Raw genomic sequence first — 81,066 nt, 5'->3', positions numbered from 1 at the left:
GGCGATGCTTTAGGTGCTTTCCCCTGACGTTCCTCTTTTAGTTGGCGAACCCACTTATCCATCGTGGACTTCCCAACATTCATAGCTTGAGCAGCCTCTGTCACAGAGTGGTTCTGATCTAGAACCAGTTGTGCCGCTTCTAATTTGAATTCAGCGCTAAATAGTCTTCTTGTACGTTTTGTCATAGTGTCACCTGTTAACTTATGAGGTGATGATATCACCTCTAACTAAGTGACCAAATTCAGCGTACCACTACATAGGAAGCACCATTAATCTTACGAACAGGAATACGCGAGATAACTTCATTTTCAGCCATTTTCATATTTACTGCCAAAATATCTGCGGAGCATTTCTCTGTCGTTACATAGTGCGTCAAACATCCACATTAGTTACAACGGTGAAACTCTACTTCTTTGTCTCCCCAACAGTAAAAATCAGCAAGTTCAATCATATTGATTTGAACTTGCTCGGGAGAAAAGTACGCCCAAGCTGCAGCATAACGACGATAAATAGAACAGTCGCACTACCAACCTCCTGCACAACTAAAATGTGTTACGGGAATTAAACGAAATGCGGCATTAAGTGGAGAGCACAGCCCTCACAGATAGGCTTTAGACACTAAAACGAACGCACAGTGTAGATGACACGCGTTAAGAATCAGCCTCAAGTTTTTTGTTGTGCTTTTTTTCATATCTATCGATAGCAAATACAAACTGTGCAATACAAATACACAGATAAACCAAAGTTATTCCACCAAACGCTCTACCACTAAGCCACTTCGTAGAACCATAAATAGAATAGCCATTTTTTATGATATTACTTACCTCTATAGGCTCTCTCTCGCTTGAGACGTGTTTTGGATTAAATAGAACTCCGACTTTTCGATTATAATATATTTCTCCCTCTTTAAATGTTGATGAAAGGTTTTTATCAACTCTGAACCTGGTCGGCATATCATCTAAAGTAAAAATAGATTCGCATATACGGCGCCGAGATCTATTCTCGCAATAGGCTGACTCAATATTGATAACACCGACATGATGTGTGAATGAGGACAAATCACTATCCAATAAAGACATCCCATAAAAACACAAATAGAGTAATGCAAATAGTACGACTTCCTTCATAAAACACCTAACCAAGTAAGCTAAAACTGACTCAACACCACACTCTACTGCAGCTAAAAAACGACGCGTTAGTGGTCATTCTGAGCCCATGCCATGTTCAGGTACTCAATGATTGCCATCGATTCAGAATAAATCAGACCATCAACAGAAAGTGCCGGGACATAACCAAACGGGTTAATATCGAGGTATGTTGTCGTTAGTTCATTAGAGCTAACTTCAATTCTATCGTAAGCTATTTGCTTGAAATTAAGCACCCACTCTACCCGTTCAGAGCTATTCGAGCCCTTTGCGCTATATAACAAAATTGCCATACCCCCTCCTTCAAAATGACATTTGATTGGAACCAGCTTGAGAGTGACTACACACTTATACAGCTACCTGTTGGAATCGCCTCCAGGCGTTCTCCCAATACTTCTTTTAACAACTTATACGCTTTTTTTCCGGTGCAATGCCCCGTGTAGAGCTTACCAATTGGATACTCTGATAACGCAAGTCCAAGGTCTTTAATGTTTTGCTTAGTCCCACCAATGCTATCAAATAAGGGTAACCCCACTAAATGAAAGCCCCCGACAACGGCTTTAATTCGTTCTTCTGGAAAATGAGTAAACGCGGTATCGACCATATTTAGGACACCACTATGCGCACAGCCAGTAAAAATAACGATGCCGTCATCCTCTTTGATTACTAACAAAAGCTCATGATCGAATGAGTCCTGCTTCCATTTGTCCTGGGATTTTGTATAAAGGTACTGATTCCCGTTTGGCTTTTCGTATTTATCGCTGATATCAGTAATGATAAATACATTACGCGTAATCTCTGTCGTCTTATTCACGAATTTCAAGCGACCATTACTATTTTTCAGTAAATCCGGATTAATACCGACATTATTTTTAAAACCATAAGCGCGGAAGTAGTAGCTACGCTCATCACTGCGTTTCAAAAACACTTTGGCTTTAGAGTTATGAGCAACAAAATCGGCAGCACCATTACAATGGTCATGGTGCCTGTGTGATATGACGGCGAGGTCTACATCTTTGATATCAATCCCCAGTAACGGGGCGTTTTGACAAAACGTATCGCCACTTCCCATATCGAACAAGATCTTTAGCGATTCAGTTTCAATATGCAGTGATAGTCCGCGCTCAACGGCTAAATCTTTCCTATTATCCAGTCGAGAGTTATCAACCAGCGTCGTTATTTTCATACTTCTCTTTTTATGTGATCACGAATCGTACATTGCCCAACGGAAATAAGGTCTTTGACCATCCATTCGCTCAACCTCTGCACCCAACCTTTTGTAGAAATCATGCGCTTTCTTATTGTGCGGACTTGCCGTCCATGAGATGTGAGAGGCGGACGATGACTTCGCTTGTGACTTTAAAGCCAACATAAGTTCACGGCCATACCCTTTTGATCTTTGATTTCCTGTAACCAATAGGTCGTCAAGCCAGATTGATGGCTCTCCACTGAAGGATGAATATCGATAGTGATACAGTGCGAAGCCAAAAGGCTCACTATTCCGTTCCAATATTAAAGCATGGGCAAATGCGTAATCACCGAATAGTGTGCGTTCGATTTTCTCTATAGTTGTCGAGATCTCACCGCTAAACACTTTCATACTTCGGTCAAAGTCAGCTTTTTGTTCAATAAACTCTAACAAGATACTTGAATCTTCTTTCGTCGCAATCCGTACGATCACTCTCTTCTCCATGGGTTAATTTATTCGTTATTGTCTAACGCTTATTAATAGGTAAATATGCCGCGCATTACGAATCAGCTTACAGTGCTCTCAGTTTTTTGTTTCGCAGACGTTATTGCTTGGGCTATTTTGGCCCTATGGTTTATTTCCCACTCAGCGAGTGTTAATGACGCCTCTTTACTTGCTTTCTGTGAAGCCATTAAAAACACTTCGTCTTTCCTTGATTTAGGAATAACCGCAATCCCCTCTACATCAGCAACAATGATATCTCCCGTAGAGACCTTTGCTCCCCCGCAAGAGATTGGAGCACCCAATTCAGAATAGACATCTTTCTTTCCCGGTACTGGATGAACACCTTTCGCAAAAACTGGAAACTTCATATCTGAAATTTCACTCAAATCTCGAATGACACCATCAATAATAAGGCCTTTGATACCTCGACTCTTAGCGACTGCACATACATTACCGCCAGCTACTGCATATTCGCTATCAACTCCATCCACTACAATGATGGAACCTTCTGGTGCTTCATATATGGCTGAATGAAGCATTAAATTATCACCAGACGTTAACTGGACAGTAAACGCTTCTCCACAAATTCGCGGCATTCCCTGCCAAAGAGGACCAATACTAAAATTAATAAAGTGGTCGTTACTTAGTATGTTTCCATACTCGGTTGTCGCTAATTTAGAAAAATCTGGCTTCATATTTACTCTCCACTTTCAAAGTGGGCAAATACCTCTGCACCAGTCATATTATGTGTTTCATTTTTAAATTCGTAGTATTCGGGCTTTTCATCGATGAATATCTGATGAGTTAACTTGTAGTCATCCCCAGACATCAATAAACCGACAGGAAGGTGATACTGATTATTTGGCACTAAAAAGTAAAACAAGTGAGTACCACATCTACCGCAGAACCCTCTCTCAGCCCAATCGGATGACTTATATCTCACTACATTTGATTCACCTGATATTTTTACGGAATCAGAGCAATCAATGACTAACATCGGGCCGCCAGACCAATTTCTACACATACTACAATGGCAAGCCCCCAATTCATTACTGGCGTACTCTACTTCCAACTCAACCGAGCCACATAGGCACTTTCCTTTACCTTTCATGAATCCTCCAATCTTTGCAATGTGTGTAAAATGAATAACCGATAACGCTTTTTATACCGATGACTTAATAAGAAAGGCTATTTTTTGTTTCCCTTCTCCGACAGATACGCGGCATACTTTTTAGAAATCCACTTATGGATATGAAGCCCTGTTTTACGAACAAGATACCAATCTATCGCAACTAGAATCACCAAACCGATTACAGTTCCCATTATAAAACCTCCATAAACATCGATGTGTAAATCTATCAAATTGTTAAGAAAACCTGCGAACTTACACAGGCTATAAATCCGAGTTCTCGTTCTTTACCTAACCCTGTATAAACACTGAGACATTACAGCTATTAAACCCAAAAATTCCGCATTTAAACCAGAATAATTCTGTCTAGTTTCTAAGATAGGCAAGTAATATACAACTAAGCCATTGCATAACAATGGCTTATGTCACAGCTAATTTCAGGCGTGTGAAAAATCGCTTACTTTAGCTCATCAGGAATGCGGCGATCTTTGTGGTAATACTCTCGGTCGCGTTCGTTGATTTCGCGTATCACACGGCATGGGTTGCCGACTGCAACTACATTGGCTGGTATGTCTTTGGTGACGATGCTCCCTGCACCTATTACAGAGTTTTCACCAATGGTGACACCGGGAAGTACGACGGTGTGCGCGCCAAGCCATACGTTGTTGCCAATACGAACGGGAACATTGAACTGCGCTGCTTTTAGCCTGAGTTCTGGGCTGATGGGATGTGTGCCAGTGGCAATGGTCACGTTCGGCGCAATCATCACGTTGTCGCCGATGAATACGTCTGTGTCGTCAACCAGAGTTAGATTGAAGTTCACGTATACGTTGTTGCCTAGGTGCGTGTGACGCCCCCAGTTCGCATGTAATGGTGGTTCAATGTAGCAGCCCTCACCGACTTCGGCGAACAACTGCTTCATGATCTGCTGTCGTTTATCACCTTCGCTCGGGCGAGTGTGGTTGAAATCGTATAGCACTTCTAAGCATTGAGTTTGCTCAGCAACCAAATCAACGTCGTCACAGTAGTAAACGTCTTGGCTGTGCATTTTAGCCTTTATATCCATGTTTGAACCTATTTGATCATTGCCTCATGTCGGCATAAATAAAGAAACAGATGGATAATTTGAAGTTTTCACTGGCCTTAATGCAAGTTGGATGAATTAACTCGGCCTAATGTTTTCAGCCACACGCCACAGCACACCACTTGGGTCAGTGATACAAAACTCAAGCATTCCCCAAGGCTGTTCAACAACCTCGGAAATGGTAACTTCAAATTCCGACACTACATTAGAGTTTTGGATGTGTTGATACCAACTTTTTACGTCTTCAACCAGCAAGTGCATCATGTAATTGTGACAGTGCGCAGGTTCATAAAAGTTTTGCAGAAGAAACGCACAACCGCCGTGACGCAGATAGGCGATATCGTGAAATTCAGACATCAGCTCGAAGCCGATTGACTGGTAAAAACGCTTGGATAAATCGAAGTCTTTCGCGGGTACGAAAGACTTAATTTCTGAGACTTTTAGGTTTTCCATCCTACATCCTTATAGTACTGATATTCCGGTGCTGACACCCATAACGCTTTAAGTGGTCACGGCGTTTATTCAGAGCTCTTATTCAGAGCCTTGTTGAAATGAGTCGACTTCGGCTTTAGTTAGATAACGCCACTGGCCTGCTTCAACATCTAAACGAACATCACCAATCTGTTCACGGTGTAGGTCAACAACTCGATTCCCTACCGCAGCAAACATTCGTTTTACTTGATGAAACTTACCTTCTGTAATGGTCAACAGCACTTCTTTACTGTTAATCACTTCAAGCTCTGCCGGACGCGTCAGTTTTTGCTCGCCCTGCAATTGAATGCCCGCTTTGAACTTGTCAGCGACATCGTCTCTGATATCTCGTGACAATGTCACGCGATACGCCTTCTTACACGACTTGGTTGGCAGCGTAATGTTGAATGACCAGCGCCCATCATCGGTAATCAAAACTAAGCCTGTGGTGTCGGCATCTAAGCGGCCTGCGATGTGCAGTTCTGATGCTTTGTCTATCTCGATGTAGTTGAACAATGAAGGATAAACTTCATCGATATTGGAGCAAATAGTACCCGCTGGCTTGTGCATCAAAAGGTATCGAAATTCACGCAACTTAAGCGGTGTGCCATTCAACAAGATGGCGTTGCTTTCATGAACCTGAGTCGATTCATCGGTGACTGTTTCACTGTTTACGTTCACTTCGCCATTATGGATGCGTTCAATCGCTTCAGGCTTGGTTAGGTCAGTGCTTTTACATAGGTATTTATCAAGGCGCATTAATCGTCGGCACCACATTTAGCACAAGGCTTGTAAGTTCGTTCACCTTGCTCGATAACCACATAGCCACCAACACACTTGTCACATAGCGCCAACTTTGGATAAGCATCTTTCTGTTTCTTTGCGTTGATGTTGCCTTCGGTGGTGTATACGGTTCTCATTTTGATGCCTTTGCTTGAATTACGTGAGAGACGCAAATTGTATCACTTTTTACAGCTTTTATTGGAGTGGTGGTACATAGATAAATTGACTTTAAGCGCCGTAATTCCAAGCTCCCGCCCCGTAACGGCTTAACCATGAACAACAAAGTCAACGTGCCACGCCTATCAGTGGTAAAATGATAAAAGCTCACCAACTTATGAAGTCGATAATGAAAGATTGTAATCAATGCGGAAAATGCTGTATCAAATACGGAGATGGCGACCTTGCCGCGACTCAAGAAGAGATCGATTTGTGGGAGCTGTTCAACCCAGACATCTTTGAATATGTTCGAGGAAGCGAGATATGGTTCGACCCTGAATCTGGCGAACGTTTATCTCGCTGCCCTTTTCTGGAACTGGTTCCGACGAAAGACACCAAGGCTCAGGCCAAGTACACATGTAGTATTTACTTAGACCGTCCGGAAGATTGCCGACACTACCCAAGCCTGATTAATGAGATGGTACGAGATGAGTGTGAAATGATTGAGGTGGTGGATTTACAAGACACGAAGAAAGCTCAAAGGAAACTCGACCTGTTGATGAAAGACAGCCGCCCTTCAAGCTATTCGTAAGCGATGATCTTTTGAAGATCAATCTTCAGCATTAGCTAATATGTAATAATACAGCTAATATCAGCCAAAACCTTAAGCCAAATACTGGTTCGCTTCTAACCAATCAAGCGCAACCAGTGCTGCCAGTGAACATACCGCTCTGTCGTTGCCATCAACAAACTTAAGTTCTTCGATTTCAGCATCTGGAGACAGTTCGCCAGTATAATCAGCAAGGTAACAAGTCAATTGCACCGATACACCTTCCGCTTTACCATCAGCTTGACCTGTAAACGTCTCGACGTATTTGATGGAATCAGGCACTAAATCGACTGAGATCTCTTCTTTGATTTCGCGAAGCAATGCTTGCTCATCACTTTCGCCAGCTTCACGCTTACCACCCGGCAGGTAGAACAGTTCTTTGCCTTTGGATCTCACCATCAACAGCTTGCCGTCTTTGATGAATATCCAAGCCAGCTTATCAATTACCTTATGCATGTCGTTAGACCTTATTTCTGTTTTAGTTCTCGTTATTACTGAATCTAGCCACACCATTAGTCGCGACCAAACAAAGCCTGGGTATGTTACACGCTGCAATGAATATACTCTATTGAATCGAAGAGGAAATATCATTGCCAAACCGAAAAATGACAGCGTTCGAGACAATGCTCGTCAACTGTCATTGGCGTTGTTTACGGATTGCTTTCTAGTTGTTCGTAGATAGAATCAATCAACCAACCACTTAAGCGCAGAGTCATGGTCTTCGAATGACTTAATCTCACCAGACACAAACCAGCTCCCTACTTTTGAAGCGAATTCTTGCCAGCTTTTATCACCATAAATCGCGATTTTGTCTATCTTCGAATTGAGCTCTAATCCCAGTTTGAAATCATCCCAAGCAGCACGTAACTCCCAACCCGTTAAGGTGGAGATATCGACCAGCATCTTGAGTTTAGATGAATCGAGTTCTTCTAGCGTGGTTTTTAGAATTGGCATCATTGCTTGATAGTCATCGTGTGTGAGTTTGCCTTTCGCTTTGAACACAACAATGGTTTCACCGCTAACACGTTCAATTCCAACCGATATTCCGTGACGTTCGATACTCATAACCTAGCCCTCATAGTGGAAACTAGACTTAGCTTAGAGGATTAGACAGCAAAGAGATGAGAGATTGGCGTCAAAACAGACAAGCGCTTTATCTGAACTTAATATCAGAGAATTAATCGCGCTTCTCCAACAGTTCGCTTAGGCTTTTAACTTGCACGATACGTGGATGCTGTGACTTAACCTCAACTCCTTCCGTGTTCAACCACACCGCTTGCAAACCCGCTTCAAGTGCTGGGTAAATGTCTTTCTCTAGAGTGTCGCCTACCATGGTGATGTCTTGTGGTGCAACACCGAGCTTAGAAATGATGGCAGGATAGAACCCCGACTCGAACTTAGAAAAGCCAATGCTCGCCTTACAAAAGTAACCCAATATATATTGAGACAGGCCAACACGCTCAAAGGCACGAATTATGTCATCTTTACTGGAATCACCAGCATTGGTGGCAACGTAGACTTGATGATTTTTGGAGAGTTCAGCCAGTAATGCACGAGCACCACTCACTTCTTGTACGGTTTCCCAGTCGCACATCTTCCCTTGTGCGTCTGGGAAATCGACCATCAGCGTATTGCCCCAGTCGAATAAGACTATTTCTGTTAATTCGATTAGCTTTGTCATCTTGCCTCCTGCATACGATGAATTCTCTAGTGTTTAAGCGAGCCTATAAAAACTTCTCGATAAGGATCTCGTCAAAGTACTGGTCCCCAATCTTACCGTGTTTCTTAGCCATTCCGACGATTTCAAAACCTTGCTTAAGGTATACCGCTAACGCGCGCTCGTTGTCTGCTCTTACATAGGCGAACAGCTTTTCGTAACCTTTCGCTTTGGCTGCTTTAAATGTGTAATCAAACAACTGTTTTGCAACGCCTTGCCCACGGCTATTTGCATCAACATAAGTGCCAATAATACCAACGTGGTCAAAGGCCTTAGTGTAAGTAGCAAATGGTTCGACATTCTGAAAACCAAGTAACTGGTTGGTCGTTTCGTTGACTGCAACGCTAAACACACCACGTTTTGGGAACGACTCAATGAATCCCTTTTCTTCATCAACAGTAAAAGTCTGATCCAAGATCGTATAACGCGCTTCGATAATGATTGGATTCAATACATCAATAATGCCTTGTGCATCTTCTACCGCGACTTCTCTGATTGTTAAGCTCATACTTCTCTACCTTTTTATTGCTTTGGGCGGATTCTATCGCTATATGCCACCCTTTTGATAGGACAGAATGTTGTCGAAGGCGATATCGAAGTAGAGTTGGTAGCTATTTTGTTCAACATAGCCCAAATGTGGAGTCGCTGTGACGTTTGGTAGGGACAGTAGCGGTTCGGAGTCTGTTGTTACTGGCTCACAATCGAACACATCAATAGCCGCTGTTTTGGTCGGTACCTCGCGTAGTTCATGATACAGAGCCATCGGTTCGACTAACTCCGCGCGGCTGATGTTCACAAGCAGTGAGTCAGGCTTCATCAAGCTAAGGTCGTGTGCTGTAACACATCCTCTGGTGACACCATTCAAACGCAAATGCAAAGAAAGCACATCAACTTCACGGAAGAAGTCTTGTTTGGTTGTTGCTGCTTCAAAACCATCTGCTTGCGCTTGATCACGTGAAGCTTGGCTACCCCACACTACGACAGACATCCCAAATGCTTGGGCATATAGTGCAATGCATTTGCCGATTTTTCCGTAGCCCCAAATACCTAGCTTTAAGCCCTTCAAAGTTCGACCTAACCCTAGCGAGCCAGAATCTTGCCACTGGTTTTGCTTAAGGTTTGAAGCGTAAGTGGGAATGTGGCGCGATGCAGCCATAATCAACGCCCAGCATAATTCAGAGGGTGCGACTGGCGAGCCTCGGCCTTCTAACACGGTAACACCAAATCGTTCGCACATTTGCGGGTCGATATGGTTACTCACTTTGCCCGTCTGGCTAATCAGCTTGAGGTTTGGGAGCTGCGATAACAAAGATTCGGTGATCTCAGTTCTTTCACGAATGAGCACAATGGCTTCAAACGAGACCAACTTAGCGACGAGATCTTGCTCTGAGTATGTCTCGGTAAATACCGTGACATCGTGTTGTTCGAGTTTTTTGAAGCAATCGAGGTCTTTAACGACGTTCTGGTAGTCATCCAATACCGCTATTTTCACATCACTCTCCTTGTGATTGTTAGTTATCTTGTATTGGTCAAATGAAGGCTAAAGTGCCATGCCTTCCGATTCAACACATCACGAACGGGGACTTCACTATTGATAAACCACTTTGAAACGCTCCAACATAAGTAACATGTCTTCACTTGGTGAGATCTTGAGCTCTTCACATTCACGAGAGAAGAAGTTCCAGTGCGCTTCTCGCCACCATTCAAGTGTTTTATCACCCTCGCCTTCAGCGGCAGCAAACTCAGCAGTAACTTCGTTGTATTTGCACTGTGAGACTGAAGTGATCTCTACAATGCAAACCGGTTTGCCATCCCAATCGGTGACGACTTGTAAATGCCCTACGACAGGCATCACTTCTCCTTCATGGCTGTACCAATATTCAAGGCTGCAAGACGCCTGTTTTTCACCCTTGAGGATTAACTGTGCGCAGAGATTGGCGTTGTATTCATCAGCACAGTAATAATCGGCACTAAAAGAGGTGTATTGCGAAGCAACGTCTGCTGGCAATGTGTTGAGGTAGCTATCAAGATAAGCTTTGCTTCTTTCTTCCATGATCTTTCCAAATTCAATATTAGGTTGAGCTGATAAACACTTATAGATTAAGCATCTGGCTGCATTGGGAGTAACCTATCAAGTCAGGTTATCGCTGTAAACCGAGTGAATATCAAAATGTGGGCTGAGAAAGAAGAATATGGATTGGATTTTAAGGCTGATACAGAAAGAGCTAAAAGCGTCTTTAGGCTGTGCTTTTAGCTCTGAATATCTCGTTACTAGTCGCTCGTAATTGGCAGGATACTAACGGTTCAAGAAGTCGACCGCTTTGTCTGGGAAGTCGGTAAACACACCATCGACTTTGACTTGGTTGTAGAAGACCTCCAACATGCCATCAAAGTTATCAGCATAAGCTGGGATTCTTCCCGGGTCGGCACGGAACGTGTACGGGTGAACATCTAAGCCCGCGTCTTTTGCTGACTTCATTAACGGTTTAATAATGATGTTATCTTTGGTCGATGCATCGTCTACCAACATTGGCTTCCAAGGACCTATTCCTTCCGCGTAAGTCGCCACTTTTTCCATGCCATCAGCTTCAAACATCCAGTCGTAACTGTACGGCGTTGCTTTGTCACCTTGGTACGTCATGGTTTCATTCCAATCTGTATAGGCTATCAACTGAACGAGCTTAAGATCCATTTCCATCGCAGGCATGAACTCATCGTTAATGCGTTGAAGTTCATTGGCGTCGAAACACTGCAAATACACTTTGTCGTCTTTCGATAGGTAACCATATTGATGCAAGGTCGCAAGCACAGCTTTAGAGATGTCTTTGCCTTCGTGGCGATGGAACCAAGGTGCTTTGATTTCTGGGTAGATACCCACGTTATAACCAAGGGTCTTATTCAAGCCTTGGATCAGCTCGATTTCTTCAGCAAAGGTAGCGACACGGAAATCAGACTGCCACATTGGGAAGCGCGTTGGGTACCCTGCTACTCTTTTACCTTGTTCATCTAGGTTAAAGCCTTCGGTCACTTTCAGGGATTTGATCTCAGCAAGCGTAAAATCAATTGCGTAGTAACGGCCATCTGCACGAGCGCGTGTTGGAAAGCGATCCGCGACATCGGTGACTCGGTCTAGATAGTGATCATGCAAAACCACCAATTGGTCGTCTTTGGTCATCACGACATCTTGTTCGATGTAGTCAGGTTTCATCGCATAAGCGAGCGCTTTAGCGGGCAATGTGTGTTCAGGCAAATAACCAGAAGCACCGCGATGCGCAATCACTAAAGGATCGGCGAATACATTTGCAGATAAGCTTAGTGCTAATAAGGTCAGAGACAGTGACGTTGTTTTCATTATTGTTTTCCTTGATAAAACAGAAGCAGGATATACCTGCCTCTGTTGTTATTTATAGATGTGATTCAGTAAATACACTACTGAGCTAGCGCTTCTTTCTCTCGTTCGAGATCTTTTTGTTTATGGTGCGCACGCTCACCTAAGAAGGCGTAAAGCAGACAGATGATTGAAGCCACACAAGCGCCGACCAAAATAATGAAGCCGCCATCCCAACCGTAATGGTCAACCATAAAGCCGAGTATTGCGTTCGCAGCAACCGCGCCACCTAAGTAACCAAACAAACCAGTTAAACCAGCAGCTGTACCTGCTGCTTTCTTAGGTGCAAGTTCCAGTGCATACAAGCCGATCAGCATTACAGGGCCATAGATAAGGAAACCAATCGCAACCAATGCCAACATATCAATCGTTGGGTTACCCGCTGGATTTAACCAATATACCAACACAGCGAGTGTCACTAGAACCATGAACAAGATTCCTGCAGGTGCGCGTCGGCCTTTGAATAACTTATCTGAAATCCAACCACATAATAACGTGCCAGGAATACCAGCCCACTCATACAGGAAGTAAGCCCATGATGATTTATCTACTGAGAAGTCTTTTGCTTCTTTTAAATAAACCGGAGCCCAATCGAGTACGCCATAACGGATAAGGTAAACAAACGCGTTAGCAATCGCGATTGACCACAACAGCTTGTTAGAGAAAACGTACTTAAAGAAGATCTCTTTCGCCGTCATTTCTTTCTCATGAGACGTATCGTAGTCGTCTGGGTAATCGTCTTTGTGTTCTTCAATCGGTGGTAACCCACAAGATTGAGGCGTATCTCTTACGGTAAACCAAACAAAGATAGCAACGAGAGTGGCAAAAAATGCAGGAACATAAAAAGCGGTTCGCCAATCGTCGTTAAAAGCCCACAGCCCCAACAAGAACATTGGACCAATCAAACCGCCACCCACGTTGTGAGCAACGTTCCATACCGACACGATCTCACCACGTTCTTTACGTGACCACCAGTGAACCATGGTTCGCCCACAAGCTGGCCAACCCATACCTTGGAACCAACCATTTAAGAATAGCAGGATAAACATCGCAGTAATGCTGCCTGTAGCCCATGGCATAAAGCCGAAGCAGAACATCACCAGTGCCGACATTAACAAGCCGCCGCTGAGGAAATAACGAGGGTTTGAACGGTCAGAAACGCTACCCATTAAGAATTTAGATAAACCGTAAGCAATAGATACGGCTGCTAATGCCACCCCTAGCTCACCACGGCTGAAACCCTGTTCAATCAAGTAAGGCATTGCCAAACTGAAGTTTTTACGGACTAAGTAGTACCCCGCATAGCCAACGAAGATGCCGAGAAACAGCTGCCATCGTAGTCGTGTGTAGGTGCTATCGATCTTATCTGATGACAAGCGATCGATATGCGCCATAGGTTTGAATATTCCAAACATAGGAACCTCATAATTATTGGGCGAAGGAAGAATTAAAAATGCTCGAACGAAAAAAATTTACACTCATTCGAAAACAGGAGGGATTGTATGTGCTTCAGGATTAATTTCTGTGATAGAGGTAGTTATTAACAAAAAATAACTTTAAATACAGCATATTAGTTTCATTTAATTAGACTGCGCTTCATATTTTTGTTGGTATCTGTTCAATTAAACATCAGAACTTTCGAGGGTAAATAAATCCAAAAAGAGCGAGCGAACATAAATCAACCAACAACAACTTTGTTATTACTGCAAATGCATAGTGAATAACAACAATTTTGGTTGAATCTGTGGAGTTATGAAGGTGGTTTGGGCTATCGATTAAAGAAGTTCGTCAAAATCAATGCAAACAAAAAGGGTCTAGATTTCTCTAGACCCTTTTAGGTAATAACGCTTGGTGGTTTTGTATTGGCTAATGAGACACACGTTAGCTAATTACACGAAGTATTAGCTCACCACACGAAATGATTATGCGTCGATGTAAAAAGCTTCTACAGTGCCTTTTAGAGTAATAAGCATTGGCTGACCAAAACGATCTAGCGCTTTTGGAGAAGGGATCTTAACCCAACCTTCGCTGATGCAGTATTCTTCAACATCAGTACGCTCTTTACCATTTAGACGAATGCCGATTGGGTATTCGAAACACTCAGCAACGTGGTGTGGGCTGCGTGGGTTACCTGCAAGATGATCTGGTAAAGCTGGTCTTGAATTAGTATCGCTCATGTTCATTACCTGTATGTACGTAAATAAAAAAAGTGCGTCATTCTAGTCAATATAGGCTTTGTGCTCAACAACTGCTGCAATAAATCGTCGTGATCGTTTTAATCGACAGCGAGTTGTTTGATTTAAAGGCGATATATGCATAATTTCAAACGAAAATTTAACAGAGTTATGAGGTGTGGATACAGCGAGCACTTCATTACTTGAAAAGCAGATACCACACAATAGGTTTTTATTGTGAGCCTATCGATTAAGCTCAATACTCATCACTTTATGGTTTGGCTCTGATTCGATGTCAACAACTGACCAACCTAGCCCTTGATAAAGTCCCATGACATTGGTGTAAGCGTAGAGTTGAGTTTGCACTGTAGAAGATACTTGTCTGACACCACGTTTAATCAATTCACTTGCAATACCTTGGCCACGCCATTGAGCATCAACATAAACAGCATTAATCCAAACCACATCCCGAACTTGATGAGGTTTATGAAAATAGGAATACGCCAAACCACCAATGACCACATTATCGCGAAGTACTGTGATTACCGGAGGGAGATTTACGTTTTCTTCATAGGTGTCTTTAAACTTGAAACCCGACCATTCGCTTTGAAAAAAGCCTTCTAATTCACTCCAATAAGGAGAGCTTTCATCGCAATTTCTAAAGATCACTTTCTGCATTTTTTCCGTCCTTTGAAAAGGGTGATTTGGCCATCCTAGCCTTGGTTTATATCAGAGTCGATAAAGCTACTCTTCTTCGTCATAGTCGTCTGCAGGGTCTTGATTAATCTCTTCGCCGCATCCTAAGCACCACCTTGTAGATCCGTAGGCATCACAATAATCAAACCACAATTCGGGCAAAGATCGTCTTGTTGAAACATCCTGTATTCCTTCTACTTCATGGCTATTGCTTAGGATACTGTTGCTTACTCGCTTCTAACCAGTCGTGAATAACTTGGCGAGCGGATTCCGACGGCGGTGCATTTCGTTTTCCGCAGATTTGGTCGATTTCAAACGGAAATGCTTTGCTCGGAACGCGGCGTAAACCTATGGTTAAACGTTGAGGTTTGAGCATGCGGAACACCACATAACGATCGCTCATGATTCGATTGTGATACACACCAATACAGTGCTTCTGCTCTATACCTTCATGTTCAAGGTCGTAATAATCCGTGAGAGGATGAATATTGTCATTACCTAACAAAGGAACGGGATAAGGGATGTCTTTATCCATTAAGCGATTACCCTCCAAACGACGCAATTGACGTTGCTCCGTCCAGCGGTCATGAAGCTGTTCAAACATCGCAAAAGAGTTCTGACTAGTAATAGCGCGCAGAGGATCATCCATCTCTAAGTCTTGCCCTAGCAATATCGCATCTTGGAACATTGCCATCTTAGACGGTGCATTAAGTCTGCCCTCTTCCACCATTGCAATCCCTAGTCGACTGCCGGTTAGAAATGGATGAACTTGGTCCAAACGTAGGGCTGTGTATCCAACTTTTGAGTAATGCTTAAACTTAAGAACTCGTCTTTGCAGCGGTTCGAGAATACGAACAATGTGGTCAAGCTCATCACCAACATTGTAATGCAATTCTAGCTTGTCGATGAATTTGAGTGTCGCTTTACTGCTGTCTAAGCCCAACTTAGCAAGGATCTTCTTTTGCCCTAAGCGACTTAGTGCCAATGCTTTCTGATTATCGACGCTGTATTTCATGCAGATCAACGCCAGAATAACAGGCCTTAGTTCAAGTAGCTGTGCAGCTTCGTATGTGTTCGCAGCTAACCACAACATTTGGTATTGATACTCTGGAAAGTCGTCGGTGATTTCACGATAACGAGCAGGCAAGGATTCTAACCAGCGACCATTCACATCAAACTGCTCAACGAGGTTTAGGCTAAGCCCAATGCCCCCATCAAGTGGTCGTCTACCATCTTCGAACACATGAAAGCCGACGAGTTTTTGAGACCAATCTCGGATCTCAATATCGTAGTCGAAACCTAATGTTCGAGTGGGAATGGTTAGTAGTGCTGTCATTGATGCCTCTTCGTTATTGGCGCATTGAACTATCAAGCCTATCTAAGAGCATAAGCTAACGCTTCAACCACTATATCAACCTTTTGTAAATTTCTTATCAATCAAAGCGATATAAATACGATAGTGCTTAGAAGAACATTGAATGATAATTTTACGCAATATGAGATCTCTTCGATATCATTTGCTCTAACAAAAACTATGCTTGTTACATAACTCACAACAAGAGGCTTTAATTATGGATTACCGACATATTCTGGTCGCACTTGAACTGTCTGACGACACCAAGATTCTCATTGATAGAGCGACCTTCTTCGCTGATAAACTGGAGGCTGGCATTTCATTTGTTTATATCGATGGTACGCATGGAGAAATTTACCCAGAGCTCGTTGATATACAAGGAAATGATGGTGATTTACCGATCAATGAAGATGCCGTAAAGCATTTGAAAGAGTTTGAGGCGTACGCCAAGCACCCAATCAAGCACATTTTCGTGGGAACGGGTGATTTGAACGATAAGCTCAAAAATGCCATCGAAGCAAATGGCGTTGACCTATTGCTGTGTGGCCATCACCATGATTTTTGGCATAAGCTCATCTCCCATTCTAAACAGATCATCGATACTTCCCCTATCGATATTCTCGTTGTTCCTATGGAATAGAAGCTGCAGTTCGACACTTAAAAATAACCTGCATTGCCAACCTCTATCGGTATTATTGGTTGGCTTGATATCCTCTTCAACGCACTCATCCTGACCGAAATCTGCTATTTCCAACTTAGAGTAGTCATTTGTGATCTTGTCAGCCTATCAACTCGTAAGCGTCTAATAATTAACAAATCGCGAGTGGAAGTAATGAAAAAGATTGGTCTCTATCTTTTTACCAACGACTTAAGAATCAACGACAATGCGCTACTTTACCAAGCAAGCCAAATCGTCGATGAGCTTGTTTGTGTCGCTGTCGAACCAGTTCTGTCTCACTATTCTTCACAATTCGCTCAAGAAGAACAATATGGCGCTCCCCGCGCGGCTTTCATTTCACAGTCGATAAGCGACCTTGCAATTAACCTCAGCACGTTAGAACAAACACTTATCGTCCTAACACAAGGCCGAGACCACAGCGATAACGTAAAAGACTCGCTAATCGAAATGATCTCTGAACTAAACGTGACTCACTTATTTGCGAATGCTCACTGTGGCTATGACGAGCAAAAGCTAATGCAGTCAACGCTGACTGACTGCCCCAACTTAACTGCGATTCAATCTCATAACTCGCCTCTGTTTGAACTCGATGACTTCCCTTTCACGTTAGAAAAATTCCCCCGTTCGTTTACCAAATTCAGAAAACTCATTGAGCCTCTGGCTATAGATACACAAAGTTTGACCATAACCGATTTACCACCGGCACCAGACCTAACAAAAATGTCACACTGTAACTCCAAAGAAACCCTTTTCAAGATTGGCAACGTGGCACGAAACCACAGCCTCAAAGGCGGTGAAACATCGGGATTACTGCATCTCGAACACTACTTCTCACAGGATTACGCGAGCTGCTATAAACAGACAAGAAATGCACTGGACGGTATCGAAAACTCGACCAAGTTTTCACCGTGGCTCGCATTAGGTTGTGTCTCACCTAAAACAATATGCAGACACCTCACGCGATTTGAGTCGCATCATGGGCCCAACGATTCAACCTATTGGATCTATTTCGAGCTGTTGTGGCGTGAGTATTTTTATTGGAAGAGCATGTCGTTGAAGGCATCTCTATTTACGGGCTCATACACAAAACCCGTTACAGCAGAAAATATCACTCAATCGGCAAGCCTTAATTTTGCCAAATGGAAGAGCGGTAACACCAACTATCCGATTGTCGATGCATGTATGCGCCAACTTAATGCTACGGGCTACATGTCGAATCGCGGAAGGCAGTTAGCCGCAAGCTGTTTGATTTACGAGTTGGGCGTCGACTGGCAACATGGCGCAGCCTATTTCGAAAGCCAACTTGTCGACTATGACGTGGCGTCAAACTGGGGAAATTGGGCGTATATCGCAGGGGCTCTCAATAAACCAGCCCACAACAATCAAAATAACAACCATACACAGCCTAAATCCCGCCATTTTGATTTAGCCAAGCAAACTGAAATGTACGACCCAGACCATGCCTTCATTAATCAATGGACAGGCAGTAACGCAGTCTCAACAAGCCTCACAAACCAGGACGCATTATGAAATTTAAAACGGTAAGACTTGTATTAGGAGACCAACTAAACATAGAGCATTCATGGTTTCGACAGGTTGATGATGGCGTTGTTTACATGATTGCTGAGCTAAAACAAGAAACGGATTACGTCGCATCTCATATTCAAAAAGTGGCCGCATTTTTCTGTGCGATGGGTTACTTCGCTGACGAGCTGAGACAACAAGGCCATCAAGTACTTCACTTGACCTTAGATGACACAGCCCAATTTGAAAACCTAGATACACTTCTTAAGCACTATGTACACGAATTCGGCGCAGAGAAGTTTGAATATCAAAGGCCAGATGAATATCGCCTCTTAGAGCAGATGAACAAGCTCAAACTCACCAATGCAGCCAAAGGCTGTTGTGATACTGAACACTTCCTCTTTCCATTCGAAGAGATCGAACAACAGTTTCCGAAAGATAAGCGCATCATGATGGAACACTTCTATCGCCGAATGAGAAAGCGTTTCGACATTTTGCTAGAAGACGGAAAGCCCGTTGGTGGCAAATGGAATTACGACGCGAGCAATCGAAAGAAGCTCAGGAAGCAAGACATTGAAAAACTGCCTCAACCTCTGATGTTTACCAATGACATAACCGACATTTTGCAGCGAATAGAACGCCACCACGTACAAACCATTGGTCAAGTCGGCAACCAATTATTATGGCCAGTTAACCGCGCACAAAGTTTATCTCTGCTCGCTCATTTCTGCCAAGTCTGCTTACCGTTATTTGGGCACTTTCAAGATGCGATGACTACAGAACACGACTCTAGGTGGAGCTTGTATCACAGTCGTATTTCGTTCTCATTGAATAGCAAGATGCTCAACCCTAGAGAAGTCATTGATGCGGCACTCTCAGCTTATCACGCCTCTTCAAAGCAAGGCGCTACCACTATCGATATCGCACAGGTCGAAGGATTCATCCGTCAAATATTGGGGTGGCGAGAGTACATACGCGCCGTCTATTGGGCGAATATGCCTGCTTACGCCAACAAAAACCATTACTCAGCAAACAACAACCTGCCTCACTACTTTTGGGACGGACAGACCAAGATGAACTGCATGAAGCATGCGATTGATCAATCCCTTGAATTTGCTTACGCGCACCACATCCAAAGGTTAATGATCACTGGCAACTTCTGCTTAATCACAGGCATAGATCCTGACCAAGTCGACAGTTGGTACCTCGGCATATACGTCGATGCGATCGAATGGGTTGAAATGCCAAATACGCGAGGTATGGCACTGTTTGCGGATGGCGGGATCGTCGGAACCAAACCATACTCTGCCAGCGGTTCCTATATCAATCGCATGAGTGACTACTGCAAAGGCTGTCATTACCAAATAAAAGAGCGCAGTGGAGAGCAATCCTGCCCTTTCAATAGTTTGTATTGGCGCTTTATGAACCAACATCGCGATGAGTTAAACCGAAACCCACGCATGGGCATGCTATATCGCTCTTGGGACAATATGGACGAGCAAGAGCAACAAGCAATACTCGATACTGCAGAACAACGAATAACAAACTTGGAGAATTTATAATGGTTGAGCAACTCAGACTACACATATTGGTGGTTGGCGGAAGCGGCGGTATCGGCTTTGCTGTGGTTAAACACCTATTATCTGAGCTGTCTCGGTTTGATTTTCTTGATGTGCATGTAGACGCGACTTTCCACTCTCAACAGCCGGAACTTGAAAACAGTCGCTTGAACTGGCACAAAGTTGACGCCACCAAAGAAGCTGATATCAAACGTTTGAGTTCTGAGTTTGAACAACTTGATTGGTTGATAAACTGCGTGGGTATGCTTCACACTCCAGACCTTGGTCCGGAAAAGAACCTGGCGTCCATTGACCCTGAGTTTTTCCTGAAAAACATCTCAGTGAATACTCTGCCCAGCTTATTATTGGCAAAGTACTTCACACCTGTTCTTAAAACGAGCGACAATCCAAAGTTTGCCGTGGTTTCCGCAAAGGTCGGGAGCATTTCAGATAACCGATTAGGCGGCTGGTATAGCTATCGTTCGTCGAAAGCGGCGCTCAATATGTTTATCAAAACCATGTCGATTGAATGGCAACGGACCATTAAGAAAGGCACGGTGTTGGCGCTACACCCAGGCACAACAGATACAGCTCTGTCGAAGCCTTTCCAGACTAATGTCCCTGAAGGTAAGCTGTTTGAGTCGAGCTATGTCGCCCATCAATTGGTCGATATCATTCGCACTGCCACACCAGACAAAAGCGGGCACTTCTACGCTTACGATGGTGAACAGTTAAGTTGGTAGAAACCAATACCACTCGTCGTCTTTGATAAGTGCTAAAAAAGAAAACCCAACAGAGTGTTGCTCTATTGGGTTATTTTTTAGAAAGAACGCATAAATTTTTTCAGGCGTTATGACTGCTATTTAACTAAAGCTCTAAGCCGATCATCACGATTACTCAGCCCAATTGAACTTGCTGTCGTCGACGCCTTCTTTCTCTTCTTTAGCTCGCTCGCGTCGGTGTTGTTCTTCAACTCGCGCAGCGTCTATCTCTTGCATAATGGCTTCAATATCGGCCAAATCGTCCGTTTCCGTAAACTCGCCTGTTAGCTTGCTGTCTGGCTTTAGGTCGCCTTTCTCGTAAAGCGCCCACATTTCCTTAGCATACTCGGTTTTCGCCAATTCAGGAGCAAACTGAGCGTAATAATCACGGATATTATTGATGTCACGAGCCAACATCCACTCGGCATTATTGTTAGCCGAAGCATCAACCGCTTGCGGTAAATCGATAATTACCGGGCCGTATTCATCCACCAATACGTTGAACTCAGACAAGTCACCATGGATCAAACCAACACACAGCATTTTAACCACATAAGTCATCATCACGGCATGGTCTTCGATCGCTTGCTTTGCTGACATAACGACATCGTTCAAACGTGGGGCAACATAGCCTTCGTCATCAGTGACCAACTCCATAAGCAGCACGCCATCAAAGCAACCATAAGGCACAGGTACACGAACGCCCGCTTCTGCCAGTTTATACAAGGCATCCACTTCAGCGCTTTGCCAAACCTTTTCTTGTTGCTCACGGCCAAAACCAGAACCTTTTTCCATCGCTCTAGCACGGCGGCTGTTTCGTACTTTTCGGCCTTCACGATACGCAGTCGCTTTTTTGAAACTACGTTGGCTAATTTCCTTATATACCTTGGCACAACGGATCGTATCGCCGCAGCGCACAATGTACACCGATGCTTCTTTGCCACTCATGAGTTGGCTTGTCACCTCGTCGACCAAACCATCGTCAACTAAAGGCTGTATTCTTTTAGGTATCTTCATGCCGCCTTTATACATCACTTATCTTACAGATAGAAATATTAACTTAAGAAATGAATGACCAAACGATTAAAGGAACATCAAAATGATAACAAAGGAAGGAAATATCGGTTTACCGGACTTGGCTGATAGAGAATAGTTTGATGTATTCGAGTGTATGAAGACTAAGACTTGTTGCGACGACAACGTTCTGAACAGTAAATAACACCGTCCCAACAACGCTGCCACTTTTTACGCCATGCAAAAGGCTTTTGGCAAACGGGACATGTCTTGGTCGGTAAATGAGGCTTCTTATGCATGGTCGTTTCCTTTTGGATGAGTCCACTTCCTGCGTTTACTGGGGATTCCCTATTACGCTCGTTTCTCACTTTAGGGAGTGACGGCTACTTTTTGAACGCTCCTGACTTTAAGGAGTGGCGGCGGAGTGATTGATAACAGCCCGACTCCGTCATCCTCGAGAAGGAGGAACGACTGAGTCGGGGATCTGCTTTATCTAAACGGATTCGGCTTTATCTGAACCGACTCTGCTCAAATTCAACTAAACCCGCTTAATCCAATCAAGCGACAACCTTGTACTGCTTCTCCATCTCACTCACACCTAAGCCAGAGTGTTTTGTCACTTTAAGCTGAACGGGCACTCGCTCCTTCAGTGCTTCAACGTGGCTAATAACACCAATCATCTTTCCAGACGCATTCAGGTTATCGAGAGCGTTTAGGGCAATGTCCAATGTGTCACTATCAAGGGTGCCGAAACCTTCATCCAAGAACAATGAATCAATACTGGTTTTGTAGCTGACAAGATCAGAAAGCGCTAATGCCAACGCTAAACTCACCAAGAAGCTTTCGCCACCTGATAACGTCTTAGTGTCACGCATCACATCGCCCTGCCATGTGTCCAGCACTTGCAGTTCTAACCCATCGTCGGCTTTACGTTTAAGTTCGTAACGACCATGCAAACGCTGCAACTGCTTATTCGCAAGGTACACCAAATTTTCCAGCGTTAGACCTTGGGCAAACTTACGGAATTTGTCGCCGTTCTTAGAACCAATAAGCGAGTTAAGACGTGAGATATCATCAAACTCGACTTGTTGCTCATCGATTTGCTTGAACAGATCTTGCTGATTGCTGCGGTTCTGGCTATCAGTTTCAAGATTGGCAGAAATCGCGCCGATCTTTGTTGCATGACTTTGTTGTGCGTTTTGGCATTCAGTCGTCGCAAGTTCAACTTGTTGTTGGTCTTGCTCTTGCCATGTTTTAGCATTTTCGTGGTTTTGTAGCTCCACCTCCGTCGCCTTGACAGTGTTCAACCTAGCTTGTGCACTGACAATCGCTTCATCTATAGACTTCTGCAGGCTTTGAAGTTGAGTTCTAACCTCTTCGTCTAATAATGCTGCTTCAAAATCAGCCTCTCCTTCAAATGGGCTAGTTTTCAGCGCTTCTAACCAAGCATTCGACACTTGTGTGTAATTTGACTGCTTGCTGGTCAGCTCTTCAGAGAAGCTGGTGTGTTTAGTTTGCTCGGTTCGATGTTCAAGTTCGCAACGGTTAAGCACCAACTGAGCGGCATCAAATACACTAACCGCTTCAGTGACTTTTTGCTTCATCGCATTACTGGTGGTTTGAATGTCTTTGTCACCAAATAACTTTGTTCTTTCAGCCGTTACACGAGTGAGCTCTGACATTAAAGACTCACTCTCTTGCGTCAGTGTCGCGAGCTCTTTCTCTGCGCTACTTAGCTTGTCATCTAAGGTTTTCAATTCGGCATTTTGAGTAATCAGTTGCTTCTCAATATCGGCCTGTTGCTGTTTGGTTTGCTGCCATGTGCTTGATGCTTGTGATTTCGCAGTAAACCAATCATCAATATGTTCAAGTTCAGGTGCTTCGATAGCGGTTTGAACAATGCTCTCTTTCAACGAATGCCATTGCTGATCTTTCGCTTGAGCTGTCTTAGCTACTTGTTCGTTTGTAATGTGGTTTTGCTTATTCAGATCAGCTAAGCGTTGCTCGGCCAACTCAAGGTTAGATTGCGCCTTGTCAACCATAACACTTACAGACAAGCGTTGTTTCTCAGCTTCCGCATAGTGCGCTTTGGCATCACCCAATGCTTTCAATTGCTGCGAGATCTGACTTAGTTGAAGTTCACACTGCTGAGCAAAGGTCGCGACCGTAGCTTCATTGCCTAAATCGTTAATCGTTAGCAGAGCTAGCTCTGGAGCCGTGCCAGAGAAATCTGATAAGCCCTGTTGAAGCTTACCAACAATGCCTTGCCAATTCAGTTGGGCTTGTTGAATATCCGCTTGTGCACGCAGGATGTCATCGTTAAGCGCTGCAATCATAGGGGCAAGAGAATCTAATTGCTGACGATGCTCTTGGCCTTCTTTCTTAATGGCTGCCAACTCTAGGTTTTCCCGATCTTTTTGCGAGACCAGATTTGCAATATCTTGCGACTGCTCGATCGAATGGTCTGTTGAACCACACAGTGGGCACTCAGATCCAGATTCTAAAGCTGCACGGTATTTCGCTAATTCGCCTTCTTGATCAATCAAACGCGTTAATCGCTCAAGAGACGTCTCTTTCTCTTTATATCGATCCACCAGCACTTCACGTTCTTTCGAAAGTTTGTCGACCAACTGATTGTTAGTTTGATGTGCCTGTGTTTTCGCGTGCAACTGTTGTTGAGCATTTAGGAAGCCACGATTAATTTCCAATAACGAGTGCGTATTGCGATTCCAGAACTCCAGCAGGTCTTTTTGCGCATTCAACACTTGTTCGCTAGTGTTGCCTTGTAAGGCTTCCCATTGCTGCTTGGTATTATTTTCTGTCACAACCGATTCTGCTAATGCTTTGTCTTGCGTTACTTTTACTTCTTGAGCAGTTTTGATAGTCGCTTGCTGAGCATCCACTGCGGACAAAGCTTGCTTCGCTGAGTTTAGTAGTTCTGAATGCTGACGCTCTAGGATACGAACTTGTTCAACTTTGGCTTGCCACTGACCTAAGTATTTTTCTAAATATTGGTCAGCTTGATGTGTATTTAGGTACTCAGTGCTGAGTTGGTCCTGTTGCTTCAGTACCTCTGTTTTTTGGACTATAACAGCCTGTTGATTGCGCTGCTGAGTATGTTGCTCGTTCAGCGTATTCGCTGCATTAACGGCCACAGTTTGTTTATCTTTAAGCACGGCAATTTGGTTATCTAGCGGACGCACTAGATCAATGATCTTCTCTTGATCTTGTTGCTCGCTTTTAACCTGTTCGACAGTCACACCGCTTTGAGTCAGTTTCGCTTGCGCATCTTGCTTTTCTTCATCACGAACAATAAGTAACTTGGTGCTGTTATCTAAGTGAGCTTGAGTAGTGCTCACCTCTTGTTCGCAACGCTTTAAATCTTTGTGCATTGGGCGCAGCTTTTCAGCCGGTTCACTGTTTGCTAAACGCTCGAGTGAAGGTTGATTACGGTCTAGTTCATCTTGAGCTGTTTTAAGATCGTGCTCACTGGTCGCAATAGTTTGCTCAGCTTTGGTCATATCTTTCCACCAGCTTAGATGCGCTTGCCACTCTTTTAACTGCTCAGACAAACGCTTCTGCTCGGCTTCTAACGTTTCTCGATCTGCGGTTAGCTCTTGGATTTGCTCTTCAGACAGCAAACTCACACCCTCAGCTTTTGCTTTGAGGTGATTAAGCGATTCCTCGCTAGACTTGAAATGATCGTAGATACGCTCGGAAATCAGGCTATAGACTTCTGTTCCCGTCAGCTCTTCAAGTAGCTCTGCACGGTCGTTAGCATTGGCATTAAGAAATGCCGCAAATTCACCCTGTGACAGCATGATGGATTTGGTGAAGCGAGAAAAATCGAGACCGGTTACCTGCTCCACCAACTTGGTCTTCTTGGTCAGCATGGTTTCTAATACTTTGTCGGTGTCAGCATCCGAAAATTCACACGTTGGCGTTTGTAATGCGCCATCGTGTTTTCCGCGCGCTCGCTTTTGATGGAAGTTAGAGCGGTATGTTTTGCCCTGCACTTCAAATTCAAGCTCGGCGAAACACTCGCCTGTACCACGCGTCATTAATTCATTATTGCCTTTAGCAATGCTTTTCAAACGTGGAGTGCGGTGGAACAGTGCCAAACAAATAGCATCAAGAATGGTGGTTTTGCCCGCCCCTGTTGGGCCAGTAATCGCGAACAAACCGTTTTCGGCAAACGGTGATTGAGTAAAATCGAGTTTCCAACGCCCTTTCAAAGAGTTCAGGTTTTCAAATTCTAGACTTAAAATCTTCATACTGGTTACTCTTCTACTTTATTTGGCGCTTGAGCGCTCTCAGACACTTCAACCATCACTTGTTTAAACTTCATCGTCATTCGCTCTAAGCGCGCTTTTTCAGAATCGGTTTCAAACTCTTCTAAGGCAATACGCTTGCTAAACACGTCCATCGGGCTCAGTTCAGATAAGGTTTCTGCCGACTCTTGCTCTAATGCTTGATTACGACGCTCTCTTGCTCGGCGTAATTGAAGTACTTCCACATTCAAACCTTCGGTTAGTGTTCGCATACGTTCTTGGAGATCTGAAAGGTAATCTTGCGCTTGCACTTCAATCGACAACCAAACGCTCAGTTCCCCATCTAAGCCAATGTATTGGTTCAGTTGTGATTCAATTTCGCTCAAGTCGCCTTTGATTTCAGCAAGCGGTTGGAATGTTGGAACAGCTAGTTGAGAAATGGTGCGCACGCCTTCTACAAACTCAACCACACATACTTGCTTCTGAGATTTAAGCTCATCGAAACTTAGTGGGATTGGAGAGCCGCAGTAACGAATGTATTCGCGCTTTGCTACCACTTGTGGGCGGTGGATATGACCAAGTGCAATATAGTCTGCGTCTGGGAAGCCATCAGCGGCAAAACCATCAAGGTTGCCGACATAGATGTCGCGTACCGAATCCGATTGTTGAACCCCCATCGCCGTTAAGTGACCGGTGGCGATAATCGGCATGTGTTCGCTATTTTTAAACGTTGCGCGTTTTTCTACAGCGGCATCATAAACACTTTGGTAGTGCTGTTTGATTGCATCGCCAAGTTGCTTCTGACGCGCAACACCAGTGACACCCGCCTGGCTGGTCAACACATCGCGAGGGCGAATAAAAGGAATAGCACAAACCAGCGCTTCTACATCGCCATTCTTGCCTTTGAGTTCAACAACCTGAGTCGCATGATCTTCATTGGTATTAGGAATCACGTCTGCACCCATGTACTTCAATAATTGCTGTGTCTCTTTCAGCACAGAGACTGAGTCATGATTTCCACCCAATAACACCAACTGGCAGCCGATCTTGTTCGAATCGACCACAAACTTGTTATACATCTCACGAGCGTAACTCGGCGGTGTACTGGTATCGAAAATATCGCCAGCAACAATGATCGCGTCGATGTCGTGCTCTGTAACTTGCTCAAGTAACCATTGTAAAAACCGTTCATGTTCATTCTTACGGCTTTTATTGTAGAAGTTTTGGCCAAGGTGCCAATCGGACGTGTGAAGAATCTTCATTGCTGCTCACTAGAAGTATGTAATGCCTTTAATCTACCAAAATAGTCGACATAATTCCCTTTTATAAGCTTGTGAAAACCAACTAATTTTACGCTTGAACGTCTCATAAGTTATAGCTACAAAAAAGCCGCTCATAATCAGAGCGGCTTTCGTATCAACGATACGCAGTTTCGGGGCTCAACACGCCTTAGAAATTGTAAGAAGCACCCAGTGTTACTGTGCTAAATGCCACGTCTCGACTGCTTAGACGTATTTTGTTCCCATTGATGTATGCGTAGTTTTCAATGTTTACTGCATCCGCTTGAGAAATCAGGCGAAGTGTTAAGTTTTCTACTGGGGTGTATTCCACACCAACGCCGAAGCGGAAACCTGCACCTGAATCGTCGCCATAGAAAGCACCGTTGCTTGAATTTAGATCAACGTAGCTTAAGCCTGCCAATACAAATGGACGGATTGAGTTGTCAAACGTGTAGCCCACATTTGCTGCAACAGACAAAGACGTTGGTGAAAGGAGTTTAGTACCAAATTTTTCGTAATCGGCGTAATCCGTGTAACCAAGTTCGATACCAACGATGCGGTTAAATTGGTAACCACCATAAAGGCTGTACCCCATGCTTTCAGCATCTAAATTGCCTCCGCCATCAGTATCTAAGTCTTGATACACACCAAGGCCTGCGCCAATGTATGGACCACCCTCAACACCAGCAGCAAATGTAGGAAGTGAAACCAAGCCAACTAGACTCAATAGAAATGTTGATTTAAGCATGAAAATACCCTTTTTAGTTTGTCCCACAGCACCGTTCATCAACTATTAATAGGTTTCCGACACTATTCCAACGGTTGCGATACTGTTTAAATAAATTATTCAAGCGACTCCTAACAAACAATAAAACACTGTTCATTTACGAAGTGATTGGGAAATTATCACGACAACTTTCATTCACCAAGCGAATAATTAGCGAATCTTATACAGTCTTATTTATGAGACAAAATAGAGCAAAAGCAAAAAAACAACTAAGAGTTACAATATCCACATTGCACCTATCATTAAAAAGGTCTTTTAAATCAGTAATTTAATCACATATTCAGTCATATAGAGTGGCTTATATATTCTAGCTATTACTTAACTCTCCCCTTCCTAGAAAACAAAAAGCTCACACTATTGATTAATAGAGTGAGCTTTATTTTATCCTTTCTAACCATTCAGAATGAGATCCTGTTAAATTATATTTAAAATAATGAATATAATATTAATGAGCTTCAGTAAGGCTTGCCAAATAAGTATTCGTTAAATAGAAACCACTAAACTTCTCCACAAAGTCTTGAGGTACCGTTTTCTCCGTTAAGCCCGACTTAATCAAAGCGGCCTGCCACGCTTGCACTTTAGGGAATCCTTCGAGCATATCAAAGCCTGACCCCTCATTAATTACTGACGCGCGGTGCAACAGTGGTAGCCAAGCAATGTCGACATTAGATATATAATCCCCTTTAAATAATTCTGTATTGCCTAACTTGTTTTCGGCTTTTAGGAAGGCTTTTTGAAGGTTCGCTAAACGTGTTTCAAAAGTCTCTTTGTCTTTACTTCCCATTGTGCCGCATTGTGGCATGTAATGTTTACTCGCCTGATAAGACCAAGCACGATCTAATGCTTTTTGCTCGGCAGACACCTCTTCTATCGGCGCGTATTTATCGTCCAGGTATTCGACAATTGCATCTGACTCAAAAAGAACCGTGTCATTTTCTGTAATCAATACTGGCACTTGTCCGTTTGGCGAAATATCTAGGAACCATTGAGGTTTATTGTTTAGCTCAATGTATTCAATTTCAAATGGGACATTTTTCATTACCAAAGCACCCATTACACGTTGAACGAATGGGCAGTTTTTAAAGCTAACAAGTTTAATCATGGTTTACTCGAATTAGGTCATTAATTTGTATTTGTACCCCTAAGACGAACGCCAAAACCGAAAGACGAAAAATAATTCTATTTTTTTGGAAATAATTAAATGCGGAGATAACTAAAGACAGTCACTTTAGATAGGAACTTTAATTAGTAACTCTAGGTAGGAGCTTTAGACCATATGTTTGAATGCCTAATTACGCGCAGCTAGACGATCAAAGATAATGCAATAGACGCCATGATCACGCCAACGACAAATTCCAACACCTTCCACGCTCTCGGGTTCTTAAACATTGGAGCCAAGAAGCGTGCGCCATATCCAAGTGAAAAGAAGAACACAAACGACGCCGATACGGCACCAGCACCAAACAACATTTGATTAGGTTGATATTGAGTTGAGATAGAACCCAGCAATACCACAGTATCCAAATACACATGCGGATTAAGCCAAGTGAACGCCAAACACATCGCCATCGCTTTAGTTAATGAGTCTTTGGTTTCAGCAGTGGCTTCTAAGGCGTGATTTTCAGTGAATGCTGAACGGAAGCTTAAGAATGAATAGACACCCAAAAAGATAGCCCCACCATAACGGGCGAACTGCTCAATTTGTGGGAATTGCTTAACGATTGCGCCGAAGCCTGTTACACCAAAACTAATGAGTAAGACATCAGAAATTGCACATACAGCGCAAACTGCCAATACGTGTTGATTCTTTAGACCTTGCTTTAAAACAAACGCATTTTGAGAACCAATCGCAAGGATTAGCGAAAGCCCAAGGGAGAAACCAGCAAAATAAGTCGTCATAGAATGTACTTCGAATCGGTTAGAATAATCATAAGTTACTATAAAACAGAGTAATTTTTCATAAAATTTACAATATGATCACATTAGCGTTACACAGCACAAAACCAAAATCTTTAATTTGCAACTGAATGCATACCAGGGCTACTTTCTGTTTTCGATTTTAGGAATGTAATCAAAGGAAGAAACATGATTAAAAAGCTGTGTTCAACACTGATAATTTGGGCAATAGCCAGCCAAGCACTCGCAACATCACTTTACTATATAAACCGCACTGACAAACCCATATTGATAAACTTTTCAGTAGACTCCAGTGCGCCTGTCAGTAATGGTTACCAATACAGGTTAACAGGAAATGACTTAGTAATTTGGCCCTATCAAAAAGCTAAAGTGGCTGATTTTAATCGATATTATGGGATTGTGAATGGCGCTACATATGATTACTTTCTGACAATATCACGATTGACTGATGAGGGAACATGGGAAGCCAAACCGCAAGAACCCGTTGCTCAACTTAAGTTGGTTGGTCATAGTTCAGGTACAACGCTGTCTTATGGGTATAAAGATCAAGGGATGATGACCGACTACAACCCATATATTCTTCATCGTTATAACCAAGATGGATATCACTCTGAGTTCGGTGTTAAGGCTATATACACGTCAGGTTTCGACGACGTTGAATTTGTAGTCTCAGAACATACGATCAATGATTTTGATCAAGACCCAAATACCTTGAACGTTGGGTCATATAACCTATGGATGCTCCCCGGCGTATCATCAAACATTACAAGTCGTGCAAGTGTCTTGGACCAAACTCTCTCCGGATATGACGTACTCACACTTCAAGAAGCTTTTTCTTCAGACCGAGAGATCCTATTCAACGCTCTAGCAGAGGAATATGCATTTAGAACAGAGGTAGTAGGAGGTGGCACTAGTGCGATGTACGACGGAGGCGTGGTCACTTTTAGTCGCTATCCAATTATTGAAACCGACAGTATAGTTTTTGAACACTGCTCCGGGACTGATTGTTACGCAGATAAAGGCGTCGTCTACACAAAAATCGACAAAGATGGTCAGATATACCATATATTCAACACGCACCTAGCATCATTCAATACGCCTGCGGCCAAAAGACTAAGACGCTTACAGCTAGGGCTGATGCGAACCTTTATGCTGACTAAAGGCATACCTTCCAACGAAGCGGTTATCTATGCTGGAGACTTCAATATCGATAAAAATAGCGACTTCGTGGAATACCTTCTAATGCTAGCTACGTTGGATGTTGATCCTCCAGAATTCAGAGGCTACACCAATGCAACCTTTGACCCGACGATTAACCCGTATGCCGCTTATAAGTATTCAGGTGGCGCTGATGTAGAGTATCTGGATTACGTTTTTGTTAGCAGAGTGCATAGACGAGCAACAAGTAATACTAATACGGTCAAGCTTCATCAAAGGTTGAGCTCTGACACTTGGGGAAGTTGGCACCTTTCAGACCATTTTGCCGTCAACGGAAACTTTGAATTTAGCTCTCACGACGACTAAGCTCCTTGATCTTGGCTCTTTCAAAAGCACTTCAATAGCTGAGTGAGAGCCAAAACCACCCCCTGCAATTAACATACTAATCAATTGATTCTAAACACCTTTAATCCCAATTCTTAATTTTATAAATATTGGTTTTATTAATAGAATTTAGCTCAAACTTTGAGACTTTAAAATCGATCACAGTGAGACCTTCCTACCATTTCATTGATCAAATGAATGATACAAGTCTGATTGCATATTATCTTTTGATTGCTTTTGAGCGGGCATTTCCCTCTCACGAACTGACTGCGTGCTTTCATAAAGCTTCGCTAAGGAGTCAGTTCTAGTCGCACAACTATTCAGTCTCACAATGATAAGGATGCAACACAGATGAATCACGGACACAGACTTACCACGCTTTCTTTAGCTATTATGGCTTCGGCTCAAGTATCTGCCTCGGCTCTTAATGAGAGTAGCCCAGAGCCACAACCTGCCAACTCACCTTTCATCCAAGATGTAAAAGGGACAATTGTTGAGGATTACTCGCGAGAAACTATTCTACCTTCATTTTTCTCAATGAGAATGATGAGCAACGCTGATGAACAGCGCGGTGATTGGTTTAACTTAACGGCAAGCTACACAAGAATTCAGGGTGTGGGTTCTGATGTGGTATATGACTACTTGATGCCCCCTCTTCAACCACAACCAGTCATCGTTGCCGTTCTTGATTCAGGTGTCGACGTTGAACACGAAGATCTCAAAAACAAACTTTGGACCAATGAAGACGAGATCCCAGACAACGGGATTGACGATGATGGCAATGGTTACATTGACGATGTCCACGGCTGGAACTTTTTGGGTAACTCGTTAGGCATTAACGTTGACCAAGACACACTAGAAGTCACTAGAGAATACAAAAAGTACCTTGAGTTAAAAGAGAACGGACATTGGATTCCGCGTAAGAAGCGTGAGTATTATCAAGATGTTGAATCCGATTACTTGTCGTCTCTAAAAGATGACCAAGATGCGTTGAATCGTGTAACGACAGCAACTGACCAAGCCAATGAGTTCAAAGAACAGATTCTTCAGTTCGTCGATCAAAAAGACTTTTCTACTAACGGTCTGAAAACACTGTTAGATAGTGAGAATGCTAGCGTCGTTACTGCAGCTGAAGGGCTTTTGAGTGTGTTTGATTCATGGTATTCATTTGAATATCTGGAATCACGTCGTAGCCGTTACCAAGACTCTCTGGATTTCCATCTTAACTTAGAGCTCGACACGCGTGGCGATATTGTTTGGGATGACATCTCGAACCCTTGGGAAAAAGGCTACGGCAACAACGATGTGAAAGGCCCTGTTGGTTCGCACGGTACACACGTTGCTGGAATCATCGCTGCAGAGCGTAACAACTCAGTGGGTATTGATGGTGTGGCAGATCATGCTCAAATCATGGCGGTACGTATGGTGCCAAATGGCGATGAGCGGGACAAGGACATTGCCAATGCAGTGCGTTACGCCGTCGATAATGGCGCGAAGATCATTAACATGAGCTTTGGTAAAAGCTACTCGCCACGTAAATACATCGTCGACCACGCATTCCGTTACGCGGCTCGTAAAGGCGTTTTGATCGTTCACTCTGCGGGGAACAGCCGTAACGATAACGACATCAAACCAAGCTTTCCAAACCGCTACGCGAAGCACTACCGTTCAAAGCCTATTTCAACATGGTTAGATGTGGGTGCATCAGCAAAATATGCCGACGAAACGTTAGTGGCGAGCTTTAGTAACTTCGGCCAGAAATCAGTTGATGTGTTTGCACCTGGGTACCGCATTTTATCAACCACTCCGGGAAACACCTACGGTTCGAAAAGTGGCACAAGTATGGCTGCACCTGTCGTGTCCGGCGTCGCGGCATTAGTTTGGTCTCGCTACCCTGACCTATCCGTCAAAGAGCTTAAGGCAATGTTGATGGGCGAATCGAAAGTCTACCCAGAGCTGTTAGTTAAAAAGCCTTCTAGCCCTGAAGATTTGGTTCCGTTCAACACACTTTCTATCTCAGGAAGTATTGTGGATGCTGAAGCTATTTTCGCAGAGCTAGAAAATCGCTAACGTTTTAGCCATTGGTCATTGACCAGATAATCGTCATTCCCTAAAGCGAGGTACGAGCGTGATAGGGAATGTCTCTTTGCGGTTAGAGATTCCACATACCTCGTCCCTCGGTTCTGGAATGACGCTGGGGAATCAAGTCACCCCAGTTCTGGAATGACGAGAGGAAATAGCGTAAATATTGTATTCGTCATTTCTGACTACAGAAGCTACAACCCCGTCACTCTCTAAAGCGAGGTACACCCCCTCCGTCATTCCCTACAGTGAGGAACGAACGTGATAGGGAATATCTCTTTGCGATGTAGTCACTTCTAACACAATTCGATACTCATAAACTGGCTGTGCGGGTCCAATATATAATCTGCAAATGGTTCACAGTATCCAAAGCCAAACTTTTCATACAGGTTACGCGCTGCCTTAAAGTAGTCTTCTGAACCTGTCTCTAAACTGATTGTCTGATACTTGCGAATGGCTGCGGTATCCAATACATGTTGTAAAAGTTGGCTAGCAACACCTGACTTTCGAGCAAACTGTGAGGTTCTCATCGATTTGAGTTCAGCGTGTTGGGTATTTAACTCTTTAATCGCAACACACCCAAGCAATTGACTGTCTTTCCAAGCACTAAAAAAGGTAATCTCTGGCGACTTGAGCCCATCCAGATCCAGAGCATGAACACTTTCGGGTGGTGATGTTGCGTACATATCAGCGAGATGCTCTTCTAGTTAGCCTATTACTTCCCCACCCGATAAGTCATCAAGCTTGATGATTATTGAAGTACCGATTTCCACAGAGTCCTTTGCGTTTGGTGCTGATTCCATTGTCTTAACTTTCCTTGTTTAGCTCGCTTATTTAGCTTTAATTACTGATCTACTTTCCTGAATTGTTTCCTTTTCAAGAACTGGATTAAAACCAGTAAAATTACTGATTTATCATAAAATTTTAAATGTCACACTTAGTTTACCTAGATACCATAATTTTCCAATCTAGTCTCGTCATAAAAGAGCTCCGCAAAGACCTTGGGGTCGCTACATCGAGTGAGAAAAACCTATTTCAGTTAACGAATAAGTAATCCGGTAGATATGAGTATTCAACTAGATTTAACCACCACTTTGGCCTGTCAAAACTTCGACTCAGCACAAGGGTGTATGACACTTCAAGATCATCGAGTTGTTGATGTCGACAACGAGATCGCTCAAATCTTTGGTTATAAAAACCGTGGTGAGTTATTACGCAATGTTGATTTTGTATATGCCTTGGTACCTGATAGTTACCAAAATCTAGCCAAGCAACGCTATCTAGAAGCAATAAAAGGCAAGCTTAAGAAAGGAAAATTGTACACAGACATTCCCGCTCATGGCCGTAATATCTCCATATTTTGCTTATCGCACATTGTTGAATTGAATAACAAGCCCGCTCTTAAAGTGAACATCATTGACATCACCTCTGTGGTAGAAGCGCAACGTCAACGCCACGAAACCGATCGTATGTATAGAAAGCTACTCAGTACATCGAAGCAAGGCATTTTGATTCATAGAAACTTCAAACCTTTGATGGTTAACCAAGCTTGGGTTGAACAACAAGGTGCCAAATCTATTGAGCAAGTGCTTGCGATGGATTCAATCATTTCAATCATTCCTGAAGCAGAGCGACCAATTGCAATCAGACGTTACGAGAGCATTCTCAATGGCAACACACCCAACTTCAGTTCCGTGGTTACCAACCATTGCTTTGATGACTCCTACAAATACTTCAATCTCTATGACAACGTGATTAACTGGGAAGGTGAAGACGCCATTCAAGTCATTCTTGAAGAAGTGACAGATAAAGTATTGTTGGAAAAAGAATTACTGCATCGTGCTATGCATGACGACTTAACGCAGGCACTCAATCGTCGGGCGATTTATGATTGGATAAAGAAGCCAATGAATAAGAGAGTCGAAATATCTTGTATGTTGATTGACATTGATGACTTTAAGTTGATAAACGATCAGTTTGGTCACACCGTTGGTGACACTGTCATTAAGCACTTAGCTGACACTATAAAAACTCACGTTGAATTACTCCATGGCGTAGTGGGACGCTGGGGCGGTGAAGAGTTTATTGTGTTCATTCCGAATGCGAAACCTGCGTATACCCAAATCATTGGTGAACGTATTTGTCATGCATTTAATCAACATATTTTTATTGGTGCTAATCGCCGTCCGTTTAGGTCCAGTGTCAGTATTGGAATGACCAGTCGATGTATTTGTCATTCCTCGAACTCAGTCAATACTCTCATTAAAGTCACCGATGACGCACTTTATAGAGCAAAAGCAAACGGTAAAAACCAAGTTTCAGTAAATTATGAATCGGTTTGTATCGAAGCGTGTTCGTAACGGCTGAAGCTATCTCGCTTTGATGATATTTTTCCATACTCCTAACAGTGAATCATCAGTGTTTAGTTAGTAACAAAGTTGGAATTAAAGTGCATGAGCATGTTGAATATTTTATTGCGAATTCCACATTTCGGTATATGATGCGCCACCCCAATTTTTTCAGCAAATGCTGCAGGCAAACATGTCCGCCAACGCGCTCTATACCGACCTATCGGGTTACTATGATTTAATGTGTGTTGATATTGACTACCAAGCGCAAAGTCACTGCGTTCGTAGGCTACATCAGATTTTTGGAAATGAAGGAAAAACTCACCTAGACCTCGGTTGTGGTACTGGCCCACACGTTCGTCACTTTATTGATTATGGTTATCAAAGTAACGGGCTTGACTTAAACCAACCCATGTTAGATATCGCTCAACTACGCTGCCCTGAAGCTAGCTTTTCTGTGCAGAACATGAGTAATTTTGAAGTCTCTGAGCCGTTCGACCTTATTACTTGTTTCTTGTATTCGATCCACTACAACGATGGCATCGAGAAGTTAAAAGAGTGCATTGCTAACGTTCACAAAGCGCTAAAACAAGGCGGTGTTTTCTGCTTTAACGTTGTCGATAAAGATAAGATCAGCAATGATCTGTTTGTTCGACACACCACAAACCAAGAACAAGATGATTTTACCTTCCGATCGGGTTGGTATTACTCTGGTGAGGGTGATAAGCAAGCGCTAATGCTTAGTATCGAAAAAACGACTGCAGGTGAAACTCAAGTTTGGAATGATGAACACCCGATGGTGGCATTCTCGTTTAAGGAGTTAATCGAGATATTGAAGCCATACTTTGAGGTTAATATCTTCGAGCACGATTACGACAAGCTGATTCCTTGGGATACTCAGTCCGGCAATGCGCTGATCACGTGTGTGAAAATCTAGAGAAGTCGATACGCAGCAAATTAGTCTATACACATAGATCAACAAAGAACCCATATTTGCCTTTATTTTTATCGCGTATCCAATATCACATTGCGTCATAGTGTTATCTAAGGTGATATAAAGTACCGAGTTTGAGATCAAGACGGTTATCAAAGTTCTAAATCAGAAATGTTTAAACATAAAAAAGAGAGGCACAATGGCCTCTCTTTGATCGTCTACTTTATATTGCTAGCGTTAAACTATAAGACTAAAGCTTTGTCCAAGCGTCCTGCCAGTACTGGCTGTCACCAGGAGCATAAGACGCGCTTGCACACCAAGCCGTGTATGGCCAAGGCTTACATTCGTATAGACCATCGTCAGTGCCTACCACGATGTCGCCCGCTTTATAGTTCGTTCCTGCTTCGTACGGAGGGTAATCACCTGGAGGTGGCGTTGTACCGCCCTCTTCTTTGATAGCGAATGAATTATCGACCATCACCATTTCACCGTCTGTCGCAGTACCAACCACTTCAAGCTGGTACTGACCTTCTGCAACATCACTCAGCTCCATAGTAATCGTGCGGCTATCAGTTAGATTCACGTTAGTCTGTTCAACAACAGTATCCGAGCTATTGCTCACCGTTGCGGTGACATCAAGCGCTTCGTTTGACGCTAGTGTGAACTGTAAACGTACATTGCCATTATCTAGAATGTATTCCGACTGAAGACCAGATACATTTAGCTCTAAATCACCACCTGGATCAGGGTTGCCGCCACATGAACTGTCTGACGCTTTTCTCCAAACGCCCCACTCACCTGTCGTTCCCGGCTCCTCGCCACGAGTATACCAACCTGCAACCCACGTTGCTCCATCATGCGATACTTGGTCACCTTCAACATAAACGGTGTCGGCATCCCATGCAGCAGCACAGTTAGAACCATCCGTCACAGACACTTTACGGTCAGCGGTTACAGTTTGGTTCGCGCTATCTGTTACGCTATACACAAGCGTGTAGTTACCTATCTCATTCACATCGACACTACCAGTGTGTGTAATTGAACTTGTTAGGTCACCGTCTTCAGCATCATTTGCTGTAACACCCGCCATTGGGTCGAATGGGTTACCGAGTACGATAGTAGTATCCGACACGCCATCGAAAACAGGTTTTTGGCTGTAAACTTCTACCGTTCTAGCCTTGGTTGTCTCATTGTTGTCACTGTCTTTCACACGGTAAGTCAGTACATAAGTACCTATAACACTGGTTTCGACATAACCTTCAACATCGATCGATGAAGTTAAATCACCATCTTCTTTATCTGTTGCTGTTACGCCTTCCATTGGATCAAATGCAGTGCCATGAAGAACACGCGTATTCTCAACACCTTTCAATACAGGCTCACCTTCAACTGGTGGCGGTGTCACTTGGCCGTGAACAAATGGACCATAGTCTTTAATGAATTGTTCGTTGTATGCTTGACCCGCTTTGTTAGTGCCCATATCCCAGTTGATAGACCAAGTCATTACGCCGCGTAAAGGCTGCCCCTGCGCCGTTAGGCTATCAAACGCGTCGTATAAGTCTTGTGGCTCTTGCACAAAACCCGTCGCTGCAGCATCGATACTTGAAGGAATACCGAACACGAGCTTGTCATGTGGGATCTTGTGGAAACCACGCGTTCCATTGATAAGAGAATCAGAGATGTAGTAGATGAACTCTTCTTTTAACGCATCGTTATTTTGTGCTATCCAACCCACACCTTCAACCCAGATACCATCGCCACCTTGGTTGTAGAATTGTGGGTTGATCCAGTCGTAGTAGCCTTCTAGATTATCGATATAAGGAACGTACTTACCGCCTGTCGTTAGATACGGGAACTCAGGCGCCATAGTAATAAGGAAGTTTTTACCTTCTGCGCGGTAGTGGTCTTTCACTAGCTTAAGCGCATCTGGAATCACGGTTTGGTTATTTGCAGCGGTGACGGCCGCTTGCTCGAGGTCGATATCTAGACCGTCAAAACCATAACGTTCCGTAAGACGAATGATCTCATCAGCAAAGGCTCTTTGATCACCGGTTTCTAGCTCTACGTGTGCATCAGCACCACCCAAAGCCAAAAGTACAGAGCGACCTTGCTTGTTGAGTTCAGAGATTTGGTCAATAAATTGTTCTTCTGAAAGCCCAATCGTTGGGTCCAGTTTAAAAGTTGGGATTCGACCATCTGTCACATCGTAAACCTTCATGAATGACACATTCACGATGTTGTACATTGGGTTCACTTCATCTAGCGTCACACACGGCGCATTACCACCTTGGTAGCCGCCACCGTCACACCAGTTATGCCAATAGCCAACTACGACGCCTGAATCTGGATTCGTCATATCTGAACCATTCGCATAAACAGCGCCAGACATAGCCGCCATGCCGACCGATACTGCTAATTGTAGAGCTTTACGTTTTAACATTAGTCCCACTTCCTTACTTAACAGCTGTGCCAATCACAACCGAACCAATTCATTTTAATCATGAATATTTATAGAGAAGTAATGGAATTTATAGGAAAAGATGACCTTTGATTTAACTTGTGATTTTAAGTCACAGATTGAATATCAGAATCAATATGATTTTGACTTTTCATTCAAATTGAAATGCTAAAATCTGTTATTTTCAACTAAATACATTGATTGAGCAAATATTTAATCAACCTTAATTCACTAAGATAATTAACCAAAAACATAAAAAATAACCAATAGGAAAAAACGAACTTTAAATCGGCAAAAATCACCCCAAACATGCCGTAATCACTGACCTCAGACCAGATACCATTGCGAGTGACATCACTAAAATAGCTTGGATATAATCGTCATACATGTGCTAGAGATACACACGTATAACGGAATATAGGAGTGAAAATTTGTGGAATTTTGGATGTATACCTCAGGAGTTTTTCAGTTAACCCTCAGCACCAGATGAATAATATGCGTCCAATAGTGAAATAAAACTCACCTTATCAAGTTCATTAAGTTGATTAATACCAGCCGCTGCTTTGCGTCCTCCACCAGTTGTAAAGCTTGAGCAAATTTGGTCAGCACCCGTCCTATTGGATAACGGCGCTCGCAAACTCACGGTATAAGATTCGTCATCTTGGTTTTTCGTTAATACTGCTTGCGCTCGGTTTGGATCTTGATTAACAATTTCATTACCAAATACACCACTGATGCGCCTTGCCCAAGTCTCACCAGGCAATTCAAACACACGTGCGACTTCACTTTCATAAACAGGAACAAGGTTTGATAGCTGCTGGCGATCATTTTGATAAGCAGCGCGTAGTCGGTAAAACACAGAGTTTTTATCATCAAAAAGATCAAACGGATTCGGGTATTGGTAAAGAGTTTGGTAGAGCTCAATGGGTGTGAAGTGTAAATCACTCAATGACGAGCCATATCCGTTGTAGTTAACCAAGATACCTAACTCTTCTAAGAACTCTGTTTGAGGTTGATCGAATCCACTTTCATTCGCTAGCTGTACGGCCACAGTTTTTAGATTATCACCAAAGGCAGCCGCGATTGCCCAGGCCACATACGCACCATTTAGCTTTTGGTTAATCAGTAAGCTCGTGCAACTCTCTGGCGCGGTATCAATCAGAGTATCCAAATGGCTAGAGTCCGGTATTTCCCCAGTTCGATGATGGTCGCAATAAAATACATTGATGTTGGCGTCTAGCAGTGAGTGTAATGCAGGTAGGTTTTTTTCCATCGATACATCTAAAACGGTAACGGAAGAAACGTCACCTTGCTTACCCGGTTCCATAATTTGAGTAACAACTTGAGAGACCAACTTAATATCACGCTTTACACCAGTAATGAGTACGGTCTCTCTTGGCTCACTTAATCGCAGTTGTAACAACGCGATTATGCCGTCTGCGTCTCCGTTGAATACGTCGTAGTGCATGTTATCCCTCTTCCTATAGATTTAACCGTTTGTCAGAAACGCGCCAGTACGTTCGTTCATTCGATAGTCTGTCATTATTTTACTTATATATCACAGATACTTAAGTCTATTTTGGAATGCCTTATTCTTATTTCTATCTGTTCATGAACTTGCCTGTCCATTAGGTACAAAAAAGCGCAGATAATCCGCGCCTTTCGCTTGAGTTGTTTGGCTGCACTTCTTTAATGCAACTAGGTTGATTCTAAGATGTCTTAAACTGCGCGACCGCTTGGTCCATATCGTTTGCTTGCTCTGCGACTTTATCCACTTCGACTAAACAGTGCTGCGCCGAAGCGTTATTATCATTCGAGATAGTGTTCAGCTCAGTGATTGAGTCGCTTACTTGCGCCATTACTGCGCCCTGCTCTTCAATTGCAGAAGCAATACGTTCAGAGTTGCCTTGAATACTTTCCATGTCACTTAAGATCAGCTGTAGGCTTGCATCAAGCTCTTCTGAATCTTTTAGTGTTAATTGACCTTGTTGATTGCACTCACCAATTTCGGTCATCGAAGCATTCATTTGGCTCTGAATTGCCGTGACTACACTGGTAATTTCAGTCGTTGATTGATGCGTTCTGCTTGCCAGCGCTCGTACTTCATCTGCAACCACCGCGAAGCCACGACCTTGTTCACCCGCACGTGCCGCTTCAATCGCCGCGTTCAATGCCAATAGGTTGGTTTGTTCTGCAATGCCTTGGATGATGTTTACTGCATCGCCAATTTGATCAACATGATGGTTCAGTGAACTAATCGAATCTTGGCTGCTCGAAAGGCGTTCAGACAACTGAGTAATATTATCGATGGTCGCGACAACCACTTCGCGGCCCTTGTCAGCATTCACTTTTGCTTGATGAACACCTTCTGCAGCAACCGATGTGCTTTCAGAAATCTCACCAATCGTCAGTACCATCTCTTGTACTGACGTTGTCATTGTTGAGGTATGATTAGCTTGAACTTCGAACTGTTTAATCACCGATTCAAGCTCATCATGCATGTTAGATGTGCTTTGAGTTAGCTGCAGAGATTTTGACTGAGACGCCGCAATCAAGCCTTCAAGTTGATCCAACAGTTGGTTGAAGTACTCGCCTAGTGTACCAAGTTCATCTTTGCCATTTTCGGTTGAACGGATAGACACATCGTTAGAGTCAACAATGTTACGAATCACTGATAGCAGCGACTCAATTTTACCGATGATAGAACGGACAATTAACCAGCTGAACAGAATGATCGACACAAGCAACGTGACGCAAAGGATGTTGTTGATCAGCGATAGTTTGTCCATCTCTTGCTGCGTTTGTTGGTCCAGCACCGCCGAGAATTCTTTAAACTGACTTTCGATAGCGTGTGAACCAGAGCGGGCTTCACCTAGCAGGCCTTCGTTATGTTTTAAACCGATCACTCGCTTCTGTTCAACCACTTGACGCGCAGCATCTATCAAAGCACTTGAGCTTCCAGCGTTAGAAGTAATAGAAAGAACACTCGGATCGAACTCACCCTTTTCAATTAAGTCATTGAACAGGTAAAGTTCGATTTTTTGTTCAGCACTGGCTGTCGCGCTGATGTTATCGAGTAAAACGTGAAACTCGCCTAGCAGGCCTTTGTCACGTGCTAGCCCATAGACTTCGCTCGCTTTAACTAAGTTAACAAAGCTGGTGTGGTAAGTTTCGATGTCTTCACGTAGGTGTGTGCTGTTGGCTAAACCTAAATCACTGAGCACTGTATCTAGTTCGGATTCAGACGCTAAGAATTTGTTGTAGTTTACGTCAAACTTGTCGAGGTATTTCATATCGCTACGCAGTAAGAAATCTTTCTCGTTACGGCGAAGGTTGAGCAGTCGTACTTCAAGTTCTTTTGTGAGTTGTTTGGCTTCGCTCATTTGAGCGGTGGTGTCTGCAAATTGTGATGTAGTAAACAGCAGTGAAATCATACCGACGATGGAGAACATCCCCAACGAATAAAGCTTTTTCTTTATATTCATATACATGGCTCGTCTTTACTAATTAACTATGAGTATCTAAATGAGTCGCATCAAAGAATGGATATTCAACTCGTGCGATCTGGTTATTGTTATGGTTTTTATATCGATAATGAGCGTCTAAAACTGTGGCTTCTAAGTCCACTAGCGATGACGTTCTCAATTGCATTTAAACAGCAAGTGAAATAGCCAACTAAAGTTAATTTTATCAATAACACAAATCGATTACATGTACATTAGTTGAATGATAAAAGTGAGAGACAGCTATTTGACGGAGTGTGAAGCCCTGAATGGCTTGCTATGTAAGACTTTGAATTAAAACACTTTGTACCATTATTGACCTTGAGGTTAGAAGTGACAATTTTTTGGCTCACCAGAGGAGCACGAGCGAAGAGTAATATTAGAGGTTTTGACTTGTTTTTTTAAACGGGAAACCCATCGATTGGTGATTGTAACGTTGAGCGTAAACGGCGAAAAAAATGGACCTACTCAATTCGAGTCTGGTCCATTTTTGGATTTCTTAATCAATCGCTTTGCGGCTAATAAGTTATGCTGCGAACTTAAGGCCGACTAAAACGCTTTCACCATCTTGGTTAGGCACTTCAATAACACCGCTTTCTCGTCTTCTTCGATGTCTTGCGTCAGCTCATTAACCAAATTCAAGTGAAGTTGGTTGTGGTGAACATGGATCTTCTGACCTTCATCGGTCAAAGCCACCACAATCGCACGACGATCCGTTGGGTGTTCATGGCGTTCAATCAATTCTGCCTTAACCAACTTCTCAATTTGAACAGTAAGTGTGCCAGTAGTAATGCCAAGCTTTTCTGCCAATTCTTTCATTCTTAACGCACCATGCATACCAAGCACTTCGATGGTATGTACTTGTGCTAAGGAGTAACCCGTTTCTTTGACAACGGATTGCTCCCACGAAGACATTTTATCGTAGAACTCAGTCAGTATTTGATTAAGCTGTTCTATATTTTGCATGGCCGTTTGAGTGCACTTCGAGAGTAAGATGATTAATCTTATCAAACTTGGCGAGCATTTGTTTATATTCAGGGACGCTTTTATCGCTGTTTGATTCAAGAGTAATCGCCGCTGAGTAGTGATGCCCGCTCACCTTCCACATGTGTAAGTCGGTTACGGCGGCATAAGGAGCTAAGGCTTCAGTTATGCCGTTGCGGTACTCATCGTCAATATTCTGATCGAGTAAGATTGGACTTGTCTGTTTCATGAGGTTCATTGTCCATTTGGCAATCACAACCGCACCAACCATACCCATTGCGGCATCCAACCAGTTCCAACCGTAAAACTTACCAAATAGTAGAGCAACAATCGCCAACAGAGAAGTCAATGTATCGGCCAAGACGTGCATGTAGGCCGCACGCAAGTTGTGATCGTGATGATGCCCATCATGTTGGTTATCGTGACTGTGTCCCTTATGTTCAGAATGAGAGTGTCCGTGATCATGATGATGATCCCCTAGCAAAAACATACTCACTACATTCACTGTCAAACCAATACACGCAACAATAATCGCTTCGTTAAACTGAATAGCTTGCGGGTTGAACAAGCGATGTACTGACTCCACCAGCATCAACAACGCCACAATACCCAACGCTATCGCGCTGGTGTACCCGCCTAACACACTCACTTTGCCGGTACCGAAAGAGAAACGTTCACTGTCAGCATGCTTCTTGGCGTAACGGTATGCGAACAAGGTAATACCAAACGCTGCTGCATGCGTTCCCATGTGCCAGCCATCAGCAAGTAGCGCCATAGAACCATAAATAGTACCTGCAATAATCTCGACAACCATTGTGATGATAGTTAACAAGAGAACATAGAAAGTACGTTTTTCACCTTGTTGATTGTGTGAAGAGAAGTTGTGTTGATGGCGTGTTGGAAAACTCAAAATGGCGTCCTTAGATTGTGTTAGTAGTTAGACGATCTTTCTTAATAAGAGAACTTTGATTGACAAGTAGTTTGACAATCAAAGCAATTGATTGGAATTTAGTTTGATAATCAAACTTTGTCAACGATGAATTTTAAGGCTCTGATTTACAGAAGGAATGGATGATGAGAGATTTAAGTTATTTCTGTAGCCTATTGCTTTGAGCAAGAACGGTGATTTACCGACACAAAAAAGCCCACACGAGGTGGGCTTATATCGATCTGACTTAGCGATGGAATTATTGGTTTTGCAACAGGTTAATCTCATCATTCACCCATCCTAACAACTGCTTGGTCGCTTTCGACAAGACTTGATTCTGCCTCACAATATAGCCAAGGCTCGTACTAGAAAAGTTCGCCAATGGTGTGACTTTTGATTTCAGATGTTGCTTGGTTGATATTGCAAATTCAGGGACAATCGCCACACCAAAACCGGCTTCTGCCCAATCGATTTGAGCGTCTACGCTCCCTACTTCCATGACTCTGTGATTGGGTAGGTTTAAACTTGGTAAACCTTCATCGATGAAGTCACGTGTTCTCGTATCATGGCCTAGTAGAATCAAAGTGAGCTCTGCATCAGAATCTTGGATATCAAACCCATCGCCAAGTGCACACCAAGAAAGCTCTTGAAGCTTAGTGAAATATAATGATTCGTTGTGCTGTTCTTTGGCGATAACAAAGCCAATATCCGCCTGAGCATTTTTAACTAAACTCGATGCTTGAGATGACGTGGTATTCAATAGCGTAAGATCAATACCGGGATACTGCGCTTTAAACTTCTGGAACGGGCGAATCAACAAAAATCGAGAAATGATGTCACTCACGGCAATGGTTAACGTGCCGATTTTAAGGTCGTTAATGGCATTGAGATCGGCCTGACAAATTTGCAGTTCAAGTAACGTTCTTTGACTTGTTTCCAATAGTCGCTCACCCGCTTGAGTCAATTGAAATGGGCTTCTCTCAATCAACTTTATACGTGTTTGTTGTTCTAGTTGTTTTAGGTGCAAACTTACGTTGGGTTGCGTCATATGAAGTACATTGGCCGCTTTCCCAAAATGCTTGTACTCCGCAAGCGTCACAAACGTCTTCAACAAATTAATATCGAGCATCATGTCCTCTCTCTCGTGTCACTTATATCATTCCCTAAAAGTAAAGAATGCTCCATCCGTCATTCCCTACAGTGAGGAACGAACATGGTAAGGAATCTCGCTTGTGGTTTGAGATTCCAGATACCTCGGTTCTGGAATGACGAGCATTGGTAGATTAAGACTTTAAGGATATATGGAATCCTTATCAAGATAATAAAGATAATTAATTTCTCTTATCCACTTTGTAGGCCTAACATGATTTCTCAATCAGTTAGGAGAAAAATTATGCCATCTATCGTTGTTGTAGGCGCAAACTGGGGTGATGAAGGCAAAGGCCGCATCGTCGATTTTTTAGCAGACCAAGCTTCTGCTAGCATTCGTTTTCAAGGTGGAAATAATGCAGGTCATACTGTGGTAAATGACTTCGGTACATTCAAACTGCACCAACTTCCTAGTGGTATTTTTAATCCTGATTGTACAGCGGTTCTTGGTCCTGGCATGGTGATCAGCCCTGCTGCGCTAACTGAAGAAATTGCAGAAGTACAAGCGGCTGGTATCAAAGTAAAAATGGCGATTTCAGATCGTGCGACACTGTGTCTGCCTTTGCACGCTCTTGAAGATACACTTGAAGAAGAACGTTTAGGCGATGGCGCTTACGGTTCAACACGTCAAGGTATTGCACCTGCATACGGCGACCGTGTGATGAAGAAAGGCATTCTTGTGGGTTGGCTGAATCAGCCTGAGATTTTAGAGCAGCGCATTCAATTCATGCTTGATTGGAAGATGCCTCAGCTTAAAGCGCTATACCCTCAATGTGACTTCTCTCAGAGCGCTTCTGAAATGACAGAATGGCTACTTGAAGTGACTAAAGCTTGGCGCCCGTTCATCTGCAACGTAACTGAGCCGCTAAAAGCACTGCAATCGCAAGACGCGAACCTACTGTTTGAAGCTCAGTTAGGCGCAGGTCGCGACCTTGTCTACGGTGAATACCCTTGGACGACGTCTTCGAACGTAACCGCAGCTTATGCAGGTATTGGTAGTGGTTTACCTGCCCTTCGCCCTGAGCGTGTTATTGCTGTTGCTAAATCTTTCAGCTCGTCTGTTGGTACTGGTACGCTTGTAACCGCAATGGAAGAGCAAGACAGCTTCCGCGAAAGCTCTAACGAATATGGTGCAACGACGGGTCGCCCACGTGATATGGGTTACTTCGACGCGGTAGCAACTCGCAACGGTGTTGACCTTCAAGCCGCAACGGAAATCGCACTGACTAAGATCGATTGCCTGTCTGGTCTATCTGAACTTAAGATCTGTACCGCATACTCAGGTGAACATACTGAGAACCCAATTTGGCCGCAAACGGCTGAGCTAAAGCCTGTTTATGAAGATATGGCAGGCTGGGACGAAGACATCACGGGTTGCCGCACGTTTGAGAGTCTTCCTCAAGCCGCACAAGATTACGTAACTCGCATCGAAGAGTTGATGGGCGTGCCAATCGTGATGGTATCGGTAGGTCCTGAACGCGAGCAAATGATCATTCGAGCTTAGGTTAGAAAGCTACGATCTACATCTACATCAAAGCCCACATTTAGTGGGCTTTTTAACGTCTGCACAAACATCTAAATCTTGTTTTTCTTATTAAGGTACATGTTTTCATCGGACGACTTTATTAGATTAATGATATTGAAGCTTCGAGAATCAGCAATACCACAACCATATGAAAAGCCGAGTGAAACCTCATCATCACAACGAAAGCCTTCAATGAAATCATGGAATTCAGTGTGAATTTTTTTGACCAACTCACGAGCAAAACCCGGCTCTTCTGAGTGTATGACGACGATGAATTCATCACCGCCGACTCTCGCCGATATAGTGTTGTACTTTGAATTGTTTTTAATGCATGACGCAAATCCAGATATGTAATCATCACCTTTGAAGTGACCATACGTATCATTGATGTACTTCAAATTATCCAAGTCGAAATACAAACAAACAACCTCTCCATCGCTGATGTTTGCTTTGTTGAATTCATGGAAAAAGCCCCTTCGATTAAGCAGCGTCGTCATGATATCAAAGTGACTGTTTTTGTATAAAATCCTGCTCTCTTCTTTTAATAGGATTTCAGAACGCAATAGAGTCGATATGTTCTCAATCAAGTTAACTTGGCTTTCGGTATATGTTGTTGGGCTTAAATCAAACACTAAGAGCACCGCAAACACTTCTTCATCTATATCCCTAACAGGAACGCCGCAAAAAGACTTATAGGCATCTATTCCTGTTGCAGAGGCGGATTCGCCACCAGCATAACCACTCAAATAGACCGTGCGATTTTCGTTATGCACATACTCACAAAAACAGCTAATTCTGCTCTTATGTTGGTTACACGATATGTTTGAGGAGCTCCACACACTCTCAGAACCAGAGCAACTCAAATCAGAGATCATGATGATGCCCGCATTCGATGCGTCCATTATGTCTCGTATGTTATCCAATATAGATACCCAAGTATCGACATCGATATTTCTTTGCATCCCTTCAGAAGAGAACTTATCAAAAAGCATTAATATTTCTTTAGTATCAGACGGTTAAACTTAATCGAATATTCATTAGTATACGTTGTAACAAAAATCCCAAGAGCGACAATCTAGGCCGGTTATTACCTAGTACTAAGCAGCAACCAAGCACTAAGCAACAACCAAGCCCTACATCCTAATTTTCTAAGTCAGCGGCATCGTTCACAGAGGCCCAAATTTCTGAGCGTCGATTCTTGGCTCTACCCTCTGCGGTTGAGTTAGAGGCGATAGGTTCACTTTCACCAAATGAACGAATAACAAGACGGTTTTTCTCGACACCATCGGCAATTAAGCCATCCGACGTAGTCAGCGCTCTTTGTAGGCCTAGAGCTTGGTTATAACCTTCTTCGCCTGTGCTGTCGGTGTGGCCATCCACCGTAATCGAACTGCCGTTAGTCTTTAACTCACCAGCTAATTGACTCAATGCTTTGCTGCCCATCGGCGTTAAGTTGTGTTGATCAAAACCAAAATGAAGACGGGCCAACAACCCTTGACGCTCCTGATTACTGATCCAAGTCTTACATCCCGATTGATTCATCCCCAGATTAGATTGACTGGCCAAAGTTTGCTTCAACTCGTTGCTATCAGACTGCTGCTCTATTTGTAAAAAGCCCTGTCTGTGTTGTGCAATGCCGACGACATCATCAACTCTTACACTATGCTGATATTCACTGAATGCCGTGTCGCAATAAACGTTGATACCTTCTTCCGCATTAGCGATAAAACTAAGTTGCAATGTCGATAGGACGATTGAACTGATCATTAACTTTTTCATATTTTCCTCTAGTACAACTTAGTGATTCCGCTTGTTTTTGAGCCTTTACGGATGAGTTCTTCTATCTTTTCAATCAATTCATCTAGGTTAGATACATCGATAATGTCTTCATTTGGATCGACAACACAGTCTTGAAATCCACTCTGTTGGGACGCTCGAAAATCGATACCAATAACACCTATGTATAAGCCCGGTATCTCTTCTCTTGCTTTGTCACACATACCTCTGTCGACTAACCCTCTGAGGATGCCGTTATCAGGACTTTCCTGCCCATCACTTAAAATGAGCAGCATCTTGATTTTTTTGTTATAAGCCTGCTGTTCTTCTTGATCGGAACTGTTCGGGTCACCGTCATGGAGAACTTGAGAACCTCTCAAGATGCCTTGAAAAGCAGCAGTACCACCATCTGCCCACATCGAATTAATCGGATTCAAGTCTGAGAGCTTGTTCGATAGGCGAATATTGGAAAACTGTGATGAATTGGAAGAGCCATGCGCATTAAATAACTCTGTTCCACTCACACCATAGAAATCAGGCTTTAACCCCGACTTATCAGTAAACATCGTCGACACTGATGTCGGTAAATCTACATAGTTATATACGTCAGCAACTCGGTAATTATCTTGATTAATCACATCCTTAATACGTTTGGCGTATTTTTGATTGTCCGCCTTTGGATTATTGCAACGTGACTGTCGGTCAGCACATCTGATTACGTCATTTTGAGAGTACGTACGCCAGTAATCCCAGTTAACATCGTTGTAAGAATAAGGCGATACGTTGGTTTTATAGTTATCTTTGTAGCTCAATTGGCTTGTCGCGTTGGCTCTATTACCCGAGACGATTTCCCTCGTTCGAACGTTAAATGGCACAAAGCCAACTCGGTTAAGCAGCTTGTCTCCGGTGGTATCTTCTCCGGGCTCATCACAAACGTATTTCCACTCTCCATCGACATAGTCCTGTTTAATCGATGTGCAAAGAATTTTGCTGGATATTTCATCGATGGCGGTTTTCAAATCGTCGATTTTTCTGTTTCGATTTGAACCCCATCTGTCGTTCATTGAACCGGAAAAGTCCGACACAAAAACAATGTCGATGTTGTTATCACCAAGATACACCGGGTACTTTCTCGCTAACGAACGGCCCGCCAGGTCTTGCTGCTCATCAAAAGACGGGATAAAGCTACTCGCAAACCAAGAGTCGTGTGTCGTCTTGGCATTCACTGTGTATTGGATGTATTCAAGAACCCCAGCACCCTCGTCTTCCGCTTGGTGGAAACGGTCTGCAGAAAGGTTGGTTGATTTGATGTCTCGAACATAGTTTTCGACATACTTGGTCGCCAATCCACGGGCCTGATCCGGTTGATCTTCAATAGTCACTGCTATGGCTGCAGCCTCTGCGGAATCTCGTAATCGACTGGTCTCTTGAACATAACGTGTGCCTTCAACCGCCCAAAAGGTCATGCCCATGATTGGAACAAGCAATAAGCCCATCCACACCGCGGCAACCCCTTGTTGTCTTTGGAGACTGATATGCTGGCGATTGATTTGACGCCCATGCTGCATTTTCACTTCATTATCTCCCTGGCATTATTGAAGAAGAGCCAATCTTAACCGTGGTACTGCTACCACCGTTGAAGAAGGGTTTGAACCAAGAGCTTTCCTCTTCACAAAGACTGATTCGGTACAATGGATACACAACCCCCTTCTCTACAGGCGCTAGATCCGCATGATCGAGAATCGAATCGGTTTGGCAATTTAAGCTTCGATACTTGCTGGTTGAGAATTCAGCGACATTCGTTTTATTGGTCAACGCTTCAATCTTGATGGCCACATTGTCTACTGGTGTATTGAGCATTCGGCTTGCTACTTTCGTCATGTCTTCTAACTCTGCGTTGGTCACAGATAGGTTCGTTCCGGCCAACACATCGGCTTCAAAATAACGAGTACGCTCTTTGATAACATTGACTAAGGCAAAGCTGGATCGATCAAGCTTGGCACGTGCGAGCAATTGATAGCTCAAGTCAGCCCCAAACAGATAAACGCCCCATAAGGCCACAAGAATGAAAACTAACTCAATGGTGTACGAGCCTTGCTGGCGTCTTTTGGAAAGCACGCATTGCTTACGGAGCATCATCTTTCCACCCCTCGTGCTCTAAGTTCAAAACCATGGTGCGTGAGATATCTCTGTCAACGGCACCGGTCAGTTTAATTACGGGTGTGTAGCGGTAAGTAACTGTAATTTCTGCCAAGTCATAGTTGAAGTTCAAGCCTTGATCTGAATGTCCCCTGTTCGCGATAAAGTCGTCATAGGTTTTGAAGTATTGACCTGCGATAGAAAAACGAGAGCTATCAATTAAGAAACTCCACAGGTTGTCATCGTCTTCAATTAACGACCTAAACTTATTCTCGTACTGTTCGTTGATCCCTTTACCTTCATATATTTTGGTATTCCTGATGGTTTCTCTCAGCGAATACTCGGTCATGTTCACAACGTAAATTTGGTAACTCGATTCGAAGATCGCAAAGGTGGCAAAAAACAGAACAAGCGCACCTAATACAAACTCAATCGCCGTCACGCCCTTCTGCTTGTTAAGACGCTTCATCATTAACTCCCAATTGAGTCAATTCAGCAGCGATGTTCTGAATCTCTTCTGCTGAGAAGTCACCTTTGAGCAACTTTTTGGCCGAGTCAATTTGCTGAGTTTTCATCAGAGCAATAGCCAGATTAGCTTTAACGGTTTTATTCGCTGGGTCTTCTTTTAAAACCGGAGCCAATGTTTGAATCGCTTGTTGGTACTCGCCATTAGCCATTTGAATCATTGCGATGTTGTTCTTAACGACGACATCGTCATAACCGCGTAAACGTGCTTGGTTGAGCTCTTGTTGTGCTTCATCGTATTTCCCAACTTTGGTGTAAGACACACCAAGCAAGACGTGAATTTGCCCTGTTCTATTTCCTGCCTCGATAGAAGTTACATATGCAGCAATCGCACTTTCAATGTCATTTTTTGCATCAAACACTTGTCCTTCTAATTGGTACAAGTTGGGATTTTCAACCCCCTCTTTTTGCAAGTGTTGAACATAGAAGTCAGCCGATTCAATATCCCCTTTATGGAAATATGCCCAAGCCAGTTTCTCTTTCACTTCTGGATCTTCGAAGCCTTGCTCTAGCTGGGATTTGTAATAACTAATCAAGCCATCATAGTTCTTCACTTTTTCCATACTAGTGACATCGGCAAGCTGTAAGTCTTGTTGTGATGGTACCGATTGACACCCCGTCAACACACTCAACGTGAGCAAAATGAAGCCGATACGTTTTCCAATCATTCTTAATTCTCCCTAGATGCTCAATGTCATTTGCATGATGCTCGGCGCGAGAATCAGGATAACGATCGGGAACATGATGAAGAGGATCAAAGGCACACTCATCTTCGCAGAGAGCTTACCTACCTTCTCCTCGACCGTAAGAATTTGCACTTTTCGCATGTCTTCAGCGAGATCACTTAACACACTCGCCACAGATGTTCCGTATTGCAGGTTTTGGATAATCGTCAACACAAAACTTTGTACTGGTGGCGTCGGGATACGTTCACTCAGATCATTGAGCGCTTTCTCAAGTCCGTGTATTTTCGCCGAATCGGATGTACGCTTGATTTGGTAACAAAGGTCTGAGTCAAACTCAGCAAGCTCTTTTCCCAAATAGACCAATGCGGCTTCAATCGTCATACCGGTTTGCACACATACCGACATCATGTCGAGCAAATACGGCAATTGAGCTGAGGTTCTACTGATCAACATCTTGCGTCGCATTTGCAGCAAGGTATCTGGCACGACGATGACGGCAATCAGCGAGAAAATAACCACGAGCAACTTGTTGGTTGATGTCATATCCCCCAACAGCACCAACCCTGAAATCAACGCCAATACCAATAACTTGGCAGGGAAATAAAATTTCGCCCACTCGGTGTTGTAATAGCCCGCCTCAATCATCTTTTGCTCGAGCTCGTGTCGATGCTCTTTACCAAAACGAACAAAAAATCGGTTTACACGCGAAGGTGCACGAACAGCATCGTCTCCAATATAGAGCGCAACTTTCTTATGTCGTTGCTCTTTACGAATCGAATCGACAATTAGAAAGAGTAACGAAAAGAACAGCACAATAAGGGAGGCCAGTAACATCATGCGCGTACTCCTCTTACTAATAACCAAACAATGAACAAACCAAAAAGCTCACTACCCAACACGTAAAACAATATGATTCTTCCCTCTGGGTCATAGAGAACAAAATCCACATTAGCGGGATTAACGTAGTTGAGAATAATCATAAAAATCAAAGGAATGGCTGCAACGATTTTGGCTGAAATTCGGGCTTCCGACGTCATCGCCATCTTCTTTTTCTCAAGTGTTCGAGAGTCAACCAAAACCCTAATCAGACGAGCTAACACGCCCTTTAGTTGCCCCCCGCGAGCGATGTTTGCCCTGATCGTCACGGTAAAGAACAGAAACTCTGGGTACGGGTAGTTTTTGCATGAGCGTTGAAGCACCACTTCTGGAGACTCACCTAGCTTCAGTCGCTCTCCCATTAGCTTGAACTCGCGCCCAATGGGGTTGTGCATCACATCACCCACATAACTAATGGCTTGCATTAAACTGTCACCCGCAGTAACCGCACTCATTAGGATATTCAACGCATCAGGGAACGTATTCTCAAAGTCTCGACGCCTTCTTGTGACCAGAAAACGATAACCGAAGAAGGTAAACATCAAAGATGAACCCAGTACCAGCCAAGAATTGGTGATGGATAGTAGATCAGTAACGATGTACCAAGACGCGATAAGACTGCCCGTTATATATAAGGCGATGTACAACGACGATCTCGGGCCCAACACCATTAATGTTGGTGAGATGGAATCTTTGAATTTTTGCCAGCCTTGCTTGCGTACCAATGACTTCACGTTAATCGCATTAAAGTTTTCAGCTTCCGCTTCTTCGATATTGAAAAATTGGTAGACCTTTTTGACCTTTGAATCTCGGATCAAAAGCAGCACAAACGCAAATAGGATTAATGAAATCCAAAGCATGCTATGCCCCCTTAAACGCGGCGATGAGCTCATCATAGAGCCCGAAAAATTGCGCTTTTTTCACAAGCTCAGATCGTTGCATAATGCCGTCGGTGACGAATTCGCCTTTAACAGTTTCTCCGTAATGCGCATCGTCATAACGAAAGCGATAAATCTCTTCCATCACTACGCTCTCACCTTCAAGACCCACGATTTCAGAGATGCTCGTGATCTTGCGAGACCCATCGCGCAGCCTGTTAACCTGAACAATCATTTGCACGGCACTCACGATCGTTCTTCTGATCGCATCAAGAGGCTGATTTAGGTTAGCCATCATCACCATCGATTCAACACGAGCAATCGCATCGCGCGGCGTGTTGGCGTGCAACGTAGACATCGAACCATCGTGCCCGGTGTTCATGGCTTGCAGCATTTCGAACGCTTCAGAGCCACGACACTCACCAAGAATAATGCGGTCTGGACGCATACGAAGTGCATTGATCACTAGCTCACGCTGAGTCACCGCTCCAGTTTGTTCAACACTCGATGTACGTGTTTCGAGTCGAACCAAGTTAGGTTGTTGCAGACGCAGTTCAGCCGCATCTTCAATGGTGACAATACGTTCATCTTCGGCAATGTATTGAGATAACGCGTTAAGCAATGTCGTTTTACCTGAGCCAGTACCGCCAGATATCAGTACATTGATGCGGCAGCGAGAAGCGATCATCAGCACTCGCGCCATGTCTGGAGACATAGACCCGAAACCAATCAAATCTTCAAAGCCAATCTTCTGCTCTCTGAACTTACGAATAGAGATAGATGTGCCATCCAATGAAATAGGCGGAATCACAATATTCACACGGCTGCCATCTTCAAGCCTGGCATCGACTGTTGGAGAAAGCTCATCCACTCGTCTTCCAACACGTGAAGCAATACGTTTTGCTATGGCTAACAACTGCTCTTCATTCACAAACGAAACTTCGGATTTTTTGACCTTGCCGTGTCGTTCGAAAAAGATGTTGTTTGGCCCATTCACCATGATGTCGGAAATGGACTGATCTTCGACCAAAGGCTGCAAAGGCCCCAAACCAAACAGTTCATCGATTAAGCTTTTCACCAAGCCTGACTTCATCATCGAAGTGATCGGCCTTTGGTAGCTGTTCGCGAGCAAATCTACCGCTGCTTGTATCTGGGATTCGAGGTCTCGGCGGCTCATTTTCTGAACCGCTTCTGCATTTAGGGCTTCAAAGATTTGGCCACGAAACGCGAGGTATAAGTCTTTATTAGAACTCATTTAGCACGCACCTTTTTCAGCCAAGAATTCATGCCCTTCTGATCCATAGGTTGACCATTAATCAGCTTCACCAGCTGCTCCATAGAACGACTGATATGGCGGTCGTGCTTGTGCCCGCGTTTACCATCAATAATGATGTGCGCTAACGCTTTGCAGTAATCCACTTCTAGATCGACATTGGCGCCCAAATACTTGGTAAGGTCGGGCTTTTGTAAAACGTAAGCATTTTCCGGGCGGTGATAGTTCACCACTGTTATCACGCGCGTGCGGGAAGATAACGAAAGCTGTAAGTTGGACACTTTCTCAAACAATCGCTTCGCACTTCTTACCGAAGACACCGACGCATCTAAAACCAGTACCACCACATCAAAGTTTTCTACCAAGAGTTGAGGTTCAACTTTGAAATCCACACCACCTGAAAAGTCTTCAATAATGAAGTTAGCGTTACGCGCTAACAACTCACACAAAGTTTGGTTGTAATTAAGAACATCGGTTTGACTCATGTCGCCATCAATCGCCAACAGACGTAAATTCTTGCGAGCGTTAATTAAGTAACTCAGCGCTCCTTCTTCATCCATTTCATGCAATGGCGCAGTAAACTCATCAATGGTTCTCGGCTTAAAGTCTTTTAGCCCAAGCAAAACGTCAATATTGGTATCGGCATATTGATGGTCGACAAGAATCGTGTCCGAGCCTTGAGTCGACAACAGTGAACCCAACTCAGTAGTGATAAACGACGCACCTACGCCACCTTTAGCGCCGACAATCGCTACTCGTTTCGCTTTGCGTTTTTGGCTCACACCAGAGAAAGTCTTAAGGTTCTTGCTCACGTGAGTTAAGAAGTCCGCAAACTCCTGCTTGTTCACCGGCCAGAAAACGTAGTAAAAACCCATGTCTTTGAGCGAACGCAGCGTAGAAATGGCGTCCTCTTTGCCAATCACCACAACCCCTTTGTGTGTAGGCAGTTTGCTAGCAAAGGATTTAGCATCTTCAACCACATTGGTTGATTCATTTAGCTCTAGAATCACAATGTGGCTGCTTTGTTGCTCTGTCAGCTTAGTCAAACCCGCTTTGGCTTTAACACAAGCAGGATCATTCCATCCTTCAAATCGAAAGACTTCTTGAACAAGGTCTAAACACTCTTGAGATTGATAGAACAATGTACATCCGGCAACACCTGTCGCTCCGGTCTGAACTGGCTTAGCCTTGGTTGTTAATGCTTTCGTTAGGTCAAACATTATTGCTCTCCTACCAAACGAGACTTGTAAGCCACTTGCTTCAAACGCATCGATTCAGCAAAGCAATCTTGCTGCCTCAACCGAACGTGAATCTGCGCTGGTTTGCATTCTTGAGTCTTCAAACGCGTTAACGTCACCTGAATATTGAGATCAGTAGGCAACAATTGAGCGCTTCGATACGTCACTCTTTGTGGCGCGATAAGGTGTGAAGGATATTGTTTAAAGATCGCCTGCAACATCAGTTTGGTGCGGGGAGATTTGTAATCCACGACATAGGTCGCTTCTTTGTCTATCGACTCAATATCTTGAATTAAAGCAGTAATCTGTTTGGTCGTTTCAGTGCGGTTTTTCATCGCAAACTCAAAACTGTGGTGCTCTTTGTACACCAAGGCTTCAGAACCCTGTCCGACAAAGTATTGCTCAGAGGCGCAGCCGAAAAGTGACGTGGTAAATAACGCCATCAATAATAATTTCTTCATTGGATAAACCCTCCTTGCGACAACAGGCGAATCGTTGCATCAGATGACGTCACCGACTTGCCATCCCATTCGACGTTAAGCCAACGCGCCAATGTAGAGGTCTTTTTGATGTAAGGCAGCTGAATGTCTTTCGGCTTAATTGGCTCGACGAGATTCACGGTAGCAACGATGATCAGCTCAGTTCGCTTTCTTTCTGTGGTTGCTTTTCTGAATGCAGCACCAAGTACAGGAATATCGCCAACGAAAGGGATTTTTTGCATTTTTTCCAAATCAGCACTGCTCATCAAGCCACCAAGAACGAAGCTGTCGCCATCGGCCAGTTCAACGGTTGTCATGGCACGTCGTGAAGCCAATTGTGGGACTTTGATTCCTGCCGCTTCAACATAACCTTCGACTTCGCTCACTTCAGGCGCTAATTGCATGCGGATCTTGTCTTGACTAAGCACTTTCGCCGTTAGGTCGAGTTTGATGCCGAACTCTTTGAATGAAATGTTGACGTTGCTGCTGGTAGAAACGATAACGGGCACTTCGCCACCCACAAGAAAGCTTGCAGATTCACCAGATAACACGGTTAAGTTAGGCTCAGCCAATACCTCTGCAATCTGATCATTGCCTAACGCTGTGATTAACGTGCTCAGGTTTGCCGCATCGAACTGGTCGAAAACAAATTCACCAACACTTGAGCCCACAGAACTCCAATCAACACCAACGGTTTGTCCAAACGATTCCGTTACCTGAGCAACTGAGATTTTGACGTTCACCTGTTGAGTGGTCGCAACTTCAATACGTTCGATGATCCCTTCCCACGTCATATTGCGGGCAAATACCATGCTTTCGGGTTCTTCGTAATTTGAGCTGTCAGATTTAAATTCTAGCTTCTGAGTTTTTTCCCATTTCTCGGTTTTTTCTCGTCCCAATAGAGTCGCTACCAAACGATAGATGTCGTCACGAGTCGCTTCGGAATCAACAAGGCCACTGACAGCGACTTGCTCTCCTACAGACTGAACCTTGACCTTAGCGTCAGGGAAATGAAATTTGAGTTGGCGTCTAATATCCGTCAGATCCAAATCGACAATAATACGATCGGACAGCAACACCTCATCGTCAATTCCATAGACAATTAAACGTGATTGCCCAATGCTATTGGCGAAGACTACCAAGGTGTTGTCGTTGATCACTTTGTAGTCAACGATATCAGGGTTATTGATGAACACTTGACCAATCGGGCTTTTGAATTTGATGTGCTGACCATCGTTGAGCGTAATGGAACGATCGGCAGCAAAAGTGTTTGTTATAGAAAGTAAGCCAATCAACGCTGCTAAGATGGAAACACGCAGTGCTTGTTTGATTCGGTGATGGATCATCATTACAACGCCTCTCTAGAGTTATTCTCATTACCACGTAGCTCAGCAATACCGGTATAGTTATCGATAATGTTGCGTACCTCCGCGACCTCAGGTTGCGTATAGGTTTGGCTTCGATAAATTTCGATGTGCATTGTGCGTTGTGCTAGCGCGAGTTTTGGTAATTCATCAGGCTTAACTTCGATGACCACCGTAGTCAAACCGTCCTCTTTACTCGGCGCTCGAGCGGTAATTGAACTGTCGCCAGTTTCGTCATTTCCGATGTTGAGGACTTTGACATTTTTAAGAAACATCGAGGCCTTCACCCCTCGAAAGCGCTTTGGTTTATCGATATTTCCAGCCAAGTTGGCATTAGGAGAACTCACTGTGAGAATATCGATGTACGAACCTGGTCGGATGTAATCGTTGATTAGGTTTTTATCACTGACTTTAAGTGGGTATAACGTCATGCCTTCTGTTATCAAAAGATCTACATATCCTGGCTGTCCTGGTGTCACTTGATATTCAGGCAGTACCACCTCACTGGCGTTAAGGTCGCGATTTAACAAAGTGGAAGGAGCAAAGCTGATTTGAGCGTCTTCTCTAACACCCAGCGTTAAAGCTTCACTTAAAGGAAGCTGTTGTTTGACGACACCTTGTGCGTCGATTGCACGCCCTTTTTCGTAGGCTTTGGTGGTCATCCAAACGGCAACATGTTCTTCATTTTTTTCAATGATCGTTTCAGCCGCTACTTTCGGTTGGGGCTCACTCTTGAACAGGTCGATAACGCCTAGCGCACCCACGATTAAGGCAGCAATGGCCACAAGTAATACCAGTCGGGATCTCATAATGTGCTCATTTTTTGGAGGTTCATATATGTGGCGTAGATTGAGTTAAAATTACTAAGTAAAATCCAATGCTAATTGCTATTCCATATGGAATACCCTCTTGGTTATGGGCATTTCCTCTTATTAATTTTTTACTTATTAGATAAGTAAGCGCTAAAATACCACCAGCAAAAGCCGTCAGAATATACGCCAATAATAAGTCATCAACAGGGATGGCAAGAGACAAAATAACGACGTATTTAATATCACCCGCTCCAATCCAAATCAGCTTATAAAGAATAAGTCCTCCACCTAACATCAGTAAAAAACTCATAATTTGGATATCTAATGGGGATATGAAACACTGCAAGAAGAGTAGTACGAGCAAGGCGTAATTTTGTATCTTACGATAGAGAAAATCAGTAGCCGACACATATATACTCAATATTGCCAAAGTCACTAAATACAATTCATGACTAAAAATTGGAAATACCACCTAAGTTTGGTTAAAACAAATCTTATTTTACATCGTAAATTAACTAAGCCAGACCAATGTAAACACAGGTCTGGCATGAATATCTCTCGATATCTTCTACATTAGCCAATAAGGCTTGATGTTAGCTGCTAGCAGTATCAATAGCCGTAGCTACATCTTCAAAAGCACCTTCTAGCTTACCAATGAAGCCATCAGCACCTACCGCTGTAGTTACTAGCACAGCCATTGCAACAGCAATAAGACCATATTCGATCGCAGTTACGCCGCGCTCATCGTTCTTGAATTGTGATAAAAACATGCTTGTTTTCACGTATAGCTTAGTAATCATTATTTGTTCCTATAAGGGCTGTTGAAAATTCGTCGCCATTATAATTAGCCCACCCACGCTGGGGAAAATACCCCCTATCGACTTTATCAATAGGTAGAGCGAAAATTGATCAAAATAAAAACACTAAAATTAAAAGAAAACGTAACAAATCTTTTATCAACAATGAGTTACAGTTAAAATCACTGTCGGAAATCTATATTAATTTAAATTTATAAACTTGAAAAAGTAAGATGCAGCTCAATCTTTTTTGTTATATACAACTTATATAACCTTTAGATATAACCCAATTGATAATTTATTAGGCTTTATTATTCATTATAAAACCTGTTGAAATACAAGTATCATCACGCTATTGTTCTTCGAATCAACAAACAATAATAAATATAATTTCTTTGTGTCAAAGGTTAGTCGAATCATGAAACTACATTTCGAAAATATTGTTTCGTTCATAGCAGTAGTTGAAGAAGGTTCATTTAGCTCTGCTGCACGCAAGCTTGGAAAATCACAGTCAACAGTTAGCACAGCTGTACAAAATCTTGAGTCAGACTTAGGTTTCAACGTATTTAATAGAGAGCACTCTAAAGTCTGGTTAACAGAGAAAGGGGAACGCCTATTCCAATTATCTTTACCTGTGGTATCAAAATATCGGGAATTAATCACCGTTGCCCAGCAGATGAATATATCTGACCAGATAGTTTACCGCGTGGGTATCGATCCATTGGTGTTCAATAAAAACGTAAAGAAGACACTACTAGCATTCTCGGAAGCATTCCCGAATGTCGACTTACTTGTAGTGACGAAACCCAGCTTTGTGTTAGGTAACTATATAAACGAAGGGAAGATAGACCTAGCGTTGGGTAACCCGTACCACAAGACCAATTACGACTTCAATATCGAGGAGCTATTCCACGTTAACTGCTGGTGGGTGGCTCATGAAGACTTAGTCACCTTAAAGTCTCAAGCATCGTCACAGCGAGTGCTATTAATGGACGGGTGTGAAGAGCTGCTTAACTTGTCTAACATCGCAGCATATAACCTATGGCGGCTGGATGATTTAGGAACCATCATCGATTTATGTAAAGCTCAAAAAGGCATCGCTTTTGTACCAGGGTTTCTTATTGAAGGTAATATCAAAGAACATAAACTTAAGGTTATTACCGATCACCCTGACTTTTTTGGTAAACGAGTTATTGCATCACTTTTCTGGCAAATACATTCTGACTTTAGCTTGTTTAATCAGTGGATCAAAAAGGAGCTACAAACCAGTACTCAATATAAACAAACATTTGTTGCTGATTTAGCTCAATAACGTTCTCTTAAAATCTGGAAATCACATTCTGGTACATTAGCCAGCTTCGGAGTTAATACGAGTAAAGCCATACATCTTGATATAGTTCCGAAACAATCCATAGATAATAAATATAATTGACGTCGTTATATTTTGTTTATTCTATAGCTCATCAATCAAAACTTAACGACAGCTATAACCTTTCATTGCTTCGATTTAATTGATAGAAACAACTTCAGAGTATTTATCGCTTTACTCGTCATTTGTTGATCGCGAAATCTAGATTTAAGTGCTTGGTAGTAAATCTACGAGAGTGATTGTCGAGCGGTCGTCTACAAGCTCACTACGGGGTTATTTAGGGTAATACCCGCATCTTGCCACTCTGGGGCGACTTAGCTTTCGGTTAACCTCATACAAACGATGTTGATGAGTAGAAGAAAGGCTGATGATGGTGACTACACTCACCCCCAAATTGCAGAGACACACGAAGTCTCATTAAGTCTACAACGCCGGCTGGCAAGACATACAGGGCTTATAAGAGCTGGCAGATTGTATAGGAGTTATGAGAGGAATTACAGGCACAAAAAAGCCCACACTAGGTGGGCTTTCTGCTTGTTCATAAAGAACGAATTTGGTGCCCGCTACTGGACTCGAACCAGTGACACCTTGCATGTCATGCAAGTACTCTAACCAACTGAGCTAAGCGGGCGATATTCTAATTTCTTATTACTACCATTGTGACAAACTCAATAGTTATGCAATAACAACTAAAGAAGGAATGGTGCGTCCGAGTGAACTCGAATCACCGACCCCCGCCATGTCAAGACAGTAGCTGTGTAAATAGAAAATCTACATGAACATCCTAAATTCATGCTGTCCACCGAAAAAACAGACACTTAACCTAGAATATTTTAAATCAGTGACTTAGGTTTTGTTATGACGAAATGTTTTATGTATGAATTTGGGCACACTCTTGTCACATCCATATACTACAATTAGTTAGGTTTAAAAATTTCAATTTGCGACTACGAGATCTAACATTTGAGCGACTTTATATCTAGACTTGAGAAATACGACGCTACCCTGCTCTACAACGTAGAGCTCTCTCACGTTAATCTTTGTGACATATCTATCGACCCTGATCTCGCAGAAATCATCGCGGAGTCAAATCCCGTTTCAGCCTTAAAGTCAAAGTCGATTGCATCAAAAAGTACCCAGGCTATGAGCAACCTAGTCGCTTTGCAATCTCCAATTTGGGTCTATAAAAAACGAAATCATTACTATCTCGTATCGGGTCTTTTAACTCACTTTCTACTTATAAATACGATTAATTCCGAACAGTCACTCACTAGAAAAACACCCGTTATCTTGCTCACTAAAAAGCCTCAAAATGACATTAAACGGCTCATATTTTTGTCCGATTTAACCACCCAATTATTAAAAAAGCTGTTTATCACAAAGGAAAAAACTGTGAAATTTTTCTTAGAAAACTGGTTCCCTAATGATGAGGCAAAAGGTAGCTATCTAACAAACAAAGAGTGGCAAGTAATTTTTCCAGAGCTAAAAACTAAGAAAGAACTAGCCGCCATATTGAATACCTCAAATCGAGATTTATGACCATGAGAGAGTTCATTTCTAGGCAAAATTTATTAGATGAACAATTGAATTTGAGCGATGATGAATTCGAAAGACTTTATGATTTTCTCACTTTAATTGAATGCCCCGTTTCATTCAGAGCGCTCAACGAAGTACTAAGTAACCTACTCGAAATAGCACAACAATATCCACACTTTTTCGAAACCGTTTTTCTCATTTCAAAAAACGATTTAGTAAGTTTTATTAAGGCAATTTCTGATTCAAAAATCTCTAATAAGGACGACTTTTCAAACCATCACTTTGAGCGAGGTTGGTGCCAAACCCACGTCATTTTTGCTTTGCTTGCACAATACAAAATGTTCTTTTCAACTTCTAATCGTGCTGTTTTTACTCTCATCTTTCTATCGCACTTCTTTGAACATATGGAAACGATTTTCAAGATTGAAAGAGAAGAGGAAGTGACTAGTGCTTTTCGTAATCTAAACCGAAATAAAACATTTAACTTACCCAACTTCGCTGGGGTAACAACCAATGAAATTGCTGACCGATTCGACACCTTGCGTAAAACCAATACATACGAAGGATCGATTAACAACCAACTAAGGCAACTCTGCAACTTCTTCAATCTAAATTGGAAAAATAGGACTAAAAAGAAATCGTCAACACGTGCGGTATTGAGACAGCGATTCAACAACAAACAACTCGAGCGTGTTATAGGTGCTAGCAATGATACCTATACAAGTATCGCAAATACTCGAATTGACAACACTAAATCGGGTATTGAACAAACCGAAGCCTTTCCTTCGATGAGCTTCGTAAAGAAAGAGTCCACAATAGACAGAAAACCGGAACATGAAATTCCAGCAATTAAGCAGATTAATGAGAACTCATCCCGTCAAACACAAATAACAAACATCTCCAAAAGTATTCAGCGCGCCCACAATTCAACTTCTCTTGATAAAACCATACTGCAGATTCACGACCTCTCTTTTCTACTTTTTCAACTAAATAAGAAAAAGAACTATCGTAAACTTATCGGAGTTGTTGAGACGAATGTGATCTGCAAGTTGCTTACTGCTTCACTTTACCTATCGAGACCGATAGCAGATGTTTGCTCTTTAAAGATTCTCGATAAACACTCTGAAGATGGTGAGGGCTTTGTGCGGATTGATAACACTTGGCACTTTAAGGCTGCATTTGTTGATAGTCTCACAGTCGCCGAATACTCTAGCTCAAGTGAGTTAATAAAAATCAGTGACTATTCACTCACACAAGTACCCGAGTTTCTAGTTTCTATATTGGATTTCAATCAACGAAATGCAGGTCCGTTGTTTAATAAAATATCTAAAAGCAGGTATCGTGAGAGCTGTGCAACATTCTTGAAGAACCTATCAGAAACGCACGCCGTCAGAATCAGTCTTAAATCAATTCAATACTTCAGTCTTAACTTTAACGAAGCCAACCAATTAATCGACTCTGTTATTTTCGATTTCGCTTTCAATCATACCACCTACAAAACACGAGCTAGTCGCCACTATACTCAATATTCATTTATGGAAATGAGCTCAAGTATCTTTTATTTCTGGCAAGCTATCGTTGATAGAGTAACCTCTTTAGGGTTTATCCCCAGTATTAAAGTAGGAAGTGTGAAACTCATTGATTATCTAATTACTTGTGACTGCAGTGTTGTTGGTTCTAGGTTTTTACCTTCTAAAGCGTTCTTTCAAAAGCGTTACGCATCTCTTCAAAAAAAGCTGGCTGGGTATAACCAGCTCGAAATACAGTCTTCGTATGACAAATTAATCCAATATCATAATGATTACGTATTTTACGTAAGCTCAATGCTGCTAGCAATGACAGGTTACCGCGCTGTTTATAACCCTCTCCCTTCTTTAAACTTAAGATTGAGTCGTTATAAAATGCTAATGATCAGCGATAAAGATGACATAGACTTCACCCACGCCCGCATTATTCCACTCGCTGAAAATCTGGATAAACAGATCAAGCATTATCAAAACCACCTCAAACAGCTAACTAACATTCTTCATGTACTAAAGCCTGAAACAGCATTCCACGCCAAGAAGCAAACAGAAGAGTTGATTCAGTCATTATCCATTAAGCAATCTGAAGCAACAAACTGGTTCTCAGAGATTAAAAACTCAAAAATATACCCCGGTGTACTTTTCTATTTCATGGAAAACCGCCACGGTATACATATGAGGAATGTACACCCAGCTTGGTTAAGTGAACAAGAAAATACAGACTATCCTCTCAATGCAACTCGACACTACTTGAGAACCTTTTTAACCAAGAGCAACCTGCCACCAGAATCGATAGCCTTCACTATGGGACATTGGTCTACTGGTGAAGCTCCTCTTGGACGTTATTCAACCTTCGACTTCAACGAAGCATGCAGGGCCGTCAGTCCAATAATCCAAGGTATGGCCAATGATCTGAATTTAACTCCAATTCGCTCGCTGTTGGCCTAAGGAACCTGTATGCCACCTTCAATAGACCTTAAAAGATTAATTGCAGAGGCTTCAGTAGTATTTAAACAAGATATTGAGAATATATTTGTCCTCGATACAGAAAAGGCAGCAAAAAAGTTAATAGAGAAACTACACGCCCTAATCACTAAATTACTTGTGGTCACTTATGATAAAGAAGCAAAATCTGACGCCATCACAATAAAATCACTCAATGTGCTCCAGTCAAAACTCGATTCGAATATAGATGTCCAATCCCTGCAGCGGAAAATATTACAACTCTATTTGGTACTGTTAGAGCGAGAGTTCCAGGTCACTTCTCCCCCTTTAGGCTCATTTACTGAAATTCGTAGGGATAAGCCTATAGTTACGCCAGGAAATATTTTCAAAGCCTCGTTAGCTGACAAACTCTATTCTCAACTTGAAGCAGAGATCAAGAAACCCACATTATCATTGTCTTCAGAACAGTCATTAGGGAGGCTTGCTTTATGGCTATTGTTAAAAGAAGGATGTGTCAATATAAAGGATATATCAGCTCTAATCACCAACAGCCAAGACCTATATCGAACTGAACAACTAAGTTATTTTTCTGGAAAGCAGCAATATTTTCTGTCACCAGTCGCTGAAGCCCTTCTAGTTTTACACCGAATTTCATTCATCAATATGAAACATTACAATCAGTCTAGGCTATTGATTAAAAAGGCGAGATTGTATCAATATGAGTACAGCCTCACAGCTCCTGCTCTTGTCCCTAAGTTAACTTCACAACGAAGCTTAGCAGGATTAACATCATCAAAAATCATGTGTTGTATCAATGATTACTGTCATCATACTGCAGCTATACCTAAACAATATTCTTTGAATCTTTCTGATATTCGCCAATGTCATCGAATCGAAACGGTGCTAACTCAGAGTCCTATCGATTTTAGGATCCAATCTAGCCTACTACAATCGACACCGTTAACTCGTTCAACAATGAAACGCGTATTCCTCGATAAGACTGATGTCTTCAGAAAACCACCAGCGAGATTAACAAACCAGGCCGCAACGGTTAGACAAAGCACCGCATGGAAAAAGAACCATACCTCTTACAATAATATTACTGAGCTAAGTAGCGATGAGTTAGTGCGCATATTGCATGGCTTCTTGGACCTATTGAAGACATCGAAAAACACTAGAAAGGAACAAGCCCATCAAGGGCGGCTAATCAGGAGGGGGCTTTATGAATGGCTTGAAGCCGAAAATAACGCTAGTAAATATCCAGTAGTTTGGGTTCTAGTCAGTTGGATGTATCAATTGCTTTATCGGGGTGACATAGGGAAGAAAGTACTCACTTTTAGTACCATTCGCGATTATGTGAGAACCTTTGCAATCCCATTCATAGCAGAATTCAATTACTGTAACCTATTCACAATGGATGCTCTAGAGTGGGCAGAAAAGTTGAATATCGTTGCGGAGGGAATCAACTCAACTAAAAGGAAATCTTTCGTCCTCTACTTTGCTGATTTTGTCGTGAGTTCTCAAATTGTGCCCGAACTATGCTTCTCTGATTTAGATATAACAACATCTAAATCAAATGTCAGTGCTAACTTAATCACAATGCACGAAGCCGATGCTGTAACATCATTTCTCAACAAAGATAGTTTAGAAGCTGAACTTGCTCTTGTTGTATTTTTACTTGGATTTTACGGTGGCTTGCGTAGAGGCGAAATTGGAGGGCTACAACTTAATGACTTTCATTTGAACGACCACGGCTACCTTCAAGTACATATCAGACTCAATAAGTATCGGTCCTTAAAAACTGGAAACAGTGCTCGCAACTTACCACTAGATTGCTTGATGCCCATTCACTGGCAAAAGAAGCTCATATCATTTATCGACAAATCTAAACTTAGCTCTCAAAAGACAAATGCTTTAATTTTTCAGGATCCTAAAAGACTAAAAAACGCATTTACATTACTTACTGTCGTCTTAAAAGAGATCACCCAAGACGATAAACTTAGGTTTCATCACCTACGGCACAGCTTTGCAAATTGGAATTGGTTATTAATCAATTTCAATCGCTACCCTACTAATAACCTCCCTCTGCCATTGCAGCACAATTTCTTCTCGGCAGATAGGCAAAACCAGCTATTTCATCGCTTGGGTATATGCACTAATACAAGGAAAAAGGCATTTGTACTATCACGTTTACTTGGACATGGCACCATTGAAACGACATTTAGCTCTTATATACACCTAGCCGCCCTTCATATTTACTTATTAAATAGGAGGCGAAATGAGTCTCCCCTTCACTTATTGCAGTATAGTCTTGATTACACAGTAAAACTCGATAACAAGAGTATGAGGCCAATCCGAAATGGCAAACCGCTGGCTCTTTATCACGACGCATTGCCAATGACTATGGTTGGAAAATCCAAGCCCGACCTTGAACGATCTCTTGAGCTACTTATTAACAAAGAAGAGAGAAAACCTTCGTCGAACAGTGTTCCCATTGCTGACGTTTTTAAATGCATTTCCCTATTAAGTTATGGTTACTCTATAAAACAAGCCGCAGAATTAACAAAGATATCTGCACAGCTCATAACTCGGATTGCACTTAGGCTGGAATCACATGGCGAGATTTACACGAGAAGATCCAAAAACACCCTTCCTGAGTTTTGCGGCATAAACAGGCTAAATCAATATCAAATAGATCAACTCAACTTTTTTATGCAGCAATTTGATAAATCGTTGCAATCAGAGGCGCTACGTAATGCCAAGATCAACCTATCCCAAGTAACCAAAGCGCTTCACCATTGTGTAGGGGCTAAAGGACACTTAGTTCGAACGCATGATATAAAGACCGTCGCATTCTTACTCAAAACCATGAAAGTGATTGGCATTAAGGATGAGCACGTAAGAATTAAATGGCATTTTTCTCATAAACTAGCGTCCGATGAAATAACGATTGATAAAGTCATTTCTCATTACCGATATTGGGAACAGTTAGTACAAAGCCGAGTTGGCTTTAATGCCACAACTATTGAAGCAGTTATCCCACATAGATATGATCGGTTATCTCAAAAAATGACAGCAATTGGTGTCGATATACACCGTTCGGATGAAGCTAAGTTTCTTGGCTATCATGAAAAAGGAAACATTAGCATCCACCTGCTTCAAACCAAAAAAGAGAACCGTGATTCACTCACAAGAGAATTTAGGAAACTGGTGCCGATGAGCCCACAGCGAAGCAGGTCATACATTACCTTTCTTCAATTACTGGATGTTTATTTGGATGTGTTCCCTTTCGACTAGCTGCAATCATCGCTGCTTTACACACTCTTTCATCCACTCTTCTACATCACTGTCGACCCAAGCAACGGCCCTCTCCCCTATAGGTACGGGCTTAGGAAATGAGCCCTCACTCATCTTTCGATAAATAGAAGACCTACTTAAAGCGGTCTTTGTCATGACTTCCTTTATTTTCAGAAATCTCATTAGCAGGTCTCATATTTCCTTTAGCTATCGCTAGCAGCTATTAGCAACTGCACACTCTTGTAGGCAATAACAGCTTTAGCTATCTAGAATTAATTTCGATATTTCGTTTAACTCAGTATTGCTAAATGGCGACTGAAAGCAGGTCCACCCTGCCGATACAAATTCATCTATATCTTTAGGCTCTGTGTCATCTCCAAAGATACAAAGCTTAGATTGAGGCCAGGCAAGTTCAACTTCAGACACTACTTTGTCAGTTAATACGAGTTCGTAGCCACAGATCGGCACAGGTACATTTAACTTTATGAACGCCGCACACTCTTCTAAAAGAAATGTTATGTCCAGAACTTCTTGCCAATCGGCCATATCTATTGATTCAGAAATATCATCTAATGAGCTTATTGCTTTCGGTTCGCTGAATGACAAGGGAATAGGACTCTCTCCTGTCGACCATACAACGAATAAATGTTCAGATGCTCGTGTCATTGCGACATAAGCCTTAGAGGTGTTATCCAAACATTTCTTCTTAAAATCCACCAAGACGATCACTTTGTTTTCTAATCCCTTAAAGTGATTAAGCTCTGAAAAGCTTATCCCTGGCAGCGGCATGTTCTTTACATTGAAATCATCTAGTTGAACAATATTTCTTAGTACGGTATCTGAAGTTCTAGAGGCGCAGCTATCAAAGAAAGGGTTACTAGAAAGGATAGTTATGTCGGAATGACGATAACCTGCTTTTAAAGCGTTAGATATTACGAACTCAACTTGTTTTATTTCGTCTTGTTCGGTATCAGAAGAAAATATTTCGACGTCAGGACCTTGAATCTTCTTCGTTGCAATCCTATCAGAATCTAATAGGTTAGAGAGGAAGTTTAATGTGGTTCTTGAGTATCGATAAGCAACATCTAATGACAAATGAACATCACAAGAGTTTTTCAGATATTCCATCACTGACTCGTCCGGGCTTTCAAAGAACTCGCTTTGATTGATCAGGTCTTGAAATAAGACCCATCTACCTTTCTGAAAGCCACCTTTAATATAAGGCTCCAGTTTACATAGTTTATTTGATTGATACAGATCTTGAGCTTCATCTACAATCACCACATCATATTGACTAATAAAAGACCTACGTGAATCAACCTGCAGACTATCAATAGTCGCAACAACTATATTTGAAGTGTTCAAGTCTGATTTTAGGCGTCCTTTCAACCATCTAGACTCACACAACACTAGTATCTTTTCGTCGGGGTGAACAAATTCCCTAGATATTAGTTTAATTAAGTAAGTCTTACCTGTTCCAGCTGCGCCTTCACATATAACACGCTGTTTATTTTCAAAGGCAGTCACTACTTGTTTTTGCATTGCGTTCAAATGATCAATGCACGCAGAAACCTTCGCTGCTCTTTGATTTAAAATAGAATCAGGTCTTAAAAGATTCGCTATCTCTAAAATTTCATGGGCAGATAGATTTACGGGCGAATCCACTTTTTTGACCCAGTATTCAATAAATTTATTTAACCAAGAGCTGAAACCTTTAAGTATATTCTTACATCCAAACATAAAAGCGTCATACTCTAACGAACTTGTTAACCCTAATGTATTTGGAAGTAGAACACCGTAGCCAACAGGAACGCATTCTAATGAAATACCTTTTTCATTCAATGAGTCTAGCATTGAAAATAGGGCAGTTCGTGATTGATTAAATGGGTTTTCAATTGAGTAATTTCTTTGCCTCGACCTCGAATACCATCTACCTTCATTTTGATAAACTCGCCCGCCCTTGACCTCAAAAACGAAAATGCCTCGGCTACAAACTAGAACAAAATCTAACTCACCCATACGTTTTTCACTGTGTGACATCAGGTGAAGAGAGTTAAAACAGATGGCCTCTGACATTTCGACGCCACGAAACGCATCAAAAATTAACAGCTCGGCATAGCTGCCATTGTTATATGGCTGAGACGGATTTAATCTCATAGTTTATTCAATTGATTCGCGAATTTCTTACGAGCTTTAGCAAGAGCCTTTTCGTCTTCATAAAGTTTCAAAATGACATTGAAGTCAACATCTTCAAAGGCTCTTTGCGCAACCATTTTAGCTGCAAACTCAGACTCATTTGACGGTAAGATTTCAATCAATTTCTCTGGATGCTCTGGAACATAAATATGTTCTCCAACTGACACGATTTGCTTGAGGTTGTTCGACACTAGATCAAACTTATGAGATAGTACACTTTTGAGTTCAGGCGTTTGTGAATCATCTAAAATATCTACTAATGTTGGTACTAACGAGAACTCTTGTTTAATCCTTTCACTCGTTTGATTCGTGACAGTTAAGAAATACTCATACATACGTTCAATAACAAAACATTCTAACCCTTGAATTTGTCTGACACTCTTTGGAACTTCGTAAAACTTATCTCGCATACCATAAGCCATCGCGATATTTACGTACCCTTCTCCACTAATAGTGTGTATGGGTTGTGTAAAGAGCTTTTCCGTTTCATCAAGCAATGAGAACATTGTTACAACCTGATCTATAAACTGACTGACCCGATCTACTTTGCGGAAAGCTTCCATTTGCTCAGAATTCGTACTTTCCACTTTACCTTTCAGCGTATCGCTAAGGCGAGTTTTGAGGCCTCGTAAAAATTCAGTAGCTTTAGGTTCTCCGAGATCTAAATCGAAAAAGGGAATAAGCTTATCTAACACTTTCTCGTTTGCGCCGCAGCTAATCAACAAGTCAAAGAATTCGTCCTGAATACGATGTTTTGAGCTATCTTCTTCAGAATCACGAAATAGATATAGTTTGGTCAACTTTATAGCTAAAGGAGACGCAGAATCACTTTCGTTTGCTCCTACATTTGAAAGTACTTTAAAGGCATCATTGGCTACTTTGCCGTTCTTAGCCATTACATATGTCAGAGCGAGAGCTGCACCGTATCCACTCATTTTATAGAGTAAGTTTTGATCAAACCCTAGCGGCCTCAGAGCACCGTTAGTTTCTAATGCATCTTCAACACCAACTAGCTCGCTTAGCTCCTCTAGTTGCAGAAATTTATCAAAGTCACCTTTTTTGAAGCTTATTCTATTGAGTAATTCATCGGATACGCGCCCCGTTGACCTTGTCAAATAATCAAAGTGTTCATGAGCATCCTGATCCTCAAAGATTACCTCCCTAATACAGTAGGTTGGCAAAATTCTATCTAAATACAGCCACGTTGAAGATTCTGACGGTTCTAGGTTAGCTCCATCTAAGGAGACAATTACAATAGCACTCTTTGCATATGGATCTTCTTTCCTCGACGCTTGTACACCATGAGCTGGTATCTTAGCTTTCGCTGTGGGTTTCCTGTGTAACGGTATAACGTTTGAGTGAAGAAACAACTCATCTGGTATATAATGACCTATCGGAAAAACGCTAGCTGGCGTAATAAAGCCAAAAGCAAAAAACTGAGCAAGGTTATCTACACAAATAGGAATATAAAATTGTTGCTTAGCCATTAGATTGTATCTCTTTCTAAAATGTTGGGATCAGACGGAAGCAACGCTTCAACTGGTTGGTTTGGGTACTGAGCACTTTGCATCAAGAAAAGTTCATCTTTAGCTCTAGACGTCATAACGTACAACCGCTTTCTCATTGCATCTTTATCTTCGCCGATGATTTTAAGTCCATCCAAAATGACATAAACTGTATCAAATTCAATCCCTTTAACAGATTTATCACATAAAACAACAATACCACCTTTTGAAAAGTCGATATTAACATTGCCTTGTTTTTGATTGCTGGAGTAACTGGATACTATTGGTTTTTCGTTATCCCTCTTGACGTCAATTTGATCGAACTTTTTAACGTAATCAGCTCTCTTAGTTTCGCTGGCGACAATAACACCAATTAGCTTTCCACTGTCTCTATCTGCAGCTCTTAGAATAGTCTCTACACAGGCATTTACCGTTGAATAGTTCATAAGCGTCGGTTTTAATAGCGATGAGCGCTCGGGCAACTTAGGCAATGGGCTCGCTCTATCTGTATAGAAGTGCTGACAAAGCTTGGCAATTGGCCCCGTATTCCGGAAGTTCTCCTCAAGCTCAATTACGCTACCTGGAGATAACCCCAATACCTCCTCCAAATCTCTTCGACTCGAATTATCTTCTGTAATCTGTTGGTTCTGATCACCAACAATGAAAAAGTTCTCAAAACCTAGCTCCATTACTGATTCATAATATCCTGTTGGTAAGTCTTGTCCCTCATCTACGATCAGATCTTGGATTGGAACCTTCCCGTAATGAGATGCAAAGATATTTTTGAGTTGATAATAGTCTGGGTTCACTTCCCTTTTCTTTTTTTCCTTAGCAGTAGGTGGCCTCTCTGGCATATACTGCTCAGTCAGTTCGTACTGTGTTTTATATAACCAACTCATCGCGGTTGTTAAGTCACACTCAGCTAGTTGAGATGTATGCGCTGCTAGCACATGATTGAACGTCAACACTTTAGGCGCTCTGCCTTTTCCTTGGTATTTTTTCATGCGATGCAGTGCGACTACAGACTTACCTGTACCCGGCGCACCCACTACCAAATGCTGTCCCTCTAACGGTAACCTCAACACTCTTTGTTGCTGTTTGGTAAGGTTATGTGACTGAGGTAATTCATTGACTCGTTTACTCACTGGCATTCTCCCGAATAAATTCTACCAAGGAAGGGATTCCATATTCCCTATCACCTTTAATCAACACCCGGTCCAAGAAGACATTGCCGTATGAACAACTGGTGTCGGGAACTAAAGTACAACCGTGACAGGCCGCTCTATTGAGGCCATCTCTCCCCTGCCCACCATGATCTGAACACACTGGGTCTAACGTACACCAATGCGCTCTTTTTATTGCACTATCTAAAATAGTTAGAAAGGACTTTGGCTCAGCCAATTCCATTAACCCACCAAGAGAGCCGCTTTTGTCAGCCACTGCGGTATAAATCAAAAAACCATGCATACCTTCTTCTTTTGAAGAATAAACTCGTTCACATAACGACGATGCCGGGTAACCACATTTATCTTCCAGCTCTCTTATGATCAAATGCGACAACGTATGAAGTAAAACAAATTCAGGAGTAAGCTCATCAACCATAAGTTGGCTCTCAGACTGTTCATAATGGTTAGCTAGTTCACTAATCCTTCGTGCAACCCCATCATGATATGACCAAGCTCTTAACCATTTTAAGCTCAATGTAACGAAGATTCCCTCTCCATAAAGATTGATCGCTGGTAGCCAATCAGTGTCACCAACAATATTAGGCTGTACTGTTTGAGGTTGAAATTTGTCTTTGTCTTCCTGAGCTTTCGATTTCTTTGAGGCATCTGTTTCAGGATCTAAATCTCTTTGTGAGCGAAGGAAACCGCTAAATACTTGTACCTTTCTAAGACGCTCCACTTTCACCAAGTCGTTAACGATTAGGCTTATTGGAAGTAATTCATCGGATAAACTAGACCGCAGATCCTCATAAAACTCTGTTAGATGTCTTGTTTTAAAGTCTGCCGATGGAGAAAAAGACTGTTCCGTAATTAATGCATCATACTCTTCTTCTTTCATTTGACCCGGTGTACCAATGAGCTCTTGAGTATCATGCTCATTGACACCAAACTCATAGACATATAATGCTTTGTGTATTTCTTCAACGGCTATGTTTAGCTTTCTTGCTAATTGATCCGTTCGACGTTTTCTCAAAAAATCACTTGGCGCATTTAATACATCATCAAGATCATCTGAATACGTTGAAATATCACCAAACGTCTGGTCGCAGTCATTGCTATTTGATTCCGGAGGGATAACTAACCCATCAAGGTTAATTGGTGAATATACACTTGGATGGTTAATTTCAACAACTTCCCCTTTGCGCTTGAATTCTGCTGACTCGTCGACAATCTTTTCAAAAATCCAAGGCTGCGGCTTCATTGGTTTAAGCCCTGCCTGAGTTGGTTCAAAAAAGACTGAACTACCACAACAAGAACAAGATACCTTCTGACGTCCACTTACAAATTCGATTCTTAAATGATCTTTATGATGGGAGTTATAGCAAACCGCAGCCTTACCTTCAGGTGGAACTATTCTTTTTAGCTCGCGATTAAAAGGGTAATGACAAAGATAACTCCAATTGACATCATCTAAGTTACCAAAGTTGTCTACTACACAATATGTCCCCTGACTCATCACCCCATTACATTTGATACAACGTGGCTTAGTCGATGATTTATGGGGACTATTATCCCAGGGAGCTAGATCAAGTTGACCACAGCCCATACATTGCAAATAGCTAGGAAATAGAACAGCAGGTATCGCTCTACTCGCGTCGTCTTCATTATCTTCGTTACCGGTAGGTGGTAAATAAAGACGTTGAGGAATTTCCAAGCAGCGTTGAATACGACTAACATTTTTCAACTCATTTTGGGGAGTCGGATTACCACTAGTAAACCAATAACGAGTATCAACAATGACACCAGTGTAATCATTTTCCAGACGAGCGATGCTGCCAACACCTTGCTGGGAAGCAATGTGAGATAATCTAATAGCCGTCAATTTAGTGTTCATTTTTTTAGCCCTCGAACTGTATTAACAAGAGTGCTGTCTTCTACATTTCGCATCGATGTTTGTGTATCCCAAAGAGCCTTTTTTTCAACATCATGTGTTTTTATTAATGAGTCCACGGCCCGATCTTTGCTATTAAAATGAAGCTGCCTTCTTTTTTGTTTGCTTTCTTTAGCATGTTGAGACCACTCCTCAACCAGTTCTTCTAACATATCTAGCGTTGTGTTCAGTTTGATAGCTTGGTCTTGTCGCTGTAAGTCAGTATCAAAAGGCCCTTCTATGGCATTGCGTATGCGCCCTTTCAACATTTGCACAAGCAGGCTCACATCTTGGTTTTTGGCATCGAACAGATCTGCACTGCCATTAGCAACCAACCCAATACCAGACATTCTTAATGCAATAATTAGAGACGCATGTAATGCCTTCTTGAGTGCTTGATAAGTGAAAGGAGTAAGGCTTGTTGGTTCAACATAGCGATAAAATGACTCATGATAAGAACGGAAGTTTTCATAGTGAGATAAGCTGCTAGTCTGTGATTTGTAATAGTTTACAAATACAACACCAGGTATTTCGCCACGACCAACACGACTGCTTGCCTGAATATATTCAGACGTAGTCAAGGGCTGACCGTTTATGACCATTACCGCCAAACGCTCTACATCTAACCCAACTGATATCATATTAGTTGCCAAAGCGACATCTACAACATTAGAGCTTCGATACGGCTCTTCAAGCTCGGCAAACGTCTGATTGTTCTTCTCGGCGCCCTGAAGAGAAGTCAGCGACTTTACATTTAGCAGACGACTTACTTCCTGTTTGCGAGATTTGTGCTCGTCTTCTGTTAGTTCCTGCGTATATTCAAAAAGCTTCTGCTGTATTGAACGAGTAATTGGCCCTTTAAATGAAGCGTCACTCGCCGAAACCCCTTTCAAACTTCCGTGGTAAACCAACTGAGTCCACCAAGCATCTTTATATTCTGGCTTACCAACAAAATGTACCGCTGGCGCAATAGCAATTAAACTGGACAATGGCTCTAGAGAATCTCTTTTCGATTTACTAAATGCCATATAGCCCACGTACAAACGTCCTGGCTTCTCTGTTATCGGGACCGTTCTAGCAAAATATGAATCATCATGTTCTAGCCCGGCAGGAGGAAAGACTGCTGAGGATTTACCGTAAAGTTGCTTAACTTGCTCACTCGCATTCCTAATCGTTGCTGTTGATGCGATGTACTTCGGATAAATACCACGCTTTATCAACGCCGTTTCAATACCGACTTCGTACAGGCCTACTATTGATCCTAAAGCACCCGATATCAGATGAAGTTCGTCTTGTATGATCAGTTCCGGAGGTCGTTTCCCTTTACCTCCAAAAAATACTTCCGCCCTACCATCCCAGGCAAGCATGGCAAACTTATCTACAGTAGCAAGTAGAAGAGTTGGCGGGTTGTCGTATAAGGATTCGTCGACCGTTTTGCACGGCAGTATGCTATTGTTACTGGAACCAAATTCACAAGCTTCATTTGTACACTTGATGTCGAACCGTGTTTCGTGTGCTAGGTAGTTCTTTTCAGAAAATTTGCTTTTACACCAAGGGCAAGATGTCATCCCTAACTTTTCAAAATTTTGGTTGTTAAGAACCTGTTGAGCTTGATAGTAGGTATTTGGAGTACTTTTACTTCCAACCCATAGGCCCAATGTAAAAGGAGTGGTGCCTAATAACTTCTCGGACTTCCTTCTTAGTAATTCAAGAGCACATACTACTTTTGCGGCACGGACAAATTGCTGTCCCGTTAGCAGGGTCAACGTATAACGCATGATGGCTACCGTACTGTCTTGGCTTTGAGGATAAACCAAACGACGGTAGACAAAAACCATAGCCATTACACCCAAGTAGGCTTCTGTTTTACCACCACCAGTCGGAAACCATATCAAATCAACGACATCTCGATTGATATCTCCTTCATCAATTGATGATTTCATGGCCATCAATACAAACGCAAGCTGAAACGGTCTCCAATTAAACTTATCAAAATCCGGTGAATCTTGACCTGCAGTCATTTGCTTGAGCATTGCTGCGTTCATAAATGAAAACGCAAGTTGAGCCTGTTTATTCCCTTTTAAAAATTCAATCCCTTCAACAATTCGCGCGTAGGCAATTTTCGCTCTATTAACGATACTATTTGCTACCTCACGCTCATGAGATTCCATAGCATCCATCATCGACTGCTGCATGCTCAACCAATCGCCATACCCATTGGCAAAGTTTGTTAAATAATCAAAAACACTCTTGTTTTTGTGGCAGGTAGATAGGATTTTAAAATTGAGGTGGTTGGTTTCAGAACCCGCAGTATTCGCTGTAACACTAGGCACCTCTACTTTTGGCATGAAGGTAGTTTCAATTACACGGTGTCCGTTTTGAACTGACCAATCGACGCCGACAGCATGCCCAATCGCGTAATTTTTAACAGTTTTATATCTTAGCTCCAGTTCCTTTTCCTCATCAGTCAACAGAGAAAAGTCTTTCTGAGGATAACTACTAACTTTCCCCTCTATAACTGTGCACCGTAGTTTCACATCAAAAATCGTCTTACTCGCCATCTTTGACGTTTCTTTTTCAGTCTCTGCAATAGTCTGTTGATTGGCTAGGGTTAGTGTGACTATGTACCCAGCTTTAAAGGGACGCCAAGTTTGATATAGCTTTGCTCTATGACCGTCCTCAGATCCAAAAATATTTGTTGAAACATTAGTATACGAACCATTATCAGGGGCAAGCGCTTCAAAAAAGTTTTTCTCTAATGAGTAAACTTCTTTCCTCCAATTTTCACTCTTACGACCACGAGTCTGAGAATCTCTTACGCTTTCGTCACAAAAAGTTGTACATTCATATTCAATTGAAAGGCGAATCCTAGAACCTGTAATATAGAATGAGAAACCCGCCGATGACGGCGCTGTGATAGAAGCAACACTATTACGAGTTCGGTTTGAAGTTTCAGTTTTGTCTTCTGGTAAAGGTCGGAGCAATCCAACATGGAATTGCTTGAGAGGATTTACCTTAAGCTTTTCACTTTTTGTTCTAACTAAATTATCTTCGACAAACTTTACAAAGCCAGCTCTTTCAGACGTAATATTCACAAGCTCCCCACTCCAAATACTAAAACCAAGCCACTAAACGCCTAAAAGATTAACTCCGGCACACCTTTTAGAACGGAAATATCATCATCCATACCTGAACCACTAAATATTTAATGAAGCAAGGTAAGTCGCACCCAACAAACTTCCTGATTATTGGGTTGTTTACTATTCGACTCGCCATTTATTCATCCATAATGACGATCGTTTGCATTTAGACAAAGCACTAGACAGCCTATGAAATACAACTTTAAAGCACAAAACATCAATAGCTTAGATAGTTAAAATACCATTCAAACATAATGAATTTATAGAGGTTGTCCGCTTACACTTAGAGAATACCATGCGATTAGTGTAAGATGTAGCTTGAGATATAAGAACTTGGTTGATTTGAAGCTGTTACATACAACCCTTTAATCGCACGAGTAGCCGCTACATGAAGTAGTGCCCTCTCATTAAAGTCATAATCACGCTTTTCAACAGGGTCTTCCGTCAACAGTCGTTTCAAAGGAATTACTCCATCGTTCACACCTGCAATAAAGATGTATTGAAACTCCAGCCCTTTAACACGGTGCATGGTTGCAACACGTAACCCAGGTTTATCACTGTCTGCGCTGTCAACGGAAAGAGCGTGATACTGAATACCTCTTGCCTCAAGCTCACGTGCATAGTTATCTCTCATCGCCTGTGTCCTTGCCACCAGGCAGATATCTTGCAAGGGTACTTCCACTGTTAACAGGCTATCAATTTGAGACTTAATAAAGTCAACCTCATCACCAAGAGTTTTACCCAAATGCACTACAGGAGCATCACCGTGGAACAGCGACATATAATCCGTAGACTTATCCTGCTCACCATCTAGGTTATCCACATCAACATTTTCAAGAACCCCGGTGGCAAATCTGCGCGTCTCTTCCGTTGTACGATAGTTGATTCTTAGCTTTTGAGAACGTCGCCCACGAACGTTGATTCCGCAACGTCCCAGAACCACTTTATTTCGATAAATCCGTTGATGGCCATCACCGACGATGAACAGATCATTCCCCTGCTCTGGAACGATAGCACGAAGTAATGTGAATGCCTGGCTACCGATATCCTGAGCCTCATCGACCACAATTGAACTGTAAGGGAGAGAAATTTTCTGCTCCTTGAGGATTTTAATAGCATCCATCATTGCGTCATTCATTTCGCGAATGCGCTTACGGTTCATTTGATTTCGAAACTCTTCAAATACAGGCCAGATTTTTGCTCTTTGAACTCGGCTTAATGCAGTACCGCGACCTACACGACTTACACGGAAGTATTCTGCTTTCGTTTTTACGTCATGACCTTGAATTATATGACGCCACTCTTCTTCATAAAATGACTCTGGCAAACCCAGCTCTACGGGAATCTGGTCACTCGCAATCTTCCAACACAGCTCACGATCCTTGTGGTTGTCATAAACCACCGTGTAATCATAGTTAAAGCGTTTGAGGAAACGTTTAATCCAACCATCAATATTTGCGACTTCAATTCGTTCCATTTGTTCTTCTGAAGCGATCTTCTTTAGATTTGCTTTAATATCAGCTGCAAGGTTGCGCGTGAAAGTAGTAAACAAGATTTTACCACTTGGGGTTGATTCGAGTTTTTCTGCCAACCAGACAGCCCTGTGCATAGCAACGACAGTTTTACCAGTACCTGCCCCTCCAAGTACACGTATTGGACCTTTAGCCTCTCGCGTGACTAATTTCCGTTGACTAGGGTGCAGGAAAACACGCCATTTTTCTAATGGCGCATTCATCATTTTCTGTAGCTCAAGGTCATCAGTAACAATACGGAAATTACGCTGAGATGAAGTTCTCTCCAAGGCGGCGGCAAAGTCATTGGTGTCTACAACTTCGTCCTCTTTAACCTCATTGTACGACGCCAATAGCTCATCGTAGTCCTCTCCAGCGGCTAGCAGATATAACGGTTCATACGCTTCGGGTGGTATGCGAGGCTCTAGTTTTTCAAGTTCAGCTTCTGATGTGACAGCAA

The 81,066-nt window shown here is 42.6% G+C and carries 71 protein-coding genes, 1 tRNA gene and 3 pseudogenes (1 of these 75 cut by a window edge); 14 read left to right on the top strand and 61 right to left on the bottom strand.

Annotation, left to right across the window (positions count from 1 at the left end; genetic code table 11):
• The 13 genes and pseudogenes from CWO08_RS11920 to CWO08_RS23980 form a co-directional block, all read right to left on the bottom strand.
• Positions 1–185: transposase (locus tag CWO08_RS11920; protein ID WP_146161764.1), on the bottom strand; the 185-nt coding region annotated here is incomplete at its 3' end.
• 56 nt (positions 186–241) lie between these two features.
• Positions 242–523, bottom strand: a pseudogene (locus tag CWO08_RS24225) (aldehyde-activating protein); the annotation flags it as partial.
• A 127-nt stretch (positions 524–650) separates the two neighbouring features.
• Positions 651–1,127, bottom strand: a complete 477-nt coding sequence (locus CWO08_RS11910; protein ID WP_102431828.1) for a hypothetical protein — start codon at positions 1,125–1,127, stop codon at positions 651–653.
• Between the two features lie 98 nt (positions 1,128–1,225).
• Positions 1,226–1,438 (bottom strand): annotated as a pseudogene (locus tag CWO08_RS11905) (glutathione S-transferase family protein); the annotation flags it as partial.
• 47 nt (positions 1,439–1,485) lie between these two features.
• Complete coding sequence (locus CWO08_RS11900) at positions 1,486–2,331, bottom strand: MBL fold metallo-hydrolase (RefSeq protein WP_108020501.1); 846 nt, start codon at positions 2,329–2,331, stop codon at positions 1,486–1,488.
• Between the two features lie 18 nt (positions 2,332–2,349).
• On the bottom strand, positions 2,350–2,838 hold the full coding sequence (locus CWO08_RS11895; RefSeq protein ID WP_108020500.1) for a GNAT family N-acetyltransferase: 489 nt from the start codon (positions 2,836–2,838) through the stop codon (positions 2,350–2,352).
• A 62-nt stretch (positions 2,839–2,900) separates the two neighbouring features.
• Positions 2,901–3,533 (bottom strand): RraA family protein, encoded by a 633-nt coding sequence (locus CWO08_RS11890; RefSeq protein ID WP_108020499.1) that lies wholly within the window; start codon positions 3,531–3,533, stop codon positions 2,901–2,903.
• Positions 3,534–3,535: 2 nt separating this feature from the next.
• Positions 3,536–3,949 (bottom strand): GFA family protein, encoded by a 414-nt coding sequence (locus tag CWO08_RS11885; RefSeq protein ID WP_108020498.1) that lies wholly within the window; start codon positions 3,947–3,949, stop codon positions 3,536–3,538.
• 77 nt (positions 3,950–4,026) lie between these two features.
• The gene (locus CWO08_RS24220; RefSeq protein ID WP_086049349.1) at positions 4,027–4,161 is read right to left on the bottom strand and encodes a hypothetical protein; all 135 of its coding nucleotides are present in this window, start codon (positions 4,159–4,161) and stop codon (positions 4,027–4,029) included.
• Between the two features lie 263 nt (positions 4,162–4,424).
• Positions 4,425–5,033, bottom strand: a complete 609-nt coding sequence (locus tag CWO08_RS11875; RefSeq protein ID WP_086969973.1) for a sugar O-acetyltransferase — start codon at positions 5,031–5,033, stop codon at positions 4,425–4,427.
• 96 nt (positions 5,034–5,129) lie between these two features.
• Complete coding sequence (locus CWO08_RS11870) at positions 5,130–5,504, bottom strand: VOC family protein (protein WP_050634406.1); 375 nt, start codon at positions 5,502–5,504, stop codon at positions 5,130–5,132.
• 78 nt (positions 5,505–5,582) lie between these two features.
• Complete coding sequence (locus CWO08_RS11865) at positions 5,583–6,281, bottom strand: pseudouridine synthase (RefSeq protein ID WP_108020497.1); 699 nt, start codon at positions 6,279–6,281, stop codon at positions 5,583–5,585.
• Positions 6,281–6,442, bottom strand: a complete 162-nt coding sequence (locus CWO08_RS23980; RefSeq protein ID WP_048664948.1) for a hypothetical protein — start codon at positions 6,440–6,442, stop codon at positions 6,281–6,283. The genes CWO08_RS11865 and CWO08_RS23980 overlap by 1 nt, the downstream gene beginning before the upstream one ends.
• A gap of 209 nt (positions 6,443–6,651) precedes the next feature.
• Between CWO08_RS23980 and CWO08_RS11860 the strand changes: the two genes are divergently transcribed.
• Positions 6,652–7,053, top strand: coding sequence for a YkgJ family cysteine cluster protein (locus CWO08_RS11860; RefSeq protein WP_055318759.1), 402 nt, complete (start codon positions 6,652–6,654; stop codon positions 7,051–7,053).
• Positions 7,054–7,125: 72 nt separating this feature from the next.
• On the opposite strand, the gene CWO08_RS11855 is transcribed toward CWO08_RS11860, so the two are convergent.
• The 11 genes from CWO08_RS11855 to CWO08_RS11805 form a co-directional block, all read right to left on the bottom strand.
• Entirely contained in the window at positions 7,126–7,527 is a 402-nt protein-coding gene (locus CWO08_RS11855; RefSeq protein WP_102478930.1) for an NUDIX domain-containing protein, read from the bottom strand.
• Between the two features lie 228 nt (positions 7,528–7,755).
• The gene (locus tag CWO08_RS11850; protein WP_017080563.1) at positions 7,756–8,136 is read right to left on the bottom strand and encodes an STAS/SEC14 domain-containing protein; all 381 of its coding nucleotides are present in this window, start codon (positions 8,134–8,136) and stop codon (positions 7,756–7,758) included.
• 112 nt (positions 8,137–8,248) lie between these two features.
• Complete coding sequence (locus CWO08_RS11845; RefSeq protein WP_107899317.1) at positions 8,249–8,752, bottom strand: HAD family hydrolase; 504 nt, start codon at positions 8,750–8,752, stop codon at positions 8,249–8,251.
• A 43-nt stretch (positions 8,753–8,795) separates the two neighbouring features.
• Positions 8,796–9,296: a GNAT family N-acetyltransferase gene (locus CWO08_RS11840; protein ID WP_107899318.1), complete on the bottom strand. Its 501-nt coding sequence runs from the start codon at positions 9,294–9,296 to the stop codon at positions 8,796–8,798.
• 39 nt (positions 9,297–9,335) lie between these two features.
• Complete coding sequence (locus CWO08_RS11835; protein ID WP_107899319.1) at positions 9,336–10,280, bottom strand: D-2-hydroxyacid dehydrogenase family protein; 945 nt, start codon at positions 10,278–10,280, stop codon at positions 9,336–9,338.
• Positions 10,281–10,376: 96 nt separating this feature from the next.
• Complete coding sequence (locus CWO08_RS11830; protein WP_107899320.1) at positions 10,377–10,841, bottom strand: ASCH domain-containing protein; 465 nt, start codon at positions 10,839–10,841, stop codon at positions 10,377–10,379.
• Positions 10,842–11,084: 243 nt separating this feature from the next.
• Positions 11,085–12,140, bottom strand: a complete 1,056-nt coding sequence (glpQ, locus tag CWO08_RS11825; RefSeq protein ID WP_108020496.1) for a glycerophosphodiester phosphodiesterase — start codon at positions 12,138–12,140, stop codon at positions 11,085–11,087.
• A gap of 77 nt (positions 12,141–12,217) precedes the next feature.
• Positions 12,218–13,591, bottom strand: coding sequence for a glycerol-3-phosphate transporter (gene glpT / locus CWO08_RS11820; protein WP_102479660.1), 1,374 nt, complete (start codon positions 13,589–13,591; stop codon positions 12,218–12,220).
• Positions 13,592–14,098: 507 nt separating this feature from the next.
• Complete coding sequence (locus tag CWO08_RS11815) at positions 14,099–14,353, bottom strand: DUF3297 family protein (RefSeq protein ID WP_017059204.1); 255 nt, start codon at positions 14,351–14,353, stop codon at positions 14,099–14,101.
• Positions 14,354–14,593: 240 nt separating this feature from the next.
• The gene (locus CWO08_RS11810; protein WP_108020495.1) at positions 14,594–15,028 is read right to left on the bottom strand and encodes a GNAT family N-acetyltransferase; all 435 of its coding nucleotides are present in this window, start codon (positions 15,026–15,028) and stop codon (positions 14,594–14,596) included.
• 223 nt (positions 15,029–15,251) lie between these two features.
• Complete coding sequence (locus CWO08_RS11805; RefSeq protein ID WP_107899323.1) at positions 15,252–16,382, bottom strand: PcfJ domain-containing protein; 1,131 nt, start codon at positions 16,380–16,382, stop codon at positions 15,252–15,254.
• Between the two features lie 235 nt (positions 16,383–16,617).
• Here CWO08_RS11805 and CWO08_RS11800 point away from each other — a divergent pair, with 235 nt between their 5' ends.
• From CWO08_RS11800 to CWO08_RS11785, 4 genes are all read left to right on the top strand, one after another.
• Positions 16,618–17,040, top strand: a complete 423-nt coding sequence (locus CWO08_RS11800; protein WP_017063967.1) for a universal stress protein — start codon at positions 16,618–16,620, stop codon at positions 17,038–17,040.
• Positions 17,041–17,232: 192 nt separating this feature from the next.
• Positions 17,233–18,609, top strand: coding sequence for a DASH family cryptochrome (locus tag CWO08_RS11795; protein ID WP_107899336.1), 1,377 nt, complete (start codon positions 17,233–17,235; stop codon positions 18,607–18,609).
• On the top strand, positions 18,606–20,165 hold the full coding sequence (locus CWO08_RS11790; RefSeq protein WP_107899324.1) for a cryptochrome/photolyase family protein: 1,560 nt from the start codon (positions 18,606–18,608) through the stop codon (positions 20,163–20,165). The genes CWO08_RS11795 and CWO08_RS11790 overlap by 4 nt, the downstream gene beginning before the upstream one ends.
• Complete coding sequence (locus CWO08_RS11785; protein WP_048658630.1) at positions 20,165–20,905, top strand: SDR family oxidoreductase; 741 nt, start codon at positions 20,165–20,167, stop codon at positions 20,903–20,905. Before CWO08_RS11790 ends, CWO08_RS11785 begins: the two co-directional genes overlap by 1 nt.
• A 150-nt stretch (positions 20,906–21,055) precedes the next feature.
• Here the strand turns inward: CWO08_RS11785 and CWO08_RS11780 are convergent, their stop codons facing one another.
• From CWO08_RS11780 to CWO08_RS11750, 7 genes are all read right to left on the bottom strand, one after another.
• Positions 21,056–21,940, bottom strand: a complete 885-nt coding sequence (locus tag CWO08_RS11780) for a PA4780 family RIO1-like protein kinase (protein WP_102479319.1) — start codon at positions 21,938–21,940, stop codon at positions 21,056–21,058.
• A gap of 161 nt (positions 21,941–22,101) precedes the next feature.
• A complete protein-coding gene (locus CWO08_RS11775) occupies positions 22,102–22,236 on the bottom strand; it encodes a DUF2256 domain-containing protein (RefSeq protein ID WP_080967357.1) in 135 nt (44 codons plus the stop codon).
• A 258-nt stretch (positions 22,237–22,494) separates the two neighbouring features.
• Positions 22,495–26,211 carry an AAA family ATPase gene (locus CWO08_RS11770; RefSeq protein ID WP_108020494.1) on the bottom strand — a complete coding sequence of 1,239 codons (3,717 nt, stop codon included), beginning with the start codon at positions 26,209–26,211 and terminating at the stop codon, positions 22,495–22,497.
• A gap of 5 nt (positions 26,212–26,216) precedes the next feature.
• Positions 26,217–27,470, bottom strand: a complete 1,254-nt coding sequence (sbcD, locus tag CWO08_RS11765) for an exonuclease subunit SbcD (protein ID WP_108020493.1) — start codon at positions 27,468–27,470, stop codon at positions 26,217–26,219.
• A 187-nt stretch (positions 27,471–27,657) separates the two neighbouring features.
• Positions 27,658–28,236 carry a porin family protein gene (locus CWO08_RS11760; protein ID WP_108020504.1) on the bottom strand — a complete coding sequence of 193 codons (579 nt, stop codon included), beginning with the start codon at positions 28,234–28,236 and terminating at the stop codon, positions 27,658–27,660.
• 484 nt (positions 28,237–28,720) lie between these two features.
• Positions 28,721–29,377 (bottom strand): glutathione S-transferase family protein, encoded by a 657-nt coding sequence (locus CWO08_RS11755; RefSeq protein WP_108020492.1) that lies wholly within the window; start codon positions 29,375–29,377, stop codon positions 28,721–28,723.
• Between the two features lie 200 nt (positions 29,378–29,577).
• On the bottom strand, positions 29,578–30,174 hold the full coding sequence (locus CWO08_RS11750) for a LysE/ArgO family amino acid transporter (protein WP_102479694.1): 597 nt from the start codon (positions 30,172–30,174) through the stop codon (positions 29,578–29,580).
• 186 nt (positions 30,175–30,360) lie between these two features.
• Between CWO08_RS11750 and CWO08_RS11745 the strand changes: the two genes are divergently transcribed.
• Positions 30,361–31,716 (top strand): sphingomyelin phosphodiesterase, encoded by a 1,356-nt coding sequence (locus CWO08_RS11745; RefSeq protein ID WP_108020491.1) that lies wholly within the window; start codon positions 30,361–30,363, stop codon positions 31,714–31,716.
• A 369-nt stretch (positions 31,717–32,085) separates the two neighbouring features.
• Positions 32,086–33,804, top strand: coding sequence for a S8 family peptidase (locus CWO08_RS11740; protein ID WP_108020490.1), 1,719 nt, complete (start codon positions 32,086–32,088; stop codon positions 33,802–33,804).
• 308 nt (positions 33,805–34,112) lie between these two features.
• Here CWO08_RS11740 and CWO08_RS11735 read toward each other — a convergent pair.
• Positions 34,113–34,619 (bottom strand): annotated as a pseudogene (locus tag CWO08_RS11735) (GNAT family N-acetyltransferase).
• Between the two features lie 261 nt (positions 34,620–34,880).
• Between CWO08_RS11735 and CWO08_RS11730 the strand changes: the two are divergent.
• The gene (locus CWO08_RS11730; RefSeq protein WP_108020489.1) at positions 34,881–36,176 is read left to right on the top strand and encodes a sensor domain-containing diguanylate cyclase; all 1,296 of its coding nucleotides are present in this window, start codon (positions 34,881–34,883) and stop codon (positions 36,174–36,176) included.
• A gap of 181 nt (positions 36,177–36,357) precedes the next feature.
• Positions 36,358–37,101, top strand: a complete 744-nt coding sequence (locus tag CWO08_RS11725; protein ID WP_258185326.1) for a class I SAM-dependent methyltransferase — start codon at positions 36,358–36,360, stop codon at positions 37,099–37,101.
• A gap of 247 nt (positions 37,102–37,348) precedes the next feature.
• On the opposite strand, the gene CWO08_RS11720 is transcribed toward CWO08_RS11725, so the two are convergent.
• The 6 genes from CWO08_RS11720 to CWO08_RS11685 form a co-directional block, all read right to left on the bottom strand.
• The gene (locus tag CWO08_RS11720) at positions 37,349–39,538 is read right to left on the bottom strand and encodes an immunoglobulin-like domain-containing protein (protein ID WP_108020487.1); all 2,190 of its coding nucleotides are present in this window, start codon (positions 39,536–39,538) and stop codon (positions 37,349–37,351) included.
• 487 nt (positions 39,539–40,025) lie between these two features.
• A complete protein-coding gene (locus CWO08_RS11715; protein WP_102530358.1) occupies positions 40,026–41,024 on the bottom strand; it encodes an acetyltransferase in 999 nt (332 codons plus the stop codon).
• A gap of 241 nt (positions 41,025–41,265) precedes the next feature.
• Entirely contained in the window at positions 41,266–42,990 is a 1,725-nt protein-coding gene (locus CWO08_RS11710; protein ID WP_108020503.1) for a methyl-accepting chemotaxis protein, read from the bottom strand.
• Between the two features lie 618 nt (positions 42,991–43,608).
• Positions 43,609–44,025: a MarR family winged helix-turn-helix transcriptional regulator gene (locus tag CWO08_RS11695; RefSeq protein WP_102433445.1), complete on the bottom strand. Its 417-nt coding sequence runs from the start codon at positions 44,023–44,025 to the stop codon at positions 43,609–43,611.
• The gene (gene dmeF / locus CWO08_RS11690) at positions 44,003–44,953 is read right to left on the bottom strand and encodes a CDF family Co(II)/Ni(II) efflux transporter DmeF (RefSeq protein WP_108020486.1); all 951 of its coding nucleotides are present in this window, start codon (positions 44,951–44,953) and stop codon (positions 44,003–44,005) included. The genes CWO08_RS11695 and dmeF overlap by 23 nt, the downstream gene beginning before the upstream one ends.
• Positions 44,954–45,230: 277 nt before the next feature.
• A complete protein-coding gene (locus CWO08_RS11685) occupies positions 45,231–46,103 on the bottom strand; it encodes a LysR family transcriptional regulator (RefSeq protein WP_108020485.1) in 873 nt (290 codons plus the stop codon).
• Positions 46,104–46,364: 261 nt separating this feature from the next.
• On the opposite strand from CWO08_RS11685, the gene CWO08_RS11680 reads away from it, so the two are divergent.
• Entirely contained in the window at positions 46,365–47,624 is a 1,260-nt protein-coding gene (locus tag CWO08_RS11680) for an adenylosuccinate synthase (RefSeq protein ID WP_102433443.1), read from the top strand.
• A 71-nt stretch (positions 47,625–47,695) separates the two neighbouring features.
• On the opposite strand, the gene CWO08_RS11675 is transcribed toward CWO08_RS11680, so the two are convergent.
• The 15 genes from CWO08_RS11675 to CWO08_RS11605 form a co-directional block, all read right to left on the bottom strand.
• Complete coding sequence (locus CWO08_RS11675; RefSeq protein WP_102479762.1) at positions 47,696–48,637, bottom strand: GGDEF domain-containing protein; 942 nt, start codon at positions 48,635–48,637, stop codon at positions 47,696–47,698.
• A gap of 148 nt (positions 48,638–48,785) precedes the next feature.
• Positions 48,786–49,424 (bottom strand): OmpA family protein, encoded by a 639-nt coding sequence (locus CWO08_RS11670; RefSeq protein ID WP_108020484.1) that lies wholly within the window; start codon positions 49,422–49,424, stop codon positions 48,786–48,788.
• Positions 49,425–49,432: 8 nt separating this feature from the next.
• Entirely contained in the window at positions 49,433–50,989 is a 1,557-nt protein-coding gene (locus tag CWO08_RS11665) for a TadE/TadG family type IV pilus assembly protein (protein WP_108020483.1), read from the bottom strand.
• Between the two features lie 10 nt (positions 50,990–50,999).
• Positions 51,000–51,557: a tight adherence pilus pseudopilin TadF gene (tadF, locus tag CWO08_RS11660; protein WP_057622512.1), complete on the bottom strand. Its 558-nt coding sequence runs from the start codon at positions 51,555–51,557 to the stop codon at positions 51,000–51,002.
• Positions 51,547–52,029 carry a TadE family protein gene (locus CWO08_RS11655; RefSeq protein WP_048664896.1) on the bottom strand — a complete coding sequence of 161 codons (483 nt, stop codon included), beginning with the start codon at positions 52,027–52,029 and terminating at the stop codon, positions 51,547–51,549. The genes tadF and CWO08_RS11655 overlap by 11 nt, the downstream gene beginning before the upstream one ends.
• Positions 52,016–52,753 carry a lipopolysaccharide assembly protein LapB gene (locus CWO08_RS11650; RefSeq protein WP_108020482.1) on the bottom strand — a complete coding sequence of 246 codons (738 nt, stop codon included), beginning with the start codon at positions 52,751–52,753 and terminating at the stop codon, positions 52,016–52,018. The genes CWO08_RS11655 and CWO08_RS11650 overlap by 14 nt, the downstream gene beginning before the upstream one ends.
• A 12-nt stretch (positions 52,754–52,765) precedes the next feature.
• A complete protein-coding gene (locus tag CWO08_RS11645) occupies positions 52,766–53,608 on the bottom strand; it encodes a type II secretion system F family protein (RefSeq protein ID WP_108020481.1) in 843 nt (280 codons plus the stop codon).
• Positions 53,605–54,507, bottom strand: a complete 903-nt coding sequence (locus CWO08_RS11640; protein WP_048658591.1) for a type II secretion system F family protein — start codon at positions 54,505–54,507, stop codon at positions 53,605–53,607. Before CWO08_RS11640 ends, CWO08_RS11645 begins: the two co-directional genes overlap by 4 nt.
• A 1-nt stretch (position 54,508) precedes the next feature.
• Positions 54,509–55,780, bottom strand: coding sequence for a CpaF family protein (locus tag CWO08_RS11635; protein WP_108020480.1), 1,272 nt, complete (start codon positions 55,778–55,780; stop codon positions 54,509–54,511).
• The gene (locus tag CWO08_RS11630; protein ID WP_048658589.1) at positions 55,777–57,018 is read right to left on the bottom strand and encodes a chromosome partitioning protein ParA; all 1,242 of its coding nucleotides are present in this window, start codon (positions 57,016–57,018) and stop codon (positions 55,777–55,779) included. The genes CWO08_RS11635 and CWO08_RS11630 overlap by 4 nt, the downstream gene beginning before the upstream one ends.
• Positions 57,018–57,497, bottom strand: coding sequence for a hypothetical protein (locus tag CWO08_RS11625; protein ID WP_108020479.1), 480 nt, complete (start codon positions 57,495–57,497; stop codon positions 57,018–57,020). The genes CWO08_RS11630 and CWO08_RS11625 overlap by 1 nt, the downstream gene beginning before the upstream one ends.
• Positions 57,494–58,864, bottom strand: coding sequence for a type II and III secretion system protein family protein (locus CWO08_RS11620; protein ID WP_102479283.1), 1,371 nt, complete (start codon positions 58,862–58,864; stop codon positions 57,494–57,496). Before CWO08_RS11620 ends, CWO08_RS11625 begins: the two co-directional genes overlap by 4 nt.
• Positions 58,864–59,688, bottom strand: a complete 825-nt coding sequence (cpaB, locus tag CWO08_RS11615) for a Flp pilus assembly protein CpaB (RefSeq protein WP_048658586.1) — start codon at positions 59,686–59,688, stop codon at positions 58,864–58,866. The genes CWO08_RS11620 and cpaB overlap by 1 nt, the downstream gene beginning before the upstream one ends.
• 22 nt (positions 59,689–59,710) lie before the next feature.
• The gene (locus tag CWO08_RS11610) at positions 59,711–60,136 is read right to left on the bottom strand and encodes a prepilin peptidase (protein WP_102433452.1); all 426 of its coding nucleotides are present in this window, start codon (positions 60,134–60,136) and stop codon (positions 59,711–59,713) included.
• Positions 60,137–60,284: 148 nt separating this feature from the next.
• The gene (locus CWO08_RS11605; protein WP_017080668.1) at positions 60,285–60,491 is read right to left on the bottom strand and encodes a Flp family type IVb pilin; all 207 of its coding nucleotides are present in this window, start codon (positions 60,489–60,491) and stop codon (positions 60,285–60,287) included.
• Positions 60,492–60,906: 415 nt separating this feature from the next.
• Between CWO08_RS11605 and CWO08_RS11600 the strand changes: the two genes are divergently transcribed.
• The gene (locus CWO08_RS11600; RefSeq protein WP_048658585.1) at positions 60,907–61,800 is read left to right on the top strand and encodes a LysR family transcriptional regulator; all 894 of its coding nucleotides are present in this window, start codon (positions 60,907–60,909) and stop codon (positions 61,798–61,800) included.
• A 611-nt stretch (positions 61,801–62,411) separates the two neighbouring features.
• On the opposite strand, the gene CWO08_RS11595 is transcribed toward CWO08_RS11600, so the two are convergent.
• Positions 62,412–62,488: transfer RNA gene (locus CWO08_RS11595), tRNA-Val, on the bottom strand.
• A gap of 332 nt (positions 62,489–62,820) precedes the next feature.
• On the opposite strand from CWO08_RS11595, the gene CWO08_RS11590 reads away from it, so the two are divergent.
• Genes CWO08_RS11590 through CWO08_RS11580 form a run of 3 tightly spaced genes read left to right on the top strand, consistent with a single transcriptional unit; the run spans position 62,821 to position 69,158 of the window.
• On the top strand, positions 62,821–63,396 hold the full coding sequence (locus CWO08_RS11590; protein ID WP_102321030.1) for a hypothetical protein: 576 nt from the start codon (positions 62,821–62,823) through the stop codon (positions 63,394–63,396).
• The gene (locus tag CWO08_RS11585; protein WP_108020478.1) at positions 63,393–65,864 is read left to right on the top strand and encodes a hypothetical protein; all 2,472 of its coding nucleotides are present in this window, start codon (positions 63,393–63,395) and stop codon (positions 65,862–65,864) included. The genes CWO08_RS11590 and CWO08_RS11585 overlap by 4 nt, the downstream gene beginning before the upstream one ends.
• Before the next feature lie 9 nt (positions 65,865–65,873).
• Positions 65,874–69,158, top strand: a complete 3,285-nt coding sequence (locus tag CWO08_RS11580) for a tyrosine-type recombinase/integrase (RefSeq protein ID WP_108020477.1) — start codon at positions 65,874–65,876, stop codon at positions 69,156–69,158.
• A gap of 6 nt (positions 69,159–69,164) precedes the next feature.
• Here CWO08_RS11580 and CWO08_RS11575 read toward each other — a convergent pair whose 3' ends face one another.
• From CWO08_RS11575 to CWO08_RS11545, 7 genes are all read right to left on the bottom strand, one after another.
• The gene (locus tag CWO08_RS11575; protein WP_017071512.1) at positions 69,165–69,341 is read right to left on the bottom strand and encodes an AlpA family transcriptional regulator; all 177 of its coding nucleotides are present in this window, start codon (positions 69,339–69,341) and stop codon (positions 69,165–69,167) included.
• Between the two features lie 75 nt (positions 69,342–69,416).
• Entirely contained in the window at positions 69,417–71,315 is a 1,899-nt protein-coding gene (locus tag CWO08_RS11570; protein WP_108020476.1) for a nuclease-related domain-containing DEAD/DEAH box helicase, read from the bottom strand.
• Positions 71,312–72,841, bottom strand: a complete 1,530-nt coding sequence (locus tag CWO08_RS11565) for a hypothetical protein (RefSeq protein ID WP_108020475.1) — start codon at positions 72,839–72,841, stop codon at positions 71,312–71,314. Before CWO08_RS11565 ends, CWO08_RS11570 begins: the two co-directional genes overlap by 4 nt.
• On the bottom strand, positions 72,841–74,004 hold the full coding sequence (locus CWO08_RS11560) for an AAA family ATPase (RefSeq protein ID WP_181360046.1): 1,164 nt from the start codon (positions 74,002–74,004) through the stop codon (positions 72,841–72,843). Before CWO08_RS11560 ends, CWO08_RS11565 begins: the two co-directional genes overlap by 1 nt.
• On the bottom strand, positions 73,997–75,919 hold the full coding sequence (gene drmB / locus CWO08_RS11555) for a DUF1998 domain-containing protein (protein ID WP_108020473.1): 1,923 nt from the start codon (positions 75,917–75,919) through the stop codon (positions 73,997–73,999). The genes CWO08_RS11560 and drmB overlap by 8 nt, the downstream gene beginning before the upstream one ends.
• Positions 75,916–79,050 carry a helicase-related protein gene (locus tag CWO08_RS11550; RefSeq protein WP_108020472.1) on the bottom strand — a complete coding sequence of 1,045 codons (3,135 nt, stop codon included), beginning with the start codon at positions 79,048–79,050 and terminating at the stop codon, positions 75,916–75,918. The genes drmB and CWO08_RS11550 overlap by 4 nt, the downstream gene beginning before the upstream one ends.
• Before the next feature lie 346 nt (positions 79,051–79,396).
• Positions 79,397–81,066, bottom strand: the 3' portion of a protein-coding gene (locus CWO08_RS11545; protein ID WP_108020471.1) for a UvrD-helicase domain-containing protein. 463 nt of this gene lie beyond the right edge of the window; the window shows 1,670 of its 2,133 coding nt (coding positions 464–2,133); the start codon falls outside the window, past its right edge; it ends in the stop codon at positions 79,397–79,399.

Origin of the sequence: Vibrio sp. 10N.286.48.B8 (assembly GCF_003050085.1) — a bacterium.
Taxonomy (GTDB): Bacteria; Pseudomonadota; Gammaproteobacteria; order Enterobacterales; family Vibrionaceae; genus Vibrio; species Vibrio crassostreae.
The sequence above is the reverse complement of the archived record's forward strand: the minus strand, read 5'-3'. Positions and strand labels throughout refer to the sequence as shown.

Coding starts and splice junctions, on each gene's coding strand:
- CWO08_RS11605 (WP_017080668.1), bottom strand. CDS start 60,491: ATGATTACTAAGCTATACGTGAAAACAAGCATGTTTTTATCACAATTC.
- CWO08_RS11815 (WP_017059204.1), bottom strand. CDS start 14,353: ATGAGCGATACTAATTCAAGACCAGCTTTACCAGATCATCTTGCAGGT.
- CWO08_RS11890 (WP_108020499.1), bottom strand. CDS start 3,533: ATGAAGCCAGATTTTTCTAAATTAGCGACAACCGAGTATGGAAACATA.
- glpT (WP_102479660.1), bottom strand. CDS start 13,591: ATGTTTGGAATATTCAAACCTATGGCGCATATCGATCGCTTGTCATCA.
- CWO08_RS11695 (WP_102433445.1), bottom strand. CDS start 44,025: ATGCAAAATATAGAACAGCTTAATCAAATACTGACTGAGTTCTACGAT.
- CWO08_RS11830 (WP_107899320.1), bottom strand. CDS start 10,841: ATGGAAGAAAGAAGCAAAGCTTATCTTGATAGCTACCTCAACACATTG.
- CWO08_RS11635 (WP_108020480.1), bottom strand. CDS start 55,780: ATGAGTTCTAATAAAGACTTATACCTCGCGTTTCGTGGCCAAATCTTT.
- CWO08_RS11720 (WP_108020487.1), bottom strand. CDS start 39,538: ATGTTAAAACGTAAAGCTCTACAATTAGCAGTATCGGTCGGCATGGCG.
- CWO08_RS11795 (WP_107899336.1), top strand. CDS start 17,233: ATGAAAAAGATTGGTCTCTATCTTTTTACCAACGACTTAAGAATCAAC.
- CWO08_RS11640 (WP_048658591.1), bottom strand. CDS start 54,507: ATGCTTTGGATTTCATTAATCCTATTTGCGTTTGTGCTGCTTTTGATC.
- CWO08_RS11780 (WP_102479319.1), bottom strand. CDS start 21,940: ATGAAGATACCTAAAAGAATACAGCCTTTAGTTGACGATGGTTTGGTC.
- CWO08_RS11750 (WP_102479694.1), bottom strand. CDS start 30,174: ATGACGACTTATTTTGCTGGTTTCTCCCTTGGGCTTTCGCTAATCCTT.
- CWO08_RS11810 (WP_108020495.1), bottom strand. CDS start 15,028: ATGCAGAAAGTGATCTTTAGAAATTGCGATGAAAGCTCTCCTTATTGG.
- CWO08_RS11620 (WP_102479283.1), bottom strand. CDS start 58,864: ATGATGATCCATCACCGAATCAAACAAGCACTGCGTGTTTCCATCTTA.
- CWO08_RS11865 (WP_108020497.1), bottom strand. CDS start 6,281: ATGCGCCTTGATAAATACCTATGTAAAAGCACTGACCTAACCAAGCCT.
- CWO08_RS11875 (WP_086969973.1), bottom strand. CDS start 5,033: ATGGATATAAAGGCTAAAATGCACAGCCAAGACGTTTACTACTGTGAC.
- CWO08_RS11570 (WP_108020476.1), bottom strand. CDS start 71,315: ATGAGATTAAATCCGTCTCAGCCATATAACAATGGCAGCTATGCCGAG.
- CWO08_RS11565 (WP_108020475.1), bottom strand. CDS start 72,841: ATGGCTAAGCAACAATTTTATATTCCTATTTGTGTAGATAACCTTGCT.
- CWO08_RS11740 (WP_108020490.1), top strand. CDS start 32,086: ATGAATCACGGACACAGACTTACCACGCTTTCTTTAGCTATTATGGCT.
- CWO08_RS11675 (WP_102479762.1), bottom strand. CDS start 48,637: ATGCTTTTTGATAAGTTCTCTTCTGAAGGGATGCAAAGAAATATCGAT.
- cpaB (WP_048658586.1), bottom strand. CDS start 59,688: ATGAGATCCCGACTGGTATTACTTGTGGCCATTGCTGCCTTAATCGTG.
- CWO08_RS11900 (WP_108020501.1), bottom strand. CDS start 2,331: ATGAAAATAACGACGCTGGTTGATAACTCTCGACTGGATAATAGGAAA.
- drmB (WP_108020473.1), bottom strand. CDS start 75,919: ATGAACACTAAATTGACGGCTATTAGATTATCTCACATTGCTTCCCAG.
- CWO08_RS11895 (WP_108020500.1), bottom strand. CDS start 2,838: ATGGAGAAGAGAGTGATCGTACGGATTGCGACGAAAGAAGATTCAAGT.
- CWO08_RS11760 (WP_108020504.1), bottom strand. CDS start 28,236: ATGCTTAAATCAACATTTCTATTGAGTCTAGTTGGCTTGGTTTCACTT.
- CWO08_RS11585 (WP_108020478.1), top strand. CDS start 63,393: ATGACCATGAGAGAGTTCATTTCTAGGCAAAATTTATTAGATGAACAA.
- CWO08_RS11680 (WP_102433443.1), top strand. CDS start 46,365: ATGCCATCTATCGTTGTTGTAGGCGCAAACTGGGGTGATGAAGGCAAA.
- CWO08_RS11655 (WP_048664896.1), bottom strand. CDS start 52,029: ATGAAGCGTCTTAACAAGCAGAAGGGCGTGACGGCGATTGAGTTTGTA.
- CWO08_RS11800 (WP_017063967.1), top strand. CDS start 16,618: ATGGATTACCGACATATTCTGGTCGCACTTGAACTGTCTGACGACACC.
- CWO08_RS11770 (WP_108020494.1), bottom strand. CDS start 26,211: ATGAAGATTTTAAGTCTAGAATTTGAAAACCTGAACTCTTTGAAAGGG.
- CWO08_RS11650 (WP_108020482.1), bottom strand. CDS start 52,753: ATGATTGGAAAACGTATCGGCTTCATTTTGCTCACGTTGAGTGTGTTG.
- CWO08_RS11665 (WP_108020483.1), bottom strand. CDS start 50,989: ATGCAGCATGGGCGTCAAATCAATCGCCAGCATATCAGTCTCCAAAGA.
- CWO08_RS11730 (WP_108020489.1), top strand. CDS start 34,881: ATGAGTATTCAACTAGATTTAACCACCACTTTGGCCTGTCAAAACTTC.
- CWO08_RS11715 (WP_102530358.1), bottom strand. CDS start 41,024: ATGCACTACGACGTATTCAACGGAGACGCAGACGGCATAATCGCGTTG.
- CWO08_RS11790 (WP_107899324.1), top strand. CDS start 18,606: ATGAAATTTAAAACGGTAAGACTTGTATTAGGAGACCAACTAAACATA.
- CWO08_RS11630 (WP_048658589.1), bottom strand. CDS start 57,018: ATGTTTGACCTAACGAAAGCATTAACAACCAAGGCTAAGCCAGTTCAG.
- CWO08_RS11685 (WP_108020485.1), bottom strand. CDS start 46,103: ATGATGCTCGATATTAATTTGTTGAAGACGTTTGTGACGCTTGCGGAG.
- CWO08_RS11755 (WP_108020492.1), bottom strand. CDS start 29,377: ATGATTAAACTTGTTAGCTTTAAAAACTGCCCATTCGTTCAACGTGTA.
- CWO08_RS11645 (WP_108020481.1), bottom strand. CDS start 53,608: ATGATGTTACTGGCCTCCCTTATTGTGCTGTTCTTTTCGTTACTCTTT.
- CWO08_RS11870 (WP_050634406.1), bottom strand. CDS start 5,504: ATGGAAAACCTAAAAGTCTCAGAAATTAAGTCTTTCGTACCCGCGAAA.
- CWO08_RS11775 (WP_080967357.1), bottom strand. CDS start 22,236: ATGCATAAGAAGCCTCATTTACCGACCAAGACATGTCCCGTTTGCCAA.
- CWO08_RS11745 (WP_108020491.1), top strand. CDS start 30,361: ATGATTAAAAAGCTGTGTTCAACACTGATAATTTGGGCAATAGCCAGC.
- CWO08_RS11845 (WP_107899317.1), bottom strand. CDS start 8,752: ATGACAAAGCTAATCGAATTAACAGAAATAGTCTTATTCGACTGGGGC.
- CWO08_RS11805 (WP_107899323.1), bottom strand. CDS start 16,382: ATGACAGCACTACTAACCATTCCCACTCGAACATTAGGTTTCGACTAC.
- CWO08_RS11725 (WP_258185326.1), top strand. CDS start 36,358: ATGTCCGCCAACGCGCTCTATACCGACCTATCGGGTTACTATGATTTA.
- CWO08_RS11885 (WP_108020498.1), bottom strand. CDS start 3,949: ATGAAAGGTAAAGGAAAGTGCCTATGTGGCTCGGTTGAGTTGGAAGTA.
- CWO08_RS11710 (WP_108020503.1), bottom strand. CDS start 42,990: ATGATTTCACTGCTGTTTACTACATCACAATTTGCAGACACCACCGCT.
- CWO08_RS24220 (WP_086049349.1), bottom strand. CDS start 4,161: ATGGGAACTGTAATCGGTTTGGTGATTCTAGTTGCGATAGATTGGTAT.
- CWO08_RS11600 (WP_048658585.1), top strand. CDS start 60,907: ATGAAACTACATTTCGAAAATATTGTTTCGTTCATAGCAGTAGTTGAA.
- CWO08_RS11580 (WP_108020477.1), top strand. CDS start 65,874: ATGCCACCTTCAATAGACCTTAAAAGATTAATTGCAGAGGCTTCAGTA.
- CWO08_RS11855 (WP_102478930.1), bottom strand. CDS start 7,527: ATGCATAAGGTAATTGATAAGCTGGCTTGGATATTCATCAAAGACGGC.
- CWO08_RS11840 (WP_107899318.1), bottom strand. CDS start 9,296: ATGAGCTTAACAATCAGAGAAGTCGCGGTAGAAGATGCACAAGGCATT.
- sbcD (WP_108020493.1), bottom strand. CDS start 27,470: ATGAAGATTCTTCACACGTCCGATTGGCACCTTGGCCAAAACTTCTAC.
- CWO08_RS11670 (WP_108020484.1), bottom strand. CDS start 49,424: ATGAAAAAGTTAATGATCAGTTCAATCGTCCTATCGACATTGCAACTT.
- CWO08_RS11850 (WP_017080563.1), bottom strand. CDS start 8,136: ATGAGTATCGAACGTCACGGAATATCGGTTGGAATTGAACGTGTTAGC.
- CWO08_RS11860 (WP_055318759.1), top strand. CDS start 6,652: ATGAAAGATTGTAATCAATGCGGAAAATGCTGTATCAAATACGGAGAT.
- CWO08_RS11785 (WP_048658630.1), top strand. CDS start 20,165: ATGGTTGAGCAACTCAGACTACACATATTGGTGGTTGGCGGAAGCGGC.
- glpQ (WP_108020496.1), bottom strand. CDS start 12,140: ATGAAAACAACGTCACTGTCTCTGACCTTATTAGCACTAAGCTTATCT.
- tadF (WP_057622512.1), bottom strand. CDS start 51,557: ATGCTCCGTAAGCAATGCGTGCTTTCCAAAAGACGCCAGCAAGGCTCG.
- CWO08_RS11575 (WP_017071512.1), bottom strand. CDS start 69,341: ATGAGATTTCTGAAAATAAAGGAAGTCATGACAAAGACCGCTTTAAGT.
- CWO08_RS23980 (WP_048664948.1), bottom strand. CDS start 6,442: ATGAGAACCGTATACACCACCGAAGGCAACATCAACGCAAAGAAACAG.
- CWO08_RS11625 (WP_108020479.1), bottom strand. CDS start 57,497: ATGAAGAAATTATTATTGATGGCGTTATTTACCACGTCACTTTTCGGC.
- CWO08_RS11910 (WP_102431828.1), bottom strand. CDS start 1,127: ATGAAGGAAGTCGTACTATTTGCATTACTCTATTTGTGTTTTTATGGG.